Origin of the sequence: Burkholderia sp. JKS000303 (genome assembly GCF_002563755.1) — a bacterium.
GTDB classification, from domain to species: domain Bacteria; phylum Pseudomonadota; class Gammaproteobacteria; order Burkholderiales; family Burkholderiaceae; genus Burkholderia; species Burkholderia anthina_B.
Window position 1 is genome coordinate 2,622,481 of record NZ_PDBZ01000001.1, and the last position, 115,343, is coordinate 2,737,823.

Annotated in this window: 88 protein-coding genes (2 of these 88 only partly in view); 43 read left to right on the forward strand and 45 right to left on the reverse strand. The window is 66.8% G+C overall.

Translation table 11 applies throughout. From position 1 onward, the window contains the following. Together BX604_RS12705 and BX604_RS12710 are read left to right on the forward strand one after the other, a co-directional pair. Positions 1-314, forward strand: partial view of a S53 family peptidase gene (locus tag BX604_RS12705; protein ID WP_098551092.1) — the 3' end only. 1,276 nt of this gene lie to the left of the window's left edge; only the last 314 of its 1,590 coding nucleotides appear in the window; its start codon lies beyond the left edge, outside the window; its stop codon occupies positions 312-314. Between the two features lie 73 nt (positions 315-387). Continuing rightward, complete coding sequence (locus BX604_RS12710) at positions 388-2,064, forward strand: S10 family peptidase (protein ID WP_098551093.1); 1,677 nt, start codon at positions 388-390, stop codon at positions 2,062-2,064. A gap of 75 nt (positions 2,065-2,139) precedes the next feature. On the opposite strand, the gene nadE is transcribed toward BX604_RS12710, so the two are convergent. From nadE to BX604_RS12725, 3 genes are all read right to left on the reverse strand, one after another. Beyond that, positions 2,140-3,006 (reverse strand): ammonia-dependent NAD(+) synthetase, encoded by an 867-nt coding sequence (nadE, locus tag BX604_RS12715; RefSeq protein WP_098551094.1) that lies wholly within the window; start codon positions 3,004-3,006, stop codon positions 2,140-2,142. 213 nt (positions 3,007-3,219) lie between these two features. Then, positions 3,220-4,089: a DMT family transporter gene (locus BX604_RS12720; RefSeq protein WP_098551095.1), complete on the reverse strand. Its 870-nt coding sequence runs from the start codon at positions 4,087-4,089 to the stop codon at positions 3,220-3,222. A 268-nt stretch (positions 4,090-4,357) separates the two neighbouring features. Beyond that, complete coding sequence (locus tag BX604_RS12725; protein ID WP_006752380.1) at positions 4,358-4,543, reverse strand: hypothetical protein; 186 nt, start codon at positions 4,541-4,543, stop codon at positions 4,358-4,360. Between the two features lie 200 nt (positions 4,544-4,743). On the opposite strand from BX604_RS12725, the gene BX604_RS12730 reads away from it, so the two are divergent. Then, the gene (locus tag BX604_RS12730; RefSeq protein WP_098551096.1) at positions 4,744-5,502 is read left to right on the forward strand and encodes a DeoR/GlpR family DNA-binding transcription regulator; all 759 of its coding nucleotides are present in this window, start codon (positions 4,744-4,746) and stop codon (positions 5,500-5,502) included. A 104-nt stretch (positions 5,503-5,606) separates the two neighbouring features. Continuing rightward, positions 5,607-7,388, forward strand: a complete 1,782-nt coding sequence (locus BX604_RS12735) for a phospholipase D-like domain-containing protein (protein WP_098551097.1) — start codon at positions 5,607-5,609, stop codon at positions 7,386-7,388. A 397-nt stretch (positions 7,389-7,785) separates the two neighbouring features. Here BX604_RS12735 and BX604_RS12740 read toward each other — a convergent pair whose 3' ends face one another. From BX604_RS12740 to BX604_RS12750, 3 genes are all read right to left on the reverse strand, one after another. Next, positions 7,786-8,460 (reverse strand): TetR family transcriptional regulator, encoded by a 675-nt coding sequence (locus BX604_RS12740; RefSeq protein ID WP_098551098.1) that lies wholly within the window; start codon positions 8,458-8,460, stop codon positions 7,786-7,788. A 115-nt stretch (positions 8,461-8,575) separates the two neighbouring features. Next, positions 8,576-9,844 carry an NAD(P)/FAD-dependent oxidoreductase gene (locus BX604_RS12745; RefSeq protein WP_098551099.1) on the reverse strand — a complete coding sequence of 423 codons (1,269 nt, stop codon included), beginning with the start codon at positions 9,842-9,844 and terminating at the stop codon, positions 8,576-8,578. Between the two features lie 135 nt (positions 9,845-9,979). After that, positions 9,980-11,560 carry an amino acid permease gene (locus tag BX604_RS12750; protein WP_098551100.1) on the reverse strand — a complete coding sequence of 527 codons (1,581 nt, stop codon included), beginning with the start codon at positions 11,558-11,560 and terminating at the stop codon, positions 9,980-9,982. Between the two features lie 623 nt (positions 11,561-12,183). Here BX604_RS12750 and amaB point away from each other — a divergent pair. After that, positions 12,184-13,695: an L-piperidine-6-carboxylate dehydrogenase gene (gene amaB / locus BX604_RS12755; RefSeq protein ID WP_098551101.1), complete on the forward strand. Its 1,512-nt coding sequence runs from the start codon at positions 12,184-12,186 to the stop codon at positions 13,693-13,695. A gap of 148 nt (positions 13,696-13,843) precedes the next feature. On the opposite strand, the gene BX604_RS12760 is transcribed toward amaB, so the two are convergent. Next, entirely contained in the window at positions 13,844-16,306 is a 2,463-nt protein-coding gene (locus BX604_RS12760) for a DUF3772 domain-containing protein (protein WP_098551102.1), read from the reverse strand. A gap of 417 nt (positions 16,307-16,723) precedes the next feature. Between BX604_RS12760 and BX604_RS12770 the strand changes: the two genes are divergently transcribed. Next, entirely contained in the window at positions 16,724-18,142 is a 1,419-nt protein-coding gene (locus BX604_RS12770; protein ID WP_098551104.1) for an MFS transporter, read from the forward strand. 209 nt (positions 18,143-18,351) lie between these two features. On the opposite strand, the gene BX604_RS38945 is transcribed toward BX604_RS12770, so the two are convergent. Beyond that, complete coding sequence (locus tag BX604_RS38945) at positions 18,352-18,516, reverse strand: hypothetical protein (protein ID WP_175800038.1); 165 nt, start codon at positions 18,514-18,516, stop codon at positions 18,352-18,354. Positions 18,517-18,946: 430 nt separating this feature from the next. Between BX604_RS38945 and BX604_RS39515 the strand changes: the two genes are divergently transcribed. The 3 genes from BX604_RS39515 to BX604_RS12785 all read left to right on the forward strand — a co-directional run bounded on the left by BX604_RS39515 (position 18,947) and on the right by BX604_RS12785 (position 22,041). Then, positions 18,947-19,702, forward strand: coding sequence for a hypothetical protein (locus BX604_RS39515; protein ID WP_244108983.1), 756 nt, complete (start codon positions 18,947-18,949; stop codon positions 19,700-19,702). Positions 19,703-19,865: 163 nt separating this feature from the next. Beyond that, a complete protein-coding gene (locus BX604_RS12780; protein WP_098551106.1) occupies positions 19,866-20,978 on the forward strand; it encodes a porin in 1,113 nt (370 codons plus the stop codon). 10 nt (positions 20,979-20,988) lie between these two features. Next, entirely contained in the window at positions 20,989-22,041 is a 1,053-nt protein-coding gene (locus BX604_RS12785; protein ID WP_098551107.1) for a nucleoside hydrolase, read from the forward strand. Positions 22,042-22,071: 30 nt separating this feature from the next. Here BX604_RS12785 and BX604_RS12790 read toward each other — a convergent pair whose 3' ends face one another. Continuing rightward, positions 22,072-22,983, reverse strand: coding sequence for a LysR family transcriptional regulator (locus BX604_RS12790; RefSeq protein WP_098551108.1), 912 nt, complete (start codon positions 22,981-22,983; stop codon positions 22,072-22,074). A 94-nt stretch (positions 22,984-23,077) separates the two neighbouring features. On the opposite strand from BX604_RS12790, the gene BX604_RS12795 reads away from it, so the two are divergent. Together BX604_RS12795 and add are read left to right on the forward strand one after the other, a co-directional pair. Continuing rightward, the gene (locus tag BX604_RS12795) at positions 23,078-24,427 is read left to right on the forward strand and encodes an NCS2 family permease (protein ID WP_098551109.1); all 1,350 of its coding nucleotides are present in this window, start codon (positions 23,078-23,080) and stop codon (positions 24,425-24,427) included. A 46-nt stretch (positions 24,428-24,473) separates the two neighbouring features. Next, complete coding sequence (gene add / locus BX604_RS12800; RefSeq protein WP_098551110.1) at positions 24,474-25,574, forward strand: adenosine deaminase; 1,101 nt, start codon at positions 24,474-24,476, stop codon at positions 25,572-25,574. A gap of 33 nt (positions 25,575-25,607) precedes the next feature. On the opposite strand, the gene BX604_RS12805 is transcribed toward add, so the two are convergent. Beyond that, positions 25,608-26,054, reverse strand: a complete 447-nt coding sequence (locus tag BX604_RS12805; protein ID WP_098551111.1) for a nuclear transport factor 2 family protein — start codon at positions 26,052-26,054, stop codon at positions 25,608-25,610. A 320-nt stretch (positions 26,055-26,374) separates the two neighbouring features. Between BX604_RS12805 and BX604_RS39520 the strand changes: the two genes are divergently transcribed. Then, entirely contained in the window at positions 26,375-27,637 is a 1,263-nt protein-coding gene (locus BX604_RS39520; protein ID WP_257146297.1) for a hypothetical protein, read from the forward strand. Positions 27,638-27,740: 103 nt separating this feature from the next. Here BX604_RS39520 and BX604_RS12815 read toward each other — a convergent pair whose 3' ends face one another. Both BX604_RS12815 and BX604_RS12820 read right to left on the reverse strand, forming a co-directional pair. After that, positions 27,741-29,939, reverse strand: a complete 2,199-nt coding sequence (locus tag BX604_RS12815) for a penicillin-binding protein 1A (protein WP_098551112.1) — start codon at positions 29,937-29,939, stop codon at positions 27,741-27,743. Positions 29,940-30,400: 461 nt separating this feature from the next. Beyond that, positions 30,401-32,680 carry a TonB-dependent receptor gene (locus BX604_RS12820; protein WP_098551113.1) on the reverse strand — a complete coding sequence of 760 codons (2,280 nt, stop codon included), beginning with the start codon at positions 32,678-32,680 and terminating at the stop codon, positions 30,401-30,403. A 374-nt stretch (positions 32,681-33,054) separates the two neighbouring features. Here BX604_RS12820 and BX604_RS12825 point away from each other — a divergent pair, with 374 nt between their 5' ends. The 5 genes from BX604_RS12825 to BX604_RS12845 all read left to right on the forward strand — a co-directional run bounded on the left by BX604_RS12825 (position 33,055) and on the right by BX604_RS12845 (position 39,448). After that, positions 33,055-33,699: a response regulator gene (locus BX604_RS12825; protein WP_244108990.1), complete on the forward strand. Its 645-nt coding sequence runs from the start codon at positions 33,055-33,057 to the stop codon at positions 33,697-33,699. Positions 33,700-33,834: 135 nt separating this feature from the next. Continuing rightward, a complete protein-coding gene (locus BX604_RS12830) occupies positions 33,835-34,941 on the forward strand; it encodes a porin (protein WP_098551115.1) in 1,107 nt (368 codons plus the stop codon). Positions 34,942-34,949: 8 nt separating this feature from the next. Next, positions 34,950-36,041 (forward strand): porin, encoded by a 1,092-nt coding sequence (locus BX604_RS12835; RefSeq protein WP_257146298.1) that lies wholly within the window; start codon positions 34,950-34,952, stop codon positions 36,039-36,041. Positions 36,042-36,116: 75 nt separating this feature from the next. Then, positions 36,117-37,697 (forward strand): outer membrane protein assembly factor BamB family protein, encoded by a 1,581-nt coding sequence (locus BX604_RS12840; protein ID WP_098551117.1) that lies wholly within the window; start codon positions 36,117-36,119, stop codon positions 37,695-37,697. An 827-nt stretch (positions 37,698-38,524) separates the two neighbouring features. Further along, a complete protein-coding gene (locus BX604_RS12845) occupies positions 38,525-39,448 on the forward strand; it encodes a LysR family transcriptional regulator (RefSeq protein ID WP_098552850.1) in 924 nt (307 codons plus the stop codon). Positions 39,449-39,536: 88 nt separating this feature from the next. Here BX604_RS12845 and pdxR read toward each other — a convergent pair whose 3' ends face one another. Beyond that, complete coding sequence (pdxR, locus tag BX604_RS12850) at positions 39,537-41,048, reverse strand: MocR-like pyridoxine biosynthesis transcription factor PdxR (protein WP_098551118.1); 1,512 nt, start codon at positions 41,046-41,048, stop codon at positions 39,537-39,539. Positions 41,049-41,175: 127 nt separating this feature from the next. Here pdxR and BX604_RS12855 point away from each other — a divergent pair, with 127 nt between their 5' ends. Then, the gene (locus tag BX604_RS12855; RefSeq protein WP_098551119.1) at positions 41,176-41,814 is read left to right on the forward strand and encodes an FMN-binding negative transcriptional regulator; all 639 of its coding nucleotides are present in this window, start codon (positions 41,176-41,178) and stop codon (positions 41,812-41,814) included. Between the two features lie 64 nt (positions 41,815-41,878). Here the strand turns inward: BX604_RS12855 and BX604_RS12860 are convergent, their stop codons facing one another. Continuing rightward, a complete protein-coding gene (locus BX604_RS12860) occupies positions 41,879-42,460 on the reverse strand; it encodes a thioredoxin family protein (protein ID WP_098551120.1) in 582 nt (193 codons plus the stop codon). A 228-nt stretch (positions 42,461-42,688) separates the two neighbouring features. Here BX604_RS12860 and BX604_RS12870 point away from each other — a divergent pair, with 228 nt between their 5' ends. Continuing rightward, positions 42,689-43,429 carry a response regulator gene (locus BX604_RS12870; protein WP_098551121.1) on the forward strand — a complete coding sequence of 247 codons (741 nt, stop codon included), beginning with the start codon at positions 42,689-42,691 and terminating at the stop codon, positions 43,427-43,429. Beyond that, positions 43,426-44,748 (forward strand): ATP-binding protein, encoded by a 1,323-nt coding sequence (locus tag BX604_RS12875; RefSeq protein WP_098551122.1) that lies wholly within the window; start codon positions 43,426-43,428, stop codon positions 44,746-44,748. The genes BX604_RS12870 and BX604_RS12875 overlap by 4 nt, the downstream gene beginning before the upstream one ends. A gap of 42 nt (positions 44,749-44,790) precedes the next feature. Here the strand turns inward: BX604_RS12875 and BX604_RS12880 are convergent, their stop codons facing one another. The 4 genes from BX604_RS12880 to BX604_RS12895 form a co-directional block, all read right to left on the reverse strand. Further along, positions 44,791-45,402: an alpha/beta fold hydrolase gene (locus tag BX604_RS12880; protein ID WP_098551123.1), complete on the reverse strand. Its 612-nt coding sequence runs from the start codon at positions 45,400-45,402 to the stop codon at positions 44,791-44,793. A 53-nt stretch (positions 45,403-45,455) separates the two neighbouring features. After that, a complete protein-coding gene (locus BX604_RS12885) occupies positions 45,456-46,190 on the reverse strand; it encodes a metallophosphoesterase family protein (RefSeq protein WP_098551124.1) in 735 nt (244 codons plus the stop codon). Positions 46,191-46,302: 112 nt separating this feature from the next. Further along, positions 46,303-46,836 (reverse strand): GNAT family N-acetyltransferase, encoded by a 534-nt coding sequence (locus tag BX604_RS12890; protein WP_098551125.1) that lies wholly within the window; start codon positions 46,834-46,836, stop codon positions 46,303-46,305. 42 nt (positions 46,837-46,878) lie between these two features. Beyond that, entirely contained in the window at positions 46,879-47,511 is a 633-nt protein-coding gene (locus BX604_RS12895; RefSeq protein ID WP_098551126.1) for a LysE family translocator, read from the reverse strand. A gap of 317 nt (positions 47,512-47,828) precedes the next feature. Here BX604_RS12895 and BX604_RS12900 point away from each other — a divergent pair, with 317 nt between their 5' ends. The 3 genes from BX604_RS12900 to BX604_RS12910 all read left to right on the forward strand — a co-directional run bounded on the left by BX604_RS12900 (position 47,829) and on the right by BX604_RS12910 (position 52,011). After that, positions 47,829-49,022 carry a porin gene (locus tag BX604_RS12900; protein ID WP_098551127.1) on the forward strand — a complete coding sequence of 398 codons (1,194 nt, stop codon included), beginning with the start codon at positions 47,829-47,831 and terminating at the stop codon, positions 49,020-49,022. A 105-nt stretch (positions 49,023-49,127) separates the two neighbouring features. Beyond that, complete coding sequence (locus tag BX604_RS12905; RefSeq protein ID WP_098551128.1) at positions 49,128-49,559, forward strand: GFA family protein; 432 nt, start codon at positions 49,128-49,130, stop codon at positions 49,557-49,559. A 529-nt stretch (positions 49,560-50,088) separates the two neighbouring features. Beyond that, positions 50,089-52,011 carry an SMP-30/gluconolaconase/LRE-like region family protein gene (locus BX604_RS12910; RefSeq protein ID WP_098551129.1) on the forward strand — a complete coding sequence of 641 codons (1,923 nt, stop codon included), beginning with the start codon at positions 50,089-50,091 and terminating at the stop codon, positions 52,009-52,011. Between the two features lie 25 nt (positions 52,012-52,036). On the opposite strand, the gene BX604_RS12915 is transcribed toward BX604_RS12910, so the two are convergent. From BX604_RS12915 to BX604_RS12940, 6 genes are all read right to left on the reverse strand, one after another. Beyond that, the gene (locus tag BX604_RS12915; RefSeq protein WP_098551130.1) at positions 52,037-52,969 is read right to left on the reverse strand and encodes a c-type cytochrome; all 933 of its coding nucleotides are present in this window, start codon (positions 52,967-52,969) and stop codon (positions 52,037-52,039) included. Then, positions 52,966-53,649 (reverse strand): c-type cytochrome, encoded by a 684-nt coding sequence (locus tag BX604_RS12920; protein ID WP_098551131.1) that lies wholly within the window; start codon positions 53,647-53,649, stop codon positions 52,966-52,968. Before BX604_RS12920 ends, BX604_RS12915 begins: the two co-directional genes overlap by 4 nt. A 53-nt stretch (positions 53,650-53,702) precedes the next feature. Next, positions 53,703-54,755, reverse strand: a complete 1,053-nt coding sequence (locus tag BX604_RS12925; RefSeq protein WP_098552851.1) for a substrate-binding domain-containing protein — start codon at positions 54,753-54,755, stop codon at positions 53,703-53,705. A gap of 8 nt (positions 54,756-54,763) precedes the next feature. Further along, a complete protein-coding gene (gene tetH, locus BX604_RS12930; protein WP_098551132.1) occupies positions 54,764-55,555 on the reverse strand; it encodes a thiosulfate dehydrogenase in 792 nt (263 codons plus the stop codon). Between the two features lie 216 nt (positions 55,556-55,771). After that, complete coding sequence (locus BX604_RS12935) at positions 55,772-57,055, reverse strand: MFS transporter (protein WP_098551133.1); 1,284 nt, start codon at positions 57,053-57,055, stop codon at positions 55,772-55,774. Between the two features lie 134 nt (positions 57,056-57,189). Next, positions 57,190-58,653 (reverse strand): mannitol dehydrogenase family protein, encoded by a 1,464-nt coding sequence (locus BX604_RS12940; protein ID WP_098551134.1) that lies wholly within the window; start codon positions 58,651-58,653, stop codon positions 57,190-57,192. A gap of 158 nt (positions 58,654-58,811) precedes the next feature. On the opposite strand from BX604_RS12940, the gene BX604_RS12945 reads away from it, so the two are divergent. From BX604_RS12945 to BX604_RS12965, 5 genes are all read left to right on the forward strand, one after another. Next, complete coding sequence (locus BX604_RS12945; RefSeq protein WP_098551135.1) at positions 58,812-59,543, forward strand: GntR family transcriptional regulator; 732 nt, start codon at positions 58,812-58,814, stop codon at positions 59,541-59,543. 21 nt (positions 59,544-59,564) lie between these two features. Further along, the gene (manD, locus tag BX604_RS12950; RefSeq protein ID WP_098551136.1) at positions 59,565-60,773 is read left to right on the forward strand and encodes a D-mannonate dehydratase ManD; all 1,209 of its coding nucleotides are present in this window, start codon (positions 59,565-59,567) and stop codon (positions 60,771-60,773) included. Between the two features lie 29 nt (positions 60,774-60,802). Then, on the forward strand, positions 60,803-61,834 hold the full coding sequence (locus tag BX604_RS12955) for a Zn-dependent oxidoreductase (protein WP_098552852.1): 1,032 nt from the start codon (positions 60,803-60,805) through the stop codon (positions 61,832-61,834). A 158-nt stretch (positions 61,835-61,992) separates the two neighbouring features. Beyond that, positions 61,993-63,027, forward strand: coding sequence for a 3-dehydro-L-gulonate 2-dehydrogenase (gene yiaK / locus BX604_RS12960; RefSeq protein ID WP_098552853.1), 1,035 nt, complete (start codon positions 61,993-61,995; stop codon positions 63,025-63,027). A 76-nt stretch (positions 63,028-63,103) separates the two neighbouring features. After that, positions 63,104-64,393, forward strand: a complete 1,290-nt coding sequence (locus tag BX604_RS12965) for an MFS transporter (protein WP_098551137.1) — start codon at positions 63,104-63,106, stop codon at positions 64,391-64,393. Positions 64,394-64,456: 63 nt separating this feature from the next. Here BX604_RS12965 and BX604_RS12970 read toward each other — a convergent pair whose 3' ends face one another. Continuing rightward, on the reverse strand, positions 64,457-66,649 hold the full coding sequence (locus BX604_RS12970; RefSeq protein WP_098551138.1) for a TonB-dependent siderophore receptor: 2,193 nt from the start codon (positions 66,647-66,649) through the stop codon (positions 64,457-64,459). A 410-nt stretch (positions 66,650-67,059) separates the two neighbouring features. On the opposite strand from BX604_RS12970, the gene BX604_RS12975 reads away from it, so the two are divergent. Further along, positions 67,060-67,506 (forward strand): hypothetical protein, encoded by a 447-nt coding sequence (locus BX604_RS12975; protein WP_098551139.1) that lies wholly within the window; start codon positions 67,060-67,062, stop codon positions 67,504-67,506. Positions 67,507-67,526: 20 nt separating this feature from the next. Here BX604_RS12975 and BX604_RS12980 read toward each other — a convergent pair whose 3' ends face one another. From BX604_RS12980 to BX604_RS13000, 5 genes are all read right to left on the reverse strand, one after another. Then, entirely contained in the window at positions 67,527-68,627 is a 1,101-nt protein-coding gene (locus BX604_RS12980; protein ID WP_098551140.1) for a porin, read from the reverse strand. Between the two features lie 104 nt (positions 68,628-68,731). Then, positions 68,732-70,075 (reverse strand): MFS transporter, encoded by a 1,344-nt coding sequence (locus tag BX604_RS12985; protein WP_098551141.1) that lies wholly within the window; start codon positions 70,073-70,075, stop codon positions 68,732-68,734. Between the two features lie 150 nt (positions 70,076-70,225). Next, positions 70,226-71,287 carry an aromatic ring-hydroxylating dioxygenase subunit alpha gene (locus BX604_RS12990; RefSeq protein ID WP_098551142.1) on the reverse strand — a complete coding sequence of 354 codons (1,062 nt, stop codon included), beginning with the start codon at positions 71,285-71,287 and terminating at the stop codon, positions 70,226-70,228. Positions 71,288-71,335: 48 nt separating this feature from the next. After that, on the reverse strand, positions 71,336-72,301 hold the full coding sequence (locus BX604_RS12995) for a PDR/VanB family oxidoreductase (RefSeq protein ID WP_098551143.1): 966 nt from the start codon (positions 72,299-72,301) through the stop codon (positions 71,336-71,338). Then, positions 72,298-73,377 carry an aromatic ring-hydroxylating dioxygenase subunit alpha gene (locus BX604_RS13000; protein ID WP_098551144.1) on the reverse strand — a complete coding sequence of 360 codons (1,080 nt, stop codon included), beginning with the start codon at positions 73,375-73,377 and terminating at the stop codon, positions 72,298-72,300. The genes BX604_RS12995 and BX604_RS13000 overlap by 4 nt, the downstream gene beginning before the upstream one ends. A gap of 199 nt (positions 73,378-73,576) precedes the next feature. Here BX604_RS13000 and BX604_RS13005 point away from each other — a divergent pair, with 199 nt between their 5' ends. Continuing rightward, positions 73,577-74,065, forward strand: coding sequence for a MarR family winged helix-turn-helix transcriptional regulator (locus BX604_RS13005; RefSeq protein ID WP_098551145.1), 489 nt, complete (start codon positions 73,577-73,579; stop codon positions 74,063-74,065). A gap of 61 nt (positions 74,066-74,126) precedes the next feature. Here the strand turns inward: BX604_RS13005 and BX604_RS13010 are convergent, their stop codons facing one another. Continuing rightward, positions 74,127-74,873, reverse strand: coding sequence for a TetR/AcrR family transcriptional regulator (locus BX604_RS13010; protein ID WP_098551146.1), 747 nt, complete (start codon positions 74,871-74,873; stop codon positions 74,127-74,129). A 171-nt stretch (positions 74,874-75,044) separates the two neighbouring features. On the opposite strand from BX604_RS13010, the gene BX604_RS13015 reads away from it, so the two are divergent. The 8 genes from BX604_RS13015 to BX604_RS13050 all read left to right on the forward strand — a co-directional run bounded on the left by BX604_RS13015 (position 75,045) and on the right by BX604_RS13050 (position 85,613). Continuing rightward, complete coding sequence (locus BX604_RS13015) at positions 75,045-76,226, forward strand: isovaleryl-CoA dehydrogenase (protein ID WP_098551147.1); 1,182 nt, start codon at positions 75,045-75,047, stop codon at positions 76,224-76,226. Positions 76,227-76,257: 31 nt separating this feature from the next. After that, complete coding sequence (locus BX604_RS13020; protein WP_098551148.1) at positions 76,258-77,865, forward strand: carboxyl transferase domain-containing protein; 1,608 nt, start codon at positions 76,258-76,260, stop codon at positions 77,863-77,865. A gap of 19 nt (positions 77,866-77,884) precedes the next feature. Continuing rightward, positions 77,885-78,670 carry an enoyl-CoA hydratase/isomerase family protein gene (locus tag BX604_RS13025; RefSeq protein WP_098551149.1) on the forward strand — a complete coding sequence of 262 codons (786 nt, stop codon included), beginning with the start codon at positions 77,885-77,887 and terminating at the stop codon, positions 78,668-78,670. Between the two features lie 36 nt (positions 78,671-78,706). After that, positions 78,707-80,707 (forward strand): acetyl/propionyl/methylcrotonyl-CoA carboxylase subunit alpha, encoded by a 2,001-nt coding sequence (locus tag BX604_RS13030; RefSeq protein WP_098551150.1) that lies wholly within the window; start codon positions 78,707-78,709, stop codon positions 80,705-80,707. Positions 80,708-81,209: 502 nt separating this feature from the next. After that, on the forward strand, positions 81,210-81,608 hold the full coding sequence (locus BX604_RS13035) for a DUF1493 family protein (protein ID WP_257146299.1): 399 nt from the start codon (positions 81,210-81,212) through the stop codon (positions 81,606-81,608). 179 nt (positions 81,609-81,787) lie between these two features. Next, complete coding sequence (locus BX604_RS13040) at positions 81,788-81,991, forward strand: hypothetical protein (protein ID WP_098551151.1); 204 nt, start codon at positions 81,788-81,790, stop codon at positions 81,989-81,991. Between the two features lie 42 nt (positions 81,992-82,033). After that, entirely contained in the window at positions 82,034-84,148 is a 2,115-nt protein-coding gene (locus BX604_RS13045) for a phosphocholine-specific phospholipase C (protein ID WP_098551152.1), read from the forward strand. Positions 84,149-84,470: 322 nt separating this feature from the next. Then, the gene (locus BX604_RS13050; protein WP_098551153.1) at positions 84,471-85,613 is read left to right on the forward strand and encodes a DUF2827 domain-containing protein; all 1,143 of its coding nucleotides are present in this window, start codon (positions 84,471-84,473) and stop codon (positions 85,611-85,613) included. A 70-nt stretch (positions 85,614-85,683) separates the two neighbouring features. Here the strand turns inward: BX604_RS13050 and BX604_RS38340 are convergent, their stop codons facing one another. Further along, complete coding sequence (locus BX604_RS38340) at positions 85,684-86,373, reverse strand: hypothetical protein (protein ID WP_143748021.1); 690 nt, start codon at positions 86,371-86,373, stop codon at positions 85,684-85,686. 29 nt (positions 86,374-86,402) lie between these two features. On the opposite strand from BX604_RS38340, the gene BX604_RS13055 reads away from it, so the two are divergent. After that, on the forward strand, positions 86,403-87,206 hold the full coding sequence (locus BX604_RS13055) for an EAL domain-containing protein (RefSeq protein WP_098551154.1): 804 nt from the start codon (positions 86,403-86,405) through the stop codon (positions 87,204-87,206). Positions 87,207-87,256: 50 nt separating this feature from the next. Then, positions 87,257-87,673, forward strand: a complete 417-nt coding sequence (locus BX604_RS13060; protein WP_098552855.1) for a hypothetical protein — start codon at positions 87,257-87,259, stop codon at positions 87,671-87,673. 47 nt (positions 87,674-87,720) lie between these two features. Here BX604_RS13060 and BX604_RS13065 read toward each other — a convergent pair whose 3' ends face one another. The 11 genes from BX604_RS13065 to BX604_RS13120 all read right to left on the reverse strand — a co-directional run bounded on the left by BX604_RS13065 (position 87,721) and on the right by BX604_RS13120 (position 109,917). Continuing rightward, positions 87,721-89,700, reverse strand: coding sequence for an FkbM family methyltransferase (locus BX604_RS13065; RefSeq protein ID WP_098551155.1), 1,980 nt, complete (start codon positions 89,698-89,700; stop codon positions 87,721-87,723). Positions 89,701-89,725: 25 nt separating this feature from the next. Beyond that, positions 89,726-90,862 carry a DUF2827 family protein gene (locus BX604_RS13070; protein WP_098551156.1) on the reverse strand — a complete coding sequence of 379 codons (1,137 nt, stop codon included), beginning with the start codon at positions 90,860-90,862 and terminating at the stop codon, positions 89,726-89,728. 28 nt (positions 90,863-90,890) lie between these two features. Beyond that, positions 90,891-91,358 carry a DUF4019 domain-containing protein gene (locus tag BX604_RS13075; RefSeq protein ID WP_098551157.1) on the reverse strand — a complete coding sequence of 156 codons (468 nt, stop codon included), beginning with the start codon at positions 91,356-91,358 and terminating at the stop codon, positions 90,891-90,893. A 25-nt stretch (positions 91,359-91,383) separates the two neighbouring features. Beyond that, on the reverse strand, positions 91,384-92,538 hold the full coding sequence (locus BX604_RS13080) for a DUF2827 domain-containing protein (protein ID WP_098551158.1): 1,155 nt from the start codon (positions 92,536-92,538) through the stop codon (positions 91,384-91,386). Positions 92,539-92,552: 14 nt separating this feature from the next. Beyond that, a complete protein-coding gene (locus BX604_RS13085) occupies positions 92,553-93,698 on the reverse strand; it encodes a DUF2827 domain-containing protein (RefSeq protein ID WP_098551159.1) in 1,146 nt (381 codons plus the stop codon). Positions 93,699-94,102: 404 nt separating this feature from the next. Then, the gene (locus BX604_RS13090; protein WP_098551160.1) at positions 94,103-94,771 is read right to left on the reverse strand and encodes an OmpA family protein; all 669 of its coding nucleotides are present in this window, start codon (positions 94,769-94,771) and stop codon (positions 94,103-94,105) included. Positions 94,772-94,895: 124 nt separating this feature from the next. After that, entirely contained in the window at positions 94,896-106,214 is an 11,319-nt protein-coding gene (locus tag BX604_RS39895; RefSeq protein WP_306668230.1) for an ESPR-type extended signal peptide-containing protein, read from the reverse strand. A 991-nt stretch (positions 106,215-107,205) separates the two neighbouring features. Further along, complete coding sequence (locus BX604_RS13105) at positions 107,206-108,108, reverse strand: aminomethyltransferase (RefSeq protein ID WP_098551161.1); 903 nt, start codon at positions 108,106-108,108, stop codon at positions 107,206-107,208. Positions 108,109-108,199: 91 nt separating this feature from the next. Further along, positions 108,200-108,418 carry a transcriptional regulator gene (locus BX604_RS13110; protein WP_098551162.1) on the reverse strand — a complete coding sequence of 73 codons (219 nt, stop codon included), beginning with the start codon at positions 108,416-108,418 and terminating at the stop codon, positions 108,200-108,202. Between the two features lie 226 nt (positions 108,419-108,644). Continuing rightward, the gene (locus tag BX604_RS13115; protein ID WP_098551163.1) at positions 108,645-109,295 is read right to left on the reverse strand and encodes an NADPH-dependent FMN reductase; all 651 of its coding nucleotides are present in this window, start codon (positions 109,293-109,295) and stop codon (positions 108,645-108,647) included. A 316-nt stretch (positions 109,296-109,611) separates the two neighbouring features. Beyond that, a complete protein-coding gene (locus tag BX604_RS13120; protein WP_098551164.1) occupies positions 109,612-109,917 on the reverse strand; it encodes an NIPSNAP family protein in 306 nt (101 codons plus the stop codon). 290 nt (positions 109,918-110,207) lie between these two features. Between BX604_RS13120 and BX604_RS13125 the strand changes: the two genes are divergently transcribed. The 3 genes from BX604_RS13125 (at position 110,208) to BX604_RS13135 (ending at position 114,174) form a co-directional block, all read left to right on the forward strand. Continuing rightward, positions 110,208-111,005, forward strand: a complete 798-nt coding sequence (locus BX604_RS13125; RefSeq protein WP_098551165.1) for a GNAT family N-acetyltransferase — start codon at positions 110,208-110,210, stop codon at positions 111,003-111,005. 378 nt (positions 111,006-111,383) lie between these two features. Beyond that, positions 111,384-113,441 carry a potassium-transporting ATPase subunit KdpB gene (gene kdpB, locus BX604_RS13130; RefSeq protein WP_098551166.1) on the forward strand — a complete coding sequence of 686 codons (2,058 nt, stop codon included), beginning with the start codon at positions 111,384-111,386 and terminating at the stop codon, positions 113,439-113,441. Positions 113,442-113,475: 34 nt separating this feature from the next. Continuing rightward, positions 113,476-114,174: a response regulator gene (locus tag BX604_RS13135; protein ID WP_098551167.1), complete on the forward strand. Its 699-nt coding sequence runs from the start codon at positions 113,476-113,478 to the stop codon at positions 114,172-114,174. 35 nt (positions 114,175-114,209) lie between these two features. Here the strand turns inward: BX604_RS13135 and BX604_RS13140 are convergent, their stop codons facing one another. Further along, positions 114,210-114,863 (reverse strand): lytic transglycosylase domain-containing protein, encoded by a 654-nt coding sequence (locus BX604_RS13140; protein WP_098551168.1) that lies wholly within the window; start codon positions 114,861-114,863, stop codon positions 114,210-114,212. A gap of 114 nt (positions 114,864-114,977) precedes the next feature. Next, positions 114,978-115,343 carry the 3' end of a DUF3999 domain-containing protein gene (locus BX604_RS13145; RefSeq protein ID WP_098551169.1) on the reverse strand. It continues 999 nt past the right edge of the window, so the window shows 366 of its 1,365 coding nt (coding positions 1,000-1,365); its start codon lies beyond the right edge, outside the window — the gene reads right to left on this strand; its stop codon occupies positions 114,978-114,980.

Here is a 115,343-nt window from a genome sequence, read left to right on the forward strand (position 1 = left end):
CGGACGTCGCCGGCGATGCATCGCCGCAAACGGGCTACGAGGTGTCGGTCGCCGGCACGCCCGCGGTGATGGGCGGCACGAGCGCGGTCGCGCCGCTGTGGGCCGCGCTGATCGCGCGGCTCAACGCGGCGGCCGGCGCCTCGGTCGGCTGGGTCAATCCGGTGCTGTACAAGAATCCGGGCGCGCTGCGCGACATCACGAAAGGCTCGAACGGCACTTTTGCGGCCGCGGCCGGCTGGGATGCGTGCACGGGCCTCGGCAGCCCGGACGGCGCGAAGCTCGCCGCGGTCCTCGCGCGCAAGCCGTCGAGCTGACGCGCCGGCACCTGCGTTTTCTTGCGACGCGGGTTTCCTGCCCGCGTCTTTTTTCACCTCCAGGAGCAGCACGATGGGCATCGATTCCGCATCTTCCGGCGGCGTGTATCCGCTGCATCACGGCGACCTCAATTCGCATGGCGTGCCGGCGGCCGTCAGTCCGGTCGCGCTGAGCCACGGCCGCGACCAGCCGTTCTTCGATCCGGTTGCATACGGCAACGGCCCCGACGACTCGGTGACCGACACGACCGAAGCGGCCGCGATCACGCACCACACGATCCTGATCGACGGGAAGCGCATTGCCTATACGGCGACGGCAGGGCATCTCGTGACGGTCGACCCGAGCAGCTCGCAGCCGGCCGCGAAGCTCTTCTACGTCGCATTCACGGCCGACGGCGCGAAGGAAGAAACGCGGCCCGTGACGTTCTTCTACAACGGCGGGCCGGGTTCGTCGTCGGTGTTCGTGCTGCTCGGCTCGTTCGCGCCGAAGCGGATCAAGACGTCGATGCCGGGGTTCACGCCGCCCGCGCCGTACCAGATGGAAGACAACCCGGACAGCATGATCGACCACAGCGACCTGGTCTTCATCAACCCGGTCGGCACCGGCTATTCGGCGGCCGTCGCGCCGAACAAGAACCGCAATTTCTGGGGCGTCGACCAGGATGCCGATTCGCTGAAGCAGTTCATCAAGCGCTACCTGACCAAGAACAACCGCTGGAATTCGCCGAAATACCTGTTCGGCGAGTCGTACGGCACGGCGCGCAGCTGCGTGCTCGCGTACAAGCTGCACGAGGACGGCGTCGACCTGAACGGCGTCACGCTGCAGTCGTCGATTCTCGATTACCGGCAGGCCGGCAATCCGGTCGGTGCGCTGCCGACCGCGGCGGCCGACGCGTGGTATCACAAGAAACTCGGCGTCAAGCCGGCGCCGACGGATCTCGGCGCGTTCGTCGAGGAAGTCGCGCAGTTCGCACGCACCGACTACCTGAACGCGTTGCGCACGGTGCCGCATGCCGATCCGGCCACCGTGCAGAAGCTGTCGGAGTACACCGGCATCGACGCGGCGACGCTGCAGACGTGGGGGCTCGACGTCGCCGGCTACGACGCGCGCGGCAATTCGCTGTTCCTGACGACGCTGCTGCACGCGCAGGGGCTCGCGCTCGGCTCGTACGACGGCCGCGTGACCGGGATCTCGTCGGGGATCGCCGGCAAGATCGACCCGAACTCGGGCGGCAACGACCCGACGATGACGGCGGTGACGGGCGTCTACACGGCGATGTGGAACAGCTACCTGAACGAGCAGCTGAAGTTCACATCGAACTCCGCGTTCACGGACCTGAACGACCAGGCATTCCAGAACTGGGATTTCAGCCACATCGACCCGACCGGCGCGCAGCAGGGCATCGATGCGAAGGGGAACGTGATTCTCTACACGGCGGGCGATCTTGCCGCGGTGATGGCGCTGAACGTCGACCTGAAGGTGCTGTCGGCGAACGGCTTCTACGATTTCGTCACGCCGTTCTACCAGACCGTGATCGACCTGCAGCAGATGCCGCTCGAGGATCAGAAGGTGCGGCAGAACCTGTCCGCGCGCTTCTATTCGTCGGGGCACATGGTGTATCTCGACGGCGGTTCGCGCACCGCGCTCAAGCGCGATCTCGCGACGATGTACGACGCGACGGTCAGCGATACGGGTGCAAGGATGCGAATCCGCGCACTGCAGGCGAAGAAGCCGGGCGGGCACGCATAGCATCGCCCGTCAGGCACGCGCCGCGCGCAACCGCTACGGTGCGGTTCGCGCGGTTCGTATGAGCGGTGCCGTCGATCAGCCGCCGTGGCCGGGTTGCGCGGTCGGCCAGTCGAACAGCGTGTACGGCAGCGCGCGCTTGTGGCGCGAGCCTGCGTGGAAACGCAGCACCGTTTCGTACACGTGGTCGCTGACGGGCTTGCCTTCGAGGAAATCGTCGATCTCGTCGTAGGTCACGCCGTATGCGTGCTCGTCGGGGCGCAGCGGGCGCAGTTCCTCGAGGTCGGCCGTCGGCACCTTCATCACGATCGATTCCTCGCCGCCGAGCGCGCGGGCCACCGCACGCACGCGACGCTTGTTCAGGCCGGCGAGCGGCAGAATGTCCGCGCCGCCGTCACCGAATTTCGTGAAGAAACCCATCAGCGATTCGGCCGCGTGGTCGGTGCCGATCACGATGCCGCGTCGCGCGCCGGCGACCGCGTATTGCGCGATCATGCGCTCGCGCGCCTTGATGTTGCCGTGCACGAAGTCCTGCTGCGCCGGCGTTTCGAATGCGTGGCCGGACGCGGCCAGCGACGCGAGCATTGCGTCGGCGGCGGGCTTCACGTCGACCGTCAGTGCTTCGTCCGCACGCACGAAGTCGAGCGCGCGCTGCGCATCGGCTTCGTCGTTCTGCACGCCGTTCGGCAAACGCATCGCGATGAAGCGCGCGTCGTAGCCGTCGGCGCGCAGCCGTTCGACCGACAACTGCGCGAGCCGCCCGGCCGTCGACGAATCGACGCCGCCGCTGATGCCGAGCACGTAGGTCCGCAGGCCCGTCGAACGGAGGTACTGCGCGAGGAAATCGACGCGCCGGGCGATCTCGGCATCGACGTCGAAGTGCGGGGCGACGTTCAGTTCGGCAATGATCGCGCGTTGGCGGCTGGCGTAATCGGCGGATGTCATGGGGGTGGTTCCGGAACGAAATGCAAGGCGCCCATCATAAGCGCAATCGTGGGCCGGCGCCGCGCCGGGCGTGCGATCCGGCCGCTGCGCGTTGCATCGGCGAGACGCGATGCATCGTGATGGTGCAACCCGCGATCGGGTGCACCGGAGCGGGCGTCCGGATGCGTCGTTGCGATGCATGCGCGGCCGGTGCGACCGACGCTCGCGCCCGCGTCAGCGGCGTGCGAGCACGACGCCGACCAGCGCGAGCGCGAAGCCGGCGAGCTGGATGGTCGCGAGCGTTTCGCCGAACAGCAGGTAACCCTGCAGCGCGGCGAGCGGCGGCGCGAGAAACAGCAATGACGTCGCGCGCGCTGCGTTGCCGCGGCGCAGCATCCACATCAGCATCGTGACCGCGCCGCCGGACAAAAACACGATGCCCCACACGAGCGATATCCACAGCGCGGGCGCGCCGATCCAGCGCGTTTCGTGCAGCAGCGCGACGAAAATCGCCGCGACGATCGCCGCGCCGAGGTTCTGCACGGCGACGGCCGTGCGCAGGTCGTTTTGCGCGAGCTTGCCCTTCTGGTACAGCGAGCCGGCGGTGATCGAGCCGACCGACAGCACCGACACGACCACGACGAACCACGCCGGCACGGCGCCCGGCGGGGGGGCGACGCCGCCCGCGACCTTCGGCGCGAGCACGAGCGCGACGCCGGCGAGCCCGAGCGCCATCCCGAGCCAGCCGCGCGCGGGCAGGCGCTCGTTGAACAGCGGCACCGCGAGCACGGCGGTGGCGAGCGGCTGCAGCGCGCCGAGCAGCGCCATCACGCCGGCGTTCAGCCCTTGCGCGACGGCCCAGTAGCTGGCGCCGAGGTAGATGCCCTGCAGCAGTGCGCCCGCGATCAGGTGACGCGGCCATTCGCGGCGGGCCGGCCACGGCGCACGCGCGACGAACGCCACCGCGCCGAACAGCACGGCCGTGCCCGCGAAACGCGCGAGCAGGAACAGGTTCGGATCGGCATAGGGTTTGATGGCCCGCGCGACGATGAAGCCGGTGGACCACAGCGCGACGAAGGCCGCGGCGACGAGCGAGGTAAGCATGCAGGGCGGGCCGAGACGCGGCCGGATGAATCGTGAAGTCGGCCAGTATCGGGCGAAGCCGGGTTGCCGTCTTGTCGAATTCTGCACTCGTGCGCTTGCACGCACGCCGCGCCGTGCGGAACGGCGGCGAAGGCGATCGTTGGGGAGAAGTGCTGCGGCCGGCAGCCGGAGGTGCGTCGCGTCGGCACGCGGGCCGGGCGTTATCGACCGGCCGGGGCCGGTTGAGTGTGCTGCAACGAGAACGCGCGCACGCGAAACGAAGGAGAGATCAGTCGAGCGAGAACGTGTCGAGCGGCTGGTTCGCGCGCGCATCGGTCGCGAAGCGTGCGGCGAGCTGTTCGTACAGCCGGCGCGCTTCGTCGAGCGTCAGGTCGATCCAGTACGGATCGCCGGCGCCGTCGTTGAGTCGTTCGGGCGAAAACTGGATTTCGAGCACACTGCCTTTGCGATACATTGCGCGAGTTCCTTGATGGTCTGTCGTTCGGCGGAACGCAGAGTGTAGCAATCGCATGCTGCACCGATTCGCGCACCTCAGGCAATACAGAATTTCACTTTCGCGGCGCGCTCGCGCGTCGCGCCGTCGTCAAATGACGGTCAAACGGCCGTAATACAATAGTCGGCTTACCCATTACCAGTCGCCCCGGGCGCATTGCGATGCTGGCGGAACAACGTCATCAATACATCCTGTCGGAGCTTGGACGCTCGGGCGCGCTGTCGGTCGCCGAACTCGTGCGCTCGCTCGACGTGTCGCGCGAGACCGTGCGGCGCGACCTGAACGCGCTCGCGGCGCGCGGCCTGCTCGTGATGACGCACGGCGGCGCGCTGGCGGCGGACCGGCGCGAGCCGAGCCTGTCCGAGCGTGAAGCGGCGAATGCCGAAGCGAAGCGCACGATCGGGCGGCGCGCGGCCGAATTCGTGCCCGACGACGCATCGGTGCTGATCGACTCGGGCAGCACGCCGCATGCGGTCGCGCTCGCACTGGCCGACCGCCACCGGCTGTCGATCTACACGAACGACTGGCGCACCGCGTTCGTGCTCGCGCGGCGCAACGGCAATCGCGTGACGCTGCTCGGCGGCGAACTTTCCGACGACGAAGACGCCACGTTCGGGCTCGATACGATCCAGCAGCTCGCGCAATACCATGTCGACTTCGCGTTCGTCGGCGCGGGCGGCATCACGGCCGACGGCGACTGCACCGACTATTCGCGGCTCGCCGCCGAAGTGCGCAGCCGGATGATCGCGGCGGCCGGCACGGCGATCATCGTCGCCGACCATTCGAAGTTCGGCCGCGTGACGCCGGTGCGGATCAACGGCACGTCGGCCGCGCGCTATCTGGTCACCGAGCGCATGCCGGACAAGGCCGTGCGCCGCGCGCTGACCGCCCGCGGCATCGAGTTGCTCGTGTGCGACTGACGCGGCGCCGACATACAAGGTTCATCGAACGGTCATCGCAGGGGAAGAACCGCCGTCGACACTGACCCATTCATCTCGACCGGCCGGCCCGGCAGGAGCAACGAATGACCGTCAGCGTACGCAGCTATCTTTCCCCGACCCTCGTGCTGCTGGCCTTCGACTGGCCCGACGCGGCGTCGCGCACCGATTTCCTCGGCTTCGCGATCCGGCGCACGCCGGGCTTCTGGTCGGCCGACGGCAAGACGCGGGCGCCGGACAGCTGGCTGCCGAACCGGCTGACGTTCGACGGCCCGGCCGCCGATACGCAGGGCGACGCACCGACCGACCAGGCGCCGATCCAGAAATTCATGTGGTGGGACGCGCGCATCGATCCGCAGGATCGCGGCGCCGCGTTCCGCTACGACGTCTATCCGGTCGTCGGCACGCCGGCGAACCTGCAGGTGCTCGATGCGCAAGCCGGCGTGTGCGACGTCGTGCTGCCCGCGCACATCGAGGACGGCATCGGCACCTGGTTCAACCGCGCGGTGGTCAGCTCGCAGGCGTTCGCGAAACAGGTCGCGGCGCTGGGCCTCGAGCCGAATGCGGTGCCGAGCGCCGCCCAGGCATTGAAGCTGCGCACATGGCTCGCGAACGACATGGAGCAGGTGTTCGCGCAGATGCTCGACCCGGCGTCGCGCGCGGCATCGGCCGTCTATCACCTGACCGACACGCTGTGGGCGTTGCCCGCGTTCGAAGCGTTCGGCCGCCAGCACGGCGACGCGTCGCTCGCGATCGTCTACGACGGGCACGCCACCGCGCGCAAGGGCAAGCCGCCGCTGCCGTCGCCGAACCAGCCGGCCGTCGACGCGCTGCAGGGGCTCGCGACGCTCGCGCCGCGCGACCGGACGCACATCATGCACGACAAGTTCATCGTGACGGACGTGCCGCCGGACGCGGCGCCCGCGCGCGTGCTGACCGGTTCCGCGAACTTCACGACCGAAGGGCTGACGGAACAGGCGAACGTGCTGCACGCGTTCGATTCGCCCGCGCTGGCCGCACTGTACAACGATCGGGCGCATGCGCTCGCCGCGAATCCGACGATCGCGGAGACGGCGCGGCTGTCGTCGGGCTGGTCGGCGCCGATGACGGTCGGCAGCGCGCAGGTGCGCGTCGCGTTCTCGCCGGAGCCGGCGGGGCAGCGCACCGAGATCGATACGATCGTCGCCGCGATCGCGGCCGCGAAGCACTCGGTGTCGTTCTGTCTGTTCATGCCGACCGACGCGGCGTTGCGTGATGCCTGCTTTGCGGCCGGCGACCGCGGCCTGATGATGTTCGGCCTCGTGAACCGCATCAACGTCGGCAGCGCGACGAAGGCCGATGCCGCGCAACGCGACGGCCAGTCGCTCGATGCGGCGACGCTCGCGAACCTCGAGCTGTACCATCGCCAGCGCGATCATCGCGACGTGATCGATGCCGCGTATTTTTCGCCGGCGACGGTGCCGAAGGGCTTCGAACCGGAGCTGCGCCTCTTTCCGGGCGAGCCCGCGCCCGCGTATCCGCCGGTCGTGATCCATCACAAGTTCATCGTGATCGATGCGGAAGGCGCGAACCCGATCGTCTATACGGGCTCGGCGAACATGAGCCGCAACTCCGAGCAGTACAACGACGAGAATCTGCTGGAGATTCGCGATACGCGCATCGCGGCGATCTATCTCGCGGAATTCCTGCGGCTCTACGAACACTATCGTGCGCGGGCGCTGTCGATCGAAACGAAGCAGCGCGGCACAGGCGCGCACCCGCAGCTCGCGCTCGCGCCGGATTCGAGCTGGGCGAAGAAGTACTACGTGGCGGGAAGCCCGGAAGAGAAGGCGCGGATCGCGCTGGCGGCGACGGCGCCGACGGACTGACGCGCTGTCCGGCGCATGCCGGATGCATGCGTCCGGGCCTCGTTCGGGAAGCGAGTGCGCGACTCGCTGGCGTGTTTCGGGGGCTAGGGCCTGTTCACGCTAATAACGGGCTTGCGAACGTGCCTTTCCGCCCGTCCCCCAAGGGGACTTCCTCCGGGCGCAGGCAAGGAGAGAGGAGGCGCAATAGCCGTAGCGATTGCAACGAGGAACGACGCCGCCATGCGGGCGGAAAGGCACGTTCCCCTGTTTGGGAAAATTCATTCGTGGGGCTGGCCACCAGAAGGGCCGATCGCGGCGTCATGCTCCTCGCGAATACGTTGAGTATTCGCTTCGTCGCATTCCTTGCGCTCGGCCCTTCTGGTGGCCAGCGCAAGCCCGTTATTAGCGTGAACAGGCCCTAGGCTGCGACGTAGCGCAGCACGGAGTCGGCGATCGTCTCGCGATGCCGCGCACGCAGCCGCGGCGCCGACGGATCGCGGCCGAATGCGGCGCCGAACGTGTAGCGGTTCGACACGCGGTGGAAGCAGAACGAGCTGATCAGCAGGTGCAGGTCGAACGCGTCGATGTCCTTGCGGAACGCGCCGCTTGCCGCGCCGCGCTCGAGCAGCTCCTCGATCGTCCTGATGATGCTGACGTTGCGGTTCTTGAACGACTTCAGCTGTTCGAGATACTTCGCGCCGTGAATGTTCTCGATCGACACGAGGCGGACGAAGTCGCGATGCTTGTCGTGATAGTCGAACGTGAATTCGACGAGCCGGCGCATGCCTTCGCGCGGCTCCATGTCGCCGACGTGCAGTTCCTGCTCGAGCGCGCGGATGTCGCCGTACACCTTCTCCAGCACGGCCTCGTACAGGCCTTCCTTGCTTTCGAAGTAGTAGTAGAGCATCCTCTTCGTCGTGTTCGTGCGCTCGGCGATCGCGTCGACGCGCGCACCGGCGAGACCCATCGCGGAAAATTCCTGCGTGGCGACGTCGAGGATGTTGCGCTTGGTTTGCTCGGGATCGTATTTGCGCCGCGTGTCGGACGCAACCGCGCGGCTTTCGGACGTGGCGGCCTTGCTTCCAGCTTTCATGTGACTTTGTTGTGGGTTCGCGGCGGCATGGAGAAACCATTCTAGCATGCGGGAAATCCCCGCCCGGCCGACCTTCCGTTCTAATCGGCCACGCGGTTTCGAGCGCCGCCGCCGTTCAGCGCCGGCACGATGCGAGCGCGTCGCGGGCCTGGTACGCGGTGTACGTGAGTTGTGCGGCGGCGAGGCCCGCAAGCCCGAACGTGCGCGTGAGCCCGAACGCGGCGAAGCCTTCCGGCACGGGCTGCTCGCCGGCCAGCGCGGCGGCGAGCGCTTCGCCGGCGACGGTGGTCGGCGCCATCCCGTGCCCGCCGAACGCGATCGCGTGCCACACGCCGTCCGCGTCGCGGCCGATCTGCGGCATCTTGTGCCGCGCATAGCTCATCAGCCCGCCCCACGCATAGTCGACCTTCACGCCGTCGAGCTGCGGATACACGCGCAGCAGGTCGCGACGCAGCAGGCGCGCGATCGCGTCGGGGCCGCGGTCGAGCACGGAGATCCGGCCGCCCCACAGAATCCGCGTGTCCTTCAGCGGACGGTAGTAGTCGAATGCGAAGCGCGTGTCGTAGATCGCGTACGGTGCGTCGATCGCGTCCGGCAGCCGCGTGCCGAGCGGTTCGGTCGCGATCACGTAGGTCGCGATCGGCAGCACCGCGCGTTCGATGCGCGGCGACACGCCGCGCGCATAGCCGCCGCCGGCGAACACGACGTCTTTCGCACGCACCGTGCCCTGCGCCGTGCGCACGACGTAGCCGGCGCCTTCGCGCGCGATGCCGAGCGCGGCCGAGCGTTCGTACAGGCGTGCGCCGCCGCGCGAGGCGGCCGCCGCGACGCCGAGCACGTACTTGAGCGGATGGAAGTGGAACGCGTTCGGCTCGAACAGCCCGCCGTAGTAGCGCTGCGTCTTGAGCCGCGCGCGCAGCGCGTCGGTTGCGACCGGTTCCCAGTCGACGTTGAATTCCTGCTTCATCAGCGTGCGCACGCCGTCGAGCCGCGACGGATCGTCGAACCAGTTCGCGAGCAGCACACCCTGGTCGACGATGTCGCAGTCGATTCCGTAGCGCGCGATGCGCGTGCGGATCAGGTCGACGGCATCGACGGTGAGCCGGTACAGGCGACGCCCTTCGTCGCGGCCGAGCGTGCGCAGCAGGTCGGCGTTGTCGAGGCTGTAGCCGCCGAACACGAAGCCGCCGTTGCGGCCCGATGCGCCGAAGCCGACCCGCTCGCTATCGAGCACGACGATGTCCGTCACGCCGCGCTCGACGAGACCGAGCGCCGTGCACAGGCCGGCGAGGCCGCCGCCCACGATGCAGACCTGCGTGTCGATCGTGCCGGTCAATTGCGGGTAGGGCTGGCGGGTAACGGTGGCTTCGTAGAAGTTCTGCATGCGTTTTCGGTGACTCGTAACGGCGGAAAAACGGACGGCGCGCGTCGATCTTGCCTGAACGCGTGCGCCGCGTCGAATGGGGTTTTCAGTGCGCCGGCCGCCGCGCTCGGGCGGCGGCCGGCGCGCGGCCGGGCGTCATGCGCCCGGCGTCGGGTTGGCCGAACGGGCGACGTAGGCCGGATAACCGGCGTCGGCCTTCTCGGCGGCCTCGGCGGTTGCGTTGCGCTCGATCCACGGCGCGATCTCCATGTCCTCGTAGCGTACGAGGCGGCATTTGCGCACCAGCGCGTAGCCGAGCCAGATCACGAGGAAGAACGGCAGGCCGATGTAGGTCGCGGCGATGCCGGCCCAGTCGATCTTGTCGGCGAGGAACGCCTGGTAGTCCTGGCCGAGCGCGACGATCCCGCACAGCGCGAACGCGAACAGCGGGCCGAACGGGAACCACTTCGACCGGTATGGCAACTGGTCGAGCCGGTAGCCCTGCTTCAGGAAGCCCTTGCGGAACCGGTAATGGCTGACCGCGATGCCGAGCCACGTGATGAAGCCGGCCATGCCCGACGTGTTCAGCAGCCACAGGTACACCGTCTTGTCGCCGTACAGCGACGTGAGGAAGCACAGCCCGCCGATCGCCGTCGTCGCGTACAGCGCATTGCGCGGCACGCCGCCCGGCGACAGTTTGGCGAACAGCTTCGGCGCGCGGCCTTCGACCGCGAGGTTATAGAGCATCCGCGTCGACGCGTACATGCCCGAGTTGCCGGCCGACAGCACGGCCGTCAGGATCACCGCGTTCATCACGCCGGCCGCGAACGCGAGGCCGGCATGGCGGAATACCAGCGTGAACGGGCTCACGCCGATGTCGGTCACGTCGCTTTTCAGCAGGCTCGGGTCGGTGTACGGAATCAGCACGCCGATCACGAAGATCGCGAACACGTAGAACAGCAGGATGCGCCAGAAGATCTGGCTGACCGCGCGCGGGATCGTCGTGCGCGGGTTTTCCGATTCGCCGGCCGCGACGCCGATCATTTCGGTGCCCTGGAACGAGAAGCCCGCGATCATCGCGACGCCGAGCATCGTCGCCCAGCCGCCGGCGAACGGTGCGTCGCCGATCGTGAAGTTGCCCCAGCCGGCGCTCGGGCCGCCCTGCATGATCCCGAAGATCATCAGCAGGCCGATGCCGACGAACGCGAGCACCGTCAGCACCTTGATCAGCGCGAACCAGTATTCGGCCTCGCCGAAGCCGCGCACCGACAGCGCGTTGAGCGCGAAGATCAGCGTGAGGAAGATCGCGCTCCACCAGACGCCCGGCACGTGCGGGAACCAGTAGTTCATCACGAGCTGCGCGGCGACGAGTTCCACCGCGAGCGTCACGGCCCAGCTGTACCAGTAGTTCCAGCCGAGCGCGAAGCCGAAGCCTTCGTCGACGAACTTCGAGCCGTAGGTCGCGAACGAGCCCGAGACCGGCATGAATGCGGCCATTTCACCGAGGCTCGTCATCAGGAAATAGACCATCAGGCCGATCATCATGTACGCGAGCATCGCGCCGCCGGGGCCGGCCTGCGAGATCGACGCGCCGGACGCGACGAACAGGCCGGTGCCGATCGAGCCGCCGATCGCGATCATGCGCAGATGGCGCGCCTGCAGGCTGCGGTGGAGGGACGGCTGCGCGGGCGGCGAGCCGGACGAACGGGGCGAATCGGGGCGGGCATCTGAATGCATGGCGGGTGCTGAGCGCTGTCTCCGGGATTGTCTTTTGGCTGCGAAGCGCGACGCGTCGCCGGCCGCCGCCGGGCAGCGGCGGGGCTTCGCGGGGGTGTCCGGTGCAACCGGCCCGCGACGCGCGTCGCCTTCGTCCGGCCGCCGTTGGCGGCCGTCGATGCGCCGGGTGCGGTGCACCTCGACGTCGCCTCGATTGTGTGTGCCCGCCGGATGGGCGGCAAACGATATTTCCGCACAGGGTGATGCAACTTTGTCATCAAGTTGCGGCGTGCCTTGGCGAGTCCGGATGACCCGGTCACGGGCTTTGGACGCGTCCCATATACGAACTGAAACGGCCCGGTATGTCCTGCCGGGGTGTTGCGTTTTGGGAATGAAGTCGTGAGTTAATATCAATAGCGGCCCGACTTGTGGCCGCCGACAATGTGTCTCATGGATCGTGCCTTGCGAGGCGGGGGCGCGCCGTCCGGCCGGGTTTCCGGCGGTGGCGCAGCGCGATGCGCCACGGGCGCACCGGGCCTGCCGAGCAGCGCATCCGCTTGCACAGGGCGCGCGAACGCGCTCCAATCGAATCACGCGGGCGGCGTCGCCGCCGCACCGATCAATCTGTCCCTGAAGAGGAAGTGATGCAATTCAACGACATTCTTGCCGCGCTCGATATCGATCTCGCCCAGTGGAAAGGCAATGCGCTGACCGCGCGTTCGCCGCTCGACGGCGCGACGCTCGCGACGCTGGCGGCCGATTCGCCCGCTGACGCCGAGCGCAAGATCGACGCCGCACACGAAGCATTCCTCAAGTGGCGCACGGTGCCGGCGCCGGTGCGCGGCGAACTGGTGCGCGTGTTCGGCAACGTGCTGCGCGAGCACAAGGCCGAGCTGGGCCGCCTCGTCACGCTTGAAGCCGGCAAGATCACGTCGGAAGGGCTCGGCGAAGTGCAGGAAATGATCGACATCTGCGATTTCGCGGTCGGTCTGTCGCGTCAGCTTTACGGCCTGACGATCGCGTCCGAGCGCCCGGGCCACCGGATGATGGAAACGTGGCACCCGATCGGCGTGTGCGGCGTGATCTCGGCATTCAACTTCCCGGTCGCGGTGTGGGCATGGAATGCGGCGCTCGCGTTCGTCTGCGGCGATTCGGTCGTGTGGAAGCCGTCCGAGAAGACGCCGCTGACCGCGATCGCATGCCACGTGCTGCTGCAGAAGGCGATCCGCGAATTCGACAAGACGCATCCGGGCGTCGCGCCGGCAGAGTTGAGCCAGCTGGTGCTCGGCATGCGCGATGTCGGTGAAGTGCTGACGTCGTCGAAGAAGGTGCCGGTCATCAGCGCGACGGGTAGCGTGCGGATGGGCCAGGAAGTCGCGAAGGTGCTGAGCCAGCGTCTCGCACGCGGCATCCTCGAACTCGGCGGCAACAACGGGATGATCGTCGCGCCGAGCGCCGATCTCGACCTCGTGGTGCGCGCCGTCACGTTCGCGGCGGTCGGCACGGCCGGCCAGCGCTGCACGACGCTGCGTCGCCTGATCGTACATCGCAGCATCGTCGATCAACTGCTGCCGCGCATCGAGAAGGCGTATGTGTCGGTGAAGGTCGGCAGCCCGCTCGAGGAAAACACGCTCGTCGGCCCGCTGGTCGACCGCGCGTCGTTCGACGCGATGCAGAAGGCACTGGCTGATGCGCGCGAGCAGGGCGGCGAAGTGAAGGGCGGCGAGCGCGTCGACATCGGTCATGCCGACGCGTACTACGTGCGTCCGGCCATCGTGCGGATGCCGAAGCAATCGTCGGTGGTCGAGCGCGAGACGTTCGCGCCGATCCTGTACGTGATGGTCTACGACAACTTCGAAGACGCGATCGACGTGCACAACGCAGTGCCGCAAGGTCTGTCGTCGGCGATCTTCACGAACGACATGCGCGAGGCCGAGCAGTTCATGTCGGCAGCGGGCAGCGATTGCGGGATCGTCAACGTGAACATCGGCACGAGCGGTGCGGAGATCGGCGGCGCGTTCGGCGGCGAGAAGGAAACGGGCGGGGGTCGCGAGTCGGGTTCGGATGCATGGAAGGCGTATATGCGCCGTGCGACGAACACGATCAACTACAGCCGTCAGCTGCCGCTGGCGCAGGGTGTGAAGTTCGACGTGTGATGGCGCGCGCCCGGGAGGGCGCGTTGACAGTCGAATGAAAAAGGGCCGGTTGCCGCGAAAGCGGTAACCGGCCCTTGTCGTTTGCGGTGGTTTTCGGGGGTGCGTGTGCTGCGACGGCTGGTCGGCGCGTACGTACCTGATCACTCACTCACGGCTCATGTCGGGTGGACCCCTCGTTCGCCGGCATGTTCTGCACCACCAGCATCTGCGGCGTCGACAACGTGATCCGCGCCGCGCGCAACTGCTTCAGGATCTCGAACAGCAGATCGCTTTTCGTCGAGCTTGCGATCCGCGGGCTCGCCACATAGCCCGTCACGCTCAGCGTGATGCCGTCCGGCGTCAACTGGCTGAACGTCACCGACGGCGCCGGCTTGTCGAGAATCGCCGGGTGTTCGCGATAGGCGTCGAGCAGCAGGTCGCGCACCTGTTCGGGATCGGTGTTCAGCGGGAAGGTGAGCATCAGCGTCGCGACGCCCTGCGTGCTGTTGCCCATCGTCACGTTGCGCACGTTCTGCGAGATCAGTTGCGAGTTCGGCACGATCACGGTCGAGCGGTCGCTCAACTGGATCTCGGTCGCGCGCACGTTGATGCGGCGGATGTCGCCTTCGACGCCCGAGATGCTGACCATGTCGCCGACCTTCACCGGCCGCTCGGTCAGCAGGATCAGCCCCGACACGAAGTTCTTCACGATCTCCTGCAGGCCGAAACCGATACCGACCGACAGCGCGCTGACGATCCACGCGAGGTTGCTCCATTTGACGCCGAGCAGCCCGAGCGTCATCAGCACGAGCAGCACGTAGCCGACGTTGGTGAACAGCGTGATCAGCGATACGCGCATCCCCGCGTCCATGCCGAGCGCCGGCATGAACTCGCTGTCGAGCCAGCGACGCACCGAGCGCAGCAGGTAGAAGCCGATCGCGAAACCGATCACGGCATTCATGATCCGGTCGGGCATGATGTTCAGGCTCTGCAGCCGCTGGCCGCCGATCATCGCGACCGCGCTGTCGAGCAGGTCGCTCGGCGTCGTGCCGAAGCCGCCCGTGAGCAGCGCGATGGCCGCGACCAGCATCAGCAGGCTCGTGCCCAGGCCCGACACGACGGTGTGCGCCTGGTCGAGATGCCGGTCGTCGAGCGCGAACAGGTGCTTGATCTGCTTGCCGGTCGACAGGCTCGTGGAGAACAGGCTCTCGCTCGCGTCGCGCGTCAGTTGCGTGAGGATGTAGACGCTGCACAGCACGATCTCGAACCACACGAGCTCGTACGTGATGAAGCGTGCGACCGTGATGTAGCCGATCACCAGCGCACCCAGCGACACGACGATCGCCAGCGTGACGCCGGCATGGATCAGCCCCGCGAGCGTCGAACGCTGCTCAGGCGCCTCGCCGGCTTGCGCCAGTGCGCTGCGCACGCGGTTCGCGCGCAGCAGCGACGCGCCGACGGTCAGCGCGACGACGAGCGACACGATCCCGCGGCCGAACAGCGTGACGGACAGGCTGGTGTCGACGATCCGGTTGATCGTTTCGAGCGTGCCGGACATCAGCAACAGCGCAGCCAGCACGCCGGGGAACGGCTTCATCGCGAGCGCGACCGGATCGGCGAGCGCCGGCAGCCGCCACGACGGGTGCTTGGTACAGAGCAGCGCGCGGCCGAGCCCGGCGATCAGCGCGCACGTCACCGCGAGCTTCGCGAACTGATCCCACAGATCGTCCATCGACGGCGTGAGTTCGTAGTGCCGAGCGAGTGCGAGATAGAGAATCTGGACGGCGACGGCGGTCGCGAACAGCGTCGAGAACGCCGTCGTCAGCGCGAGCGCGCTGCGGCGCAGCCGCGTGGGCGGCAGGCGGTTCAGGCAGATCCACGCGAGCCCGCGTTCGACGAGGCGGCGGCCGCCGAGCCAGACGGCGAGCGCGGCGATCATCAGCAGCGTGGTGATCGCACGCTGTCCGGGCATCCACGACGAGTGCAGCATGTCGCGCAGTTCGTCGTTGAAATTCTCGAGCCGATGGATGTCGTCAGGCGACAGATGAAACAGCGGCAACCAGAACTGCGCGCCGAAGATGCTGCCCGAACGGAACGCGAGCTGGTTGCGCAGCAGGCTGCGGTGCAGCTTCGCGAACTGGTCGTTCAGGTTCGCGAGGTTGGTCTTCTGGTCGGTGGCCTGTTTCAGCGCGGCGTCGATCTGCGCCTTGCGCGCGTTCAGCGTCGCCCGCTGTTGCGCAACGGCGGGCGTTTCGGGCGATGCGCCCGAGGCCGGCGGCGGGCCGAGCACGTCGAGCTGCGCCTGGATCTGCGTGCGCTGCGGCGCGAGCTCGCTCTGCAGCTTGTCGACGTCGGCGCTCAGTTCCTGCGTCGCATCGCCGAGCCCGTCGAGCTCCTTGCTGTTGGTCGCATTCGACGTCTGCTGCTTGATGCGGTCCTGCTGGACCTGCATCTGCTTGAGCTGCGCCACGGCGTCGTTCAGCGAAATGGTCGGCACGGGGGCGCCGACGCCACTCGCGCCCGGCGCGGACGCGGCCGCCGGAAACGCCGACGCGGTCGCGATCGCTGCGAACTGCAGCAGCGCGAACAGCGCGATCCGGCGCGCGTAGAGGGATAGTCGTTGTATGGACATGGAATGCTTACGTTTTGCCGACAATGCCGGGCGCCGAAAGGCGCCAGGAAGCCGGGAGTTGGCCCGGTAGCATGTTACCGGGGTGCGGCGGCGGCAATGACGACGATTGTGCGCATGGCATGTTGGGCGCCACGCGGCCGGTGGCGTCGTGCGAGGGCGGCGAGCGCCCGTGCCGACGGGCCCGCAGCGGCATCGGCTGCCGGGCGGCGAGCGCGCATCGCGAGGCCGGCGAGGCTTACAGAACCGACAGAAGGTTACGGAATTTACACATTATCCGGCGCAAAACCGGGGTGTCCGAACCGGTTCGCCATGTGACGCGGCGCGCACGGCGTGCCGGTACAATGCAGCGATTCGCCCGACGGCGGCCCGCAGGCCGCCGGACAACAACATACGACACGATCAGGAGACTCGACCAAGATGGCTTCAACGGACAGCTTTTCACAGGCCGCCGCCTTGTCCTCTCCCATCGACGCCGGCTCGATTTCAGCCCGCCTCGATCGCCTGCCGCCGACCCGCAGCGTCTGGAAGCTGGTCGTGCTGCTGAGCCTCGGCTTCTTCTTCGAACTCTACGATCTGCTGTACAGCGGCTACGTCGCGCCGGGCCTCGTGAAAAGCGGGATCCTGTCCGCGACGACACATGGCCTGTTCGGCACGACGGGCGTCGCGAGCTTCATCGCCGCGCTGTTCGCCGGCCTCTTCATCGGCACGATCGGATGCGGTTTCCTCGCGGACCGCTTCGGCCGTCGCGCGATCTTCACGTGGTCGCTGCTGTGGTACACGGCCGCCAACATCGTGATGGCGTTCCAGGACACGGCAGGCGGGCTGAACTTCTGGCGCTTCGTCGTCGGTCTCGGCCTTGGCGTCGAGATGGTGACGATCGGCACGTACATCTCCGAACTCGTGCCGAAGCAGATTCGCGGCCGTGCGTTCGCGTGCGAGCAGGCGGTCGGCTTCGTCGCGGTGCCGGTGGTCGCGTTCCTCGCCTACCTGCTCGTGCCGCACGCCCCGCTCGGCCTCGACGGCTGGCGCTGGGTCGTGCTGATCGGCGCGCACGGCGCGCTGTTCGTGTGGTGGATTCGCCGCGCGCTGCCGGAGAGCCCGCGCTGGCTCGCGCAGCAAGGCCGCGTCGACGAAGCCGACCGCGTGATGCGCGCGCTGGAGGCGAAGGTCGAAGCCGAATACGGTCGCCCGTTGCCGCCGCCCGCGCCGGCCGAGCCGGTGCCGCCGCGCGGCAGCTTCCGCGACATGTGGGTGCCGCCGTATCGTAGCCGCACGATCATGATGACGATCTTCAACGTGTTCCAGACGGTCGGCTTCTACGGCTTCGCGAACTGGGTGCCGACGCTGCTGATCAAGCAGGGCATCACGATCACGTCGAGCCTGATGTATTCGAGCGTGATCGCGCTTGCGGCGCCGCTCGGTCCGCTGATCGGCCTCGTGATCGCCGACCGCTTCGAGCGCAAGTCGGTGATCGTCGCGATGGCGGCGGCGATCGTCGTCTGCGGGCTGATGTTCAGCCAGACGACGGTGGGCGCGTTCCTGATCGTGCTCGGCATCGGCCTCACGCTCGCGAGCAACATCATGTCGTACAGCTTCCATGCGTACCAGGCCGAACTGTTCCCGACGTCGATTCGCGCACGCGCGGTGGGTTTCGTCTACTCGTGGAGCCGCTTCTCGGCGATCTTCTCGTCGTTCGTGATCGCCGCCGTGCTGAGAGGCTTCGGCACGTTCGGCGTGTTCGCGTTCATCGCCGGCGCGATGGTGGTCGTGATGGCCGCGATCGGCTTGATGGGGCCGCGTACCAAAGGCATCGCGCTCGAAGCGATTTCGAAGTAGGCGACGACGGCATCACGCGTGCCGCATGCGGAGCGGTACGCGTTTTCGTGGTCGCGGCGACGGCCAACGAACGAGCGTGCCACGCGACGACGCAGCAAGCGGCAACGAGTTGAAACAAAGCGTGACCAAGCGCAAAACCGCCGCGAAACGAGGGGTTCGGCCCTGCCGAATCGGGCCTGCGCGAGTAGAATGAAAGACCTGACGACTCATTAGCCGCCATCGGACCGATCGCGCTGCATCCGCGAACGGCTCCACCGCGAAGAGGCGTCGGCGCCGGGAATCCGCAAGGACTCCGACGTGTCGATGGCTCGCGCGGAAGCCGCGCCGTTCGCCTGTGTGCGGCGGCCGGATCGGCCGATGGCTTCGATCTTCATGATGCTTTCCGACCTGACGCGGCGGCTGGTCAAGCCGCGTTGCCGTACCCTGGCAGTCGCCACGTGGCTCGCTGCAGCTCTCCCGATTTCCGTGCTTGTCGATCGGCCTGCGTTCGCCGCGTCCGACGCGCCGTCGTCCGCTGCTACGTCATCCTCACCAACCGCATCGCCGGCATCGGCAGCATCGCCCGCGCATGCGTCGCCCGGTGCCGTGTCCGCTTCCGCAGCCTCTTCAGCGCATCATGCAACGCCTGCGAGCGGCGCCTCGGGCGCGTCGGCGGCTTCCGCAGCATCGGCAGCGTCCGCGGCAGCGCCTGCATCGGCGGCGTCCGGCACGCCTGCGAGCGAAGCCGAGGCGCCCGTACCGACGCCGCCGCGCCGGCATCCGCCGCTGTCGGTCGACGAAGCGAAAGACGCAACGGCGCGCGCCATGGACATGCGCAAGCGCTTCACGCACGAAGTCACGCGACGCCTGAACGTGCCCGCGACCGAGCAGCGCGCGTACGGCGAGCGGCTTGAGAAGGCACTCGCCGAGGCGAATCTCGGCGACCTGGCGGGCGAGTACGTCGCGCTGGTCGATCGTGCGCCGAACGTGCAGGCGCTGTTCATCTACTTCCGCGCGACGCCGGCCAATGCATGGCTGATGATCGGCGCGTCGCCGGTCGGCACCGGCTGGCCGGGCCAGTACGATCACTTCCTGACGCCGCTCGGCGTGTTCGATCACTCGCCCGACAACATGGACTTCCGCGCGGAAGGCACGAAGAACGACAACGGCATTCGCGGCTACGGCAAGCGCGACATGCGCATCTACGACTTCGGCTGGGTCGACGGCGAGCGCGGCTGGGGCAAGGGCGGCAAGTCGCCGATGCGCTTCCAGATGCATGCGACCGATCCCGATCGTCTCGAGCCGCTGCTCGGTATTCGCCACTCGAAAGGCTGCGTGCGGATCCCGGCTTCGCTGAACACGTTCCTCGACCGGCACGGGATTCTCGACGACGACTACCAGGCGCGCGTCGAGGCCGGCAAGTCGCTGTGGGTGCTGCGTCGCGATCGCGACATCACGCCGATCGCCGGCCGCTATCTGGTCGTGATCGACAGCGCGCGCAAGACGCGCCCGGCATGGTCGCCGGCGCCGGGACGCCACGCATGGTCGAAGTTGCCGAAGAGCGGCGACACGGCGGACTGACGGCAACCGGTTCGCCGGCGCGGGAGATCTGGAGATGAGAATAAATCCATTTTATTGAGATATAAGAAAACCAAACTTTTATTATCCGATCCGGGTTCGTATAGTCGTGTCCAGTTTCGCGGAACCCTGCCGCGCCTGGACTCTCACCGACCACACGACCCGCATGAAAACTCTTCACAAGCTCGCGCCGCTCGCGATGCTCGGCGCCTTCGCGACCCATGCCTGCGCGCAAAGCAGCATCACGCTGTACGGCCTCATCTCGGCAGGCGTCGGGTACGCGACCAACCAGGGCGGCAAGAACGCCTGGCAGGCGCTGTCCGGCACGAACCAGAACCCGCGCTGGGGGCTGAAGGGCAAGGAGGATCTCGGGCAGGGGCTGTCCGCGATCTTCCAGCTCGAGAACGGCTTCAACGTGATGACGGGCACGGCCGCGCAGAACGGCCGCGAGTTCGGGCGCCTGGCCTACGTCGGCCTCGCCGACCGCAGCTACGGGTCGCTGACGTTCGGCCGCCAGTACGACGCGATCCACGACTACATCGGGCCCGTGATCATCGCGAGCAACGGCGTGAACATCGGCGACAACGACAACGGCTACAACGACATCCGCGTGCAGAACTCGGTGAAGTACGTGAGCCCCGTGTACTACGGGCTGAAATTCACCGCGCTGTACGGCTTCAGCAACGCGACGGGCTTCGCGAACAACAGCGCGTACAGCTTCGGCCTCGGCTACGAGCGCGGCCCGCTGCGCTGGAGCGCGGTCTATGCGCAGTACAACCATCCGTACAGCGGCACGAACCCGGACGGCGCGATCGCGAACGACTATGCGTCGCCGCTCTTGATCTTCGCGAAGAGCGCGACGTCGCCGGCGGTGTTCGCGAGCCGGCAGCGCATCGCGGGCACGGGCGGCTTCTACACGATCGGCCGCGCGCAGTTCGCGGCGATGTTTACCGACGTGCGCTACGATTACCTCGACAATTCGCACCTGCATCTGCAGAACGTCGGCGTGAACATCGTCTACACGATGACGCCGCAGCTCTTCCTCGGTGCCGCGTATGCATTCACGAACGGCAAGTACGACGTGATCGACAAGCGGCCGAAATGGCACCAGGTGAACCTGCAGGCCGATTACTACCTGTCCAAACGTACCGACGTCGCGCTGACCGTGATCGCGCAACAGGCGGCAGGCGACGCGGACCATGCGCAGATCTTCGCGTACGCGCGCTCGACCGGCACGCGCCAGATGATGGCGACGCTCGGCGTCCGGCACGTCTTCTGAGAGCCCGACCATGACCCATCCGATCGCATCCCGCCGCACGTTCCTGAAACTGTCCGCCGCGCTGGCCGGCACGGCGCTGCTGCCCGAAGCCGGCGCGTTCGCGGCCGGCGGCGACGCCGTGCGCCGCTCGGTGATCATCGATACCGACCCGGGGCAGGACGACGCCATCGCGATCCTGTTCGCGCTGGGCGCGCAGGACCGGCTCGACGTGCGCGCGCTGACCGCCGTGGCCGGCAACGTGCCGCTCGACCTCACCGAACGCAATGCGCGGATCATCCGCGACTGGGCCGGCCGCACGAAGACGCTGCCGGTCCATGCGGGTTGCCCGCGCCCGCTGGTGCGCGAACTCGTGACGGCCGCGAACGTGCACGGCAAGACGGGCCTCGAAGGCGTCGAGCTGCACGAACCGCGCGCGCCCCTTGCGGCCGGTCATGCGGTGTCGTACCTCGTCGATACGCTGAGCCACGCCGCGCCGAACAGCGTGACGCTGTGCGCGCTCGGCCCGCTGACCAACATCGCGACCGCGCTGGTCGAAGCGCCGCAGATCCGCGCCGCGTTGCGCGAAATCGTGCTGATGGGCGGCGCGTTCTTCGAGCGCGGCAACATCACGCCGGCCGCCGAGTTCAACATCTACGTCGATCCTCAAGCAGCTGAAGTCGTGTTCGCGAGCGGCGTGCCGATCGTCGTGCTGCCGCGCGATGTGGCGGTGAAGGCGCCGATCACGCCGGCGCGCGTCGCGCCGTTCCGCGCGCTCGGCAACCGCTGCGGCGCGATCGTCGCGGACATCATGGACGCGGAGCTGGCGTACAACAAGAAGCGGCGCGGCGTCGAGGACGGGCCGATGTACGACCCGACGGCGGTCGGCTATCTCGTCGACCCGACGCTGTTCAGCGGACGCAAGGTGAACGTCGTCGTCGAGACGACCGGGCAGTGGACGCTGGGCGAAACGGTGGTCGACTGGAACGGCCGCAGCGGCCGCGCGGCGAACGCGACGTGGATCAACGAAGTCGATGCGGACCGTTTCTATGCGACGCTGGCCGAGCGCATCGCGAAGCTGCCGTGAACGCAGCGACGCGCTGCGCGGCGACCCGGCTCAGATGTGCTGCTCGATCCATTCGCGGCAGGTGCGCACGTGCGGGCCGCGATCGTCGGCGGCAAGCGAGATCAGCGAGATCGCGCGCGTGACGCGCGGTTTCTCGATGCGCAGCGCGACGAGTTCGGGATCGTGCAGATGCATCGTGTAGAGGCTCGGCAGCACGGCGGTGGCAAGGCCGTTGCGGGCGAGCGCGTACAGCGGCTCGGTGTATTCCATCCGGTACGCGACGTTCAGGCGCAGCTTCTCGGCGCCGCCGGTGCGATGCAGCGATTCGCTGACGCTGCCGCGCACGAACACGGCCAGTTCGCGATCGACGAGCTTCGCCCACGTGACGCTCTTCGCGTTCGCGAGCGGATCGTCGTGTCGCACGACGATCACGATCTCGTCCTCGAACAGCTGCTGGTAGTGCAGCGTGCCGTCGTCGCTGTCGGGTTCGCGCACGCCGATGCCGAGATCCGCGACGCCGTCGCGCACGGCTTCGACGAGCGCGCTGTTCGGCAGGTCGGTGAGCGTGAAGCGCAGCGTGGAATGCGTGCCGCGCAGCGCATTGAGCGCCGGCAGCAGGCGGCCGGCGACCGACGGGATGAACGCGATGCGCACGGTCTGGATGCGTTCGCCGATGAGCCGCGTCATGTCGTCGAAGGTGCCGCGCGCCTGGTTCAGCAGACGCTCGGCGAGCGGCAGCACGGCCTCGCCCGCGGTGGTCAGCGTGAGCCGGTGCGCGGAGCGGGCGAACAGGCGGCCGCCGAGCAGGAACTCGATCTGGCGGATCGACGCGGTGAGCGCGGGCTGCGTGAGCGACAGCGCCTGCGCGGCCTGCGTGAAGCTGCGCGCATGCGCAAGGACGACGAAGTGCTGGACTTGCCGCAGCGTGAGCGCGGGCAGCAGCGACGAGCGATCGGACGACATCGGAACAGTACGGTCGGGGGGCGGTACGCGGCAGTATAAGACCGCGCCGCGCGAACCGACACAGGACAATAATCGGAATCACAGGAGAACCACCATGTCAGCGACTGACACGATGCCGGCGCGTACGCCGGCCAACTGGCTCGAACGGCGCTTCGCGCTTGCCGCGCGCGGCACGAGCGTGCGCACCGAGACGATCGCGGGCATCACGTCGTTCCTCGCGGCGGCGTACCTGCTCGTCGTGATCCCGTCGCTGCTCGCGACCGGCGGAATGGAACGCGGTGCGGCAACCACTGCGACGATCATCGTGTTCGTGCTGTTCACGACGCTGATGGGGCTGTACGCGAACCTGCCGTTCCTGGTTGGCCCGGGCATCGGCGGCTCGGTGATCATCGGCGTGACGCTCGCGACGACCGAACACGTCGGCTGGCAGACGGGCCTCGGCATCGCATGCGTATCGGGCGTGCTGTTCTTCCTGCTGACGATCTTCGGTGCGCGCGGCGTCGTGATGCGGTTGATTCCGGTGCAGATCAAGCTCGGGCTCGGCGCATCGATCGGCCTGTTCGTGACGATGCTCGGGTTGCGCAATGCGGGGATGGTCGTCGCGAACGCGAAGACCAACGCATTCGCGCTCGGCGATTTCTCGCGGCCGGGCGCGTTCGTCGCGCTGATCGGCCTGGCGGTCGCGATCGTGCTGCAGGCGCGCAAGGTGCCCGGCGCGGTCCTGATCGCGATTCTGGTTGCCGCCGCGGCCGGCGTGCCGCTGGGCGTCACGCATCTGCCGGCATCGTTCATGTCGCTGCCGCACAGCATCGCGCCGATCGCGTTCAAGCTCGACATCCGCAGCGCGTTGACGCTCGCGGCCGCGCCGTACCTGTTCGCGTTCTTCGCGGCGGAATTCTTCTCGACGCTCGGCACCGCGCTCGCGGTGGGCGCGAAGGCGAACCTGCTCGACGAACAGGGCAACCTGCCGAACATCAACCGGCCGTTCCTCGTCGACTCGCTCGCCGCGACGCTCGGCCCGGTGTTCGGCATTCCCGCGCTGACGGCGCTGATCGAATCGGCGGCGGGTGTCGAGGCCGGCGGGCGCAGCGGGTTGTCGTCGCTGGCGGCGGCCGTGTTGTTCGCCGCGATGCTGCTGTTCGTGCCGGTCGCGCTCGCGATTCCGAAAGAGGCGACCGCGCCGGCGCTGATCCTGATCGGGCTGTCGATGTTCGCGACGATCCGCCATACGCATTTCGACGACTTCACCGATGCGCTGCCCGTGATGTCGATGGTGCTGCTCACGCTGATGTCGAACAGCTTCGGCACCGGCATCGCCGGCGGGCTGCTGTGCTACGTGCTCGTCAAGCTGCTGGCAGGTCGCTGGCGCGACGTGTCGTGGGGGCTCGTCGTGCTCGCGCTGCCGCTCGGCTATTACTTCTGGACCGTCGTGAAGCCGCACTGAGAGACGGCTTTCACGACGCATCGGCACTACAGCAAAAGAGACTGACATGAAGGCAACACCAGGAAACGTCCCGGCCGCGCGCACGGGCATCGAGATCACGCCGGCCCATCGGGCCTTTTTCCACGCGCTGCCGAAGGTGGAGCTGCATTGCCACCTGCTCGGCGCGGTGCGGCACGACACGTTCGTCGCGCTCGCGGAGCGCAGCGGCGCACCGATCGAGCGCGCGGAGATCGACGCGTTCTATGCGCGCGGCGAGAAGCCGGTCGGCGTGCTGCACGTGCTGCGCGCGCTCGACAAGTATTTGCTCACGCGGCCCGACGATCTGCGGCGTATCGCATACGAGTATCTGGAGGATGCGGCCGCACACAACGTTCGACATGCGGAATTCTTCTGGAATCCGACCGGCACGGTGCGCGTGTCGGGCATTCCGTATGCGGACGCGCAGGCCGCGATCGTGACCGCGATGCGCGACGCCGCGCGCGACTTCGGGATCGGCGCATGCCTGATCCCGAGCATCGATCGCGAGCAGGATCCGGACGAAGCGGTCGCGATCGTCGAATGGATGAAGGCGAATCGCGCGGATGAAGTCGCGGGGATCGGGATCGACTATCGCGAGAACGACCGGCCGCCGGAGCTGTTCTGGAAGGCGTATCGCGACGCGCGCGCGGCAGGCTTCCGCACGACCGCGCATGCGGGCGAGTTCGGGATGCCGTGGCGCAACGTCGAGACGGCCGTCGACCTGCTGCACGTCGATCGTATCGATCACGGCTATACGATCGTCGACAACCCGGCGCTGTGCGCGCGCTACGCGGAGCGCGGGATCGTCTTCACGGTCGTGCCGACGAATTCGTACTACCTGCGCACGCTGCCGCCGGAGCAATGGGCGGAACGGCATCCGATGCGCAAGATGCCGGGGCTCGGGCTGAAGATCCATCCGAACACCGACGATCCGACGCTGCACAAGGTGAACCCTTCGGAAGCGTGGGAGCTGATGTTCAGCCACTTCGGCTTCACGGTCGCAGACATGAAGCAGTTCATGCTGAACGGGATCGACGGCGCGTGGGTCGACGACGCGACGAAGGCCGCGTGGCGTGCGGCATGGGCGCCGGAATTCGACGCGCTGGCCGCGACGCTCGCGGCGCGCTGAGCGCGCTGCGCGCAGTCACCGTCGGTCGGCGCGTCAGCCGGCCGGCGACTCGTTCAGGTGGTAACGCAGGTCGCCCGCGAAATCGAACAGCGTGTAGTCGCGAAACGCGAAGCGCCACGTGCCGTCGACGCGCTCGAACGCGTCGTGATAGCGGCCTGCCGCGATCGGTTGCAACGCCAGGCCGTCGGCGGCTTGCAGCACCGTGTAGTACGAGCGAGCCGTCGCGCGATGCGCGGCTTCGTCGATCTCGATGATCGGATTCGTGATCACATGCCGGGTGCGCGGCGTGCCGCACGCGTGGCGCTTCACGCGTGCATCGAACAGGTCGAGCAGCTTGTCCGCGCCGATCGTCGGCCCATCTTCCGCGACCTTGATCCGGGCATGCCGGAACAGTGCCGCCATGCCCGGCAGGTCGCCGGCATCGAGCAACTCCGCGTAGCGGTACAGCAGATTCGCGATTTCGACAGCGCTTGCGCTCATGCAGCCCCCGGCATCAATGGATGACGACGGCGATGGTGCGTGGTGTGCGGCCCTTTCGCTTCGTCCAGGTGGACTAGGGCGCGTTCGCAAGCCCGTTATTAGCGTGAACAGGCCCTAAGGCGGCATATCGCGCGGGCTGGATTCCGCGCAGGCTTGCCGTCATTTTCCTGCAGCGCGTCACGCCGCCTGTCGCTTCGCGGGCTGGCATACCCTGGCGGCGTTCGCTATATTGGCGTCCGGCGGCGCTCGGTCGTGCCGCCGCCGCCGTGCGCGCCCGCGCCGGCACTCCGACAACAATTCGAACCTTGAGAGGCCCTGCCGTGCGGATTCCCGTTTTCTGTCTGATGATGTTCGTGTCGCTGTCCGCGCGGGCCGCCAGTGGCTGCGACGGCTTGCTCGGCGATTACGCGCCGGCCGCCGGCAAGCCCGCGACCATGCGGGTCGAGAAGGTGGGCGGCGAGATCGTGCTGCGCATGCGGGACGCCGGCCGATGGAGCGTCGAAACCGCCCCGACCCACGTTGCGGAACTCGATATGGACGGCCCGCAGAAGCCGCCTGCCGACGCGTGCATACTCGACGTGCCGGGCGGCGAACTGATCAGGATGCCGATCGGCTCGCCGTATCAGGTCACGTCGATCACGGGCAGCAACTTCACGACGAAACATTCGACCACGGGCGTCCTGTTGCGGATCGAGCAGGGCTTCCAGGTCGACGGCATCGAGCTGTATCCGGTCGCGCACAGCGGCGATTCGCCGCCGCCGCCGGCGAAGGCGGTGTCGGGTCGCGAGATCGCCAGCACGGGGCCGTGCCCCGGCTACCATGCGCCCGACATGAGCCAGGCGGACTTCGACGGGCTGTCGGATCGCGTGCGCAAATACTTCGCCGGTCTCGACCCGGTGCAGCAGCGCGAATTCCTGTGCGGGCAGACGCTCGACCAGATCGTCGGCGACGGCGTGTCGTCGAACGACGCGAAGACGGTCGATTCGATGTGGCGCTGGCTCGACGTGATGCTGCGCGCGCACCAGGTGCCGCGCGACGAGCATGGCAGCGACGATCGCTGGCGCGTGGCCGGCCAGTTGCTGCGCCAGAACCGCTCGAACGCCGATGCCAAGGCGTCGCCGGACCACGCCCGCCGGCAGGCGCTCGTGCTCGACCTGCTGGTGCCGAACCTGCCGCCGCCCGATACGCTGCGCGACGGGCGCGAGGAGCAGGCGAGCGATCTCGCCTCCGAACTCGTGAAACTGCCGGAAGCCGATGCGCTCGCCGCGCTCGGCAAGCTGCACGCGAGCGGTGCGCTGAGCTGGCAGATTCACGACAACAATCCGTACCACCTCGCCGACTCGGCGTTGTCCGACGCGCTGGATCCGCCGGTGTCGGAGGCGGTGTTCGCGTTGCTCGTGAAGGATACGAACCCGGTGGTGCTGCAGAGCGATACGCTGCTGCGCGGCGAGGTGATCGAGCATCACGTCGAGGGCGTGCGACGGCTGTTGGGTGTCGGCGTGAAGCCGACCGCGAAGGTGCTGGCCGATGCGGGTGACGATCCGGAGATGCTGCGGCTGCTGAAGGCGGCGGCCGCGCGCTGACGCGATGCGAGGGCATGCCCGTCTGGTTGTACGCCGACGGGCACGTGACGACGACCCGTCAATGAATCGCAAGGCCGGCATGATTCGCCGGCCGACTTCACGATCAGCGGAAAATCCTTAACCAGTCGAACAACCCGACGTGCGGCCGCCGTTTCGGCGCGGGGGCCGGTGCGCTGCGCGGTCGGAAGTCGGGCGAGAACTGCACATGCGGGTCGATCGCGCGCGCTCGCAGCGCCGTCTCGTAGAACGAGCCGACGATCGGCAACGCGCTGTGCGCGCCCGCACCCCAGTAGTCGCTGCGCAGCGTCACGCTGCCGTCGTCGAAGCCCACCCACGCGCCGGCCACCAGTTGCGGATGCATCAGGATGAACCAGCCGTCCGTGTTGTCCTGGGTCGTGCCGGTCTTGCCCGCGACGTCGACGCGAATCCCGTAGCGCGAGCGGATGTCGGCGCCGGTCCCGTAATCGACGACGCCGCGCATCACGTCCACCAGCGTCTGGGCCGTGGCCACCGGCAGCGCGCGTTCGGGCGGCGCGCTGCCGAACGCGGCGAGCACCTTGCCGTTGCGATCCTCGATGCGCGTGATCATCTGCGGCGCGACGTACACGCCGCGGTTCGCGATGGTCCCGTACGCGGACACCATCTCCTTCAGCGTGACGGGGCGCGTCCCGAGCGCGAGCGACGGCACCGCGTCGAGCGGGCTGTCGCGCACGCCCATCGCGCGCGCGAGCTGCGCGACGCGGGCCGCGCCTTCGCGCTGCATCACCTGCGCGGTGATACGGTTGCGCGACAGGGCCAGCGCGTCGCGCAGCGTCATCGGCGCGTCGGTCGGCGGCTCGGCATCGGTCGGACGCCACACCGTATGCGCGTCGACCGGGATCGCGACGGGGCGATCGACGAACGTATCGCCGGGCCGCATCCCGTCCGCGAACGCGGCACCATAGACGAACGGCTTGAACGTCGAGCCCGGCTGGCGCCGCGACTGCACGACGTGGTCGAACGGCTCGCTGCCGAAATCGGGGCTGCCCACCCATGCGCGGATCGCGCCGTTGCGCGGGTCGATCGCGACGAAGCCGGCCTGCACCTGCGTCTTGCGCTCGCACAGTGCGCGCATGAACGCGCGATTCGCGCCGAGCTGCTTGAGCGCCGCCGCGTCGGTGAGCCCCGCGTCGTGCGCCGCGCGATAGTCGGGCGTCTGCCGGATGAAGCCGCGGAACAGGTCGTTGCGCAGCCCGCAGCCGGACGGGCCACGCCACGCGCTGTCGGCGATCGCCTGCAGCCGTTCGGTCTGCCGGGTCAGCGCTTGCGTCGCCATCTCCTGCAACTGCGCGTCGAGCGTCGTGCGCACGACGAGGCCGTCCGAGTAGAGATCGTAGTTGTTGCGGTCGGCCCAGGCGATCAGCCACTTGCGCAGTTGCACCGCGAAGTGCGGCGCGGGGCCGGGCTGAGCGGTCTGCGGTTCGAAGTCGACGCGCAGCGGGCGGCGCTGCAATTGCGCGAGCTGCTGCGGCGACAGCATCCCCATCGCGGCCATCCGGCCGAGCACGATGTTGCGGCGCTGGACCGCGCGCTCCGGATTCAGCACCGGGTTGTAGTAGCTGTTGCCCTTCAGCATCCCGACGAGCGTCGCGCTCTCGACGATGTCGAGCTGGTCGGCCGATTTGCCGAAATAGGTGCGCGCGGCCATTTCGACGCCGTACGCGTTGTACAGGAACGGCACGGTGTTCAGGTAGGTCTCGAGGATCTCGTCCTTGCTGTACACCGTCTCGATCTTGAACGCGGTGATCAGCTCCTTCACCTTGCGCGTGAGCGTCGGCGCGCGGCCGACTTCGTCCGGATACAGGTTGCGCGCGAGTTGCTGCGTGATCGTCGAGCCGCCCTGGCGGCTGCCGGAGAACGTATGGAGCCCGGCCGCGAGCGTGCGGCGCCAGTCGATGCCGTGATGCGCGTAGAAGCGGTGGTCCTCGGTCGCGATCAGCGCGTCGACCATGTGCGGCGAGATCTGCTTGAGCGGCACCCATTCGCGGTTGACGGGCCGAAACTCGGCGATCAACTGGCCATCGGCCGACAGCACGCGCGCGGGGCGGTCGATGCGCGCCTTGCGGATGTCGCCGATGCTCGGCGTGAACGGCACGAACGCGAGCAGGACCAGCAGGCCGAGCACCGGTATCGCGGCGAGCGTCAGCGCGACGCCGCGGCGGGTCGGGTGGCGCAGGCGATGCCACGCGCCCGCACCCAGCGCGCGGGTGCCGTCACGGCAGCGAAGCCACAGGTTGCGAAGAAACGGCACGAAGCGATTCACGATGGCAGGAGCGCGGTCGGAAAAGGCGCGATCCTAGCAAACCGGGCAGCGTCGCCGGTGGCCAAAAGGCCCGTTTTCTTGCAGGATTTACAGACGATTACGTTTGTTGCCCGCGGACAACCTTTGCCCGTGCGCACGGCCGCGATTCCGCCGACGAATCGCGGGCTGCCAGTCCCGTAGTCGCTGCCAGCGCGTCACGCCTGCCGGGCGCATGCGGGAAGCCGGCGGTCGACATCCGGGCGCTGGTCGCGAGGCTCGTGCGTCTGTCGGTCGCCGCGCATCGGGCGGGCCCCCGCCGACAGGCGATCGACTTGAGTCCAGGTGTTCTCGTTGCCGGTCGGTCAGGGCGCATGTGCAGCCGATGCGGTGATCGGGATCCGGCAGCGTATTGTGCTCGTTGTGCGTGTTCAGCGGGCCAGGCCTCGTGCTCCCGTGTCGCGCAAGCGGGCCGTCACACGCTGTCACTTCCACGCATAGCGCAGTCCCACCCAGGCGCCGCGCGGCGCGCCTACGCCAACGAACTGCTCGCTCACGGGATGCGCGGGGTCATAGGTGTGGTCCGGACCGTTGAAGTAATTCTCACCGAGAATGCCGAAGCTCGTGTATTGCTTGTTGAGCAGGTTCGTCACGGTCGCGAATAACTGCAGTTGCTTCGTGACGTGCCACGTCGCGTCGAGATCGATGAGGAAATAGCCCGCGATCTTGCCGTTCTTATCCTGGTTGTTCTCGTCGCCGCGCGCGAAGATGCTGCCGCGCCACGTGAGGTTTGCGCCCAGATCGACCGGCGAGACGGGCGTGTAGTCGAGCCGCAGCTTCACGGTGTTGGCCGGAATGCCGGGAATGCGGTCGCCTGGCCGTACGACGATGTTGCCGTTCGTGTCAGCACTCGAATTATTCGAACTGCTTTCGATGAAGGCCGATTCATAGGTCGCATCTACGTAGCTATAGTTTGCGCCGATGCCAACCGGTCCGAGCTTCGTGTGCGCACCCATTTCGAAGCCTTGGCGACGCGTCTTGCCGACGTTCTGGAAATACCCTTGACTGCTCGCGCCGCTGCTGACGAACTGTATGTCGTCGGCGAGCGTCGTGCGCCAGACCGCGGCGTTCCAGGTCGTCGCCGAACCGACGCGCCCGCGCGCGCCGATTTCAACGGTCCTGGCTATCACGGGCCGGAGGTTCGGATCGGAGACGAAGTCGTTCGGCAGCGAGCAGGGTGCGTTCGGGTCCGCACAGGCGAGCTCGATCACGGTGGGCGAGCGCATGCCCTCGTTATAGCTCGCATAGACGGTCAGCGTCGACGTGGGGTTCCAGTTCACGCCGAAGGCCGGATTGAAGCGCGAGAACGTGTGGCGGCCGTCCAGTGCAGGCTGCTGGCCGCTTTCGTCGCCGATGTCGGCGCGAGCCCAGTCATAGCGTCCGGAGAAGGTGGCCGAGAGCTGCTGCGTGAGTGAGAGCGTGTCGTTGAAATAGAGCCCGTAGTTCGCGCCATGCGTGTCTGCATGGGTCTGAAGCTGGTAGTCACCGACGCCTGCGGCCGCGCGCGTCGCCGTGAAGTAGGCGTCCTGTTCGGACGCCAGATACGTCGAATTCGCGAGATCGGCGTTCGCGCCGAGCACGAACTGATTCTTCATGTCGAGCAACTTGCCAAGCAGCGTCAACTGCAGGCTTGCGCCGTAGCTATCGGTCGTGATGTCCGAACGCGCGTTGACGCCTTCGGTCGAGACCGGATCGCCCGGCTGGAAATTATTGTTGTTGCTGCTGATATTCGTGTTGTCGTAGTGGCGGTAATAAGCGGTTCCGCTCAACGCGACGTCGTCATTGAAATAGTGATCGCCCGACAGCGTGACCCACGCAGCCCTGTTCCTGTTCTGGTCCGGGTAGGTATAGGCCTGACGCGGGTTGTCGAGAAACGAGCGCGGGATCGTCTGCGAGCCCTGCAGGTCGTTGTCCGCGCCGCCCGCCGAGACGGAAAGCGTCGTGTCCGAGTCGCGATAGCGCAGCTTGCCGAAGCCCTGGCGCACCCTGCTCGAGTTGTGGTCGGCCCAACCATTGTCGTTCGCGATGTTGCCGGTCACGTAGTAGTCGAGGTGCGGGCCGATCGTGCCGCCTTGTTCGATCTGTACGGTCTTGCGGCCCCAGGACCCGCCGCTTATCTCGACGTCGCCGCCGGGATGCGCACGACCGTTCTTCGTCGAAATCGCGAGGGCACCGCCGAGCGTGTTCAAGCCATAGGTGGGGTTCGAGCCAGGGATCAGTTGGATCGTGTCGATGGCGGCCGGTGGGATGAGGTCCCAATTGATCACGTCGCCGAACGGCTCGTTCACGCGCACGCCGTCGAGGAACACGGAAAGGCCTTGTGGCGTACCGAGCAGCGGCGACGCCGTCGAACCACGATAGTTCACGTCGATCTGCCACGGGTTGCCCTGTGCTTCGTTGATATCGACGCTCTGCAGGTTTTTCTCGAAGTAGTCGGTGAGCGACGCACGATGCTGCCGCCCAATTTCGCTCGCGCGGATGGTCTGTACGTTTGCCGGAACCTGCGTGAGCGGCGTGCCGATACCGAGCAGCGGTGTCGTGCCGACGACGATGATCGGCGCCAGTTGCGTGGCGGCGTCGACCGTGGGCGCGGCTTGCGCCCGGACGTCGGGCGGCGCGCCTGCCAGTACCGTGCCGCAGCAGAGCGCGAGGCCGACACGGCGCCTGGAGAGCGGCCAGGCCGGGCGGGTTTCGGATGGGTACATGGTTCTTCTCTTGTCGTACATTCGCAGGGCGCGGCGACAGCCGGCCGCCCGATCGACGAGAGCATTGCACAGGCACCGCGGGCTGCGCGCGGGAAGATTTCCCGAAGTGCGTCCGACACCTGCCCGGAAAGGAAAAATCAGATCGTCAGGTTCGCACGCAATGAGCGGACCTCATCGCGAATCATTACGGTTCCCTTTATTTTTCTGGAAAATGACATGAATATGAAAGGGGAAATGGAATGGATGCATTTCCATAATCTGCATTTTCGGCCGCGGAAAAACGGGGCAACATTGAAGTGATTAGTGATGCGTGCAGACGAAGCGCTAACACGTCGGACATTTCGATACACAAGGCCTGCCACGTGCCCCCATGCATTTCTATTTTGCTCGTCGATGACCATGCGGTTGTGCGTGAAGGCTACAAGAGACTGATCGCGTTCGAATCGGACCTTTGCGTATGCGGTGAAGCGAGGACTGCAGCGGAGGCCTATTACGCCTTCTGTTCGCTGCGGCCCGATGTGGTCGTGATCGATGTGTCGTTGCCGGGCCCGAGTGGCATCGAGGCCATCCGTCGCATGCTTGCGCGTGAGCGCGCAGCGCACATTCTGATATTCAGCGTTCGTGAGGAAACGATTTTCGTGCGCCGCGCGCTCACCGCGGGGGCGCTCGGTTATGTGACCAAGGCCAGTGCACCCGACGTGCTTGTCGATGCGGTTCGCACCGTGGCGCGCGGCCAGCGATTCCTGAGTCCCGACATCGCACAGGCGCTGCACGAGAGTGATGCCTTTCAGGAAGGACAACTTGACAGCGCACTCTCGGCACGCGAGTTCGAGGTGTTGGGATTGCTCATTCAGGGTTATACGTTGCTCACGATCGCCGAGAAACTCGGTATCAGTCGGAAGACCGTGGCCAACCATCAATCGACGCTCCGCCAGAAGTTCGGCGTGGACAACAGCGTACAACTTGCCCGCATGGCAAACCGGTTCGGTCTGTCGTTGCAATCGGTGCCAGGCAGTTAATTTCAGATCGAATTCTTCAGTGGAAGCATGCCATTAATTATTGGCAATACATAATAAATTGAAATGCGATCAATCGCCGACGATAACGATATAAACAGTTGATGAATGCCGGGGCGGCTTTCATCGGAGAGAACGATGAGAAAGAGAATCTCGGTTGCTTTGTTGTTGGGGGGAGTCATGCCGGGCGCGTGGGCGCAAACGAGCGTGACGCTGTATGGCCGCGTCGATGCGGGGCTCGAGTATCTGAATCACGTCATGACGGCGCCGGGTCGAACCGGCACTCGCTTCAGCGCAGAGGGAGGCGACTGGGGCACGAGCATGCTGGGGCTACGCGGTAGCGAGGATCTGGGCGGCGGATTGTCCACGGTGTTCAATCTCGAAACCGCGCCGCAAGTGATGAACGGCACAACGGGAGGCGGGCGGCTCTTTTCGAGGCGCGCCTACGTCGGACTGAAAGACGATACGTGGGGGCAACTCCAGGCCGGCCGCAACCTGTTCATCGATAGCGATGGCGTGTGGGCGTTCGACCCGTTCGTGCAGCAGGCGGTGTCGTCGGCATCCCTCGTGCGCGGGCGCAACTGGCAGCAGACCAGTAATAACGTGGAATACCACAGCCCGGTTTTCCACGGCTTCGACGTGCAGGCGCAATACGCGTTCGGTAACCAGGCGAGCGGCTTCAACAACGGCGCGTCGGGCGAGTTCGGACGCTCGGACGGCGTGGTTCTGACGTACCGCTCGCCGTATTTCGACGTACGCGGCATGTACGACGAACTGCGCGATTCGACCGGCAAGTTCACCAATGTCTTCACGAGCTCCCGTGAATATTTCGTCGGCGGAAACGTGCGAATCCAGAAGTTCACGATTCAGACAGCCTGGACGCACTATTCGGCGCCGGACACGCCGGCCGGCCTCGCGGACAACGCGGATCACTTCTGGCTCGGTGCGACGTGGCAGGCGAATTCACGCTGGTCGGTGACGGGCGCGGGCTACTACGTTCGCGTGCGCAGCGGCAACGGCGATGCGACGCACGACCCTGCCGGCCATGCGACGCTGTACGCGCTCGGCACGACCTACAACCTGAGCAAGCGCACCTTCCTTTACGGCACGGTGGGTTATGTACGTAACGGGAGTCACTCGGATTTCTCGGTATTCGCAACGCCGTTGGGCACGACGCCGACCACCAATCCGCTCGACGGCGAATCGCAGGTCACGACGTATGTCGGCATGATGCACACGTTCTGAAACGATAGATGAAGACGGTATCAATGATCGGCGTCAAGCGGGTCCGACAGCGGCGCAGCGGCGCTCGTTCGGTTTTTCGACGACAGGTGCGGGCGTGCGGTGCGCTAGGCGTCCTGCTCGTTGCTCCGTCCCTCGCGTGGGCGCAGGCATCCGTGACCTTGTACGGTGTCGTCGACACGAGTCTCGAGATCACGAACCCCGGGGCGGGATGGGTGGCGCGGATGGACTCGGGTGCGTATCGCGGTTCGCGGATCGGCTTGCGCGGCAGCGAGCCGATCGGTGGCGGGACGAACATTCTGTTCGTGCTCGAGAACGGATTCGGCGCGACCAATGGCACGCTGGATACGGCGGGAACGCTGTTCAACCGCCAGGCCTGGATCGGTGCGGGCGGCCCCTGGGGGGAAATGCGCATCGGACGGCAATATTCGCCGATCTATATCCCCTTCAAAGGCGAGATCGATGCATTTGGCGCGGGAACCATCGCGTCCGGGCTGAACAACTTTTCCAAGATCACGCCCTACGCGAGTAATGCGATCACCTACCTGTCACCGAAAATCGCGGGCTTCGACGCAGCCGTGATGATGTCACTGCGTGCGGCGAGCGACAACGACGGCAACGGCCTCGCGGGCAACTTCGAAACAGTGTCGTACCAGTACGGGCCGGTACGGCTCTCCTACGGGCATCAGCAAACGCACGGCAGCGGTGCATTGCGAGCGAATCTCGCCGGCGCGTCGTATCGCATCGACAAAGCCACCTTGTTTGCGGACTGGTTCAATGCGTCGGGCGGCGGTGCACCGGGTTACCACAATGACGGTTTTGCGGTATCGCTGCGCTACGCGTTTGAACCGAATCTCGATGCTTCGCTCGGCTATGCATACGTGCGCGACCGTTCCGGAGCGGACAACAACGCGGACCAGTTCAGTGCGATGTGCAATTACAGGCTATCAAAGACGTTGCAGTTCTACGCGAGTGCAGGCTGGTTGCGTAATCGTAACAACGCGACCTTCACGCTGCGTGGCGTCAACGTAACCGGGCTCCCGCCATCGTGGCCCGGCTCGCTGGTGCGCGGCGTACAGATCGGCATGATTGATCGTTTTTGAATGCGCTGACTCGCCAAAGTGAGCGCAGTGGCAACGCTGTGATTTTCTATCACTGTTTATATGGAGAACTGAAAAATGAAACGATTTTTCAACAGGCAAGCCGCAGATCGGCGCACTCCGCCGCTATCCTGGCGCACCCCGGCTATCGCGACGGCCGTCTCTCTCGTGAGCAGCCTCGTCGCTGCGGCGCCTGCTGCCGCGCAAAGCGCCGGAGACTGGCCGATGGCCGGGCAGAATCTGCACAATACCCGCAGCGCCGCGGGCGAACGCGCGATAGACCTGAAAAACGTGGCCAAACTGGCGCCTCGCTGGTCGATCGATACGGACGGTAACGTGTCCGCTACGCCGACGGTCGTCGCCGGCGTCGTCTATGTTCCCGACTTCGGTGGCTCGCTATGGGCGGTCGATGCCGCGACCGGACAGGTCAAGTGGCACAAGAAGGTCAGTGACTACAGCGGGATTCCGAACGATGCGTCACGTACCAGCCCTGCGTACTGGAAAGGCACGTTGGTGATCGGCCAGGGCACGCAGATCGCCAACAATCCGAGCGGCGCCTACATGCTGGGCATCAAGGCCGAAGACGGCGCGCCGCTGTGGCGCACGCAGGTCGACACGGACAAGTCCGCGATCATTACGAGTTCGCCGGTTATCGACAACGGGATCGTTTACGTCGGCGTATCGTCTCGCGCCGAGGCGTTGAAGGAGACGCCCCAGTATCGCGGCAGCGTCGTGGCGCTCGACGCGACGAGCGGCAAGCTGTTGTGGAAGACGTACATGGTTCCGGAGGGCTACACCGGCGGTTCGGTCTGGGGCAACACGCCGGTCGTCGATCATGAAACCGGCTTGCTGTACGTGACCACGGGCAACAACTTTACCGTTCCGGAAGGTGTTTGCCGGTATCCGGGGCAAGAGAAGTGCAAGGCGGCCGTAGCGGGCAACCATATCGACAGTTTCGTTGCATTGAACCTGAAGACGGGCAAGATTGATTGGGCCACCCGGACGCTGGCAGCCGACATGTCGACGAACTACGACCACGACGATGGCCCGGACTACGATTTCGGTTCGGGGCCGAACCTGTACACGACGACCATCGGCGGGCACAAGCGCACGTTGCTTGGTGCCGGCCAGAAGAGCGGCGTCTACTGGGCGCTCGATCCGAAGACGGGCAAGGTCGTCTGGCATACCCAGGTCGGCCCCGGCAGCCTGCTCGGCGGCATGCTGTGGGGAACGGCCGCCGACGGCAAACGCATCTACGTATCGATCGGCAACCTGAATCACGAGTCGGTCGAAGTCAATTCACCTGCGGGGATGAAGACGACCAAGGGCGGCATCTGGGCCGCAGTCGACGCTGCAACCGGGAAGGTGCTCTGGCGCACAGCGGATCCGCAACAGATGATGGACACCGTTGCGATGTCCGAGGCTAACGGCGTGGTGTATGCAGGTTCGCTGGCGGGCAGTGGCGCCAACATGTATGCACTCGATGCGTCGACCGGCGAAATCAAATGGAGCTTCGAGAGCGGCGGCGCCGTCGTGTCCGGGGCCGCGATCGTCGACGGTACGGTCTACTGGGGATCCGGCTATCACACCAAGATTCTCGGGCTGCCCTATGCCGGCGACAACCACAAGCTTTACGCGTTTTCGATAGCGAAACAGTAAGCCGCCGTTTCCGGGGGAGCGCGGGTCCACCCGCACGAGTCGATATCCGCGCTCGGATACGCGCGTGGCATCGACAGTGCGGGTGGCGGACGCCTGTGCACCGATAGCATGGAGCCGGCAAGAAGCGACAGGTTCATGATGCAGGGCTCGTTGATAGTCGACCGATGACTGGCACGGCCCGGTCGATGCCCCGGAAACGTGGCGAGCGTTTGCACGAGCAAGAGGGAATCCGTCGGGCATGAACTGCAAGCGCTATTTCGAATCGGTTTGATTCCGTTTCTTCGGTGTTATTTCGACACGAATACGTGTCAAATGTGTCGGCGCGGCAACCGTGATGCCAGCGCAATGCGCATCGGGCTTCCATCGTTCGCACGATCGAGGCCGGTCTCCAATTTTCCGATTCAAAGGACTGCACTCTTCATGAGCAATCGGAAACACGAAGTACTCACTCCGAAGAATAGTCAGCCGATCTTCGTCAATCCGCACCCGCAGTCGACGCTCGCGGTTGTGCCTGTGAAATAAGCGCCGGGTATCGGGCGTGGTCGTGTTGATCTCGCCAATTGCCGACGCTGTCCCCACACGTCGGTGATCGAGTGCGAACGGTCGAGCGTAGTGACGTGTCCGTTGAAAAGAATGAGATCGAGCGTGAAACAAGTTGCGCTCGCAAGCATTTCATCACGTGACGAGTATTCGAAAAACGACTCGATGAGCGTGATCGCCTGCGCGTCATATCAGCATGACGAGCGGGCCCGCAAGTGCAGCCGACGACTGCGTCTGGATCGTGCCGGCCAGCGCGCAGGCACACAACCATCGATTCCATTTCCATGATGCAACACCTTCCTGATCTCGACGCCTGGGCCATCTTCGCGCGCGTCGCAGAAACCGGCTCGTTCGCAAAAGCCGCCGAGCTGATCGGCACGTCGCAGTCGACCGTATCGAAGGCCATCGCACGCCTCGAGAACCGGCTCGGCACCATGCTGCTGTACCGGACGTCGCGCAGACTGTCGCTGACCCCGACGGGCGAACTGCTGCGCGATCGTGCGATCCGGCTGCTCGCGGATGCGGAACTCATCGAGAACGAGGCATCCGCTCAGGCGCTGGAGCCGCGCGGCCTCGTGCGCGTGAATGCGCCGATGTCGTTCAGTCTCCGGTATCTCGCACCGGTGCTTCCGGCGTTTCTTGAGCGCTACCCGAACGTCGACGTCGATCTCATGCTGAGCGACCATCTGATCGACGTCGTTCCGGGCGGCTTCGACATCGCGATCCGGATTGCAGAACTGAACGATTCGACGCTGCGCTTCCGCAGGCTCTGCGCGGTCCGCCGGCCGCTCGTCGCTTCGCCTGCCTACCTGGACCGGTACGGACGTCCGGCTCACCCGCGCGATCTCGAGCGACATGTCTGCTTCACCTACGCGAATCTGCCGACGTCTGGTTTCTGGCGGTTTCGGCACGCCACGTCGGGTGACAAATTCTCGGTATCGGTGAACGGACGCATCCGCACCAACAACGCCGACGTGATCCTGCCCGCACTGGTCGCCGGGTACGGCCTCGCGCTGCAGCCCGAATTCCTGGTTGTCGATGCGCTGCGGGATGGCGAACTCGTGGAAGTGATGCACGACTGGAAGATCGCCGACATCAACGTGAACCTTGTGACGCCGCCCGGCATGCTGCGTACCGCGCGCGTCGCGGTGCTGCTCGATTATCTCGCCGACCAGTTCACGACTGCCCCCTGGGAGCCGCTCGTGCGCTGAACATCTTGCTGCGTGCGTGCCGACGTTGCAGGCGCGCGGATGGACGAGGTGCGATCCCGGCAAGCGACACACGTGCGCCGACAACCTTTTACGGCTTGCGCGGCCGCGATTCCGCTGACGAAACCACTTCCGCGAGCCGCTGCGCGGCCGCCTCCATCCGCTCGCGATCGAACCCGCCGAAGCCGAGCACGAGGCCCGGCCGCGCGGTGCCCGGCGCGAACATCGGCGACACCGCGCGCACTGCGACGCCCGCTTGCGCGGCGCGGGCCACCACGTCGAGATCGTCGATCCCTTCGGCCAGCCACAGCACGACGTGCATCCCCTGGTCGCCCGGCTGCACCCACGCGCGTTCGCGCGGCAGCCGCGCGCCGAGCGTGTCCATCAGCAGCGCGCGTTGTTCCGCATAGACGCCGCGCACGCGACGAATGTGGCGGTCGAGATGCCCTTCGGCGATGAACGCGGCGAGCACGTGCTGATCGGCGGTCGGCGCATGGCGATCCATCAGCACGCGCGCGCCGCAGAACGCGGGCACGAGATCGTCGGGCGCGATCACGTAGCCGAGGCGCAGCGATGGAAACAGGATCTTGCTGAACGTGCCGAGATACACCACGCGCTCGGGATCGAGCCCCTGCAGCGACGGGAACGGATAGCCTTCGTAGCGCAACTCGCTGTCGTAATCGTCCTCGACCACCCACGCGCGATGCGTGCGCGCCCAGCCGAGCAGCGCGTTGCGGCGCGCCATGCTCATCGGCATCCCGAGCGGGTACTGGTGCGACGGCGTGACGAATGCGGCGCGCGCGTTCGGCGCGAGCCGGATGCCGGCTTCGACGTCGATGCCGTCGGCGTCGACCGGCACGCGGACCATCGCGTCGCGCCGCCCGGTGCTCTCGAGCAGCGCGGTGATGCCGCGATAGGCGGGATTCTCGACCCAGGCGCGGTCGTCCGCGCCGAGCAGGATCTGGCTCGCGAGGTGCAGGCCTTGTTGCGTGCCGCTCGTGATCACGACCTGATCGGCGCTGCAGCGTACCGAGCGCGAGCGGCGTACGTAGTCGGCGATCGCTTCGCGCAGCGGCAGCGCGCCTTGCGGATCGGCGTAGCCGGACGGCGCGCCCGCGCCGCGTGCGCGCAGGCGGTTGCCGAGCCGGCGCCAGATGTCGTCGGGTGCGGTGAGCCCGACCGGCACCGAGATCGCGAACGGCACGGCCGGCAGCGGACGGAATTCGCGGGCGATCCGCGCGAACGTCGCGGCCGGTTCGGGCAGGCCGGCGTGGGTGGCGCGTTCGGGACGTTTGCGGGCGGCGGGCGGCGGGTCGGTCGCCGGCGGCTCGGCCAGCGCATTCGCGACCTGCGTGCCGGCGCCGCCGCGCGACTCCAGGAAGCCTTCGGCGACGAGCTGCGCATACGCGTCGACGACGGTGCCGCGCGCGACCTGCAGCGCCGCCGCGAGCAGCCGCGTGGAAGGCAGCGTGTCGCCGGGCCGCACGTCGCCGCGGCGCACGGCGTCCCGCAACGCCTGCGCGAGCTGACGGCTCAGGTCGCCGGCCGCGCGGTCGAGCGCGCCGAGCGACGGGATTTCGACGATCCGGGCGGTTCTTGCCATGATTCTGGTCTGCTGAAATTGTTCTAAACCGGCTCTACAGCATAAACCAGTTAGCGATCACAATCAGGGCATGACGCGCCACCCGCTGGCCCGTTTCTTCCAACCTCTGTCCGACCGTGGAGCCGCCATGTATGTCCCCGCCGATTTCGCCGAATTACGTCCCGACGTGCTGCGCGAACTGATTGTCCAGCATCCATTCGGCAGCCTGATCACGCACGGGAAGAGCGGGCTCGACGCGAATCACCTCCCGTTCGAACTGCTGCCCGGCGACGGCGGTCTCGGCGAGCTGCATGCGCACGTTTCCCGCGCGAATCCGGTCTGGCAGGACGTCGCGAACGGCGACGAGGTGCTGGTGATCTTCCGCGCGGGCGACGCGTACATCTCGCCGACCTGGTATCCGAGCAAGCACGTCGCGCATCGGCAGGTGCCGACGTGGAACTACGTGGTCGTGCATGCTTACGGCCGCATCACGGTGCGCGACGACGAGAAGTTCGTGCGCGGCGTGGTCGCGCGGCTGACGCGCACGCACGAGGCGTCGCAGCCGGTGCCGTGGAAGATGGGCGATGCGCCGCAGGATTATCTCGACACGATGCTGCAGGCGATCGTCGGGCTGCAGATTGAAATCACGCGGTTCGTCGGCAAGCGCAAGCTCGGGCAGAACAAGTCGGTCGACGATATTCGCGGCGCGGGGGATGGGCTGATCGCCGAGGGCAACGTGGCGATCGGTGAAGCGATGCTCGCGGAGGCCGACGCGAAGCGCGAGTGAGCTGCGCGCAACACGTCGTCGATGTAAGTGAATTGCGCGGGGGCGCCGCCCCCGCCGCCCCGCGTTACTGCATGCGCGGCGTCCCGCCGGTTCCTCCTCCGGCCTGCGCCAGCGCGCCGCGAATCGCTGCCTCCGTCTTGTCATACCCGCCTTCGCCATAGCGCGTATAGACGACTTTCCCGTTCGCATCGATCAGGTACAGCGCGGGCCAGTACTGGTTCCCGTACGCACGCCACGTGTCGTAGCGGTTGTCCTGCGCGACCGGATACTGGATGTCGAAGCGCTTGAGCGCATCGGCGACGTTCTTCGGATCGCGTTCGAACGGATACTCGGGCGTATGCACGCCGACCACGACGAGCCCCTGGTCGCGATACTTCCGGTACCAGTCGTTCACGTACGGAATCGTATGAATACAGTTGATGCACGAGTACGTCCAGAAATCGACCAGCACGACCTTGCCGCGCAACTGGTCGAGCTTGAGCGGCGCGCTGTTGTGCCAGCGGTCGATGCCGGTGAAGTCGGGCGCCGGCGTGCCGGCCGGCGAGGTCGTCATTCCCGCGTCGTCGCGGGTGCCGGCGAACGCGGCGATTCCGGCCGTGGCGGCGAGGGCGATGACGAGGGCGGCAGTCTTGAGTCGGGGCAGCATGGCGGTTCTCCGATTCGGCCGGCCGCCGCGCGAGTGCGTCGGCGGGGCGGGTTGCGACAGCCCTCATTGGGCCGTGCCGACGTATCTGCGATGTGTCCGGCGAGCCGCGCGCGTGCAACGTTGTGTGTCGCCGCGACGGCGCGATACATTGGGATACAAACGCGCGTCCGCGCTGCGGTATAAAAGCGGACATCGCCTGCCGCCCCATCACGACACCGACATCGACTCATGGACAAGATCGACCACGTACTGATCGTCGACGACGATCGCGCGATTCGCGAGCTGATCGCGGACTATCTGGAGAAGAACGGCATGCGCGTGTCGCTTGCCGCGAACGGTCGCGACATGCGCAACGCGCTCGACGACGGCGCGCCCGACCTGATCGTGCTCGACCTGATGCTGCCCGGCGAGGACGGTCTCACGCTGTGCCGCGATCTGCGCGCCGGCAAGTTCCGTACGGTGCCGGTGCTGATGCTCACCGCGCGCGGCGAGGAAACCGACCGCATCATCGGTCTCGAGATGGGCGCCGACGACTATCTCGCGAAGCCGTTCGCGGTGCGCGAGCTGCTCGCACGGATCCGCTCGGTACTACGTCGCGCGCGCATGCTGCCGCCCGGCATGCAGGTGACGGAGACGACCGGGATGCTCGCGTTCGGCGAATGGCGGCTCGACACGACGGGGCGTCACCTGCTCGATGCCGAAGGCACGCTGGTCGCATTGAGCGGCGCCGAATACCGGCTGCTGCGCGTGTTCCTCGACAATCCGCAGCGCGTGCTCACGCGTGACCAGTTGCTCAACCTCACGCAGGGGCGGCAGTCCGATCCGTTCGACCGGTCGATCGACCTGCTCGTGAGCCGGCTGCGCCAGCGGTTGCGCGACGGCGCGCGCGAGCCGCGCTACATCAAGACGCTGCGCAACGAGGGCTACGTGTTCTCGTCGGCCGTGACCGCGGTCGAGGGCGACGCATGAACGCGCGTGCGCTGTTGCACTGGCCGCGCTCGCTGTTCGCGCGGCTCGCGCTGATTCTGTGCGTGGGCCTCGCGCTCGCACAGACACTGTCGTTCTGGCTCACCGTGACCGAGCGCGACCAGGCGACCACCAACCTGATGATGGGCTACATCGAGCGCGAGGTCGCGAGCTCGGTCGCGCTGCTCGATCATCTGCCGCCCGACCAGCGTGCCGCGTGGCTGCCGCGTCTCGCGCGGCGCAGCTATGCGTTCATCCTCGGGCCCGGCGAGACGGGCACGCCGCCGGAAGCGCGGCTGTCGGCGCGCGTGGAGCGCTCGATCTCGGACGGCATCGGCGGCGCATATCCGCTGACCGCGAACGCGATCCCCGGCGATCGCGAGCATCTGCAGGTGCATTTGCGCCTGACCGACGGCTCGCCGCTGACGATCGACATCCGGCCGATGTCGACGGTGCCGCTGTCGGGCTGGCTGCCTTACGTGCTGGCGGTGCAACTCGCGGTGCTGGCCGCGTGCTGCTGGCTCGCGGTGCGGCTCGCGACGCGGCCGCTGAACCAGCTCGCGCAGGCCGCCGACGCGCTCGGCCCCGACCTGAAGGGCGAACGCCTGAACGAGGGCGGGCCGTCCGAAGTCGCGCGCGCGGCGCGCGCGTTCAACGCGATGCAGGACCGCATCGCGCAGTACATGGCCGAACGCATGCAGATCCTCGCGTCGATTTCGCACGACCTGCAGACGCCGATCACGCGGATGCGGCTGCGCGTCGACGTCATGGACGACGACGTGCAGGGCGCGAAGCTGCGCCAGGACCTGCTGGAGATGGAACATCTGGTGAAGGAGGGCGTCGCGTATGCGCGCACGCTGCACGGCACCGAGGAGGCCGCGCGCCGCATCGACCTCGATGCGCTGCTCGACAGCATCGTGTGCGACTACACGGACGCGGGGCAGGACGTCGCGCTGCACAGCGGCGGCCCGCTCGCGCTGACGACGCGGCCGAAGGCGCTGCGCCGGATCGTCGGCAACCTCGTCGACAACGCGCTGAAGTTCGCGGGTGCGGCCGAGATCGCCGTGCAGTCGGCGCCGGGCGGCGGCGCGGTCATTGCGGTGCGCGATCGCGGGCCGGGCATTCCGGACGATCAGCTCGACGCGGTGTTCGAACCGTTCCGCCGCGTGGAGACCTCGCGCAATCGCGAGACGGGCGGCACGGGGCTCGGCCTCGCGATCGCGCGGCAGCTCGCGCTGGCGATGGGCGGCACGCTCACGCTGAGCAACCGGCCGGACGGCGGCGGGCTGGAAGCACGGTTGACGCTCGTGAACGCAGCCTGACGCGTTGCTGCGGGCGTCGCATTCACGCCCGCGAGATCATGCTCAGGTGCGCTGCAAATGCGCGTCGACCAGCGGCGCGAGCGTGTCCGCATGGACGGCCGCGAGATCGTGCCGGCCGCCCGGCACGACGTGCAGCTGCGCGTCGGGCAGCCGGTCGAGCAGGCGCTCGCCGGCCGCGACCGGGCTGATCGGATCGTCGTCGCCCCACAGCAGCAGCGTCGGCTGCGCGATGCGGCCGATGTCGTCCGACAGGTCGGCCCGGAACGTCATGAACCAGTCGGGAAGCTGCGGGTTCGCTGCCGCAAAACCGGTGCGCCAGTCCTGCGCGCCGAGCCCCTGCATGTCGAGGCCGCCGGACGTGACGGTCAGCACGAGGTGCGTGACGTGTTCGGCGCGCTCGAGCGCCGCGCGCATCGCGATCACGCCGCCCATTGATTGCGCGATCACGGCGGTCGGCCGGTCGATCGCGGCCAGCACGTGACGCACGAGGCCGTCGAAGTCGTCGACGGCTGGATCGCGCGGCGTGTCGCCGAAGCCCGGATACGCGACGATCCGCCGCTCGGCCGGATGCGCGAGCCGGCTCGCGAGCGGTTGCCAGAAGGCGGTGCTGCCCGATGCGCCGGGCAGGAAGAGCAGTTGCGATGGAACGGGCATGGCGGGTCGGTTTTCCGTTGGGCGAAGCGGGATGGCGGGCGGGTGGCGCTGCGTCAGCACCGGCCGGTGCGCAGCGCGACGGTCCAGTCGTCGCGGCCGCGCGATGCCGCGGTGGCGGCGGCCGTGTGCCAGTCGTATTCGACCGCATGGAATTCGGCGTGCCAGCCGGACGGCGTGCGCGACACCATCGCATAGCGCGCGTGCGGCGAGCCGGTTTCGATCCGGTGCGGATGCGGTTGATCGTCGGTGTACGCCTGCAGCCCGACGCTGCCCGGGTTGACGATCAGCCGGCCGTCGTCGAGCTTCGCCATGCGCGGCACATGCGTGTGGCCGCACAGGATCAGCGACGCTGATTCATCGCCCGCGCGCTGCGCGATTTCATCGGGCGTTGCCGCGCGGCAGCCGTCGGGCGTGACCGTTTCGAGGAAATAGATCAGGTCGCTGGCGGGCGTGCCGTGCACCAGCAGCACGTCGTCGCCGAGCGTCAGGCGTTCGGGCAGCGCGGCGATCCATTGGCGATGATCGTCGCGCAGCGTGTCGTGCGCCCAGCGGTCGGACAGCCGCATCGCTTCGCGCTCGCCGGTCAGCAGTTGCCGTTCGTGGTTGCCCTTGATGGTCGGCAGGTCGAGCGCGATCAGGCGGTCGGCGGTTTCGGGCGGATGGAGCGCGCCCGATACGATGTCGCCGAGATTGACGATCAGGTCGGCGCCGCGGCGGCGCACGTCGGCGAGCACCGCGTCGAGCGCGGCGAGGTTGCCGTGGATGTCGGATAGCGCGGCGATTTTCATGGTGTGGAAGTCGATGCGGGGAACGGCGATTGTCGCCAATTCGGCTCGGATCGTCCAATCGCGTCGATGGCGCGCACGCACACACGTGCATCGCGCGTCGAGCGCCGGTCCGTCAATCGGTCGCGAGGCGCGCGTACATCGCGAAGTCGCCCGGTACGCCGCGCACCATCCGGTAGGCGCGCAGCAACCCTTCGTACCGATAGCCGCATTTCTGCAGCACGCGCGCGGAGCCGGCGTTGCTGTTCAACACGACGGCCTGGATGCGCATGAAGCCTTCCGCGAAGGCCCACGCAGTGACGCTCGCGCACAGCGCGCTCGCGACGCCGCGCCCCCAGTGCGATGGCGCGACGTCGTACGCGATCTCGGCCGTGCGGTTGGCGGTGGACACCGTATGCAGCCCGATCGTGCCCGTGAGCGCGCCCGATGCATCGTCGACGATCGCGAGACGGCGGATCGAATCCGGATGGGCCGATTCGATGCCGTCGAACAGCGGCAGCAGATCGTCACGCGCATGAAGGTTCCAGCTCGTGTGGCGCACGACGTCCGGGTTCGACAGGTAGGCATACCACGCGTCGAGGTCGGTGCGCTCGAGCTGGCGAAGCGACAGGCCGGGGAAGCCGGCGCGGGGCGGCGCGTCGATTCTCATCGCGTACCCGTGGCGAACGAGGCGGCGTGCATGGCGGCGTGCCTACGCGGCATGACGCCGATACAGCGCGAGCGAGCCGGCCAGCGCGAGCAGCATCGCGCCGCACGTGCGTTCGAGCCACAGCGCGCCCGAGCGCTTCAGCAGCCGAACCGCGCGCGCGCCGAGCAGCGCGTAGCCGAACATCACCGCGCCGTCGAGCAGCGCGAACGTGAGCGCGAGCGCGACGTATTGCGGCGCGAGCGCCGCGGACGGATCGAGGAACTGCGGCAGGAACGCGGAGAAGAACAGATAGCCCTTCGGATTGGTCACCGCGGTGAGGAAGCTTTTCGCGAAGATCGACGCGTTGCGTTCGGGCGCCGTGCCGCCGTGCGCGACGGCGACGTCGAGCGAGCCCTTCGACGTGAGCAGCCGGATCCCGACGTACGCGAGATAGGCGGCGCCGAGCCACTTCACCACCGAGAACCAGAACGCCGACGCCATCAGCAGCGCGCCGAGGCCGAGCGCGACCGCGACGATCAGCACGAAGTCGGACAGCATCGCGCCGGCGAAGCCGTAGGCCGCGCGGCGCACGCCGTAGCGCGAGCCGTTGGTCAGCGCGAGCAGCACGGTCGGGCCGGGCGTCGCGATTCCGACGAACGCGACGGCGGCAAAAATCAGCAGGGTCGTTTCATGCATGACGAAGGCTCCCGGTGGCTGGTGCGCGCTCGATTATCGGGCGCGCCGACCCGTGCTGTACAGGCATGACCGCCACGCGACCGATTATCTCGATATTGGCAAGAAGCTGTTTTCATTATTGCGCTTTCGAACGGAACCGGTTCCAACTACCATGGCGGCGCCGCAGCGGGCAGGGCCGCTGCGAAATCGCGCGCGCGTGTCGCACGGGCGCGTCCCCGCGTGCGGGCGCTGCCGGCCTCGTACCGCCGGCGGATCTCGCCGACCGCACGCGCTACTCGCACAGAACAACGGGCCGAGCGCCCGGAGACGCTAAAACCATGAACAAGCAACTGATCGCAGCACCGCTGCTGCTCTCGCTCGCGGGCATCGCATCCGCACAAAGCTCCGTCACGCTGTACGGCATCGTCGACGCGGGCGTGACTTACCGCAGCAACGAACGGGTCGGCTCGCCGGGCGCCTACACCGGGCATTCGGATGTCGGCCTGACCACCGGCAACCTGTCCGGCAGCCGCTGGGGCATCAAGGGTTCCGAGGATCTCGGCGGCGGGATGCGCGCGCTGTTCGTGCTCGAGAACGGCTTCGACATCACCAACGGCACGTCGGGCCAGGGCGGCCGCCAGTTCGGCCGCCAGGCGTTCGTCGGCGTCGGCAGCGACCGCTACGGCACGATCACGCTCGGCCGCCAGTACACGTCGCTCGACGACTTCGTGAGCCCGGTCGGCCCGTCTTCGTTCATCGGCGGCTTCGGCGCGCATCCGGGCGACATCGACGATCTCGACCAGACGGCGCGTGTCGACAGCTCGATCAAGTACACGAGCGCGAACTACGCGGGCTTCACGTTCGGCGCGCTGTACGGCTTCGGCAGCCAGCCGGGCAGCATGAAGCAGCGCAATACGTGGAGCGTCGGCGCGGCCTACGCGGCGGGGCCGCTGCGCGTGGGCGTCGGCTACGAGCGCTCGGACAACAGCAAGACGGGCGCGACCGACCCGACGTCCGGCCAGTGGCAGAGCACCGACGACGGGCTGTTCAACTCGTCGATCAACGAAGGCTATGCGAGTGCGCAGTCGCAACAGGTCATCGCGACCGGCGCGACGTATGACTTCGGGCCGGCCGTCGTCGGGGTGAACTACAGCAACGTGCAGTACCGCAGCGGCGCGCAGTCGCTGTTCAGCGGCCATGCGACCTTCAACGTCGCGGGCGTGTTCACGCGCTGGAACGTGCGGCCGCAGACGCAACTGTTCGCCGGCTACAGCTACACGCGCGGCAGCAGCGTCGACGGCATCGACGACCGCGCGCAGTATCACAACGTCACGCTCGGCGCGGTCTACGACCTGTCGAAGCGCACCAGCGTGTACCTGCTCGGCGCGTACCAGCACGCGTCCGGCACGACGCTCGACGCGCTCGGCCAGCCGGTGGCCGCGACCGCGTCGGTGTCCGACAAGGCGAACGGCCACTCGTCCGACTCGCGGTCGCAGGCGATCGTGAGCCTCGGCCTGCGCCAGAAGTTCTGACGCCACCCGCGCGACCCGAAGCCCGCGACCCGCGGCCCGCGCGAGAAGCGGGGCGCAGGTCGCGCGGCGCGTCTCTATACTGTCGCCTCCTTTCCTGGAGGCGACATGACCCGAACCCATTCCGCGAGCTGCCTGTGCGGCGCCGTCACCGTCACGCTGCAAGGCGAGCCGGCGGCGCGTGCGAATTGCCACTGCGCGACGTGCCGCGATTTCTACGGCACGTCGATGCTGTCCGCGACCGCATGGCAGCCGGAGCAGGTGTCCGTCACGGGCGGCGACGCGACGTTTCCGCATCCGTCGAAGTCGATGTCGCGCACGTGGTGCGCGGCGTGCGGCGAGATCGTGTTCGGCACGAACCGGCTCGGCATGCGGGTCGTGCCGAACAGCCTCGCCGCGCGTGCGCATGGCGGGCAACTGCCCGATGAACTACAGCCGACGATGCACCTGTTCTACCGGCAGCGCGTGATCGACGTCGTCGATGCGCTGCCCAAGTATCTCGAAGGCTGGGACGGCCCGACGCTCGACAGCGCAAACTGATCCGCCGCGGCCGCACGCCCTGGCCGGCGTGTGGCCGCGATCGCTCCGGCCGTCTCTTCGCTCGCCGCATTCGCGGCACATGCCTCCCGGCCCCGGCCTCGCGCGACGCATCGCATTACTTCACTTCTTCACGATTTCCACAGCCACACGGCACGCGCCGTACGCTTTCGGCCGCGCAATGCCGAATGCGCCGGACATTATTTTTCCTCTTTCATTTCAATTTCGATTTGTAATCATTGAATCGTTTTCCCGGCAATAAAAAGCAATGCGTATGTATCAGAAAAAATGACTCAACCGCATTGAATGATCCGGAAGAAAATTCCGGGAAATACCGGTGCCGGACGTGCCGCCTGACCGCACGTGGTGGTGCTATTCCCGGTCTTGCGCTGCATCGGTGAAAAGAGGTTGTGCGGTAAAAGAACGTAACAGGTAATTCGAGGTGGCATTGAACAGGATTTTGAAGAAATCACCAATGTTTCATATGCGGCGAATTACAGTGTCGAGACATGATCGTCCGGGAGCATCATTCATGTTAGTGAAACGAATCCGCGCAGTATTGCTCGGAATAGGCATTGCCATGCTGGCGTCGGTCAGTCACGCGCAGACGTCGTACTCGACGGACTGGCTCGCCAACACGTTCGGCACGCTGAGCACGCATGTCGGCAACGGGGCGCGCTCGCTGTGGGTCGCGCCCGAGGGCGTGATCTACACGGCGTCGCGCTGGGACGAGAACGCGGGTGGCGTGGCGATCTACCAGAACGGGCAGGCGCTCGGCACGATCGGCATCCACGACGAATTCCAGGGCGGCGCGATCACCGGCAACGCGACGTCGCTGTTCGTCGCGCTCGGCTACAACCGCACGTTCGGCAGCGGTTCGGTGGGGCGCTACAACCGCGGCACGAACCAGCGCGACCTGCGCATTCCGGTCAGCACGTGGACGGGCATCCAGTACGCGGACGTGATCACCGGCCTCGCGACGGCCGGCAACCTGCTGTACGTGAGCGATTTCTACGGCAACCGCGTGCGCGTCTATACGACCGACGGCGTGTGGCAGCGCGACATCGGCGTAGCGGGGCCGGGCGCGCTGGCGCTCGACGCGTCGGGCAACCTGTGGGTGGCGCGCAAGAGCGCCGGCGTGGTCGCGCAGTTCAGCCCGACCGGCACGGCGATGAGCACGCTCCAGATGGCAGCGGGCGCGCGGCCGGCGTCGCTGTACTTCGACGCGCCGAACGGGCAGTTGCTGGTAGGTGACGAAGGGCCCGACATGAACATCAAGATGGTCTCGCTCGCCGGCCAGCCGACGCAGGTCGGCACGTTCGGCGTGCAGGGCGGCTATCTCGACACGACGTCGGGCATCAAGGGGCAGGTGGGCGACAAGCGCTTCACGCGCGTCGCGGGCATCGGCAAGGATGCGGCCGGCAACCTGTACGTGCTGAACAACGCGTGGGGCGGCGGCTGGGATCTCGGCCGCAACGGCAGCACCGATCTTCATTCGTACAGCCCGACGGGCGCGCTGCAATGGAAGCTGCAGGCGCTGAACTTCGAGGCGATCGCCGCGCCGGACCCCGTCACCGACGGCACGTTGTTCTACAGCGGCAACAACATCTATACGGGCGCGGCGGGCGGCACGTTCGTCGCGAACACGGTCGATCCGTTCACCTATCCGAAGGATCCGCGCCTCGACATGAACGACTACCAGCGCGGCCAGCATTTCGGGCAGCTCGCGACGGTGAACGGCAACCGGCTGCTGGTCGCGACGGGGCAGAATCCGGGCAACTACAACCTGTATCACTTCAACAGCGCGAGCGGCTACATCGCGATTCCGGACGGGTCGATCCCCGGCAAGCCGTTCAACACGAACCTGCAGGTGACGGCCGGCTTCATGCTCGACGACAACGGCGACGTGTGGGCCGGGCTCGACCGCACCAACACCATCTCGCACTATCCGATGACCGGCTTCGATGCGACCGGCAAGCCGTCATGGGGCAAGCCGACACAGATCCCGATTCCGCGCACCGTGCTGCCGCTCACGCGGATCATCTACCAGGCCGACAGCGACACGATGATCCTCGCGCAGGGCATCTCGGGCAGCTGGGACTGGACCGCGATGAACGGGCACATCGAGGTCTATCACGGCTGGAAGGGCGGCAACACGGGCGCGCCGAACCCGGTGATCAACCTGACGAGCGCGAACCCGAAGTCGATCGCCGCGGCCGGCCACTACCTGTTCGTCGGCTACGTGCACACGGTGCCGAACATCGACGTCTACGACCTGAACACCGGCAACCTCGTCACGACGCTGACGAACTCGAACACGTCGGCGATGGACGTCGGCAACGACGTCGACTCGATGTACGGCGTCCGTGCGTACCTGCGCTCGACCGGCGAGTACGTGATCACGAAGGACAACTACAACGGGTCGAGCATCGTCGTCTATCGCTGGCATCCGTGACCACGCGGGCCGCGCCGCTCGCGCGTCACGGCGCGCCGAGCACGCGGCCGTTCACCTCGCGCCCGTACATCGAGTCGGGCGTGTCGTGGAACTTCGCGCGGGTGTCCTGCACCGTGCCGGTGAAGCGCGGGTCCTGCGGGCGCTCGTGGCTGTCCATGAAGGTTGCGACGTCCCACGCCTGCTGATCGGTCAGCGTGCCGCCGAGCCCGAGCGGCATGTTGGCCTTGATGAAGCCGGCGGCGTTGCGGATGTCGCCCATCCCCGCTCCCCAGTTGAACGAGCGCGCGCCCCACAGCGGCGGGAACGCCGGCTGGCCGCCGCTCGATTGCCCCTGGCCGTCCGCGCCGTGACACAGCGCGCAGTGCTGCGAGTAGACGGCGGCGCCGCGCGCGTAATCGGCCTTCTGCGCGGGCGGCGGCAGTTTCGGGAAACCCTGTCCCGGCAGTTTCGTGCCGACCGGCGCGCCTTTCGCGAGCCAGTACGAATAGGTTTCGAGCGCGACGAGGACCGGGTCGCCGGCCGGCGGCGCCTTGCCGTTCATGCTGTAGCGAAAGCACCCCTGCAGGCGTTCGGCGAAGGTGTTCACGTGCCCGTTCTTGCTGCGGTAGGCCGGATACAGCAGGTATGCGGCCCACATCGGGCTCGAGTCGGGGCGGCGGCCCGCGTCGAGGTGGCAGCTCGCGCAGGTCAGCTTGTTGCCGACGTACTTGCCCGCGTATTCGGGCGTGTGGAGGAAGATCTGTTCGCCGAGCTTCACGGTCTTGCCGAAGTCGTCGGCGGGAAGCGTGGATTCGGCGGGCGGCGTGAACGGCTTCGCCGTGGCGGCGGGTTGGGCGGCCGCCGGTGCGGACGCCGCGGCCGGCGTGTCCTGCGCGGCCGCGCACGCGAGCGCGGGCATCCAGGCCGCGCCGAGCAGCGCGGCGCGGGCGCGGCGGATCAGCTTCGTGCGGTCGATCATTGTTTGTCTCCGGTCGTGGCGCCGCCGCGCGCATAGTAGGCGGCCACCGCGTCGATATCGGCATCGGACAGCTTGCCGGCGACCATCGGCATCAGCGCCATCGGCCCCGGGGCACGCGTGCCGTGCTTCCACGCGTTCAACTGGCCGGCGATGTACGCGGCCGGCTGGCCGACGAGCGGCGGAAACGCGGTGCCCACGCCAAGGCCGCCCGCGCCGTGGCACTGCGCGCACGCGGGTAGGCCGTCCGACCAGCGTCCGCGCGTCGCGAGCCATGCGCCGGTGTTCGCCGGCTCGATCGACGCGGTGCCGGCTGCGATCGCGGCCGGCGCGGGCAGGCTCGCGAAATACGCGGAGACCGCGTCGCGCTCGTGCGCCGATAGCAGTTTCGCGAGCGGCTGCATCACGGGATTCTGGCGGCTGCCGTCGGCGAACGCGGCCAGTTGGGCGGACAGGTACGCGGCATGCGTGCCGGCGAGCCGCGGAAAGCCGGCGGCCGCATTGCCTTCGCCCTGCGCGCCGTGGCAGCCGATGCATGCGGCCACGCCCGTGGTCGAGCCCTGTGTCGCGAGCGTCTTGCCGAGCGTCGCGTCGTCCGCGTACGCGCGGCCGGCCAGCAGCGCCGCGGCGGCGAGCAGCAGCGGCGCGAACCGGCGTCGCCGTGTGTCGAACGAATCGTTCACGTGTCCCCTCCTTGTTGTCTGTCTTGTTGCGCGCGCAGCCGTGCCGCAGCGCGTCAGCCCGCGTCGGGCGGGGCCTGCTGCGGCGCGGGATGCGGCGTCGGTGCGCTCGCGTCGTAGCGGCCGAAGCCGTAGCGTTCGAAGATCCGGAACGCGTCCGGCGACCGGATGAACGCGAGCCACGCACGCGCGGCTTCCGGGTGCGGCGCATTTTTGACCATCGCCCCCGCATAGATCGCCGTCGTATTGTGCGCGGATGGAATGTCGATGTGCATCAGCGGATGCCCGACCTGCTCCTGGAACGCGGCTTCCGATTGCCACAGCACGCCGGCGTCCGCGCGGCCCTGCATCAGGAACAGCGCGGTTTCGCGATGATGGATGTGGGTGAGTTCGGTCGTGCCGTCGCGCACCTTGTCGTCGTAGACGGTGCGCGCGAGCGCATCGCCGCCGGCCTTCACGAGCGACGCGCGAATCTGCCGCGCGACGCCTTCGAATGCCGGGTTCGGCATCGCGAGCTTCACGTCGGGCCGCGCGAGATCGTTCAGCGACGCGATGTGCTTCGGATTGCCGGCGCGCACCATGATCGTCAGCTGGTTCGTCACGTACGGCACGGCCGGGCCTTCGAGCGTGCCGTTCGCGATCAGCTCGTTGACCTTGCCGAGCCCGGCGAAATACGCGTCGGGCTTGACCGTCCACGTCATGTTGCCGACGGTGATCGTGCCGCCGGCCTGCATCTGCTTCGCGAGCAAGCCCGGCGGGATCGTTTCCCAGTAGATGCGGCCACGGTATTCGGGATGGTCGGCCTCGAACTTCGCGACGAGCGGCGCCATCGCGAAGAAGTAATTGCCGCCGACGTACAGCACGAGCTTCGGCGCGGTGAGGTCGCCGTGGAAGTCGGCGAGCACGTCGACTTGCGGCACGGTGAATGCGAGGCCGCGGTTGGTCGCGTCGTTGTTGCGACCGTCCTGCCACGGCGGAAAGACGCTGTCGGCCGTGGCGGCCGGCGCGGCGAGCGATACCGCCGACGCGCAGCAGAGCGCGGCGAGCGTGACATGCAGCGCGGCGCGCCAGCGGCGTCGCGACGGCGAATGCGTGGGGGTCGATGTCATCATGCGCGTCACTTCGCGTAGGTGAAACCGGCCAGCTGCAGCTCGGGCAGCGTGCCGACCGCGCCCGGCGTGACGATGGCGGACGGAATCACGTGATTGGTCAGGTCGGCCGCGAGCGCGTCGAGCGGCAGCTTGTCCGGGTTCGCGTTCGCGCCGTCGAGCCGTTGCGCGAGTTCCCAGATGGCGTTGTGGCACGACAGGAACACGACGCCGCGCTGCAGCAGCGCCGCGATGCTGTTGTCGTGCGACGAGAACGCGCCGTCGGCCAGCTCGTGATCGCTGGGGTCTTTGGCTTGCGCGGGCTTCGCGGCGAGCAGCGTGTTGGTCGCGAATGCGGCGCCGGCGAATGTCGCGAGACCGTATTTGTCCCACGCCGTCTGGTCGAACAGCGCGAGATGTGCGCTGCCGTGCGTGGCCGACACGACGAGGAAGTCCGGATGACGGAACGACCAGATCTGCGCGTTCAGCGCGTTGCGCATCAGGTTCAGCCACGGGCCGCCGAGCTCGGTGTTGTCCCATACCTGCTTGGGGCCGCCGCGATAGCCGATCACCTCGGTGAGCGCCGCGTGATCCCACTGGTCGGGCCGTTCGAGAATCATCGGCACCGTCTTGAAGTCGCGCCGTCGCGGCGCGGCCGCCAGGCGGCGCGTGAGGTCGGCGAGGCGGGTCGCGCCGCCGGGCAGCAGCGTGCCGGGTTCGGGCGTTGCGGCCTGCGCGACGCGCGATGCGCCGAGCAGCGCGGAACCGGCCGCGAGGCCGAGGGTCTTGAGCGCGTCGCGGCGCGCATGCCGGTCGGACATGGAGCTCTCCCGATATCGTTTTTGTTGGGGGGCGTGCCGCTGCGCCGTGCTGCGGCGAAGCGTGCCATCGCGTTGCCAGTCTAGAGGCATGCGACCGATTACGGAAATCGCGATATCGGATGGGAGATATTCGAGGGTCTGATGATTGGCGGAAACGACGGCGCAGCGCGACACCGACGAATGCGGTGCCGCGCTGCGCGGTACAACGGTGCGAGGTCAGTGTGCGGCGCGCTCGCGCAGCACTTCCGACGGCCGCGCGTTGCGCACGAACACGCCGGCCAGCACGGCGCCCGCGAGTGCGATCGCGCCGGCCAGCACGAACGCGGATGCGAACGAGCCGCTGCGATCGACGATGAAGCCCGTCACGGCCGGCCCGATCACGCCCGACAGGCTGCCCATGCAATGCAGGAAGCCGCTGACGCCGCCGACGCGGGCCGGATGCACGACGTCCTGCACGATCGCCCAGTAGATCGCGCCGGTCACGTACAGGAAGAACAGCGACACCGACATCAGCGCGACCGCGCCCTGCGTCGACTGCACGGCGCCCGCGACGGCCACGCACGCGCCCGCGCCGAGCAGGCAGGTGACGAGCACGATCCGGCGCGACAGCAGCAGGTTGCCGGTGAGCCGGTAGAGCGCATCCGAGATGGCGCCGCCGCATGCGAGGCCGACCGTGCCGACGAGCCAGGGCACGACGGTGGCCACGCTCATCTCCTTGATGTTCAGGTGATGCGCGCGCACGAGATAGCTCGGGAACCAGCTCAGGAAGAAGAACAGCACGTAGTTGTAGCTGAAGAATGCGGCGGCTGTCGCGAGGATGCGCGGCTGGCGCACGTAGTGCGACAGCGTGTGTGCCGCGGTGGCCGCGCCGGCAGCCGACGACGCGTGGGCCGACACCGCACCGGGCGCGCCGGGTGCCGTGTTGACCGGCGTGGCCGGACGGTCCGACGTCGACATCATCCACACGACGACCCATGCGAGCCCGATCGCACAGACGATCCAGAACGCGGGCCGCCAGCCGAACCGGGCGGCCAGCAGACCGACGATCGGGCCGGCGATTGCGCCGCCGAGCGGCGAGCCGGCGCTGAGCAGTCCCATCGCGGTTGCGGCGGCGTCGCGCGGCAGCCAGTTGTTGACCATCTTGTTCGCGGCCGAGCACAACGGCCCTTCGGCCATCCCGAACAGCAGCCGCACGATCAGCAGGCTCACGAAGCCGACGGTCAGCGCGGTCATCCCGCAGAACACCGACCACAGCCCGACCGACAGCACGTACACGAGCTTCGGCCCGAGCCGGTCGGACGCGAGCCCGCCGATGAAGTTGAACAGCGCATAGCCGATGAAGAACGTGCTGAACACGAGGCCCATCTGCACGGCATTGATGCCGAGATCGGTCTGCACGATCGGCGCGACGATCGACAGCGCAACGCGGTCGAGATAGTTGATGCCGTACACCATGAACAGCAGGAACACCGTGAACCACGCCTGCGACTTCTGCTTCATCTCCGTCTCCTTCGTGCCGGTGGGCCGGCCATCATGTTCGTGTCTCGTCGATCGTCCGCCGCGTCGGCAACGACGTCGGCGGGCAAGGGCATCGCGCGGTTCGTGCGGCGGCGACGAACCGGGCGGGTAGTCGTTCAGCGCGTGTACAGCGGCGCGAGCAGTGCGTCGGTGCCGTGCGCGCGCAGCGTCGCCAGATGCGTACCGACACGCTCGATCAGCGCGTCGGGCCACGCCACGTCACCGGCGAGCATGGCGCTGCCGAGCGCGGCCCGAACCGCGCCGGCGGCATCGCCGGCCGCCGACACCGTCGCGCCGAGCGCGGCCGCGCCCGGATCGCTGATCGTGAGTGCGCGGCCCGCTTCGTCGCGCGCGGTGGCGAGGTAGTGCAGCCAGAGCGCCAGCGCGCGTTCCAGATACGGCCGTTCGACGCCGGCCGGCGCACTTTCGCGGAGCGCGGGCAGCCAGCGCAGCGGCACCTTCTGCGTGCCGTCCATCGCGATCTGTTCGGTGCGGTGCGCGAGCGTCGGATTGCGAAAGCGCTGCACGAGCGTCGCGCAATAGCCGTGCGCGTCGTAACCCGGCGGCACGTCGACGGTCGCGAGCAGGTCGCGCGTCATCACGCCGTCGACGAGCGCCGCGATGGCTGGATCGGCCATCGCATCGGACACGGTCGCGCGTGAGCGCAACTGCCCCGCATACGCGATCGCCGAGTGCGAGCCGTTCAGCAACCGCAGCTTCATCGTTTCGTACGGCCGCACGTCGGCGACGAGGTGCGCGCCGGCGTCTTCCCAGCGCGGGCGCGGCCCGGCGAAGCGATCCTCGATCACCCATTGCGAGAACGGCTCGCAGACGATCGCGGCCGCGTCGCGCGCACCGAGATGCGCTTGCGCCCAGTCGAGCGATTCGGGTGTGGCGGCCGGCACGATCCGGTCGACCATGCTGTTCGGGAATGCGACGTCGTCCCGGATGCGCCGCGCGAGCGCGCCGTCGACGTGTTCCGCGTAATCGATCAGCAGCGCGCGCAGCGTGTCGCCGTTCGACGTCATGTTGTCGCAGCAGACGATGCTCAGCGGCGCCTGCGCGGGCCGCAGCCGCAGGCCGGCGGCGATCACGCCGAGCGCGGTGCGCGGCGCGTCGGGCGTCGCGAGATCCTGCTTGAGCGCGGGATCGTCGAGATCGAGACCGCCGCCGGGGCGGCGGCAATAACCTTTCTCCGTCACGGTCAGGCTGACGATCGACACGGCCGGATCGGCGATCAGCGCCAGCAGCGCGGGCAGCGATTCGGGCGCGAACAGCGCGCCGTGCACCGCGCCGACGATGCGCGTGCGTGCGCCGTCGCCATCGCGTTCGGTCACCGTGTACAGATGATCCTGCGCGGCGAGCAGGTCGACCATGTGGCGCCGCCGCAGCTCGACGCCCACGATCCCCCAGCGCAGGTCGCCCTGTTCGAGCACCGTCTCCGTATGGAGCGCCTGGTGCGCGCGGTGAAACGCGCCGAGGCCGAGATGGACGATGCCCGTGCGGACCGCGTGCCGGTCATAACGGGGGCGGCGCGTGCCGGACGGCGCGGTGCGCAGGAAATCGGGGGCGGATGACATGACGGTCGGAATGGATGTGTACCATGGTAGATCGTGAAGTCCGTGCAGGTTATTTCGAGTTTATTTGCAAATTTATCGGTGTAAACGCTAGATCGCCTGAAATGGATCGCTTCTGTACCATGGTAGTTATCGATATCGAGCTGGATCAAGCCATCACCATGAGCGAAACGGCAGCACTGGAAGAAGAGGACGTCGTCGTGACGGCGTTGCAGGGGTTCTCGCTGGACGAGAGCCGGTCATATACGGAGCAGGTGCATGCGCTGCTGCGCCACGCGATCGTGCGCGGCGCGCTGCCGCCACGCACCGCGCTGTCGGAGGCGGTGATCTCCACGACGATCAAGGTCAGCCGCACGCCGGTGCGCGAGGCGTTCGCGCAGCTCGCCGACGAGCGGCTCGTGCAGATCATCCGGAAGGTCGGCACGCTGGTCGCGCCGATTCCGGTGTCGATCCTCGAGGAAGGGCGGTTCGCGCGCAGCACGCTCGAATGCGCGAACCACGTCGAGCTCGCGCAGAAGATCACGCCGGCGCAGATCGCGGAGCTGTCGCGAATCATCGATGCGCAGCGCGACGCGGTGGCCGCCGGCGACGTCGAGGCGTTCTTCGATCTCGACGAAGCGATGCACGGCCGGATGTTCGCGTTCGCGGGCCGGCCGCACGTGTGGGAAATGCTGCAGCCGATGAAGCGCCAGTTCGACCGCGTGCGCTGGCTGCTGCTCGATCGCGTCGAGGATCACGCACGCCGCGCGCTGCAGGAGCACGAGCAGATCCTCGCGCACATCGCGTCGCGCAACATGGCGCTGCTTGGCGCGTCGGTCGCGACGCACGTCGACCGGATCGGCTCGCATCTGCCGGAAGTGCGCAGCCGCGCGCCGCATTACTTTGTCGACTGAAACGCCCGCTGGAGGAGCGCAGTGAAAATCGAACGTTTGCAGACCATCGTCACGTGTCCGGGCCGGAACTTCGTGACGGTGAAGATCGTGACCGACGAAGGCGTCTACGGCCTCGGCGACGCGACGCTCAACGGGCGCGAGCTCGCGGTGCGCGCCTATCTGGAAGACCACGTGTTTCCGTGCCTCGTCGGCCGCGACCCGCGCAACATCGAGGACATCTGGCAATACCTGTATCGCGGCGCGTACTGGCGGCGCGGGCCCGTGACGATGACGGCGATCGCCGCGATCGACATGGCGCTGTGGGACATCCTGGGCAAGCTGGCGGGCATGCCCGTCTATCAGCTGCTCGGCGGCAAGAGCCGCGACGGCCTGATGGTGTACGGCCACGCGAACGGGCGCGATCACGACGAAGCCGTCGACGCGGTGCGCGAGCATATCGAGGCCGGCTACCGCGCGATTCGCGTGCAGTCCGGCGTGCCGGGGCTCGACAAGGTGTACGGCGTCGGCAAGACGGCCGGCGCGTACGAGCCGGCCGAGAAGGGGCTGCCGCCCGAGGAGCCGTGGGATACCGCGCTCTACCTGCGCCACACGCCGGAACTGTTTCGCAAGGTGCGTGACGCGGTCGGCGATGCGCCGCACCTGCTGCACGACGCGCATCACCGGCTCACACCGATCGAGGCCGCACGGCTCGGCCGCGATCTCGAGCCGCATCGGCTGTTCTGGCTCGAGGATGCGACGCCCGCGGAGAACCAGGACGCGTTCCGGCTGATCCGCCAGCACACGACGACGCCGCTCGCGGTCGGCGAGGTGTTCAACTCGATCTGGGATTGCAAGGACCTGATCCGCGACCAACTGATCGACTACATCCGCTCGACCATCGTGCACGCGGGCGGCATCACGCACGTGCGGCGCATTGCCGACTACGCGGCGATGTACCAGGTGCGCACGGGTTTCCACGGCGCGACCGACCTGTCGCCCGTCTGCATGGCGGCGGCCGTGAACTTCGGGCTATGGGCGCCGAACTTCGGCATCCAGGAACTGATGCCGCACAGCCCGCTGACCGATGAAGTGTTTCCGCACAACTACCGCTTCGAGGACGGCTATCTGGTGATGGACGACGTGCCGGGCCTCGGCGTCGACATCGACGAGACGCTGGCCGCGAAATATCCGTACGAGCGCGCGTACCTGCCGGTCGCCCGGCTGCGCGACGGTTCGATGTGGAACTGGTGAGCCGCGAAGATCCGAAGGAGAGAACCGAAATGTTGAGCGTCGTTGTCGATCGTCCGAACAGCATGAGCGTGCGCGAAGTGCCGCTGCCCGCGCCCGCCGCCGGCGAAGTGCGCGTGAAGGTGCGCTATGCGGGCATCTGCGGGTCGGACCTGCATATCTTTCACGGCAAGAATCCGTTCGTGTCGTACCCGCGCATCATCGGCCACGAATTCGTCGGCACGATCGAGTCGGTGGGCGCGGGCGTCGACGCCGCGTGGCTCGGCGAGACCGTCGCGGTCGATCCGGTGATCAGCTGCGGGCAGTGTCACGCGTGCACGATCGGCCGGCGCAACGTGTGCCGGCACCTGACCGTGCTCGGCGTGCATCGCGACGGCGGCTTCAGCCAGTACACGTGCGTGCCGGCCGGCAATGCGTACCGGATTCCGGAAGCGATCGCCGATACTTGCGCGGCGATCGTCGAGCCGTTCGCGGTGGCCGCGAACGCGACGTCGCGCACCGGCGTGCTGCCGGGCGACGTCGCGCTGATCTACGGCGCCGGCACCGTCGGGCTGACGATCCTGCAGGTGCTCAAGCGCGTGTACGGCATTCGTGCGTTCATCACCGACCGGCTCGACGCACGGCTGCAGCTCGCGCGCAAGTGCGGCGCGGCGCCGGACGAGATCATCAACACGAGCGTCGAGTCGCTGCCCGACGCGCTGGAACAGCGGGGCGTCGACGGCGGCCCGACGCTGATTTTCGATGCGGTGTGCCATCCGTCGATTCTCGAGGAAGCCGTGAGGCTCGCCGCGCCGGCCGGCCGGATCGGCGTGCTCGGGTTTTCGTCTGAGCCGTCGGCGATCGTGCAGGCGGAGCTGACGAAGAAGGAACTGACGCTGGCCGCTTCGCGGCTCAATTGCGCGATGTTCCCGCAGGTCATCGACTGGATCAGCCGCGGGTTGATCGAACCCGAGCACATCGTCACGCACAAGGTCGGCTTTCGCGACGTCGCGCACGCGTTCGAGATGGCCGAGTGCAATCCCGCGGAAAGCTGCAAGATCCTGCTCGATTTCGGGGGCGGCTGATACCGGTTCGCGTCGACGGCCGGGGCGTGTCGCGCCGCGCCGGCCGCACGATGCGATCGTGCGTCGCGGTGAGCCGGAGCGGCGCGAATCCCGCGCGCCGATTCGACGGCAGCAACGGGATCGAACACAACGATATCCAACATCAGGAGACAGGCATCGTGACCCGGATTGCTTTCGAGGAAATGCAGCGCGCGATCCACGCGGCGCTCGTGAACGCCGGGATGCGCGAACGCGACGCCGGCATCTGTGCGCGGGTGCATACCGAATCGACCTGTGACGGCGTCAATTCGCACGGCATCAATCGCGTGGCGCGCTTCGTCGACTATCTCGACAAGGGGTGGGTGAACGTCGACGGCGCGCGTGAGTGCGTCAAGCAATTCGGTGCGATCGAGGTGTGCGACGGCCATCGCGGCCCCGGCATTCTCAACGCGCTGTCCGCGACCGACCGCGCGATCGAGATTGCCGACGCGCAAGGCGTCGGCATCGTCGCGATGCGCAACGCGACCCACTGGATGCGGGGCGGCACCTACGGGTGGTACGCGGCCGAGCGCGGCTACATCGCGATCTGCTGGACCAACACCGAAGCATGCATGCCCGGCTGGGGCGGCAAGAACACGCGCGTCGGCAACAACCCGTTCGTGATGGCGGTGCCGCGGGCACAGGGCCATATCGTGCTCGACATGGCGATGTCGCAGTACTCGTACGGCAAGCTGCAGGCCACCCGCCTCAAGGGCAGGAACATGCCGTTTCCCGCCGGCTTCGACAGCGACGGGAAGCTGACCGCCGAGCCCGGCCCGATCGAAGCGTCGATGCGCATCTTGCCGATGGGCTACTGGAAGGGCTCGGGCTTCGCGATCATGCTCGACGTGCTCGCGGCAGTGCTGTCCGAAGGGCTCGCGACGAACGGGATTGACGCGATCCAGCAGGGAAGCTGTACCGGCTGCTCGCAGGTCTTCATCGTGATCGACCCGCGCAAGCTCGGCGGCGAGGCATTCACGAACCACGTCGCCGACGGCGTGGCGGACTACGTGAATACGTCCGAGCTTGCCGAAGACAGCCGCGAAGTGCTCTATCCGGGGCAGAGCGCGCTGCGCACGCGGATCGCGCAGCGGCGCGACGGCATCGTCGTCGACGACGGGATCTGGGCCGACGTGCTCGCGCTCGCGGAGCGGCGGGCGACGCCGCACGCCTGACGGGAAGGCGGCCGGCACGAACGTGCAGGCTGGTCCATCGCTGCATAGACGCGTGTTTTCATCGGGAGAACTGACCATGACGGCGAATGTCGCGCTTGCGCTCGACGCAGGCATCGAGGCACGGAACGAAGACGCGTTGTACCGCAAGGTGATACTGAGGATCGTCCCGCTGTTCTTCCTCGGTTTCATCATGTCCTATCTGGACCGCGTCAACATCGGTTTCGCGAAGTTGCAGATGGCGGCCGATTTCGGCCTGACGAATGCGTCGTTTGCACTCGGCGCGAGCGTGTTCTTCTGGGGCTACATGCTGTTCGAGATTCCTAGCAACTTGATCCTGCGGCGGGTCGGCGCGCGGGCATGGATCGCCCGGATCATGGTCACCTGGGGCATCGTGTCGATCCTGATGGTGTTCTCGCGGAACGCGGCGGCGTTCTACTCGCTGCGGTTCCTGCTCGGCGTATGCGAGGCCGGTTTCGTCCCGGGCGTGATGTACTACACCAACACGTGGCTGCCGGCCCGGCGTCAAAGCGGCATGTACTCGCTGTTCCTGATGGCGTTGCCGATCGCCGTCGTGTTCGGTGCGCCGCTCTCCGGCGCGATCATGGAGACGATGAACGGCGTGGCCGGCATCCACGGCTGGCAGTGGCTGTTCCTGCTCGAAGGGCTGCCGTCGGTGGTGCTGGGCGTGGTGATCCTGATGCTGCTGCGGAACAAGCCGGCCGACGTGGACTGGCTGAGCCCGCGCGAGAAGCAGGTCATCGAGGCGAACGTCGCGAAGGAGGCGGCCTTCAAGTCGCACCGCGTGGCCGATGCGTTCCGCTCGCCGAAGATCTATGCGCTGATCGTCGTGATGATCCTGTTCAACACCGGGTTCTACGGCCTCACGTTCTGGATGCCGACGCTGTTCCACGACGCGGGCGTCGCGAACAGCCTGGACGTCGGGCTGCTGACGGCCATCCCGTTCGGCGTCGCCGCGATCTGCATGTACGTGAACGCGCGGCGTGCCGAGCGCTCCGGGCGGCTGCGCCGGCACGGCGTGGTGCCCGTCGCGCTGGCCGCGATCGGCCTGTTCGTCGCGACGGCGGCGCACGACAACTTCTGGCTCGCGCTGGTGATGCTGACCGTCGCGACGTCGGGCATCCTGTCGCTGATGCCGATCTACTGGACGTTGCCCGGACGCGTGCTGTCCGGCCCGGCGGCGGCGGCCGGCTTCGCGCTGATCAACGCATGCGGAAGCCTGTCCGGCATCCTGGGTGCCATGATCATCGGTTACGCGGGCCTGCGGATCGGCATGACCATCCTGGCCGGTGCGTTGTTGTTGTGCAGTATCGTGTTCTACCGGGTCTGTCCCGCCACCGCGGAATAGCCTTGCGGGGCCGCGCGGCGGATCAGTGAGATCCGCCGCGCCGCTTCACCGTGTGGCGGGCGCTCAGAACGACACCGTCGTCGTCAGCGTGACGAGCCGCGGCTCGCCGACCGCGACGATCAGGTTGCTGTTGCTCGACGGATAGTAGGTCTTGTCGAGCAGGTTCTTCACGTTGAGCTGGATGCGCGTCGGGAACTTGCCGATCGTCGTTTCGTACGCCGCGAACGCATCGACGGTCACGTAGCCGGGCAGCGTGAAGCTGTTCGCGGTATCGCCGGGCCGCGCGCCGACCAGCCGTGCACCGCCGCCGAAGCGCCAGCGTCCGGGCAGGTTCGCAATCGCCGTGTCGTACACCGCGAACAGGCTGCCGGTGTGGCGCGCGACGTTGACGAGCGACGTGTTGCTGTCGCGGTCGTTCGCGTTCGTGTACGCATAGCTGCCGATCAGGCTCAGGTGGCGCGTGATCTGCCCGGCGACGTCGAGTTCGATCCCGCGCGAGCGCGCGGTGCCGATCGTCGACGTGATGTCGCCCACCGTGACCGCGACGTTGCGCTTGTCGATCTGGTACGCGGCGAGCGTGCCGGTGATGCCGGGCTTCAGGCTGAACTTCAGGCCGGCTTCCAGCACGCGGCCGAATTCCGGCGCGAGCGGCGACGTGACATTCGACGCGACGTTCGGCTTGAACGAGCGGCTCACGTTCGCATACGCGGTCAGCGACGGCGTGAGCGCATACGCGAGCCCGAACTGCGGCAGCCACACGTTGCCGTGCGAGCGGTCGGCGAACACGAACGGCCGGCCCATCCCCGATTCCTGCTGCCAGTCTTCCCAGCGCAGCCCGGCGACCGCGGTCAGCCGGTCGGTGAGCTTCACCGAGTCCTGCACGATCATCGAGTACGAGTGCACCTTCGACAGCGAATCGCTTTGTTTCGCACTCACCGTGCCGCCCGGTGCGAGCAGGCCGTAGACGGGATCGTAGAGGTCGAAACCCTTCGTCGCGGTGCCGCGGATCGTGTCGCCGCGGAAGCTGCGCTGTCGTTCGTATTCGCCGCCGACGTACAGCGCGTGGTTCATCCCCGCGAGCGTCAGGTTGCCGAGCAGGCCGAGCGTCGCGATCTGGTCGGAGTCGTTGCGCCCGAGGTTCGCATCGGCCGAGCGTGTCATCGCACCGGTCGTGCTGTTGAACGCGGTCGCGCGGGTGATGTTTTGGGCGTAGCGGTCGCGGCCCCAGCCGTAGGTCGCGCGCACGCGCCATGCGTCGGAGAAGCGGTGCTCGATGCGGGCGCGCAGCGTTTCCTGGATCCCGCTGCTTTGCGCCCACGCTTCCTCGTAGCGGCGATAGCGCAGTGCGTCGTCGGGGCGGCCGTTCACGAGCGCGGTGCCGCGATCGAACGGCGTCGTGTAGTCGACGTACTGGTAGCTGACGTCGATCGACGTGTTCGCGTCGTGCCACGACAGCGCGGGTGCGATCAGCGCGTCGCGTTCGCGGCCGAAGCTGCGCCAGTAGCGGCTCGTGTCGTATTCGCCGGTGAGCCGGAACGCGAGCGTGCCGCCCGCGACCTGGCCCGGCTTGCCGAGCGGGCCCGTCAGGTCGAACTGCGCGCTGCTGCCGCCGTGGCTCGTGCGCGACGCCGAGATCGAGCCGCCGAACGTGTCTTCCGGCTTGCGCGTGACGAGATTGATCACGCCGCCCGGATCCTGCATCCCGTACAGCAGCGATGCCGGGCCCTTCAGCACTTCGACGCGGTCGATCGTCGCGAGATAGCTGTGCAGCACCGGCGTGCGCACGCCGTCGACGAGTACGGAGCCGTCATTGTTCGAGCCGAAGCCGCGCTTGATGAACGCGTCGCGCGTGCCGCCGAGCGTGTTGGTCTGCGTGACGCCGCTGATGTTGCCGAGCACGTCGTCGAGCGAGCGCGCCTGCTGATCCTGCATCACGCTGCTGCTGACCACCGCGACCGATTGCGGAATGTCCTTGATCGCCCGGTCGTCGCCGCCGGCGACGCTGCTGGTGCGCGGCTGATAGCCGACGGTCGGATCGGCGGTCGCCGATGCGCTGACGCTGATCGCCGGCAGTTCGCGCTCGATGGGCGGCACCGCGGGCATGGGCGACGACGCCGCCGCGGCAGGGGCGGCCGGCGCGCGATCGTCCGCGGCCGCATGCGCGCCGCTTGCGACGCAAAGGGTGATCAGGGCAGGCAGGCTTGTGCGCCACGGACGCAAGGTCCGGGCGCGGCGGGGCAGTCGACGGGATGGCATGAATCGGTGAGTGACGGAGTGCTAAGAATCGGGTCGCGGGCCGCAGCGGCTTCGCCACGGCAGGGTGCGCATGATATATGTAATGAGAATCATTTGCAATTGTAATAAGACGGATCCGGAATGCGTGCCGCGATTGCCGGGGCGGCGGCCGTCTGCTACCGTAGCGCCCAAAATCAGAAGCAGTGAAATTCAACGAGAGCCGGGGGCCGCACCATGTCATCTACCTGTCACGTCGCGTGCAGCGCGACGCCGCGCACCGCAGCCGACCATGCGGGTGGTGAAGTGATCGCAGCCGTGTTCCACGATTCGAACGATTAAAACGCGTGCGCGTGCATTGCGCGCTGCGTCGGGCAGCCGGCGCAGTGTCGCCTTCAATCATTTCAACCACCACGTTTGACGGGAGACCACCCATGAAAAAGATTTCCGCGCCGTTTGCGGCGGCCGCGCTCGCGGCATGTGCGATGCTGGCCGGCGTTCAGCAGACCGTTCATGCCGCGCCGGCGGCCGAGCCCGCGATCGACGCGCACTACGGCACCGTGATCGAGGCCTACACGCAGGACATGAGCACCGCGAAGACGAAATACGACGGCAAGCGCCTCGCGTTCGTCGGCGCGGTGATCCGGATGGGCAGCGATCCGGGCGGCACGTACTTCGGTGCGTTGACGACCGACGGCGAGCAGTTCGACACGCACTTCGACGTGGCCGACCAGGATGCGCTGAAACCGAAATTCCCCGGCGGCGAGATCAAGCCGTTCACGGCATCCGCGAATTTCCGCTTCAGTTGCGTGAACGAAGGCTATATCGACGCGCCGGTGCTGCCGGGGTTGAAGCTCGCGCATTGCCGGCTCGCCGATTGACGTAGCGCCGTGGCCGGCGCTCAGAACTTCTGCTGGATGCCGGCCATCACGCCGAGCTGATTCATCCCGGTGCCGACCGTCCCGCCGGCGGCGACCGCGTTCGCGGCCAGCGCGCTGTTGAACATGTAGCCCACCGACGTGTAGACGGTCGTCCGCTTCGACAGGAAGTAGTTCGCGCGGCCGACGAGCAGCGTGGCGTTCGAGCCGCCGTCGGCGCTTTCGCGGCGCTGCAGGTAGCGCACGCCCTGGAGGTCGAGCGAAAGGTACGGCGTCGCGTAATAGGTGCCGCCGGCGAACACGATGTCGGCCTGCAGGTGCTCGGCCGCCGCGAGGTTGCGGCGGATCCACCCGGCGCCCAGTTTCGCGGGGCCGATCTTCACGTAGCCGGCGACGATGTCGCGCGTGTCGGTGTAGGCCGGATTGTTCAGCGGCGCGAGCGCGCCGGCGCCGCCGCGCATCACGTCGTGCGACGCGGCGAGCCCGAAATTGCTCGCGTCATACGCGATCATCGCCGTGTATTGGCGGCATGCGACGATGTCGCCCGCCACCTGGCCCGCGCAGCCCGTGGCCGACGGTCCTGCCGGCCCGGCCGCGTCGCGGCCGAAGCTGTAGGTCGCGCCGAGGGTCACGCCGTGGAACGTGCCCTTGTAGCCGATCGCATTGTCGCTGCGCGCATTCGGCAGGTACGAGTCGAAATCCGCCATCGAGTGAATCGACGGGCCGATCACGTCGGCATTGGTCAGTACGATCATCGACATGTTCATCTGGCGGCCGAGGGTCAGCGTGCCGAACGGACTGTTCACGCCGACGTTGGCCTGCCGCCCGAACAGACGCCCGCCGTAGTTCAGCGCACCGGTGCCGGGCTGGAAGCCGTTCTCGAGCACGAAGAAGGCCTGGTAGCCGCCGCCGAGATCCTCCGTGCCCCTCAGGCCCCAGCGCGACGGCACTTCGCCGGTCAGCGTCGGCATTCCGGTGAACGACCCGCCGTGTGCGGCGTTGTTGTAGTAGGACACGCCGGTGTCGACGATCCCGTACAGCGTGACGCTGCTTTGTGCGCAAGCCGGGCCGGCGAGGGCCAGCGTCAGCGCCGTCGCGAATGCGACGCCCAGTTTCTTTTTCATTGCTGTCTCCAAACAGTATGTAGTGATGCTTATCAATTTTTATCGAGTCGTCCGGTGATGTCCGGAGTGCCGACCGGTGTCGGCGAAACCGCGGTCGTCGTGCGTTACGACAGGGCCGGATCGCGTTGCCCGCGCAGTGCCCGGGCAGGCCCGCCGGCCACGGCGACGGCGATCGCCGCACCGGCCATCGGCACGAGGAACGCGAGATAGAGATGCGACACCGACCAGCCGTCGTCCAGCAATGCGCCGACCGTCATCGGCGACAGAATCGCGCCGAGGCGGCCGATGCCGACCGCGAGGCCGATGCCGGTGGTGCGGATTTCGGCGGGATAGGGCGTCGGCGACAGCGCATACATGCCGGCCACACAGGCGTTGATGACGGCGCCGAGAAACACCCCGACCGTCAACCCGATGCCGAGCGAGCCGGTGTTCGCGCCGAACACGACCATCAATGCGCCGCCCAGCAGCAGCGTGGCGCCGAGCAGGTTGCGCAGGCCGACGCGGGTCGACAGCAGGCTGAACAGCGACGCGCCCGCGATGCCGCCGAGATTGAGCAGCACGCCGCCGGTCACGCCCTGCGACGCCGACAACCCGGCCTGGACCAGCAGCTTCGGGGTCCAGCTCACGACGAAATAGAAGCTGCCCATCACGAGAAAGAACGCGATCCACAGCGCGATCGTGCGGCGCGTGAGCGGCGGCCGCAGCACCGCCGTCCAGCTCGACGCGGGCGCGCCGGCGTCGGCGGACGAGGCAACGGCCGGCAGCACGTCGATCGGCGTGCGCTTCATTCTGGCGAGGATGCGGTTGATTTTCCGGAGCGCGTCGTCCGGGCGTTTCGCGAGCAGGAAGTCGAGCGATTCCGGCAGCAGCGCGAGCACCATCGGGATCGACAGCAAGGTCAGGATGCCGCCGAACGCGAACACGCTGCGCCATCCCCACGTCGACAGCAGGTAGCCCGCCGCGACGCCGCCCGCGGTGGCGCCGATCGCATAGCCGGTCGACTGCATGCCGATCGCGGCGCTGCGCCATTTGTTCGATGCGTACTCGCCGCTGATGACCGTCAGGCTCGCGAGCATCCCGCCGATGCCGAGCCCCGTGTAGGCGCGCGCGACGGCGAGCTGCAGCGTGCTGTGCGTGGCCGCGCAGGCGAGCATCCCGGTCGAGATCACGACGAGGCAGAGCAGGATGATCCGGCGGCGGCCGACGCGGTCGGCGAGCGGGGCGATCAGCACCGAGCCGATGCCCATGCCGGCGAGGCCGGCACTGAGCAGCAGGCCGATTTCCTTGCCGCTCAGTTTCCACTCCGCCGCCAGATGCGGCGCGGCAAACGCGATGGCCAGCACGTCGAAACCGTCGAGCATGTTCAGCACGACGCAGGCCGTCACCGCCATTGTCTGAAACGCACTCATGGGGGACACGTCAATCGTATTGCGGATATTTGCACTCACGTCAAAGACCCTTTATTAAAATAGTATGACTAATTAAATGGAATTGAATCGAAGCCGGCGGTATTGAACGGGGTTGAGGATGGATGGGCGGCCGCGGCGCCCGAGGCTGTCCGTGGCCGTTGCCCGCTTGTGCGCGCGCCGGTGCGACGCTTACGCGGGTTCGGTTTGCAGCAGCAGGCGCTCGATCACGCGCCGCGCGCGATTGGGGCCCGCGTCGACGTGGATGTCGATCTGCCGGCCGCCCGGAAACCGCAGCTGGTTCCGGTATTGCGCTTCGATCACGGTCTTGTCCTCGTCGAACGTCGCGGCGGATTGCTCGATGACCGTTTGCGCGACACGCTCGACGTCGTGTTGTGGATTGGTCGCGACGGTCCAGAAGTAGTGCGTCGTCGCGTCGGTTTCGGGCGTGATGCCGTGAAAGCCGCGCATGTGGAAGCCGCCGCGCGACGGATCGAGCAGGTCGCCGGTGCCGGCGTCCATCGCGCCGGTCCAGATCCGGATATGCGACACGTGGAATTCGATTTCCTGCCAGCGATCGACGCGGCCCGCGAACGGCCATGCGGCCGTGTAGGTCGGCGGCGGTTCGGAATCCGGCATCCGGCGGATCAGCGACACCGTATCGCCGTCGCTGCTGACGCGGGTGTCCGCGCCCATGTGCAGCGGCGCGTTGCCGCCGATCGTTTTCAGGTGGACATAGCCGAGATGGCTCAGGTCCATCAGGTTGTCGTGAATGAGCTGGTACGGCGCGTCGTAGTGGTAACGGCCGCCGCCGAAGCGATAGTGCGGATCCGCGTGGAACGCATAGCGCGGCGGCGCGCAGGTGGGTTGGGCGTGCGGATCGGCACCGATCCAGATCCACACGATGGCGTCCTGCTCTTGCACCGGGTAGGACGATACGCATGCCTTTGCAGGAATCCGGTCCTGGCCGGGAATCTCGACACAGGCGCCGTCACGGTTGAACAGCAGGCCGTGATAGCCGCAGCGCAGGCCGCGCGGTTCGAGCGACCCGCACGACAGCGGCAGGGACTTGTGGCAGCAGCGATCCTCCAGCGCGCCGATGTCGCCGGACGGCAGCCGGAACAGCACGACCGGGCGGCCGAGCAGCGTGCGCGCGACGGGTGTATCCGTCAGTTCGGATGACAGGGCCGCGACCCACCATCGGTCGACCGGGAATTGAGTAGTGTTGATGGGGGATCCGGCGTGTTGTTCCATTGATCGTCTCCAATATCGTGTTGTGCCGCCGCGTGTCGCGCGGCCGGTCTACAGGTCGAGTACCAGCATGTCGGTTCTGGATCGCGAGCAGCAGGGCATGAACTGGTCGCCGGCTGCTTTTTCGTCGTCGGTCAGATACGAATCGCGATGATCGGGCTCGCCTTGCAGCACGCGCGTCATGCACGTGCCGCATACGCCTTGCTCGCACGATGTCAGCACGTCGACGCCGTTCGCGGCCAGTGCCGCGACGACGGTGCAGGCGCTCGGCACGTCGATCACCTGGCCGCTGCTCGCGATGCGAACCTGGAACGCGCGATCGGTGTCGGACGATTCGACTGCGCCGCCGAAGAATTCGTAGTGCAGCCGCTCGTCGGCCCAGTTGCGTGCGCGGGCTTCGGCCAGCACCGCATCCATGAAGCCGCGCGGGCCGCAGACATACAGATGCGTGCCGTCCGGCGCCGCGGCGAGCACGGCGGCGAGGTCGAAGCGTTGTGCGGGGGCGCCGTCGTCGACGTGGAAGCGGGCGCGATCGTGGAACCCGGCGGCGTTGATCCGTTCGACGAACGCCATGCGATCGGTCGAGCGCGCGCAGTAATGCAGGTCGAACGCGATGCCGGACGAGAACAGCCGTTCCGCCATGCACAGAATCGGCGTGACGCCGATCCCGCCCGCGAGCAGCAGGTGATGCGGCACGTTCGGTGCGAGCGGGAAGTGGTTGCGCGGCATCCCGATCTTCACGGTATCGCCCTGCCGGACTTCGTCGTGAATGGCACGCGAGCCGCCGCGGCCGTCGGCGTCGCGCAGCACCGCGATCTGATAGCGGTCGCCGTGCTCGGGGTGATTGCACAGCGAATACTGGCGCACGAGCCCGCCCGGCAAATGGACGTCGATATGGGCGCCCGCGTCGAAGCGCGGCAGCGGCGAGCCGTCATCGCTGACGAATTCGAATCCGCAGATGTCGCGCGCTTCCTGCCACTTGCGGGCGACCCTGACCGTCAACGTCGCGGCGCTCATGACGCCTCCTTCACCGGCACGACCGGAATCACGGGCCGCTGTGCGCCCGCTGCGCGTTCGTCGGCGAGCAGCCGGTCGATCACCTTGCGCGACAGCACGCCGCCGGCGTCGATGTTGAGCTTCAGCAGCGTGCGATCGGGCCACTTCTCGAGGTTGAGCTGCTGGCGCTCGAGCATCTCGAGATCCTCGGCGAAGATCTTGCCCTGGCCGTCGCGGATCTCGGCGGTCAGCGCGGGATCGTCGGGCCGGAAGTTGCGCGCCATCCCCCAGAAGTACCAGATCGACGTGTCGGTCTCGGGCGTGATGAAGTCGACGACGATCGACGACGCCTTCAGGTCGGCCGGCGCGTCGTAGCCGCCGCGGCCGGCATGCGCGACGCCGACTTCGATCATCACGTGGCTCGGCGGCGTGAAGCGGCAGATCTGCCAGCGATCGACCGGCACGTCGTCGGCGAGGCCGTTGCCGCGCAACGCCATCTGCCAGAACGGCGGCGGCATCACGTTCTCCATGAAACGGCTCGTGACGACTTCATCGCCGTGGCTGGTCGTCTTCGGCGGCGCTTCGTCGATTTCCTTCTGGCCGATGCTCGATGCATGCACGTAAGTCTCGTGCGTGAGGTCCATCAGGTTGTCGATCATCAGCCGGTAGTCGCAGCGGATGTGATACAGGCCGCCGCCGTGCGCCCAGGCCGGGTCTTCCGCCCAGGCCAGCGCGGGCAGTTTCGCGGGATCGGCTTCGGACGCGTCGCCGGGCCACACCCAGATGAATCCGTATCGCTCGACCACCGGAAAGCGGCGAATCGGCGGAAACCCGCCGACGCGCTGGCCCGGCATGCCGGCCGTCTTGCCGTTGCAACCCATTTCGAGCCCGTGATAGCCGCACACGAGCACGCCGTCGCGCACGAACCCGAGCGACAGCGGGGCGCCGCGGTGCGGGCAGAAGTCCTCGAGCGCGGCCACCTGGCCGTCGGCCGCGCGGTAAAACACCAGCGATTCGTTGCAAATCTTGCGGCCCAACGGCTTGCCGTCGATTTCGTCGGGTGTGCACGCCACATACCAAGCGTTCTTGAGAAACACGTTCGTCGTCTCCTTCAGGTCGGCGCCGCCGGTGCGCGGCGCCTCTTCATTCCGTGTACTGAATGAGATTCAGTGTACTCATTGAGATTGGCGCGGGCAAGCCGGGCGGTATACTGGTTTTCCCGGGAAATGGCGCGGGGCAGCGCCATCCCGTTGGTGCACGCAACCGGCGTGCGCCGCCAATGTCATCGACTCATTCATGGAAAAAACGAATCCCGCCGACGCGCCGACCTTCCCGCTCGATCTGTACGACGAGCCCGGGCACCTGATCCGGCGCGCGCACCAGATCGCGGTCGCGATGTTTTACGAGAAGCTGGGCCGGGACGTGACGCCGGTGCAGTACGCGGTCCTGCGGATGCTCTACGAGTGTCCGGGGCTCGACCAGGTGACGCTCGCGCAGCGCGTGGCGCTCGACACGTCGACAACGGCGGACCTCGCGGTCCGGCTCGAAGCGAAAGGATTGATCGTGCGCGAAGTGCTGCCGCGGCGTCAGCGGCGGCTGTTGTTGACGCCGGCCGGCGTGGAACTGCTCACGCACCTGATTCCGTCGGTGAGGGAGTTGCGTGCCGGCCTGTTCGACGGGATGGGGGAGGAGGACTCGGAGGAACTGATACGCCTGTTGCGCAAGTTCGTGCATCTGAACAACGAGCAGAGCCGCGCGCCGCTGCGGGTCAGCGAGGATTCGTAGCGGTTCCTGACTCCTGCGCGGCGGCGCAGGCAGGGCGGCGGGCGCGCTACCCGCGCCTGCGTCACGGGCGTGACGCGTCCCCTTCCAGGCGCCGCACCGCTTCCGCGACTTCATTCCTGAAGCGCACCAGCGCCGCCTGCTCCGGCGCGGGCGGCTGCACGGCGGCCCACAGCATGTCGATCAGCTGCGTGGCCGTCGTTTCCGTGTCGAGCTTGCGGTGCCCGAGGATCGCATCCCACAGCACGTGCTCGATCGGCCCGAACACCATCGAGCGCAGCAGGCTCAGCGGCATGTCGCGGCGCACCTGCCCGGCCGCCTGGCCGCGTGCGAGCACGTCCATCAGCGGCGCCGTATAGCGGCGCTGCAGCGCGGTGAGCTCGTCGCTCAGCGCATGCTGCTTCGCACGCCCCTCCGACAGCACCAGCGCGCACAGCCCCGTGCCGTTCACCAGCATCAGCCGCAAGTGCGTGCGCACGATGAACGCGAACTGCTGCTGCACCGACGCCTCCAGCGGCATCCCGTGCTCGAACGCGGCAATGATTTCGTCATACCAATCCGCGATCACGCGCGCGCACAGCTCGCGCTTGCCGCGGAAGTAGCTGAACACCGTGGCCTCCGACACGCCGACGCGCTGCGCGATCTCGGCGGCCGTCGCATGCTCGTAACCCTTTTCGGCGAACACTTCCCGGCCGGCGCGCAGAATGTCCTGCACGCGCTGCTGGGATTTGCGCCCGGCGGGTGCGCGCGACGAGTCGGCGCGGTCGGCTTTGGCGGTGGCGGTCATGGTGTCGGCGGTAGCGGCTGTCATGTCGCCATGATATCTGAGTGTCACTCAAAAAACTATTGACGCCAGGCTGGACGAGGCGCGAAACTGTGCAAAATTTCCGCTGCAATGGCTTAATGAATCGACGCATTGATCCGATTTGAGCGAAACTCAGAAATCGGCGAATGCGACCCACTTTCTGGAGACGGAGGAGACATGATCAACCTGCCCGGCGTGCAATTCATGCTCGGTGAAGACATCGAGATGCTGCGCGACGCCGTCGCGACGTTTGCGGCGAAGGAAATCACGCCGCGCGCGGCGGAGGTCGACCGCACCGACCAGTTTCCGATGGATCTGTGGAAGAAGTTCGGCGATCTCGGCGTGCTCGGGATGACGGTGGCCGAAGAGTACGGCGGCTCGGCCATGGGCTACACCGCCCACATGGTCGCGATGGAGGAGATCTCGCGCGCATCGGCGTCGATCGGCCTGTCGTACGGCGCGCATTCGAACCTGTGCGTGAACCAGATTCACCGCAACGGCACCGACGCGCAAAAACAGAAATACCTGCCGAAGCTCGTGTCGGGCGAACACATCGGCGCGCTCGCGATGAGCGAGCCGAACGCCGGCTCCGACGTCGTCAGCATGAAGCTGCGCGCGGACAAGCGCGGCGATCGCTACGTGCTGAACGGCACGAAGATGTGGATCACCAACGGCCCCGATTGCGACACGCTCGTCGTCTATGCGAAGACCGACGTCGAAGCGAACGCGCGCGGCATCACCGCGTTCATCGTCGAGAAGGGGATGAAGGGCTTCTCGGTCGCGCAGAAGCTCGACAAGCTCGGCATGCGCGGGTCGCACACGGGCGAGCTGGTGTTCCAGGACGTCGAAGTGCCGGAAGAGAACATCCTCGGCCAGCTCAACGGCGGCGTGAAGGTGCTGATGAGCGGCCTCGACTACGAGCGCGCGGTGCTGTCGGGCGGCCCGACGGGCATCATGGCCGCGTGTCTCGACGCGGTGGTCCCGTATATCCACGACCGCAAGCAGTTCGGCCAGTCGATCGGCGAATTCCAGCTGATCCAGGGCAAGGTCGCCGACATGTACACCACGTTCCAGGCATGCCGCGCGTATCTGTACGCGGTCGGCCGCCATCTCGACTCGGCGGGCAGCGACCACGTGCGCCAGGTGCGCAAGGACTGCGCGGGCGTGATTCTCTACACGGCCGAGAAGGCCACGTGGATGGCCGGCGAGGCGATCCAGATTCTCGGCGGCAACGGCTACATCAACGAATACCCGGTCGGCCGCCTGTGGCGCGATGCGAAGCTGTACGAGATCGGCGCGGGCACGAGCGAGATCCGCCGGATGCTGATCGGCCGCGAGCTGTTCGCGGAAACGATGTAACGCCCCACGTCACGCGAACGGAGCCCCGTCGATGCCGATCATCGAATCGAAACTGAATCCGCGTTCGGAAGAATTCCGCGCGAACGCCGCGGCGCTGGAGGCGGTCGTCGCCGACCTGCGCGCGAAGATCGAACAGCTCGCGCAAGGCGGCGGCCAGGCCGCGCGCGACAAGCACCTGTCGCGCGGCAAGCTGCTGCCGCGCGACCGGATCGCGCAATTGCTCGATCCGGGTGCGCCGTTCCTCGAGCTGTCGCAGCTCGCGGCGAACGGCATGTACAACGACGACGCGCCGGGCGCGGGCGTGATCACCGGCATCGGCCGGATCGCGGGCCGCGAATGCATGATCGTGTGCAACGACGCGACGGTCAAAGGCGGCACGTACTATCCGATCACCGTGAAGAAGCACGTGCGCGCGCAGGAAATCGCCGCGGAAAACCGGCTGCCGTGCGTGTACCTCGTCGATTCGGGCGGCGCGAACCTGCCGAACCAGGACGACGTGTTCCCCGATCGCGACCACTTCGGCCGCATCTTCTTCAACCAGGCGACGATGTCGGCGGCCGGCATCGCGCAGATCGCGGTCGTGATGGGGTCGTGCACGGCCGGCGGTGCGTATGTGCCGGCGATGAGCGACGAGTCGATCATCGTGAAGAACCAGGGCACGATTTTCCTCGGCGGCCCGCCGCTCGTGAAGGCTGCGACCGGCGAGGAAGTGAGCGCCGAGGATCTCGGCGGCGGCGACGTGCACACGCGCCTGTCGGGCGTGGCCGACCATCTCGCGCAGAACGACCCGCATGCGTTGTCGATCGCGCGCAACATCGTCGATCACCTGGCGCCGAAGATCGCGCCGCCGGTGGCGCTGCGCGAACCGAAGCCGCCGCGCTACGACGCGAAGAGCCTGTACGGCGTGATTCCCGTCGATACGCGCAAGCCGTTCGACGTGCGCGAGGTGATCGCGCGCATCGTCGACGATTCCGAATTCGACGAATTCAAGGCGCGTTTCGGCACGACGCTCGTCACGGGCTTCGCGCACATCTGGGGCCATCCGGTCGGGATCATCGCGAACAACGGCATCCTGTTCTCCGAATCGGCCGTGAAGGGCGCGCATTTCATCGAGCTGTGCTGCCAGCGCAAGATTCCGCTCGTGTTCCTGCAGAACATCACGGGCTTCATGGTCGGCCGCAAGTACGAGAACGAAGGCATCGCGCGTCATGGCGCGAAGATGGTGACGGCCGTGTCGAACGCGAAGGTGCCGAAGTTCACGGTGATCATCGGCGGCTCGTTCGGCGCCGGCAACTACGGGATGTGCGGCCGCGCGTTCGGCCCGCGCTTCCTGTGGATGTGGCCGAATGCACGGATCTCGGTGATGGGCGGCGAGCAGGCCGCGTCGGTGCTCGCGACCGTGCGTCGCGACGGCATCGAGGCGAAGGGCGGTTCGTGGTCGGCCGAGGAAGAGGATGCGTTCAAGCAGCCGATCCGCGACCAGTACGAGCGCCAGGGGCATCCGTACTACGCGAGCGCGCGCTTGTGGGACGACGGCGTGATCGACCCCGCGCAGACGCGCGACGTGCTCGGGCTCGGCCTGGCCGCGTCGCTGAACGCACCGATCGACGACACGCGTTTCGGCGTGTTCCGCATGTAACGGCCGGGAGAACTCACCGATGCGATACGAAACGATCAAGGTAAGCGAAGCCGGCCGCGTGGCGACCGTCACGCTCGCACGCCCCGACGTGCGCAACGCGTTCAACGAGACGACGATCGCCGAGCTGACCACCGCGTTCGAGTGGCTCGATGCGCACGAAGGCGTGCGCGCGATCGTGCTCGCGGCCGAAGGCCCGGCGTTCTGCGCGGGCGCGGACCTGAACTGGATGAAGAAGATGGCCGGTTACTCGGACGACGAGAACCGCGCGGATGCGCGCAAGCTCGCGCGCATGCTCGAGGCGATCCACCGCTGCGGCAAGCCGGTGATCGCGCGCGTGCACGGCGACGCGCATGCGGGCGGCGTGGGCCTCGTCGCGGCGGCCGATATCGCGATCGCGGTCGACGGCGTGAAGTTCTGCCTGTCCGAAGCGCGGCTCGGCTTGATTCCCGCGACGATCGCGCCGTATGTGGTGCGCGCGATGGGCGAACGCGCCGCGCGCCGCTACTTCACGACCGCCGAAGTGTTCGACAGCACGCGCGCCGCGTCGCTCGGCTTCATTCACGACGCGGTGCCGGCCGACGCGCTCGACGAAACGGTCGCGAAGCTGGCCGCGGCGCTCGTCGCGAACGGCCCCGACGCGGTGCAGGCGTGCAAGCGGCTCGTCGCGGACGTGGCCGGCCGGCCGCTCGACGCGACGCTGATCGAGCAGACCGCCGACTGGATCGCGCGGACCCGCGCAGGCGCGGAAGCGCGCGAAGGGATCGCATCGTTCCTCGAAAAGCGCACGCCTTCGTGGCGTGAATGATGGCGTGCCCATAACTTTCCGGACGACACCGAAGCCATGTTCGACAAGATTCTGATCGCCAACCGCGGCGAAATCGCCTGCCGCGTCGCCGCGACGTGCAAACGTCTCGGGATCGCGAGCGTCGCCGTCTATTCCGACGCGGACGCGAACGCGAAGCATGTCGCCGCGTGCGACGAAGCCGTGCATATCGGCGGCTCGGCGGCCGCGGACAGCTACCTGCGCATCGAGCGCATCATCGAGGCCGCGCGCGCCACGGGCGCGCAGGCCATTCACCCCGGCTACGGCTTCCTGTCGGAGAACGAGGATTTCGCGCATGCGTGCGAAGCGGCCGGCATCGCATTCATCGGGCCGCCGGTCGACGCGATCGCGGCGATGGGCTCGAAGGCGGCCGCGAAGGCGCTGATGCATGCGGCCGCGGTGCCGCTCGTGCCCGGCTATCACGGCGACGACCAGGATGCGGGCTACCTGCATCGCGAGGCCGACGAGATCGGCTATCCGGTGCTGCTGAAGGCGAGCGCGGGCGGCGGCGGCAAGGGGATGCGCGTGGTCGAGCGCTCCGACGATTTCCCGGCGGCGCTCGCGTCGTGCCAGCGCGAGGCGGCGAGCAGCTTCGGCAACGACCGCGTGCTGATCGAGAAATACCTGACGCGCCCGCGTCACGTCGAAGTGCAGGTGTTCGGCGACACGCACGGCAACACCGTCTACCTGTTCGACCGCGACTGCTCGGTGCAGCGCCGTCACCAGAAGGTGCTCGAGGAAGCGCCGGCGCCGGGCCTGCACGACGACGTGCGTCGCGCGATGGGCGAGGCGGCTGTCGCGGCGGCGCGCGCGGTGAATTACGTCGGTGCGGGCACCGTCGAATTCATCATGACGGGCGAAGCGTTCTACTTCATGGAGATGAACACGCGGCTGCAGGTCGAGCACCCGGTCACCGAGATGGTCACGGGGCTCGATCTCGTCGAGTGGCAACTGCGCGTCGCGTCCGGCGAGCCGCTGCCGCTGAGGCAGGAGGAACTGCGCGTGCAGGGCCATGCGCTCGAGGCGCGTCTGTACGCGGAGAATCCGGCGCGCGGCTTCCTGCCGTCGACGGGCACGCTGAAGCACCTGCGGCTGCCGCATGGCGTCGAGTTCGCGATCGGCGCGCCGGTGCGCGTCGACAGCGGCGTGCGCGAAGGCGATGCGATCACGCCGTTCTACGATCCGATGATCGCGAAGCTGATCGTGCATGGCGCGGATCGCGCGGAAGCGCTCGGCCGGATGCTGCGCGCGCTGCGCGCATGCGAAGTGGTCGGCCTGCACACCAACGCCGCGTTCCTGCAGCGGATCGTCGCGTGCGAGCCGTTCGCGATCGCCGATCTCGACACGGGCCTGATCGAGCGCAACCACGATGCGCTGTTCGCGCCGCAACCGCTGCCGCGCGCGACGCTCGCGCTGGCCTGCGCGGCATTGTTCGCGCGCGAACGGAGCGCGGCCGCGCAGGAAGGTGCGTCGCCGTGGGGTTCGCTGCCGGACTGGCGGCTGAACGGCGGCTATCGCCGCACGCTCGACTGGCATGCGCCCGATCGCGAAGCGGACCTGACGGCGACTTACGAGGACAACGGCAGCGGCGCGCGGATTGCCGCCGGCGATGCGGCTGCGCAGCCGTTCGCGTGGACGCGCGGCGCAACGCCGCTCGACTTCGACGTGACGCTCGACGGTGTGCGCAGCAGCGGCCGCGTGTACGCGGACGGCGACAGTTTCCACGTGTTCACGCAGGGCGTGGCCGAGACGCTCGAATGGCGCAACGTGCTGGCGCACGCGGGCGATGTCGAGCATGGCGGCGGGCGCCTGACCGCGCCGATGCCCGGCAAGGTCATCGCGGTGCTGGTCGAGCCGGGGCAGAGGGTCGAGACCGGCACGCCGCTGATCGTGATGGAAGCGATGAAGATGGAGCACACGATCGGCGCGCCGGGCGCGGGTGTCGTCGCGGAGGTGCTGTACGGCGTCGGCGACCAGGTCGCGGACGGTGCGCAGTTGCTGGTGATGGCGGAGGACTGAGCGGTGCGGCGCGTGAGGGCCGGTGGCGGCTCTCACGCGCGGGACCAGGGCCGTGCTTCAAGGCAGGAAAGGCCCGACGACATCCGGTTGCGAATGCCTGATGTGCATGCATCGGGACGACACAGCATTCTTGTGTTGTGATTGTCGTTCTCGTTGCGCGTAGACAAAAAAATAATCTGCGTGTCGCGTCTTCGAGATCTTTGAATAATCCCGTGATTCTCGCCGGTGACCGGCGCGCTCGACATGCGCTGCCTCGCAGCCGGTTTGCCCGTTGCAACAGTTGTTCAAAGATCGAAACCGGCCCCGTCCGGACTGCTTCGCCAAAATGAACTGGCCGCTTCTTCTTGTGCAGAAAGGGGAAGTGCGATGGCGGCTGCTTTCCGGGACGTCTGGAAAATCAGGCTCGACCAGAGCAACAACTGCGCGTTCCTGCCCATGCTCGACATGGCTGCGTTAGCGTAACCGCCGGGATGTGCGGCCCGGTGTCCCGCGCAATGATCAAATGAACGTAGCCGAGAGAAAGACCGAGATGGCGAGCAAATATAAATACGGAATTCACATTGACCTTGCTCGTCTGATGGAGATGGTGCGGGATGAGGCTGATTCGCCATTGCAGGGCGAGTTCGAGATTACCCCGGACACGGATCTCTGCATCGATCTTGAAATTTCCGACAGAGCCATGTTGAGGTTGATGCGGAGGTTTTCGGAAACGTTTGGTGTTGATATTGCCGATTTCGACATTGACTATTATTACCCGTCCCGGAAACTGGGATTGGGTCGATTCTTGATGACGGTATTCAGGTCGCCATTTAGTGCTGACGCCAGGGACAAAATACTGGAGCGTCCGCTCACCGTCAAAATGATGGAGGCGGCGATTGAAACCGGGCGATGGTCGATGTAGCCGCTCGAAAAGGGCCGGGCATCGCCCGGTTCATTGCCAACCAACGCGTGCATTCACATGCACGTCGATCCCTGTCGCCCGACACTGTCGTGTAACACGTCAAACTTAGCATTTCGGCGTCGATATGACCGACGCGGCCTCGCGTCCGCGTCACGTCATCCCATCCACGGAGAACCGTTATGCGAAAGTCGGCCCTGCGGCCTTTCGCGGTCGCCGGCCTGCTCACGCTGATCGCACTCCTTAGCGCCTGCAACGACGACCTGACTGCAACCCCTGCGCCCGTCGCGCAGCAGAAGGCCGCGTGCGGCGGCGGCACGGTCGCCACCGCGCAGATGCACTGCCCGCCGGGCTTCACCGCCCCTGCCTCCTCGCCCGCATCCTGATACCGGCCGATTCCACCAGAAATCCAATCACGAGCACTCAGCATGGCCCTCCATTCGCGACGCGATTTTCTGAAGTTCTCCGCCGGCCTCGCCGGTGCGACCGCCGCCACCGCGCTGCTTCCCGAGTCGATCCGCAAGGCGCTTGCGATCGAGCCGAATACCGTGACGGGCACGATCCAGGATGTCGAGCACATCGTCGTGTTCATGCAGGAGAACCGCTCGTTCGACCACTACCTCGGTCACCTGAGCGGCGTGCGCGGCTATAACGACCGCTTCCCGGTCACGCTGCCGAACGGCAAACCGGTGTGGTTCCAGCCGCGCCAGGAAGACCCGGCGAGCGTGATCGCGCCGTTCCGCTACGACACGACCGACCCGGGCGTGAACGCACAGTGCATCGGCGGCCTGCCGCATACGTGGGCGACGACGCACGGCGCGATCGACAACGGCCGGGCCGATCAATGGGCGGTGCAGAAGTCCAACATGACGATGGGCTACCACGTCCGCGACGATATCCCGTTCCATTACGCGCTCGCGGATGCGTTCACCGTGTGCGACAACTATTTCTGCTCGATTCCGGGCAACACGCATCCGAACCGGATGTACCTGATGACGGGCATGGTCGATCCGCTCGGCACGGGCGGCGGCCCGCTGCTCGACAACACCGACTACATCGACAACCCGTTCGACAAGATCCAGTTGCCGCCCTTCAGCTGGACGACCTACCCGGAGCGGCTGGAGAAGGCCGGCATCTCGTGGCAGATCTACCAGCAGGGCACCGGGTTCGACAACTTCACCGGCAACTACGGCACGAACATGCTGGCGTGCTTCAACAACTTCGTGAACGCGCCGGCCGGTTCGTCGCTGCAGACGCGCGGGATGAGCACGCGACCGATCACGCAGCTGAAGGCCGACGTGCAGGCGAACGCGCTGCCGCAGGTGTCGTGGCTGTTGCCGCCCGCCGCATACTCCGAGCATCCGAAGTTCACGCCGCTGTACGGCGCGTACTATCTGTCGACGATTCTCGATGCGCTGACGTCCAATCCCGAGGTGTGGAGCAAGACCGTCCTGCTGGTCATGTACGACGAGAACGACGGCTTCTTCGATCACGTCGTGCCGCCGTCGGCGCCGACGCTGCCGGGCTCCGGCATGAGCACCGTCGACGTGTCGCTCGAGCGGCACGACCACGTGACGTCGACGCAAACCGGCACGTATACGGCCGACAACCTGCCGTACGGCCTCGGCCCGCGCGTGCCGATGTTCGTCGTGTCGCCGTGGTCGAAGGGCGGCTTCGTCTGCTCGCAGGTATTCGATCACACGTCGGTGCTGCAATTCATCGAGAAGCGCTTCGGCGTGATGGAAACGAACATCTCGCCGTGGCGCCGCGCGATCTGCGGTGACCTGACGTCGGCGCTCGACTTCTCGAAGTCGGATGTCACGTTGCCGACCTTGCCGAGCACGCAGTCGTATGTCGCGCAAGCGGACCTGCAGTGTTCGCGTGCGTCGTCGCAGACGGCGCCGGCCAGTACCGCGCAGCAGGTCGTGACGGCGCAGGAGTCGGGCACGCGGCCGGCGCGCGCGCTGCCGTACGAACTGCATGTCACCGGCCAGCTCCAGGCGCAAGGCTACGCGCTGACGTTTGCGAATACCGGCACGCAAGGCGCGCACTTCTGGGTTTATACGGGCGATCCGACAGCGATGCCGCGCCGCTATACGGTCGAAGCGGGCAAGCAGCTGACCGATACGTGGGCGCTCGACGCGAGCGGCAACTATCTCGTGAGCGTGTGGGGCCCGAACGGCTATTTCCGGCGCTTCGCGGGCTCGGCCGCGGCGGACGCCGGCGCGAAGCCGGAAATCACGCCGTGCTATGACGTCGCCAACGGCGATGTGTACGTGACGATCGCGAATGCCGGCGCCAGCGCGCTCACGGTCACGGCGACCGATGTCGCGTACGGCGGGGCGCCGCGCACGCTGACGATTCCGGCGGGACAGCGCGTCGAGGCGCACTGGGATCTGTCGTGCAGCAGCCGCTGGTACGACCTGCAGTTCGCGGTCGCGGGCAATGCGGGCTGGGTGCGCCGCATCGCGGGGCACGTCGAAACCGGCAAGGCCGGCATCACCGACCCCGCCGCCGTCGCGCCGACGATCGCCGCGATCTGACGGCAACCGGCGTGCGCCGGCCGGTCGACACCGGCCGGCGCACGCGCGGGCGGTGTCGAAGGGGGCGGCGGTACGTCGGGCCAGCACCCGTCACCGTGCGTCCTCATCGGCGCGCGCATCGTCTCTCCATCCCTTCGTCATGCCCGTTGCCGCCGCCCGCACGGCGAGCCGGCGGGGTGCTGACCATTCCTGACACTGTGCGCGTGGCGGTCCGCTAGAATGCCCGGCTGCCGCCGGCATGTGCCGCGGCTTGACGGGGGCGGCGCTGCGCGCGCTACACTGCGTGGATTCCAGCCCCATCCAACTTCCCATCCCGCCGACGATGACGTCTCCTGTCCTGAACGGCCTGCGCATCGGCATCACCATCGGACTGCGCACCCCCGACGAAAGCCTGTGGATCAACGGCATCAAGCAGAACGCGCTGTTTCTCGCGAAGCTGCTGATGGCGTCGCCGCACGGCTACCGCGTGACGCTGGTCAACACGACCGACGTGCCGCTCACCGATGCCCTGCCGTGGGATCGCAGCGTGTACGACACGCGCGCGTTCGCCGACATGAAGGACGCGCTCGACGTCGTGATCGAGCTCGGCGGGCAGATCGACGGCGAGCAGACGGCCTACCTGAAGGCGCGCGGCGCGAAGATCGTCAGCTATTGCTGCGGCGTCGAGTACATCAACGCGATGGAGTCGATGCTGTTCGGCCGCCGGATGTGGGATTCGCTGTTCATCAACCGCGGCTACGACGAGGTGTGGGCGATTCCGCAGATCGCGCCGTCGTCGCTGCCGTTCCTGCAGTCGCTGCGCCGCTGCCCCGGGCGCGTCGTGCCGTTCGTGTGGGATCCGATGTTCCTGAGCGCGCGGGCGCAGTCGCTGCCCGGGCACGGCGAATACCGGCCGCGCAGCGAGCCGGGCAAGCGGCTCACGGTGATGGAGCCGAACCACAACGTCGTGAAGTTCTGCGTGTATCCGATGCTGATCATCGACGAAGCGTATCGTCGCGACCCCGATGCGATCTGCTTCACGCACGTGACCAACGCCGATCGCCTCGCGCACGACAGCCCCGAGTTCGTGATGCTGATGAACTACCTGGAGATCGTGCGCGCGGGCAAGGCGAGCTTCGTCGGGCGCTTCGACACGCCGCTGTTCCTGGCCGACCTGACCGACATCGTCGTGTCGCATCAATGGTCGAACCCGCTGAACTACTTTTATTTCGACGTGTGCTGGCAGGGTTATCCGCTCGTGCACAACGCGAGCCTCGCGCCCGAGCTCGGCTACTACTATCCGGACAACGACGTGCAGAAGGGCGCCGATGCGCTGCTGCACGCGCTGCACACGCACGACGACGACTGGGAAGGCTATACGCGACGCCAGCGCGACATCCTCGCCCGCTATACGTCGGCGAACCCGGCACTGGTTGCCGAATACGACGCGCTGCTCGCGAACCTGATCGGCGCGACGGCCGCATAGCCTCGCCGCAGGCGATCCGGGGCCCGTGTTCGTTCGCGATCTGCACGACTGACTGCGGCTGCGCATGCCGTCATTCGGGTTGTCCCGGAGTTAAAGTCTGAAGAAATGGTGCCGTTAAAAAAGAAACCGTCGAACCGGGGAGATTCGACGGTTTTTGAAGGCACGAATTTGACGGCTCCGAGGGAAGTCCGTCGAAAATAATTTTATAGGTTAACAAGTCGAAAAGATTGTTAAATATCTTACAGAAGCGAGCTGTCATATAATTCGGATCGCTATTGTCGACGGAATCCGGATTGATTCCGCTTTGGATTTTAGTAATATCGTTTGAAACGGTGGAATTGAAGTCTGGGGCGACCGAATCGCGCTCGGCGATGTGGCCGGAAAGCCACGTCGGACGGGCTTGAGGCCGGTTGCCGAGATGGTGTCGTCGGCGGCTATTCGTCACACCAAATGACAACCGTCCGATCTTTGAAACACGTGTCGAGAATAAATAATCCGGCTGCAGACGTTTGGCGTCGGTTAATAAATCGAATCGACTGAAATTTCCCCGACAGTTTTGTGTAACCTGTCGCACTGTCGGCAGGGTGTCGGTGTGGTGTATTTTCCCTGTTTGAATGTCGTTGACAATATCGGATTTGACGGCGCGCCGAAATGAAAAGTACGCTCCCGGAAAAGATCGAAATAAGAGGATGGGCCGGGTAGGCGGTGGAGCATGTCGTTGTCGGCTTGCTTCACATGTATCTTGAGCGCGGGCCGTCATCGGCGGCCCGACATTTGCCGGAGCGCCGGATGAGTACGGTCGAACCTCGCCTTGAGGCGAACAGGGAAGCGTATCGGGACGAGATCGATCTCGTATTCGGTGCCGCTGACGATCACCCCGACCTTGCGTCGGTACGCAGTTTCGTTGAAAGCCGGCTCGGGTTTGCGCGCGAGCCGATATGCCGGGCCGATCTGTCGGGCGGCGTGCTGTATCACGAATGCCTCGCGCGCTTGCGGTGGGGGGCGGGCGATGCGCTGCCGCCGCTCGCATTCCTGCCACGTCTCGAATCGCTCGGGCTGATGCGCTGGTTCGACCGGCTCGTGGTCAACCGGACGATCGACGCGTTGCGCTCGGATCCGAAAGCCGTGTACGGCTGCAATATCGCGGCGGCGAGCGCGGTCGTCGACGACACGTGGATGGCCATCATCAGGCGGCTCGAGCGCGACCCGTCGGTCGCGGCCCGGCTGGTCGTCGAAATCACCGAGACGGGGCCGCTGAACCCCGTCGCGGGCCGCTCGTTCGTGAATCGGTTCCGGCAGGCCGGATGCCGTGTCGCCATCGACGACTTCGGCGTCGGTTTCAGCGCGCTGAACAGCCTGGTGATCGGCAATCCCGATATCGTGAAGCTCGACCGGTCGGTGCTGTCGCTGATCAAGCGCAACGCGATCGGGCGCTACCAGTTTCGCCGGCTGATCGCCTTTGCGCACGAGAGCGCGCGGCATGTCGTCGTCGAAGGCGTGGAGAACGAGATCGACCGGCAGATCATCCTGGATTCCGGCGTCGCGTGGGCGCAGGGCATCCGGTTTTCGTGGCGCTCGCCGGCGGCCGCATGATGTCGCGGCGCACCGGAATCGGGCTATCGCTGGATCGCGAAGGGGCGGGCATGGCGCACATGAAGGCCGGGCCTGGAACGAGCACGCTGGCGGTCGACGGGCACGCGCTCGTCGCGATCGCCGAGCTTGCCGACATGCTGCGGCAGCTCGGCGCGGACGCGGTCGACGTGCCGCTCGACGTCGTGCCGTTTCTCGACGGCCTGAACGTCGTTGCCCATCGTATTCAGCGAATGAAGCCGCTCGACGTCGAGGGCCGCGAACTCGCGGCGCGGCACTATTACGGCGGCGTGATCGCGGGCGTGTGCGGCGACGATTCGGCGATCGCGCGCGGCGTGGCCGGCAGCGCGGCGCGCCACGCCGGCCGCGTCAGCCGCCAGGCGAACCGCTGTTTCGCGGCGCTTGCGCGAGTCGGCCGCCGGCATGGTCTCGCGTTCGCCGCGCAGCGCGGTGACAAGGTGCCGGCCTAGGGCTTGTTCACGCTAATCACCGGCTTGCGACGGACGGCAAGCCGGCCTCAATCCTTTCCAAAACCCCCGAGCACGAGCGCCAACGCGCGGTCGACCGCATCGTCCCATCGCCCTGCGTGCGCGGCGCGCACGATCCGGACGCCCGGGTAGAGCGCCGTGCGCGAGCCGGTTTCCCAGCGCGCATCGGCTTTCGGGCTGAGCAGCAGCACGGCCGGCACGCCCAGCGCGCCGGCCAGGTGGATGTGCGCGGTGCAGGTGGTGACCACCACGTCCATCGCGAGCATCAGTGCCGCCAGGTCGCTGAAGTCGCCGATCGCGTGATGCGGGAACGTGACCGGGAGATCCGACGACTCGGATTGTGCGGACACGTCGCGATTGATGCAGTACGCGGCATGGCCGTGCAGCCGCGCGAACGGCGCGAGGTCGCGCAGGCTGGCCGCGCGCCGGAAGCGCGTGTCGCTTTCGTCGTGACCGCGCCAGTTCAGGCCGATGCGGCGCGTGCCGGGCGCGCTGCCGTCGCGCGCGACGCGTTCGCGCCATGCGGCGGCCTGCTCTGGCGGGCACGACAGATACACGGCCGGGGCGCCGTCCGGTGCCGGCGCATAGCCGAACTGCGCAGCCAGCACCAGGAACGAGCACCAGTAGTCGTGCGCGATCTGCGACGTGTCGACCCACGGGCCGTGGGCGCTGACGAATTCGACGTGCGGGAACGTGTGACGCATCAGGCTCGTCAGTGCATCGGGCACGACGACGGTCACCGCCGCGCAGCCGAGCGCGTCCAGCGCATGCAGGTAGCGCGCGTACTGGAACTGGTCGCCGGCGCCGCCGTAGCTGATCACGAGCAGCCGTTTGCCGCGCAGCGGCTGGCCCGCGTAGAGCCGCTCCGTGGGCAGTCCGAATTGCGCGGCCGTCAGCACGTTTTCGCTGGCGATGGTCGCGCGCCCGGCCTCGTCGCGCCGGCCGGCGCGCAGCAGCAGTGCCGAGCGCGCGAGCTCGACGTGCCCGCGCTGCGCGTCGGGCAGCGCGGCCGGATCGCCGAAGCGTTCGAGCGCCGCGAGCCCGGCGTCGGGCTCGCCGGAGAAGCCGTAGCACGACGCGAGCTGGAGTGCGATCGCGTCGTCGTCGAGCCCGCGGCCGCGCGCGCGTTGCCAGCGCGCGATCGCATGCCCCCATTCGCAGCGGGATTCATGGTCGAGCGCGCGGTTCCAGCTCGTTTCGGGCGCGTCGATGTCGGCGTCGACGTCGGTCGGCGGCGCGTGCGTCGCATCGCTTTCGCACGTCGACGCGACGGCGAGCGGCTCGCCCGAGATGAACAGCCGTTGGCGGTCCCAGCGCGGGTTCGGCACGCACAGCAGGTTCAGCGCGTCGACCCGATAGAACGTGTAGTCGAGGCCGGTGAACGTATTGATGATCGGCGCTTCGCCGATTTTCCAGTATTCGATCCAGCACCACGGCAGATGCGTCTCGATCAGCCGGCGCGCGCCGCGCAGCGCTTCGATCTCCATGCCTTCGATGTCGAGCTTGAGGAAATCCAGCCGCGGCAGGCCGAGCGAATCGAGCCGGACGACCGGCGTTGGCGTGCCGCCCGCCGCGCGCCCGTCGATGAGCGAGACCTGGCCGAAGTCGGCGTCCAGTCCGTAGTCGATGTCGGGCACCTTCATGGTGCCGTTGGCGCTCGCGAGCCCCATGTTCAGCAGATGGAGATTATCGAGCTGGTTGAGCGCGACGGTGCCGCCGAGCGCGTGGAACAGCGTGCGTTGCGGTTCGAACGCATAGACGCGGCCGCCGCGCGCGCGCAGCCGGTGTGCGATCGGCACACATACGAGCCCCGCGTTGGCGCCGCCGTCGACTGCGATCGCGTCGTCGGGCAACTGGTCGATCACCTGCAGGATCGTGTCGAGCTCGCCCTGGATGTGCGGCCGGCCGGTCTTGATCAACGCCTCCGCCTGATACGTGCAGTGCCGGTTGATGACGAACGGGCCGTGAATCGAATCGATCACGACGAAATTGCGGACGGTCGGATTCATGGGCGGGGCACGCGGGAAAGGGGGCTCAGCCGAGCGCGCGTCCGGCGAAGAGGCGCTGGATCTGTTCGGAATACGCGCGCACGTTGTGTTCGGCAAGCGTGTCGACCTGGTGCAGGCACTGGCGGGCCGCTGCCGCGTAATCGTCGAGCCGCGCGTCGTGCGTTTGCGCGGCGGTCGCGATCGCACGCGCCGCATCGAAGATCTCGAAGTCCGGGTAGTAGTAGCCGACGTCGCGCAGGAACGGCGAGTTGTGCACGAGCGGGTAGTTGCCGTACAGCGCGTCGTACAGCAGGTAGTTCAACCCGTTTTCCCAGTGGTGCGACACGACGATGTCGGTATGGTGCGCGGCCCACGCGATGAACGGCGCGCGCACGTCGGCCGTTGCCTTGCCGTCGCGCACCATCTCGAGCCCCAGCGCGAGATGCTTGAAGGCGACGTTTTCCTTCTTGTCGAACGTGTTGGTCATGTACACGTGTTCGACGAGCTCCGGGTGTTCGACGTAGCACGCGTTCGCGGCGAGCATCGGCACGATCGAGCTCTTCACGACGTTCAGGTTCGGTTCGAAGAACGCGATGCGCTTGGCCGGGCCGTGGTTGCGGTAGCCGAAGCGCGCCTTCAGGTCGGGATCGGCGTCGAGGCTGCGTTCGATGAAGTACGGCGACCAGATGTGGGGCAGCTCGATCACCGGCGCGCGATAGACGGCCTGGAAATACGCCGCGCACGTGTGCATGTGCTGCGGGTTGGTCCAGATCTCGTCGAACTGCACGCGGTGCGGGTTCGGCCGCCAGTTGTTCTTCTCGAAGTTGATCGTCTCGACCGCGATCACGTAGTCGTTGCCGAAGCGGTACGACACGCACTTGCCGCCGCGCGCGCGCACGGCGTCCGCGTGCGACGGGTCGATGAACGCGTTCATCTCGATCAGCAGGTCGGTCTGGTGGACGATCGCGGACAGCGGGCGCAGCGCGTTGCCGAACGCGTCCATCATCAGCGCCTGCGGGTATTCGGCGATGCCGTCGTCGTGCGCGAGCCAGACTTCGCCGATCAGCGGCGAGCTTTTCAGCAGCATGTACAGGTACACGCAATGCTGGTTCGCACCGTTGTACCAGATCGACTGCGTCGCGTCGCGCTGCACGTTCATCGTAATCGCGACATTGATTTTCATCGGCGGCTCCGGGCGGGCGATGCGCGGGTTACGGCGCGTAGTTCTGCGATTGGCGCGGCACGTAGCCGGTCAGGTGCCAGCGGCCGTCGTCGTCGAGGCGAAAGCTCAGTTTCTCGAACACGGTCGCGCCGCTCGCGAGCGTCGTCGCGTAGTCGAGGTTCGCGTACAGGCCGTTCGGCATCGTCTCGACGTTGTCGTAGCGGATGCGCGTGATCTGCGCCCAGCCGCGATGGGTGACCGTGCCGACCGACTGGCGCGCGTGCTGGATGTCCGCCATGAACTGGTCCGGCGGGATGCGCGCCTTCACGAACGCGGCGGAATCGGCCCACACCGCGCGGTACTGGCCGGCGTCGAGCAGCTTGAAGACGATGTCCGCGTCGTGCAGCAGCGCGTCGGCCGATTCGCCGTCGGATTGCGCGTGCGCGCCGATCGCGATGGATGCGAGCGCGCAGCCGATCAGCCATTTCGCGCGGGAGAGGGGCAGGGGTGCATTCATGTCGGAGTCCGGGGAGCGCGGCGCGTCACGCGTCGCGATAGAGCGACGCGATCGCGTCGGAATAGGCGGCGACGTTGTCGGGGTTGTAGATGCTGACCGAGTCGAGTACGTGCTTCGACTGCTCGCGATACGCGTCCAGGTTCGCGTCGTGTTCGGCGAACGCCTGCAGCAGCGCGCGGCCGCCGGCCTGGCAATCGAAGTCCGGATAGAAATACCCGGCCTTGCCGAGGAACGGCGAGTTGTGGATCAGCGGATAGTCGCCGTACAGCAGTTCGTAGTACAGGTAGTTCTGCGCGTTTTCCCACGTATGCGACACCACCGCATCGCCGTAGGCCGCCATGAATTCGTACACCGCGTAGCGGCTTTCGAACGTCGTGATCCCGTGGTTCACGATATCGAGGCTCTTCGCGAAGTGGACGAAGGTCGGATGCTCCTTCAGGTGCATGGTGTTGCACACGCGCACGAACTCCACGAAATCGGGCTTCGCGCGATACGCTTCCTCGGTCACCAGCATCGGGACGATGCTCGTCTTCACCATGCAGATGTTCGGCTCGAACATCGTCACGCGCCAGCGCGGCTTGCCGGGCTGGTAGCCGAACGACAAACCGGCGCCGAGCGTCGCGCGTGCCTTGTCGAACAGCATCGGATGCCAGATGTGCGGAACGATCGTGACCGGCGCGCGCAGGCCCGTCTGGTAATAGTGCAGGCACGAGCGCTCGAATTCCGGAATCGTCCACACCGCGTCGTACGGCGCGCCCGAGAACAGGAAGCCCGACGGCTTGTTGAACATCGCGCGCTCGATGTCGATCACGTAGTCGTTGCCGACCCGCATCGTGATCACCTTGCCGCCGCGATCGCGGAACGTGCGCAGGTAGTCCGCACCGAACTGCGCGCTCATTTCGATCAGCACGTCGCAGCGCTGCAGCGCTTCGTCCATCGACAGGAGCGGCACGTCCCACTCGCCGAGCATCATCTGCGGATCGGCGAGCTGTTCGCCGCCGTTCACCATCACGGCTTCCGCGACGAGCGGCGACTGGCGCAGCAGCAGGATCAGCAGCAGGCAGTTCTGGAAAATGCCGTTTTCCCACAGCGACTGGCCGGCGCCGCGCACGAACAGCGACACGCCGACGACGAGGCGCTTGCCCTCGCCGGGCGCTTGACGGGCATTGGAGTCCGACATGCGTATGCTCCGGTTCAGGCGACCAGGCGCGCGACGAACGCGTCCAGGTTCGCGGGGTTGTCGATCGAGACCGACTGCAGCAGCCGGCCGGCTTTCGCGCGATAGTCGTCGAGCCGTTCGTCGTGATGCAGCCACGCGTCGAGCAGCGCGCGGCCGCCCGCGGCGGCGTCGAAGTCCGGGTAGTAGTAACCGGCGTCGCCGAGCATCGTCGAGTTGTGGATCAGCGGATAGCCGCCGTACAGCACGTCGTAGTACAGATAGTTCTGCGCGTTTTCCCAGTGGTGCGACACGACGGCGTCCGCATGGCGCGCCATGAAGCCGGGCAGGTCCATGCGCGGCTCGAAGGTCGCCTTGTGCTGGCGCACCAGGTCGAGGCTGTTCGCGAAGTGCACGAAGGTCGGGTGTTCCTTCATGTGCATCGAGTTGACGACGAACATGTGCTGCACGGCGTCCGGGCGCGCGCGGTAGAGCTCGTCGCACGCGAGCATCGGGTAATGGCACGACTTCACGACCGAGATGTTCGGTTCGAGCGTCGCGAGATGCCACGGCCGCTGGCCGGGCCGGTAGCCGAAGGTCGCGCCCTCCGCCGCGAGCGCGGCGATGCGGCGCTCGAGGAAGTACGGCGACCACAGGTGCGGAATCGTGTAGACCGGCGCGCGCAGCAGCGTGCGCAGCAGCGGCGCGTCGATTTTCTCCGATTTCTCGAGCACCCACACTTCGTCGAACGACGTGCCGTTGAAGACGTGCCCCGACGGTTTCCCGAAGATCGGCGTTTCAGCGAGGCCGCTATATGTGTGGCCGACGTAGCACGCGACGCATTTCTTGCCGAGCGCCTTCATGTGCTTCATCCATTCCACCGGCAGCTGGGCGCCCATCTCGATCACGACGTCGAGCTCATGCGTCACGTCGGTCGGCTTCACGAGCGGGATGTCGAGGCCGTCGAGGTCGAGCCCGGCCGGCAGCGCGTTGGCGTCGCCGCCGTTCAGGAAATAGACGGGGCCGACTCGGTCCGAGCGCTTGAGCATCATCGCGAGGAACGCGATGTTCTGATGGATGCCGTTTTCCCAGATCGCCTGGCCGTCCCGCGCAAACAGCGAGATGCCGACGGCCGGCCGTTGCTTGCGGGTGCGACCCGAGGCGGCTTGATTGATGTCCGTCACCGGTTGGTTTCCTCTGCGGCGTCGTGCGTGCGGCCGCGGCGTCGCGCGCCCTGTCCGAACACGGCGCGCCGTGGATTGTCATCGTTGCTTGTGCGCCGGCGTGCGCTGCAAAACCAGCCGAGCGATGCGGCGCGCGGGGCGGCCGCCGGGTTCCGGAATGCCGTCGCGCGGGCCTGGCACGGCGCGCGAAGCGGGCGGAACGTCCCGGCAACTGTCTGCGCCGATTGTGGCACGGAAGTCGCCGGTTTGTGGAGGGGCATGACGAACTTTGACATAGCGGCCGACGTCGCCGCCGCGCCCCGGCGAAGCCGTGCCGGAACGGTCCGGCGGGGCGGGGCTGCCCGCCCGGTTCGCGGCCGTCGCGGGCGGGCGCGTGCAGCGCCCGGGGCCGCGATGGCTGCCGTTCAGCGTTGCAGCGAGATGTCGACGCGGCGGTTGCTGGCGCGGCCTTCGACCGTCGCGTTGGACGCGACCGGATCGGCGCTGCCGCGGCCCGTCACCGACACGGATTGCGCGTGCAGCCCGTGCGTCTTCAGGTAGCCCGCGACGGTTTCCGCGCGGCGCTTAGACAGCGCGAGATTGGATGCGTCGCTGCCCGTCGAATCCGTATAGCCGGTGACCGTCACCTGCGAGTACGTGCGGTCTTCGCGCTGGCTCAGCAGCTTGTCGAGCGATGCGCGTGCGGCGGGCGTCAGCGTGGCCAGGCCCGTCGCGAACAGCGCGTCGCCGGCGAGGTTGACGTGTTCGACCGCGGGCACGGGAGCCGGTGCCGGTTCGGCGGCCGCCGGTTCCGCCGGCGCCGCGCCGCACTGGAACACCAGCGTCGCCGGATCCGAGCCGTCGCGCAGCGCGCGGGCCGAATCGACGGTGCGCACCGGCTGATCGCCGCAGATCTTGCGGGCGGCTTTCATGCAGGTCTGCGGGCCCGACAGCAGGCCGTGGCAGTCCACCTGGAACGTGCGCACGCCGTCGCGCGGCTGCAGTTCGGATGCGCTGAAGGTCGGGCCGGATGCGGTCGAGCACGCGGCGAGGCCCAGTGCGGAAAGCGCGAGCGCAAGAGCGAGTTTGTTCACGATGACGTCCTTAAGGCTTGGGTTGACCGAAGCCCGCCGTGCGGGGCACGGCGGGTTCGTCCTGCCGCCGGCGCCGCCACGTCCGGCCCGGCTGGCGAGCCGGGCCGCGTGGCGGCGCGACGGGTTACTTCCACTGGTACAGCATGCCGGCGCCGATCACCTTCTGACCGCCGCTGAAGCCGCCGTTGATCGACGCCTTCAGGTTTTCCGTGATGCGAGCCTGCATGTTGACCGCCATCGCCTTCTGGCCGAGGAAGGTCGACGTGCCGACACCCATCCCGAAGTTGGCGTCGCGATCGAGCTGCGGGATCGAGGCCATCGCGCCGACGGCCGCGATACCCTGCTTCGCCATCTGGTCGGTTTGTTGCAGTTGCGAACCCAGCGTGTTGATCTGCGCCTGCTGGCCCGACAGTGCCGTCGACAGCGTCGTCTGCACCTGCGTCAACTGGTTCACGTTCACCGCGTCGGTGCCTTCCGTACCCGGCGCGACGTTCGTGACCTGGCGCTGCTGCGAGTCGCTACCGACCGACACCACGTTCGAACGGCCGCCGTCGGTCGAATTCGCGCCGATCGCCACCGAGTTCGAGCCGGCGGTGACGGTCGGCTTGTCGGTGCCGGTGCCGTTCATGTCGGCCGCGATGCCGGAGGTGTTCGCCGCACGCGCCTGGTTGTTGTTGATCGTCGTCGACAGCTGGTTCACCGTGTTGCTGATGTTCGTCACGCCCGTCGACAGCGAGGCAACGTTGCTGTTCGTCGTGCTCAGGCCGGTCGACAGCGAGCCGATGCCGGTCGACGTCGACGTGGACAGCGAAGACACGTTGCTGTTCGTCGAGCTGAGGCCCGTCGACAGCGAGTTGATCGCGGTCGAGGTCGACGTGGACAGCGAGGCCACGTTGCTGTTCGTCGTGCTCAGGCCCGTCGACAGCGAGCCGACGCCGGTCGACAGCGACGAGATGTTCGACGCGGTCGACGTGGACAGGCTGTTGAGCGCCTGGTTCGTCGCGTTGAGCTGGCTGCCGTTGATCGCGTCCGTGCTGGTGGCCGATACCTGGCCTGCCGCGACGTTCGTGATCTGGCGTTCCTGGCCCGGCTGACCGACGCTCACGACCCCCACCGGCGAGCTGCCCGCGAAGAAGTACGTGACGCCGCCGATCGTTGCGCTCGACGTGCCCACTGCCGTACCCGTGACCGAGTTCGCGCCGAGTGCGACCGAGTTCGCGACGTTCGCCGTGGCGTTCGAGCCGAACGCAAGGGCGTCGGCTGCGGTTGCCGATGCGTTCGAACCGTAGGCCTGTGCACCCGTGGCGTTCGCCACCGCCGTGTTGCCGATTGCGATCGTGTTGTCCGCGGTTGCCTGGCTCGAGCCGCCGAGGGCGACGGCGTTGGCGCCGGTTGCCGTGTTCGCGTTGCCGAGCGCCAGTGCGCCGTCGCCGCTGGCCGTGTCGTTCGCGCCCATTGCCACGGCGCCCGTGCCCGTTGCCACGCTCGGGTCGCCGATCGCGACCGCGCCGTCGCCGCTCGCCGTGTTGCCGGAACCGATCGACACCGCCTTGCCGCCCGTGGCCGATGCGTTCTGGCCGATCGCGACTGCGCCGGTCGACGCGGCGTTCGAGCCGTCGCCGACTGCGACGCTGCTGGCGCCTGCCGCGCTGGCGTTCACGCCGGCGGCGAGCGAGTTGACGCCCGTTGCGCCGTTGTTGTTGTAGTTGCCTTGCTGCGTACCGTTGTCGTTGACGCTGTAGTAGTGCGTCTTTGCGTCGTTGATTGCGGTCGAGGTCGACGTGGACAGCGACGTGATCGAGCTGTTCGCCGTGCTGAGGCCGGTGGACAGCGAGCCGATGCCGGTCGAGGTCGACGTGGACAGCGAGACGATCGTGCTGTCGGTCGAGCTCAGGCCGGTCGACAGGGAGTTGATGCCCGTCGAGGTCGAGGTCGACAGCGACGTGATCGTGCTGTTCGTCGAACTCAGGCCGGTGGACAGCGAGCTGACGCTGGTCGAGGTCGAGGTCGACAGCGACGTGATCGTGCTGTTCGTCGAACTCAGGCCGGTGGACAGCGAGCTGATGCCGGTCGAGGTCGAGGTCGACAGGGACGTGATCGTGCTGTTCGTCGAGCTCAGGCCGGTGGACAGGGAGTTGATGCCGGTCGAAGTCGACGTGGACAGCGAGCTGATCGAGCTGGTTGCCGACGAGAGGCCGGTCGACGTGGAGGTCGACAGCGAAGACACCGTGCTGTCGGTCGAGCTGAGGCCAGTCGACAGCGAGTTGATACCCGTCGAAGTCGACGTGGACAGCGAGCTGATCGAGCTGGTCGCTGACGAGAGGCCGGTCGAGGTCGAAGTCGACAGCGAAGCGACCGAGCTATCGGTCGAGCTCAGCCCGGTGGACAGCGAGTTGATGCCGGTCGAAGTCGACGTGGACAGCGAGCTGATCGAGCTAGTCGCCGACGAGAGGCCGGTCGACGTGGAGGTCGAGAGCGAAGCGACCGTGCTGTCGGTCGAGCTCAAGCCCGTGGACAGGGAGTTGATGCCGGTCGAAGTCGACGTGGACAGCGAGCTGATCGAGCTGGTTGCCGACGACAGGCCGGTCGACGTCGAAGTCGAGAGCGAAGTTACCGTGCTATCGGTCGAGCTCAGGCCAGTCGACAGGGAGTTGATGCCGGTCGAAGTCGACGTGGACAGCGAGCTGATCGAGCTGGTTGCCGACGAGAGGCCGGTCGACGTGGAGGTCGAGAGCGAAGTCACTGTGCTGTCGGTCGAGCTCAGGCCCGTCGACAGGGAGTTGATGCCCGTCGAAGTCGACGTGGACAGCGAGCTGATCGAGCTAGTCGCCGACGAGAGGCCCGTCGACGTGGAGGTCGACAGCGAAGTCACCGTGCTATCGGTCGAGCTCAGGCCAGTCGACAGCGAATTGATGCCAGTCGAAGTCGACGTGGACAGCGAACTGATCGAACTAGTCGCCGACGACAGACCCGTCGACGTCGATGTCGACAGCGAAGTCACCGTGCTGTCGGTCGAGCTCAGGCCAGTCGACAGCGAATTGATGCCCGTCGAGGTCGACGTGGACAGCGAACTGATCGAGCTAGTAGCCGACGACAGGCCGGTCGACGTCGAAGTCGACAGCGAAGCGACGGTGCTGTCGGTCGAGCTCAAGCCAGTCGACAGCGAGTTGATGCCCGTCGAGGTCGAAGTCGAGAGCGAGCTGATCGAGCTGGTCGCTGACGAGAGGCCCGTCGACGTGGAAGTCGACAGCGAAGCGACGGTGCTGTCGGTCGAGCTCAAGCCAGTCGACAGGGAGTTGATGCCGGTCGAGGTTGAGGTCGAGAGCGAACTGATCGAGCTAGTCGCCGACGAAAGGCCGGTCGACGTCGAGGTCGACAGCGAAGACACCGTGCTGTCGGTCGAGCTCAGGCCAGTCGACAGGGAGTTGATGCCGGTCGAGGTCGAAGTCGACAGCGAGCTGATCGAGCTAGTCGCAGACGACAGGCCGGTCGACGTCGAGGTCGACAGCGAAGACACCGTGCTGTCGGTCGAGCTCAGGCCAGTCGACAGGGAGTTGATGCCGGTCGAGGTCGAAGTCGACAGCGAGCTGATCGAGCTGGTCGCCGACGACAGGCCGGTCGACGTCGAGGTCGAGAGCGAAGTCACCGTGCTATCGGTCGAGCTCAGGCCAGTCGACAGGGAGTTGATCCCGGTCGAAGTCGACGTGGACAGGGAACTGATCGAGCTGTCAGCCGACGAAAGGCCGGTCGACGTCGAAGTCGACAGCGAGGCGACCGAGCTATCGGTCGAGCTGAGTCCGGTCGACAGCGACCCGATGGAACTGGTCGCCGACGACAGACCCGTCGAGGTCGAGGTCGAGAGCGAAGCGACCGAGCTATCGGTCGAGCTCAAGCCCGTGGACAACGAATTGATGCCGGTCGAAGTCGAAGTCGAGAGCGAGCTGATCGAGCTGGTTGCCGACGACAGACCTGTCGACGTGGAAGTCGACAGCGAAGCGACCGTGCTATCGGTCGAGCTCAGGCCAGTCGACAGCGAATTGATGCCCGTCGAGGTTGAGGTCGAGAGCGAGCTGATCGAGCTGGTCGCTGACGAGAGGCCGGTCGAGGTCGAAGTCGACAGCGAAGTCACCGTGCTGTCGGTCGAGCTCAGGCCCGTCGACAGCGAGTTGATGCCGGTCGAAGTCGACGTGGACAGCGAGCTGATCGAGCTAGTCGCAGACGACAGGCCGGTCGACGTCGAGGTCGAGAGTGAAGTCACCGTGCTATCGGTCGAGCTCAGGCCAGTCGACAGGGAGTTGATGCCGGTCGAAGTCGACGTGGACAGCGAGCTGATCGAGCTGTCAGCCGACGACAGGCCGGTCGACGTGGAAGTCGACAGCGAAGCGACCGTGCTATCGGTCGAGCTCAAGCCCGTGGACAGGGAATTGATGCCTGTCGAAGTCGAAGTCGACAGCGAGCTGATCGAGCTGTCAGCCGACGACAGGCCGGTCGACGTCGAAGTCGAGAGCGAAGCGACGGTGCTGTCGGTCGAGCTCAGACCCGTGGACAGCGAGTTGATGCCGGTCGAAGTCGAAGTCGACAGCGAACTGATCGAGCTGTCAGCCGACGAGAGGCCGGTCGACGTCGAAGTCGAGAGCGAAGCGACGGTGCTATCGGTCGAGCTAAGCCCCGTGGACAGCGAGTTGATACCCGTCGACGTCGACGTGGACAGCGAACTGATCGAGCTGTCAGCCGACGAGAGGCCGGTCGACGTGGAGGTCGAAAGCGAAGCGACCGAGCTATCGGTCGAGCTGAGGCCAGTCGACAGAGAATTGATGCCCGTCGAGGTCGACGTGGACAGCGAACTGATCGAGCTGTCAGCCGACGAAAGGCCGGTCGACGTCGAGGTCGACAGCGAAGCGACCGTGCTATCGGTCGAGCTCAGGCCCGTCGACAGCGAGTTGATACCCGTCGAAGTCGACGTGGAGAGCGAGCTGATCGAGCTGGTTGCCGACGACAGACCCGTCGACGTCGAAGTCGAGAGCGAAGTCACCGAGCTATCGGTCGAGCTGAGTCCGGTCGACAGCGACCCGATGGAACTGGTAGCCGACGACAGACCCGTCGACGTGGAAGTCGACAGCGAAGCGACCGAGCTATCGGTCGAGCTAAGCCCCGTGGACAGCGAGTTGATACCCGTCGACGTCGACGTGGACAGCGAGCTGATCGAGCTGTCAGCCGACGACAGGCCGGTCGACGTGGAAGTCGAGAGCGAAGCGACCGTGCTATCGGTTGAGCTCAAGCCCGTCGACAGCGAGTTGATGCCGGTCGAAGTCGAAGTGGACAGCGAACTGATCGAGCTGTCAGCCGACGAGAGGCCGGTCGACGTGGAGGTCGAGAGCGAAGCGACCGTGCTATCGGTCGAACTGAGGCCAGTCGACAGCGAGTTGATCCCGGTCGAAGTCGACGTGGAGAGCGAACTGATCGAGCTGTCAGCCGACGACAGACCCGTCGACGTCGAGGTCGAGAGCGAAGCGACCGAGCTATCGGTCGAGCTCAAGCCCGTGGACAACGAATTGATGCCGGTCGAAGTCGACGTGGACAGCGAGCTGATCGAGCTGTCAGCCGACGACAGACCCGTCGATGTAGAGGTCGAAAGCGAAGCGACCGAGCTATCGGTCGAGCTCAAGCCCGTGGACAACGAATTGATGCCGGTCGAAGTCGACGTGGACAGCGAGCTGATCGAGCTGTCAGCCGACGACAGACCCGTCGATGTCGAGGTCGAGAGCGAAGCGACCGTGCTGTCGGTCGAGCTCAGGCCCGTGGACAGGGAATTGATGCCCGTCGAAGTCGACGTGGACAGCGAGCTGATCGAGCTGTCAGCCGACGACAGACCCGTCGACGTGGAGGTCGAGAGCGAAGCGACCGTGCTATCGGTCGAGCTCAGGCCCGTGGACAGGGAATTGATGCCGGTCGAAGTCGACGTGGACAGCGAGCTGATCGAGCTGTCAGCCGACGAAAGGCCGGTCGACGTGGAGGTCGAAAGCGAAGCGACCGAGCTATCGGTTGAGCTCAAGCCCGTCGACAGCGAGTTGATGCCGGTCGAAGTCGAAGTGGACAGCGAACTGATCGAGCTGTCCGCCGACGAGAGGCCGGTCGAGGTCGAGGTCGAGAGCGAAGCGACGGTGCTATCGGTCGAGCTCAAGCCCGTGGACAGCGAGTTGATGCCCGTCGAGGTCGAAGTGGACAGCGAGCTGATCGAGCTGTCAGCCGACGACAGACCCGTCGAGGTCGAGGTCGAGAGCGAAGCGACCGTGCTGTCGGTCGAGCTCAAGCCCGTGGACAACGAATTGATGCCGGTCGAAGTCGACGTGGACAGCGAACTGATCGAGCTGTCAGCCGACGACAGACCCGTCGACGTGGAAGTCGAAAGCGAAGCCACCGAGCTATCGGTCGAGCTCAGGCCCGTGGACAGGGAATTGATGCCGGTCGAAGTCGAAGTGGAGAGCGAGCTGATCGAGCTGTCAGCCGACGAAAGGCCGGTCGACGTGGAGGTCGAAAGCGAAGCGACGGTGCTGTCGGTCGAGCTCAGACCCGTGGACAGCGAGTTGATCCCGGTCGAAGTCGACGTGGACAGGGAACTGATCGAGCTGTCAGCCGACGACAGACCCGTCGAGGTCGAGGTCGAGAGCGAAGCGACCGTGCTGTCGGTCGAGCTCAGGCCCGTGGACAGCGAGTTGATGCCGGTCGAAGTCGACGTGGACAGCGAACTGATCGAGCTGTCAGCCGACGAGAGGCCGGTCGACGTCGAGGTCGAGAGCGAAGCGACCGAGCTATCGGTCGAGCTCAGGCCCGTCGACAGCGAGTTGATACCCGTCGAAGTCGACGTGGAGAGCGAGCTGATCGAGCTGTCAGCCGACGACAGACCCGTCGACGTGGAGGTCGACAGCGAAGCGACCGTGCTGTCGGTCGAGCTGAGGCCCGTCGACAGGGAGTTGATGCCCGTCGAGGTCGACGTGGACAGCGAGCTGATCGAGCTAGTCGCCGACGACAGACCCGTCGACGTGGAAGTCGAAAGCGAAGCGACCGAGCTATCGGTCGAGCTCAAGCCCGTCGACAACGAATTGATGCCGGTCGAAGTCGAAGTGGACAGCGAACTGATCGAGCTGTCAGCCGACGACAGACCCGTCGACGTGGAAGTCGAGAGCGAAGCGACCGTGCTATCGGTCGAGCTGAGGCCAGTCGACAGCGAGTTGATCCCGGTCGAAGTCGAAGTGGACAGCGAACTGATCGAGCTGTCAGCCGACGACAGACCCGTCGACGTGGAAGTCGAAAGCGAAGCGACCGAGCTATCGGTCGAGCTCAGGCCCGTCGACAGCGAATTGACGCCGGTGGAGAGCGACGCGATTGCGCTATCGGACGACGATACAGTCGACGCCAGGGACTGCAACTGACTCACGTTCACTGCATCGGTCGGGTTGCTACCCGGCGCAACGTTCGAAATTTGGCGCTCCGCGCCTGCGGCGCCCACGCTCACCACACCGCTTGCCGTCCCGGCCAGCGTGCCCGTACCCGGGTTGTAGTACGCGGTATTTGCCGCTGCGACCGTCGAGTTGGCGCCGAGGACGACCGAGTTGTCCACCGCGTCCGTGACGTTGCTGCCCAGCACGAACGCATTGTTGGCCGATACCGTGTTGTTGTTGCCGAACGAATACGAGCCCGTGCCGGAGACCGTGCTCGGGTCGCCGAACGCGCCCGAGTTGTTACCGGACACCACGTTGCCCGTGCCTACGCTGATCGACGACAGGCCCGTCGCCGTTGCACCCGAGCCGATCGCGACCGCGTCCGTGTTGCCGCCGGTGGCGCCTGCCAGCGAGTTCTTGCCCACGGCGATCGAGCGATCGGCCTGGGTGGTAGCCTGATTACCCACCGCGACGGCATCGGTCGCGGGCGGGATCTGGCTTGCGGAGTTCACCACGTTCCCATTGCGATCGATGAGGTTGCCCGTTGATTCGTCGAGGTGGAGGCCAGTGCCTGCCGACGTACCGATCGCCACGTTGTTGCTGCCGGTCGTGAACATGCCTGCGTTCACGCCGTTCGCTACGTTCGAACTGCCGTTCGTATTCAGTGCCGCATAGTCGCCGAGCGAAATGTTGCTGCTGCCTTGCACACCGGAGCCGGCTTGCAGGCCCATTGCATTGTTGCGGTTACCTGTCGCGGCCTGACCGGCACCAAAGCCGACGGCCGAATTGTAGTCGCCGTTGACCGACGTACCGGCGAGCGTGCCGATGCCCGTGTTTCCGCTGCCCGTGGTAAAGGTGCCGGCGCCATTGCCGAATTCGGAGTTGTTGCTCCCATTCAAGTTTTGCGCAGCGCTCGTACCAACTGCGGTATTGCTGGATCCGGAGATCTGGCTGCCGGCGCTGGCGCCGATCAGCGTATTGGACGTTCCCGAGCTGCTTCCGCCCGCACCTTGGCCGATGAACGTGCTTTGGTAGCTGCTACCGGTCACACCCTGGCCTGCACCCATGCCGATTGCCACTACGCCGCTATCGGACGCCGTCGCGCCGGCGCCGATAGCGACGGCGGCAAGGCCCGCCGCCGTGGCGCCGGAACCGACTGCTGTTGCATTGGTGGCGGTCGCAAGCGCATTAACGCCGGCTGCAAGTGCGTTCGGGCTGGTGGCGCCATCGTTGTTGTAGTTGTTCTGCGTCGTACCGTTGTCGTTGACGCTGTAGTAGTGCGTCTTGGCATTGTTGATTGCGGTCGACGTCGACGTGGAGAGCGAGGTGATGGAACTGCCGGCCGAGCTCAGACCCGTCGAGAGCGAACCGACCGAGCTATTAGCAGACGACAGGCCGGTCGAGAGCGAACCGATCGAGCTCGTAGCCGACGAGAGGCCCGTCGACGTGGACGACGACAGCGAGGTGACGTTGCTGTTGGTCGAACTCAGACCGGTCGAGAGCGAGCCGATGGAGCTGGTAGCCGACGAAAGACCGGTCGACGTGGACGACGAAAGCGAGGTGACGTTGCTGTTGGTCGAGCTGAGGCCGGTCGAAAGCGAGCCGATGGAACTGGTGGCCGACGAGAGACCCGTCGACGTGGACGACGACAGCGAGGTGACGTTGCTGTTGGTCGAGCTGAGGCCAGTCGAAAGCGAGCCGATGGAGCTGGTCGCCGACGAAAGCCCCGTCGACGTGGACGACGACAGCGAGGTGACGTTGCTGTTGGTCGAGCTCAGCCCCGTCGAAAGCGAGCCGATGGAGCTGGTGGCCGACGAGAGACCCGTCGACGTGGACGACGACAGCGAGGTGACGTTGCTGTTGGTCGAGCTGAGGCCGGTCGAAAGCGAGCCGATGGAACTGGTAGCCGACGAGAGACCCGTCGACGTCGACGACGAAAGCGAAGTGACGTTGCTATTGGTCGAGCTGAGACCGGTCGAAAGCGAGCCGATGGAGCTGGTGGCCGACGAAAGGCCCGTCGACGTGGACGACGACAGCGAGGTGACGTTGCTATTGGTGGAGCTGAGGCCAGTCGAAAGCGAACCGATGGAGCTGGTAGCCGACGAAAGGCCCGTCGACGTGGACGACGAAAGCGAAGTGACGTTGCTATTGGTCGAGCTGAGGCCGGTCGAAAGCGAACCGATCGAGCTGGTAGCCGACGAAAGGCCCGTCGAAAGCGAGCCGATGGAACTGGTGGCCGACGAGAGGCCCGTCGAAGTCGACGACGAAAGCGAGGTGACGTTGCTGTTGGTCGAGCTCAGGCCCGTCGAAAGCGAGCCGATGGAACTGGTGGCCGACGAGAGGCCCGTCGAAGTCGACGACGACAGCGAGGTGACGTTGCTGTTGGTCGAGCTCAGCCCCGTCGAAAGCGAGCCGATGGAGCTGGTGGCCGACGAGAGACCCGTCGACGTGGACGACGACAGCGAGGTGACGTTGCTGTTGGTCGAGCTGAGGCCGGTCGAAAGCGAGCCGATGGAACTGGTAGCCGACGAGAGACCCGTCGACGTCGACGACGAAAGCGAAGTGACGTTGCTATTGGTCGAGCTGAGACCGGTCGAAAGCGAACCGATGGAGCTGGTAGCCGACGAAAGCCCCGTCGACGTGGACGACGAAAGCGAGGCGACGTTGCTATTGGTCGAGCTCAGCCCCGTCGAAAGCGACCCAATCGAACTGGTAGCCGACGAAAGCCCTGTCGAAGTCGACGACGAAAGGCTCGAGATGCTCGAAGTCGTCGTGCTGGCGACCGCATACAACTGGCTGCCGTTGATCGCATCGGTGCTGGTTGCCGAGACCAGGCCTGCCGCGACGTTCTGGATCCGTCGCTCCGAGCCAAGCTTGCCGACGCTCACGACGCCGCCGGGCGCGGTGCTGCCGGCGTAGTTGCCGAACGTCTGAGTGCCGATCGTCGTGCTGAGCACCGTGCCGGTGCCGCCGGTCGCGGTCGATGCCGCGCCGGTCGTCACAGCGCCCTGGCCGATCGCGACGGAGCCCGCCACGTTCGCCGTGGCGCCCGTGCCGAACGCGGAAGCGCTTGCGGTGGTCGCGGCTGCACCCGCGCCGAAGGCCGTCGTGTTGTTCCCCGATGCACTGGCCGTGTTGCCGAACGCGGCGGCATTGTTCCCCGACGCCGTCGTGGCGTTGCCGAGCGCCGTGGCGGACAGGCCCGTTGCCGTCCCGGTCGTGCCCTGCGCATAGGCGCTCTGGCCGATCGCGACGTCGCCGTTCGACAGCGTCTGCGCCGCATTGCCGAGCGCCATCGAGTTGGCGCCGCCGCCGGCCGCGCTCGCGCCCAGCGCGAACGCACCGCTGGCAGACGACGTTGCGCCGTTGCCGATCGCGACCGACGACTGGCTCGTCGCGGTGACCGACTGACCGATTGCGAGGGACTGGTTACCGGTGGCCTGCGAGCCCGTCGCCCCGGCGTGACCGCCGATGGCGACCGCATCCGTGCCGGTCGCGAGTGCCTGATCGCCGATCGCAACCTGCGAGCCGAGGCCGTTGGCCGTCGCGGTGGCGCCGATGGCGACAGGCGAGGTGCCCTGAGCCGTGTTGGTGCCGATGGCCTGCGCGCCCTGGCCGATTGCGATCGCGCCGTTTTGCAGCGCCGTATTCGACGTGCCGGCCGTCGCGTTGCCGATCGCGATCGCGCCGGCAACCGACGAGTTGCCGGTCGCGGTTGCACCGTTGCCGACCGCGACCGCGTAAAGACCCGACGCCGTCGACGAATACGACGACCCGGAACTGCCGCCGATCGCGACCGCGCCGGTGCTCGCGGACGATCGGGTGCCCACCGTGTATTGCGCGTACGCGACATTGGTTGCGCATGCGCCAGTCACGAGCATGGCTGCCACGACGGCTTTTGCCACGGCAGACTTGTTCGGCTTGCCGCGTGCGGTAGAAATTTCCGATGCGGCAACCCAGGCGCCGAGGGATTCGTTCCAGATAGAGCGGTATGTGCGGTTCATGTCCTGCTGCCTCCAAATACGCAACGCAACACACCGGTCTATTTAGTCAGATGAATCTGCCGTGCGCCCGCGCGAATCTCAAAAATGATGGGCGGAGTTTATTTGAGATGGTTTTTTGAGATTGACAAATAGTGAAAAATTGAGGGCTTTGAAAGTTAAAAGAAGGTCAATGTGTCGTGTTTTGATGTATTAGAGCGTAACAATTTGGAAAATGACGAGAATGCTGAATGTAGGGCTTCGTGAACACCTTGGTGTCAGTGAAAAATCTATTAAATTCAATGTGTTGCGGTAGTTTTGTGCGCTGGATTACACACGGAGCGCGTCTACATGAAAGGAAAATGAAATAGCAAACGTTTGCGAGATGGCTCCACATTTCTAGTTTGTAATGTTTTGGAGTCGGCCGGATTTTGGGAAATTCAGTATTTTATTAATCTATTAATTTAATGAAAGTTTGCATTTTTACTTATATTAAATTGTTTCCAGGTGGATCGAAAATAGCCTGAATATGGCGATACGCGATTGTGCATATTTGCTCATCGCGGAGCTGCCGCTGCCCGTGTGACGGGCGTTCGGCGGTTGGCCGGGCGAGCGAAGTTGTAAAAAATTGCAACAGCGCCACGGTTCCCGATCAGCATTCCGATCGGAAATTTATTCCAATTGATGCGTCTCGGACGATTGTTATCGAGCGCTTAAATAACGCGTCCGATAGCCCCCGACGAGCGAGCTTCCCATTCGCTTACGATCGGGTGGCGACGGGTTGCGCCCGGTGCTGCCGATAGGCGCCCGTGGCAAGGTCGGATAGAGGCGGGAGGGGCGGAAATGTCAAATTTCCGGTGTGACAATTTGTCCTGCAGCACGGCGGTCGGGCACGCGTGCCGAACGACGCCGCCGCATGAGCAGCGGCGCGGATTGCGTCGGCCACTTTCCACGGCTCGGCGCAACGCATCCGGATCGGAATCCAGACGAGACCGGAAACCGGCACGCTGCCGCGTTATTTCCGCAGAAAGCGCAGCGCGAGGCGCGCCAGGCGCGGGACGAACATCGGGCGCAGCAGCCGCTTGTCGTACCCGGCCATGCGCCGGTCGTTCTCGCTGAGGCACAGCGCGATGAGCTCGCGCGGGTTCAGCGTCTCGCCGATATCGGCGGTGCCGGTCGCCGGGAAGTTCGCGTCGCGCGCGACGCCATCGGTGTCGATGCCGCGCGCGATGCCGATGCGCTCCCGGATCAGGACCGCCCACACGGCCACCACACGTGCGAAGAACCAGGGCCGGCGCCACCACGGCAAATTGCGCCAGTACCACGCGTACCAGTTCACGAAGAACAGGATGTGCCGGCCTTCCTCCTGGATCACGGGTTCGAAGGTTTCGACGAGTTCGGACGGGAAATAACCGGAGCGCTGGGCGGAGCGGAACAGGCCGAACGCGAAGAAGCTGTCGATGCACTCGCTGAAGCCGGTCATCATCCACGACCATTCGGGATCCGTCGGCGCCGGATAGGGCGGCTCGGGGGCGAGCTCGATGCCGTAGGCGTGCACCAGCTTCGACAGGACGACCTTGTGGCGCGCTTCCTCGCCGCCGTCCATCTCGAGCGCGCGGCGCAGCAGCGGATCGTCGACGGTTTCGGCGAAGGTGGCGACACGGATCGAGGCGCGGCCTTCGGTCTGCACGGCGATGTCCCAGATGGGCAGCGACGTGAGTCGTTTGAGTGCGTCGGGTGGGAGGGCGGGCCAGTCGATGACGGCCGGTTTGTACGGGTTGTGTGTGTCGAGCAGCATGCGGCAGAACATCTGCCTGTGCGCATCGGAACCGATCCTGACTGGACCTTGCCTCTCGAAGGTCCAGTTGCGCATGGCGTGATCTGCCGCTGCATGCTCTTCCTGCAGCGTGTCGGACATGGCTGTTGTTGTGCGATTACGGAGTGAAAGATTCTTGCATAGCTTCCGTCAACGCGTATTTTCGAGCCGCCGCTACGCTGCGGCCGCGCGCTCAGGCCTGCGTGTCGACCCAGAGGCGGCCCCAGCGGGACGCATAGGCGAGCGCGTGTTCCTCTTCGAAGAAGAAGTCGATTGCGTCGAACGAGACGGCGCGCGGCGACGGGCCGCCGGCGGCCTTCTCGATCGTCAGGTTCGCGGCGAACAGCCCATTCGGCAGCCGGGCGGCGGCGGGGGCCACTTCGTAGCCCTTGTAGCGGATCGTGCGGTTCATGGCATGGGCGCAGAGGGTTCGGGCTTTCAGCGTACGAAAACCGGCAGCCCGCGTGAACCAATCTTTCGGCCAATGCAAATTCCGTGGCGGGCCGAATCGTTATCGGTGCAGCGGGCGGGCTCGATGGAAAGGGATGCGCGGACGCGGCTCGCGCCGGGTTTCAGGACGCGCGCCGCCCGCCGCCGGCGAACGTGATCGGCCGGGACGGGCGGCGGGAAGGCGGCGATTACTGGTTGGCGATCTTCAGCACGGGCGCGAGCGCGTCGACCGACGCGGCATGCGTGGCCGCGCGATGCGACGCGAACGCGAGCGCGAATTCGGCGGCTTGCGCGCCAACCGTCTCGAGCTGCGCGACGACCTTCGGGTCCGAGCAGCTGTCGGCGCTGTCGAAGCGCGTTTCGAGCGTGTTCACGGTGGCGCCGAACGGCGTCGGCCAGCCGCGCAGCGCGTGGACGATCGAGCGCAGCGATGTGAGCACCGTGCCGGCCGCCTGCCAGCCGTATGCGGTGACGATCAGGCCGACCGCGCGGCCGTCGAGATACGGCCGGTCGTCGGCGCGCAGTTCCTCGAGCGTGTCGAGGGCGTTCTTCACGAGGCCGGACACGCCGCCGTGATAGCCGGGCGTGGCGATGATGATCGCGTCGGCTTCGCGCACGGTGTCGATCAGCTCGCGCTGTGCGTCGGTGAGCGTTTTGTGTTCGGGGGCGTAGTGCGGCAGCGTATGCAGGAACGGGCCGTCGAACAGGCGCGTGCGTGCGCCGGCGGCTTGCGCGCCGCGCAGCGCGAACGACAGGGCGCGCTCGGTCGACGATGCGGCTCGGGTGGTGCCGCCGATGCCGACGACGAACGGGCGGCGGTGTTGATCGAATGCAGTCAAGGGGCGCTCCTAGGATGGCTTGCCCGGCTAAGCACAGGCTTAAAACCAGATGGTAACGACCCTGTCGCCACTCTGAAAACGACTTTTCGTTCTATCTATATGCCGTGCGCGAGGGTCGCGCGTGCGGGCGCCGCCGCAGATGGATAGCAGAAATGCTTGGTTGGGACGGCGTGCCATGCCCGATAGGATGGACCCGTCTCCTCCATGATGTCTCTACTGACATGGGTTGGCCCCGCCACGCGGATGCAGGCGGGGCTTTTTTTCGTCCGTCGCCGGCGCACGGCGCGTGCTGCGTAGCGTGACTTCGGTAGACGCGTCAGTCGAACACCGGGCGGAAGAAGCTGCGCTCGTAGCTGACGATGCAGCGCGTCTCCTCCGCGTAGCGGAACGCGGCCTGGCAGGCCGGATCGTCCTTCGAGAGTTCGCGGTAACGCTCGTATTCGGCAAGACTCGGAAACGAGAACATCGCGAGCGCGATATTGCTCGCGCCTTCGGACGGCAGGAAGTAGCCGTGATGCGTGCCGCCGAATTGCTCGACGAGCGGGATCCACATCTTGCCGTAGGCTTCGAACTGTTCGAGTTTGTACGGATCGATGACGTAGCGAAGGAAGCAGGTGACCATGGGCGCTCGCGGTGCGATGAAGGAGCAGCGAGTCTGGATCGCGTCGCGCGGTGTGTCAACGGTCGGGCGAGTGCGCGTAGCGATGCCGTCGACGAGAGGCGAGCCGTGCACGGTTTGCCCGAACAACGATCGACGTCGTGGGGCGCATGCGGTCGGTTGCACGCGCATCGAACCCGCACGTTGCAGTCGCGTCGCACGCATTCGTGCAGCCCCGTTTTTACGACATTTTTTCTTGCGACGCCGGTCGGCACGCTCCTAGACTTCGGTCATTCGAACCACGGAGCACTGCGATGTCGATTTCCCGGAACGCGATCGCCGAACGTTCACCCGACGCGCCGCCCGCGATGCGCACCGACCGGGTCATCGTGCGGCGCTTCGATCCGGCCTTCGACAGCTACACGCAGCTCACCGCGCTGCTGCACCGTGCGTTCGCGCGGCTCGGCGCGATGGGGCTGAACTGCACGTGCGTCGACCAGGACGAGGACGTCACGCGTCGTCGCGCCGAAGCTGGCGAGTGTTTCGTGGCGGTCTGCGCTGGGCGCGTGATCGGCACCGCCACGCTGTATGCGACCGATCCGGCTTCGCCGTGCTCGTTGTACCGGCGCGAAGGCGTCGCGAGCGTGCGGCAGCTGGCGGTCGATCCCGAATGCCAGAGCCGCGGGATCGGCGCGTTGCTGCTGTCGTTCGCCGGGCAGTGGGCGGCATTGCGCGGCTATACGCTGCTCGCGCTGGATACGCCGCATCCTGCGTCGCACCTGGTGGCGTTCTACGGCGCGCAGGGTTTCGACGTGGTCGACGTGATGCGCTTCGCCGGCAAGCGTTACGACAGCGCGATCCTCTGCAAACGGCCCGTCGCACTGCCTGCTCATCCTGCTCGCCGCGTGTCGCCGGCATCCCGTCTGGCGGTGCGCGTGGCTGCGGTGCGACGCCTCGCGTATGCGCTGCCGTCGCGGGTGGCGACGGTGGCCCGACGCGATCTGCGCATGCGGCGCGGCGCGGGATGGGCCGCGCGCCGCGCGGCCGGCGCCGCGAGCTGCCGCTCGTCGCCGTGGCGGCCGCGCCAGCACGGGCGCTATACGGCCGGCTGAGCACCGCACACCGGCCCGATCGCCGGCTTGTCCCGGTTTCCCCGCTTTTACCGCGTCGACGTCATGTGAGCAGAGTGTGGCGCTCCTGCTCGTGTAAGGCCCATGAGACACCTCGCCGCGCCGCGGCGAAGCGGACGTTTACGCGCTTTTTATGCTTTGACGGCACCCTTTGCCGCGATCTTCACACGAACCTTCATATGATGGTTGCGTGGAAACGGAAGCCGCATGCCCCGATGCGTGACGGCACCCGGCTCGCCCGACCGATGCCGGATGTCGCCGCGTCGATGCGCCGGCAAAAGGAAAACCGCCATGTCTCCCGCCCCTGTGACAAGCCCGCACCCCGATCGTCCCGGCCATCCGCGCACGGCCGTCCGCTCGATGTTCGATCCCGCGCTGGTGCGTCCCGCGATCGCCGACGCGTTCCGCAAGCTCACGCCGCGCACGCAGTTCCGCAACCCGGTGATGTTCTGCGTGTACGTCGGCAGCATCCTGACGACGCTGCTGTGGATCGCCGCGCTGTTCGGCCAGGCCGAGGCGCCCGCCGGCTTCATCGTCGCGATTGCGCTGTGGCTGTGGTTCACGGTGCTGTTCGCGAACTTCGCCGAAGCGCTCGCGGAAGGGCGCTCGAAAGCGCAGGCCGCATCGCTGCGCAGTGCGAAGCATAACGTCGTCGCGAAGAAGCTTGCCGTGCCGCACGGGAAGGCCGACGTCGAGGTGATGGCATCGACCGACCTGCGCCGCGGCGACGTCGTGCTGATCGAGGCCGGCGACACGATTCCGGCCGACGGCGACGTGATCGAAGGCGTCGCGTCGGTCGACGAGTCGGCGATCACCGGCGAGTCCGCGCCGGTGATCCGCGAATCGGGCGGCGACTTCTCGTCGGTGACGGGCGGCACGCGCGTGCTGTCCGACTGGATCGTCGTGCGGGTGGCGGTCAATCCGGGCGAAGCGTTTCTCGACCGGATGATCGCGATGGTCGAAGGCGCGAAGCGCAAGAAGACGCCGAACGAAATCGCACTGACGATCCTGCTGGTCGCGCTGACGATCGTGATGCTGCTCGCGACCGCGACGCTGCTGCCGTTCTCGATGTTCTCGGTGGAGGCGATGAAGGCCGGCCACGTGGTGACGATCACCGCGCTCGTCGCGCTGCTGGTGTGCCTGATCCCGACGACGATCGGCGGGTTGTTGTCGGCGATCGGCGTGGCGGGGATGAGCCGGATGATGCAGGCGAACGTGATCGCGACGTCGGGCCGCGCGGTGGAAGCGGCCGGCGACGTCGACGTGCTGCTGCTCGACAAGACCGGCACGATCACGCTCGGCAACCGCCAGGCGTCGGCGTTCGTTCCCGCGCCGTTCGTGACCGAGGAAGCGCTGGCCGATGCCGCGCAACTGTCGTCGCTCGCCGACGAAACACCGGAAGGCCGCAGCATCGTGGTACTCGCGAAGCAGCGCTTCAACCTGCGCGAGCGCGACATGCAGGCGCTGCATCCGGTGTTCCTGTCGTTCAGCGCGCAAACGCGGATGAGTGGCGTCGATCTTCCAGGGCGCGAGATCCGCAAGGGCGCGGCCGACGCGATCACGCACTACGTCGAAGCGCATGGCGGGCGCGTGACGCGCGAGATCGACGCGGTCGTGGCCGACATCGCGCGCCGCGGCAGCACGCCGCTCGCGGTCGCGGAGCAACGCGACGGCGTCGCACGCGTGCTCGGCGTGATCGAGCTGAAGGACATCGTGAAGGGCGGCATCAAGGAGCGCTTCGCGGAGCTGCGCAAGATGGGCATCAAGACCGTGATGGTGACGGGCGACAACCGGCTGACGGCCGCGGCGATCGCGGCGGAGGCGGGCGTCGACGACTTCCTCGCGGAAGCGACGCCGGAAACCAAGCTCGCGACGATCCGCGAGCACCAGGCGGCCGGCCGGCTCGTCGCGATGACGGGCGACGGCACCAACGACGCGCCGGCGCTCGCGCAGGCCGACGTGGCGGTGGCGATGAACACCGGCACGCAGGCGGCGAAGGAAGCCGGCAACATGGTCGACCTCGACTCGAATCCGACCAAGCTGATCGAGATCGTCGAGATCGGCAAGCAGATGCTGATGACGCGCGGCTCGTTGACGACCTTCTCGATCGCGAACGACGTCGCGAAATACTTCGCGATCATCCCGGCGGCGTTTGCGACGACCTATCCGCAACTGCGCGTGCTCGACGTGATGCACCTTGCGTCGCCGGCGTCGGCGATCCTGTCGGCGGTGATCTTCAACGCATTGATCATCGTCGCGCTGATCCCGCTCGCGCTGAAGGGCGTGCGCTATCGTCCGCTCGGCGCGGCGCCGCTGTTGCGCCGCAACCTGCTGGTGTATGGCCTGGGGGGCGTGCTGCTGCCGTTCCCGTTCATCAAGCTGATCGACATGGCGCTGGTCGCGTGCGGATGGGCGTGAACATGCGCGCGCACCGGGGCGGAGGCGCCGTCGCATGAGCGAACCGAGCGTCGTCATCGTGATCGTCGACGATGACCGGTTCATCCGGCATTTCGTCCGGGTTGCGCTGAGGGCCGAGCAGATGAGCGTCTGCGAAGCGGCGACCGGCGTCGCGGGCGTGGCGGCGGTCCGCACGCGCCACCCGGACCTGATCGTCGCGGACACGAACCTGCACGATCTCGGCGGCACCACGCTGATCCACGCATTGCGGGCCTGCTCGGCCGCACCGCTGATCGTGCTGTCGGCGCTCAGTGCGGAACGCGACAAGGTCGCGGCGCTCGACGCTGGCGCGGACGACTACCTGACGAAGCCGTTCGGCGCGGCCGAGCTGATCGCGCGGATTCGCGCGCACCTGCGGCGGCAGGCCGGCGGTGGCCGCATCGAGCCGATGCGGGTGCGCTTCGGCGACGTGATCGTCGATCTCGGCGACCGTCAGGTATTGCGTGGCGGTGCGCGCGTGCATCTGAGCCCGATCGAATACCGGCTGCTCGCCGTGCTCGCGCATCATGCGGGACGCCTGCTGACGCACGACCGTCTGCTGAACGAGGTGTGGGGCGCGGCGCACGACAAGGACGCCCACTATCTGCGTGTGTACGTCGGCCATCTGCGGCGCAAGCTCGAATGCGATCCGCGCAGGCCGCAGCACATCGTGACGGAAACGGGCGTCGGCTATCGGCTGGCCGGTGCGCAGTAGCGCGACGCCGCGCGCGGGTCGTCGTGCATGCAGGCTCAGGGGTTCGCGGCGGTTCTCGGCTCGCCGAGCGGTACGCCGTTCGAGCGGCGCAATTGCGCATCGAATTGCTGCACGCGCAGGGCCACGCGCTGCGCATAGCGCTTCGTGCCGCCGTTGTAGCGCACGAGCGCGGATTCGACGTCGCCGTCCGCATCGTCGAGATAACCGTGGAAGATCGCCGCGCCGATCTGCACGTTGGTCGCCGGATCGGACAGGTCCTTCACATGCGCGACGAGGTCGCGATGCGCGGACGGCAGCACCTGCATCAGGCCGCGCGCGCCGGCGACGCTGACCGCATGGCGATCGAAACCCGACTCGACGGCGATGATCGCGAGCAGCAGCGCGGGCGCGAGTCCGTAGCGGTCCGATTCGGTCTGTACCGCGCGGGCGATCGTGCATGCGTCGGCATACGCGACATGAAAGCGGGTACGCAGCGTGGCCACGATCGCATCGAGTGCGGGGGAGGGCGACGCAGCGGGCGTGGCGACGGCGGTGGGGGTTGACGACGCCGTCGGCGTCGTGTCGGCACGGGCCGCCGGCGTGACCGCCAGCACAAGCATGATCGGCACGGCGGACAGCAGTTGCCTCAGCGGCAGGGCCGGGCGCGTGCGCGGGAACGGAAGGTCATGCGATGGGTACGTGTCCTGCATGTCGTCGCATCGTGGTTGCGATGCGACGACTGTACGCAGTTACCCGTTGCGATCGTCGAAAGATACGGGGGCGGCGGATAAAAGGTGCGTAAAGAGTCCGATGAACGCGCGGAGTCACTCGTCGCGATTGCGTGCGCCGCCGTCGCCACTGCCATCGCCGCGCGCGAGGCGCCACGCAATCGTCCCCAGCACGCCGACCGCGACGACCAGCGCGCCCCACAGCACGTAACGGCGCGTGGCGTCCGTATCGGCGGCCTGCTCCGGCGGGGCCTCCGATACCGGCAACGCCGCGCCGACGCGGGCGGGCCGGACTTCGGGCGCCATGCCGACCAGCAGCGCATCGCGGCTCACCGCCGACGACAGCAGCGCCGCATTGCCGACGCCGAGCGTGAACGGTGGCGTGCCGCGCGCGACGAAGGTCAGCGCGGCCGGATGCCAGCCGACCGAGACGGCCGGCTGGCCGCCGCCGAGCCCGCCGTT

What these genes read in the sequence shown, in the direction of transcription:
- BX604_RS12730 (WP_098551096.1), top strand. Translation starts at nt 4,744, where the DNA reads ATGCTGGCGGAACAACGTCATCAATACATCCTGTCGGAGCTTGGACGC.
- BX604_RS12995 (WP_098551143.1), bottom strand. Translation starts at nt 72,301, where the DNA reads ATGAGCGCCGCGACGTTGACGGTCAGGGTCGCCCGCAAGTGGCAGGAA.
- BX604_RS12740 (WP_098551098.1), bottom strand. Translation starts at nt 8,460, where the DNA reads ATGAAAGCTGGAAGCAAGGCCGCCACGTCCGAAAGCCGCGCGGTTGCG.
- BX604_RS12970 (WP_098551138.1), bottom strand. Translation starts at nt 66,649, where the DNA reads ATGCCATCCCGTCGACTGCCCCGCCGCGCCCGGACCTTGCGTCCGTGG.
- BX604_RS12805 (WP_098551111.1), bottom strand. Translation starts at nt 26,054, where the DNA reads ATGAGCGCAAGCGCTGTCGAAATCGCGAATCTGCTGTACCGCTACGCG.
- BX604_RS13015 (WP_098551147.1), top strand. Translation starts at nt 75,045, where the DNA reads ATGATCAACCTGCCCGGCGTGCAATTCATGCTCGGTGAAGACATCGAG.
- BX604_RS12980 (WP_098551140.1), bottom strand. Translation starts at nt 68,627, where the DNA reads ATGAAAAAGAAACTGGGCGTCGCATTCGCGACGGCGCTGACGCTGGCC.
- BX604_RS39895 (WP_306668230.1), bottom strand. Translation starts at nt 106,214, where the DNA reads ATGAACCGCACATACCGCTCTATCTGGAACGAATCCCTCGGCGCCTGG.
- BX604_RS13055 (WP_098551154.1), top strand. Translation starts at nt 86,403, where the DNA reads ATGAGTACGGTCGAACCTCGCCTTGAGGCGAACAGGGAAGCGTATCGG.
- BX604_RS12910 (WP_098551129.1), top strand. Translation starts at nt 50,089, where the DNA reads ATGTTAGTGAAACGAATCCGCGCAGTATTGCTCGGAATAGGCATTGCC.
- BX604_RS12855 (WP_098551119.1), top strand. Translation starts at nt 41,176, where the DNA reads ATGTATGTCCCCGCCGATTTCGCCGAATTACGTCCCGACGTGCTGCGC.
- BX604_RS13020 (WP_098551148.1), top strand. Translation starts at nt 76,258, where the DNA reads ATGCCGATCATCGAATCGAAACTGAATCCGCGTTCGGAAGAATTCCGC.
- add (WP_098551110.1), top strand. Translation starts at nt 24,474, where the DNA reads ATGAAGGCAACACCAGGAAACGTCCCGGCCGCGCGCACGGGCATCGAG.
- BX604_RS12875 (WP_098551122.1), top strand. Translation starts at nt 43,426, where the DNA reads ATGAACGCGCGTGCGCTGTTGCACTGGCCGCGCTCGCTGTTCGCGCGG.
- BX604_RS13105 (WP_098551161.1), bottom strand. Translation starts at nt 108,108, where the DNA reads ATGTCCGACACGCTGCAGGAAGAGCATGCAGCGGCAGATCACGCCATG.
- BX604_RS12790 (WP_098551108.1), bottom strand. Translation starts at nt 22,983, where the DNA reads ATGTCGTCCGATCGCTCGTCGCTGCTGCCCGCGCTCACGCTGCGGCAA.
- BX604_RS12935 (WP_098551133.1), bottom strand. Translation starts at nt 57,055, where the DNA reads ATGAAGCAGAAGTCGCAGGCGTGGTTCACGGTGTTCCTGCTGTTCATG.
- BX604_RS13010 (WP_098551146.1), bottom strand. Translation starts at nt 74,873, where the DNA reads ATGACAGCCGCTACCGCCGACACCATGACCGCCACCGCCAAAGCCGAC.
- BX604_RS12870 (WP_098551121.1), top strand. Translation starts at nt 42,689, where the DNA reads ATGGACAAGATCGACCACGTACTGATCGTCGACGACGATCGCGCGATT.
- BX604_RS39515 (WP_244108983.1), top strand. Translation starts at nt 18,947, where the DNA reads ATGGACATGCGCAAGCGCTTCACGCACGAAGTCACGCGACGCCTGAAC.
- BX604_RS13125 (WP_098551165.1), top strand. Translation starts at nt 110,208, where the DNA reads ATGTCGATTTCCCGGAACGCGATCGCCGAACGTTCACCCGACGCGCCG.
- BX604_RS12955 (WP_098552852.1), top strand. Translation starts at nt 60,803, where the DNA reads ATGTTGAGCGTCGTTGTCGATCGTCCGAACAGCATGAGCGTGCGCGAA.
- BX604_RS12785 (WP_098551107.1), top strand. Translation starts at nt 20,989, where the DNA reads ATGACCCATCCGATCGCATCCCGCCGCACGTTCCTGAAACTGTCCGCC.
- BX604_RS12925 (WP_098552851.1), bottom strand. Translation starts at nt 54,755, where the DNA reads ATGACATCGACCCCCACGCATTCGCCGTCGCGACGCCGCTGGCGCGCC.
- BX604_RS12975 (WP_098551139.1), top strand. Translation starts at nt 67,060, where the DNA reads ATGAAAAAGATTTCCGCGCCGTTTGCGGCGGCCGCGCTCGCGGCATGT.
- BX604_RS12900 (WP_098551127.1), top strand. Translation starts at nt 47,829, where the DNA reads ATGAACAAGCAACTGATCGCAGCACCGCTGCTGCTCTCGCTCGCGGGC.
- BX604_RS13080 (WP_098551158.1), bottom strand. Translation starts at nt 92,538, where the DNA reads ATGTCGGACTCCAATGCCCGTCAAGCGCCCGGCGAGGGCAAGCGCCTC.
- kdpB (WP_098551166.1), top strand. Translation starts at nt 111,384, where the DNA reads ATGTTCGATCCCGCGCTGGTGCGTCCCGCGATCGCCGACGCGTTCCGC.
- BX604_RS13110 (WP_098551162.1), bottom strand. Translation starts at nt 108,418, where the DNA reads ATGAACCGCACGATCCGCTACAAGGGCTACGAAGTGGCCCCCGCCGCC.
- pdxR (WP_098551118.1), bottom strand. Translation starts at nt 41,048, where the DNA reads ATGGCAAGAACCGCCCGGATCGTCGAAATCCCGTCGCTCGGCGCGCTC.
- BX604_RS12830 (WP_098551115.1), top strand. Translation starts at nt 33,835, where the DNA reads ATGAGAAAGAGAATCTCGGTTGCTTTGTTGTTGGGGGGAGTCATGCCG.
- BX604_RS12750 (WP_098551100.1), bottom strand. Translation starts at nt 11,560, where the DNA reads ATGCATTCAGATGCCCGCCCCGATTCGCCCCGTTCGTCCGGCTCGCCG.
- BX604_RS12880 (WP_098551123.1), bottom strand. Translation starts at nt 45,402, where the DNA reads ATGCCCGTTCCATCGCAACTGCTCTTCCTGCCCGGCGCATCGGGCAGC.
- BX604_RS12860 (WP_098551120.1), bottom strand. Translation starts at nt 42,460, where the DNA reads ATGCTGCCCCGACTCAAGACTGCCGCCCTCGTCATCGCCCTCGCCGCC.
- BX604_RS13035 (WP_257146299.1), top strand. Translation starts at nt 81,210, where the DNA reads ATGAACGTAGCCGAGAGAAAGACCGAGATGGCGAGCAAATATAAATAC.
- BX604_RS13135 (WP_098551167.1), top strand. Translation starts at nt 113,476, where the DNA reads ATGAGCGAACCGAGCGTCGTCATCGTGATCGTCGACGATGACCGGTTC.
- BX604_RS12845 (WP_098552850.1), top strand. Translation starts at nt 38,525, where the DNA reads ATGCAACACCTTCCTGATCTCGACGCCTGGGCCATCTTCGCGCGCGTC.
- BX604_RS12735 (WP_098551097.1), top strand. Translation starts at nt 5,607, where the DNA reads ATGACCGTCAGCGTACGCAGCTATCTTTCCCCGACCCTCGTGCTGCTG.
- BX604_RS13005 (WP_098551145.1), top strand. Translation starts at nt 73,577, where the DNA reads ATGGAAAAAACGAATCCCGCCGACGCGCCGACCTTCCCGCTCGATCTG.
- BX604_RS12710 (WP_098551093.1), top strand. Translation starts at nt 388, where the DNA reads ATGGGCATCGATTCCGCATCTTCCGGCGGCGTGTATCCGCTGCATCAC.
- BX604_RS13075 (WP_098551157.1), bottom strand. Translation starts at nt 91,358, where the DNA reads ATGAATGCACCCCTGCCCCTCTCCCGCGCGAAATGGCTGATCGGCTGC.
- BX604_RS12720 (WP_098551095.1), bottom strand. Translation starts at nt 4,089, where the DNA reads ATGCTTACCTCGCTCGTCGCCGCGGCCTTCGTCGCGCTGTGGTCCACC.
- BX604_RS13045 (WP_098551152.1), top strand. Translation starts at nt 82,034, where the DNA reads ATGGCCCTCCATTCGCGACGCGATTTTCTGAAGTTCTCCGCCGGCCTC.
- BX604_RS12820 (WP_098551113.1), bottom strand. Translation starts at nt 32,680, where the DNA reads ATGTACCCATCCGAAACCCGCCCGGCCTGGCCGCTCTCCAGGCGCCGT.
- BX604_RS12915 (WP_098551130.1), bottom strand. Translation starts at nt 52,969, where the DNA reads ATGATCGACCGCACGAAGCTGATCCGCCGCGCCCGCGCCGCGCTGCTC.
- BX604_RS12760 (WP_098551102.1), bottom strand. Translation starts at nt 16,306, where the DNA reads ATGTCCATACAACGACTATCCCTCTACGCGCGCCGGATCGCGCTGTTC.
- BX604_RS12990 (WP_098551142.1), bottom strand. Translation starts at nt 71,287, where the DNA reads ATGGAACAACACGCCGGATCCCCCATCAACACTACTCAATTCCCGGTC.
- BX604_RS13050 (WP_098551153.1), top strand. Translation starts at nt 84,471, where the DNA reads ATGACGTCTCCTGTCCTGAACGGCCTGCGCATCGGCATCACCATCGGA.
- BX604_RS12940 (WP_098551134.1), bottom strand. Translation starts at nt 58,653, where the DNA reads ATGTCATCCGCCCCCGATTTCCTGCGCACCGCGCCGTCCGGCACGCGC.
- BX604_RS12840 (WP_098551117.1), top strand. Translation starts at nt 36,117, where the DNA reads ATGAAACGATTTTTCAACAGGCAAGCCGCAGATCGGCGCACTCCGCCG.
- BX604_RS13040 (WP_098551151.1), top strand. Translation starts at nt 81,788, where the DNA reads ATGCGAAAGTCGGCCCTGCGGCCTTTCGCGGTCGCCGGCCTGCTCACG.
- BX604_RS13140 (WP_098551168.1), bottom strand. Translation starts at nt 114,863, where the DNA reads ATGCAGGACACGTACCCATCGCATGACCTTCCGTTCCCGCGCACGCGC.
- BX604_RS12780 (WP_098551106.1), top strand. Translation starts at nt 19,866, where the DNA reads ATGAAAACTCTTCACAAGCTCGCGCCGCTCGCGATGCTCGGCGCCTTC.
- BX604_RS12795 (WP_098551109.1), top strand. Translation starts at nt 23,078, where the DNA reads ATGTCAGCGACTGACACGATGCCGGCGCGTACGCCGGCCAACTGGCTC.
- BX604_RS12835 (WP_257146298.1), top strand. Translation starts at nt 34,950, where the DNA reads ATGAAGACGGTATCAATGATCGGCGTCAAGCGGGTCCGACAGCGGCGC.
- amaB (WP_098551101.1), top strand. Translation starts at nt 12,184, where the DNA reads ATGCAATTCAACGACATTCTTGCCGCGCTCGATATCGATCTCGCCCAG.
- BX604_RS13070 (WP_098551156.1), bottom strand. Translation starts at nt 90,862, where the DNA reads ATGAAAATCAATGTCGCGATTACGATGAACGTGCAGCGCGACGCGACG.
- BX604_RS13030 (WP_098551150.1), top strand. Translation starts at nt 78,707, where the DNA reads ATGTTCGACAAGATTCTGATCGCCAACCGCGGCGAAATCGCCTGCCGC.
- nadE (WP_098551094.1), bottom strand. Translation starts at nt 3,006, where the DNA reads ATGACATCCGCCGATTACGCCAGCCGCCAACGCGCGATCATTGCCGAA.
- BX604_RS13065 (WP_098551155.1), bottom strand. Translation starts at nt 89,700, where the DNA reads ATGAATCCGACCGTCCGCAATTTCGTCGTGATCGATTCGATTCACGGC.
- BX604_RS12895 (WP_098551126.1), bottom strand. Translation starts at nt 47,511, where the DNA reads ATGCATGAAACGACCCTGCTGATTTTTGCCGCCGTCGCGTTCGTCGGA.
- BX604_RS12890 (WP_098551125.1), bottom strand. Translation starts at nt 46,836, where the DNA reads ATGAGAATCGACGCGCCGCCCCGCGCCGGCTTCCCCGGCCTGTCGCTT.
- BX604_RS12745 (WP_098551099.1), bottom strand. Translation starts at nt 9,844, where the DNA reads ATGCAGAACTTCTACGAAGCCACCGTTACCCGCCAGCCCTACCCGCAA.
- tetH (WP_098551132.1), bottom strand. Translation starts at nt 55,555, where the DNA reads ATGTCCGACCGGCATGCGCGCCGCGACGCGCTCAAGACCCTCGGCCTC.
- BX604_RS38340 (WP_143748021.1), bottom strand. Translation starts at nt 86,373, where the DNA reads ATGACGGCCCGCGCTCAAGATACATGTGAAGCAAGCCGACAACGACAT.
- BX604_RS13025 (WP_098551149.1), top strand. Translation starts at nt 77,885, where the DNA reads ATGCGATACGAAACGATCAAGGTAAGCGAAGCCGGCCGCGTGGCGACC.
- BX604_RS12945 (WP_098551135.1), top strand. Translation starts at nt 58,812, where the DNA reads ATGAGCGAAACGGCAGCACTGGAAGAAGAGGACGTCGTCGTGACGGCG.
- BX604_RS12725 (WP_006752380.1), bottom strand. Translation starts at nt 4,543, where the DNA reads ATGTATCGCAAAGGCAGTGTGCTCGAAATCCAGTTTTCGCCCGAACGA.
- BX604_RS12770 (WP_098551104.1), top strand. Translation starts at nt 16,724, where the DNA reads ATGGCTTCAACGGACAGCTTTTCACAGGCCGCCGCCTTGTCCTCTCCC.
- BX604_RS13060 (WP_098552855.1), top strand. Translation starts at nt 87,257, where the DNA reads ATGGCGCACATGAAGGCCGGGCCTGGAACGAGCACGCTGGCGGTCGAC.
- BX604_RS12965 (WP_098551137.1), top strand. Translation starts at nt 63,104, where the DNA reads ATGACGGCGAATGTCGCGCTTGCGCTCGACGCAGGCATCGAGGCACGG.
- BX604_RS38945 (WP_175800038.1), bottom strand. Translation starts at nt 18,516, where the DNA reads ATGAAGATCGAAGCCATCGGCCGATCCGGCCGCCGCACACAGGCGAAC.
- BX604_RS12905 (WP_098551128.1), top strand. Translation starts at nt 49,128, where the DNA reads ATGACCCGAACCCATTCCGCGAGCTGCCTGTGCGGCGCCGTCACCGTC.
- BX604_RS12885 (WP_098551124.1), bottom strand. Translation starts at nt 46,190, where the DNA reads ATGAAAATCGCCGCGCTATCCGACATCCACGGCAACCTCGCCGCGCTC.
- BX604_RS13120 (WP_098551164.1), bottom strand. Translation starts at nt 109,917, where the DNA reads ATGGTCACCTGCTTCCTTCGCTACGTCATCGATCCGTACAAACTCGAA.